Below are 115343 nucleotides of genomic sequence, written 5' to 3'. Positions count from 1 at the left end.
AGATACTTGGCGCACGGAACGCGGTAGACGCCACCGAACGGAACATTACCTGCTCGTTCACTTTCCAGGTTAAACCCAACTTCCAAGTCGCATCAGATCCGAAGGTGCTGTAATTAAAGGCACGTACCGCAGCTTCTGCTGTTACTTCCTGGGCGTATTTCATATCCGCTAGTAGCGGAATTGAGAATTCCGCATAAACAGCAGAGGTATCATAACCGCCAGCAGTTGGATCTTGTTGAGACTGTGATGAGTCACCGGCTTGGGTTACCGCATCTGGCGTGAAGTAGCCACTTTCTTTACGGTACTCGGCACCCGCAGCAAAAGCCACTGGGCCCGCTGGCATGTCAAACAACTCACCCGAGAAGTTCAGGTTAGCCACCTGCATCTCGTTACCGCCCTCAGAGCGGTCGTTGTACATGATGTAATCTAGCGTTTCTTGCGATAGAGGATCACCAGACATCCACTCCAACGGGTTGCTGCCAACTGACTCCAGCATCTTAGAAGTCTGAACTAGGTTGTTGGCATAGCTCACCGCGTCGTTGCGGCCGTAGTTATAAGACAAGTCCCAGTCGATACCTCGACCCACGTCCAAATAACCCTCTAAACCAACCACGATGCGGTAGGTATCTGTGTCCTGCTCAAAAGTTCTAGGACCGGCTTCACTCATACGGCGACGATACTCAATGTCTTTATCGCCCCATGGGCCCTCTGGCAGAATTTCGTTAGGGATCACCACACCGGTGACAGGCGCTGGGGCCATTTGTTGAGCTGATTGACGTTTGGTATACAGCAACTCGGTAAAACCGGTGACGTTGTCGCTTAACTCGTATTTGCCGTTGGCGGTTAAAGAGAAACGCTCTTGAGGCGTAGACAAGTAGCTATAAGGTACATAGTTGAACTTGTCTTCTTGCGGTTTAAAACCACCACTGCCATCTGGCTGATGCCAGCCATCACCCCAGTTAATGGTACCGCCAGGAATGGTTGAGCTCCAACCACCGCAATCGCCAACCGGACCACAGTTGGACCAGAAACGAGAGTCCTGCATGACTTCACCACGATTGACGTAAGTGGCACCCACCACAAAGTTACCGCGGTCGTAGTTCTTACCAAAGAGCAAATTCAGCTCACCGGTTTCACCGTCGCCTTTATCCGACATGCCCGCTTGCGCGTCAATCTGAAAGCCGTCGAAGTCTTGCTTGGTAATAATGTTAATTACGCCGGCAATCGCGTCAGAACCATAAACCGCTGATGCACCGTCTTTAAGCACTTCAATACGCTCAATCATGGCCACTGGAATGGTATTCAAGTCAACGCTGGCATCCGCGCCGGTGCCAGAGTTCACCATACGGCGACCGTTAACCAATACCAAGGTACGCTTAGCACCCATACCGCGAAGGTCCACGTTGGCGACACCACGACCACCATTGTTGGTCGCAGAACCGATAGCGGCTCCGGCGGATGCTGTGGTCTCTTGCAGAATCTGCTCAACCGATGTGTACGAACCTGCAGCAATTTGCTCTGCACCAATAGTGGTTACTGGCGAGGCGGTTTCCATGTCCTGACGTTTAATACGCGAGCCGGTGACGGCAATGCGTTCTACGGGGGCTGTGGCTTGTTGTTCTTCTGCAATCGCGTTGGTAGCGGTAAAAGGAACGGTGATCAAACCGGCGGCTAAGGCGCTCTTAACCCCCAAAGCAATGGGTCGTTGCTGAGTCATTCGTAACATTCTCCCAATCATTATTTGTTGTTTTGTATCGTTATGGCGCCGGTTGTTGTTTTTATTAGCGCGGGGAAAATAATGAAAAATCTGGGAAAACTTGGTCAAGGAAACCAAAGGAGGTTTTGTTAGTCAGGTGTGTTTTGAAAATGTTACCAATAGCAACATTTGGCGCTCAATTGGTACAAAATTCGGTATCAAACTACCTTAATTTTGCTAATATCGGAATTGTAATTCCTAAAAAGGTTATACATATCAGAAACATAATTGAGACATAAAAAAATGGAACAATTTTCTAGCGGCAACCATGCGTTAACCATTCACGCACAACCCGATGACAACTTTAACCCCGCTGGATAACCGACTGCTCACAGGGATTTAAAGTATCGAAAGTTAGATACAAAAAAACCGCTAAAAGCGGTTTTTTATTCAGTTAGGATTCAGGCTTATTCAAATCAAAATGTTGCCAGGCCCTGTCTGTGGCCAATCGCCCTCTTGGGGTCCTTTGAATAAAACCTTGTTGAATGAGATAAGGTTCCAACACGTCTTCAATGGTGTCACGCTCTTCTCCAATGGCAGCAGCAAGGTTATCTAGCCCCACAGGACCACCGCCAAACTTATCTATGATGGTCAGCAGTAATTTGCGGTCCATGTAGTCAAAGCCACAAGCGTCCACATCCAACATGTCCAGCGCTTGTTGAGCTACAGAGGCGTTAATTTTGCCGTCGTGCTTCACATCTGCATAATCTCGTACGCGGCGAAGTAGTCGGTTGGCAATACGCGGCGTTCCGCGTGAGCGAACCGCAATCTCATCAGCGCCACTTTTGTCTAGGCTGACTTCCATCACCTTGGCCGAGCGTTGCACGATTTGGCTGAGCTCGGCGGTTATATAGAACTCGAGTCGCAAAGGAATCCCAAAGCGTGCACGCAACGGCGATGTCAGTGAGCCCGCTCGAGTTGTCGCACCAATTAAAGTAAAGGGTGGCAAATCCAGTTTGATCGAACGAGCGGCCGGTCCCTCACCAATCATGATGTCGATTTGATAATCTTCCATGGCCGGATACAGCACTTCTTCAATCGAAGGGCTGAGTCGATGGATCTCGTCGATAAACAGCACATCGCCTGGCTCTAGGTTGGTCAGCAAGGCGGCTAAGTCCCCTGCCTTCTCTAACACAGGACCTGAGGTCGACTTAATGTTCACACCCATCTCATTGGCCACAATGTGTGCCAGAGTGGTTTTACCCAGTCCAGGTGGGCCATAGATAAGAATATGGTCGAGGGCTTCTTCACGGCCTTTGGCCGCTTCGATGAAAATGCTCAACTGAGCACGGACTTCAGCCTGTCCGGTATACTCATCAAGCTTCTTAGGACGCATCGCTCGGTCGATGCTTTCTTCTTGCCCTTGGCTTTGCGCTTCTATTAAGCGATCCGCTTCAATCATGGTTAGCCTCGATTACAGCATGGACTGGAGTGCGCGCTTGATCAGCTCTTCGCTGCTCAAGCCGTCAGCCATCACGGCGTTCACCGCTTTGCTGGCTTGCTGTGGTTTGTATCCCAGCGCCAGAAGCGCGGCAATCGCATCCCCTTCCACATCTTTATCTGCTACAGGGTTGCCATTGACTGTGCTGGCCAGACCCAAAGGCATATCAACGTGGTTGAGGTTCTTAAGGCGATCGCGCATTTCGATTACCAAACGCTCAGCGGTTTTCTTGCCAACGCCTGGTAGTTTGGTTAATGCCGAGGCATCATCTCGCTCTACAATTTGGGCAAACTCGCTGGCATTCATTCCAGATAGGATGGCCAAGCCCAGCTTAGGGCCTACGCCGTTTACCTTGATGAGTTCGCGAAACAGGGCGCGTTCAGCGGTATTGGCAAAGCCGTAAAGCAACTGCGCATCTTCGCGTACCACAAAGTGGGTGAATACGGTTACCTTATCGCCTAGCTCTGGAAGTTCGTAAAAGCTGGTCATGGGAAGCTGTACTTCATAGCCCACACCGCCTACATCAATCAGTACGTCCGGCGCTTGTTTGTCTGCTAACACGCCACAGAGTCGTCCAATCACGTCGCTTCCCCTAACACTTTGTTTTTATGTTTAATTATCTGAATCGCTTGCGGGCATAGCCGCTGGAATCGCCAGCCATCGCCACTTTTAGTTTCTGACTATGACTATGACATAATGCCACCGCCAACGCATCAGCCGCATCGGCTTGAGGTTTGGCGGGCAAGCGCAATATATGTGTGACCATGTGCTGAACCTGCACTTTGTCGGCACCGCCGGTTCCAGTTAACGCTTGTTTGATTAATCGCGCGGCGTACTCGGACACTGGCAATTTAGCTTGTGAAGCGGCAACAATCGCCGCACCGCGGGCCTGGCCCAATTTAAGCGCGGAATCCGGGTTCTTCGCCATGAACACCTGTTCGATGGCAAATTCGTCGGGTTGGTATTGTTGAATCAGTTCGGAAACACCGCGAAAGATGACGTCAAGGCGCTCGGGCAAAGGCCCATCGCCGGTGCGAATGCAACCACTGCCTAAGTACTCGGTTAGCTTACCTTGAACCTTGATCACCCCGTAGCCTGTGATACGAGAGCCTGGGTCAATGCCCAGAATAATTGCCATCTATTCGGCCGACTCTAGTGCAGCGGCAACCTCAGCGGAAAGCTCACCGTTGTGATAGACCTCTTGCACATCATCGAGATCTTCTAGGGCATCTATTAAGCGCAACAGCTTAGGTGCAGTGTCGATATCGAGATCAGCCGTGGTTGATGGCACTTGAGTCACTTCGGCATTGCTCGAAGTTAACCCAACACTATCAAGAGCATCTTTCACAGGACCAAAGTCCTCGATGCTGGTGTATACATCAAAGGAACCATCGTCATGGGCCAGCACATCATCAGCGCCAGCTTCAAGGGCCGCATCCATTAGCGCGTCTTCGTCGGTTTCTGCGGCGTAGCTAATGACGCCTTTTTTCTCAAAGAGGTAGGCTACCGAGCCGTCGGTACCTAGGTTGCCGCCGGCTTTAGAAAACGCGTGGCGAACTCCGGACACTGTGCGATTGCGATTGTCTGTCATGGTTTCTACCATAACCGCGGTGCCACCAGGACCATAGCCCTCGTAGATAATGGTCTCAAGCGCTTGCCCTTCTAGCTCACCTGCCCCGCGCTTCACCGAACGTTCGATAGTATCGCGAGTCATGTTGTTTGACAGCGCTTTATCAATCGCAGCGCGCAAGCGCGGGTTAGAATCGGCATCCGAGCCACCCTCTCGGGCGGCAACCGTTAATTCGCGAATCAGCTTGGTAAAAATCTTACCTCGCTTGGCATCTTGCGCCGCTTTGCGATGCTTGATGTTCGACCATTTACTGTGTCCTGCCATAGGCTTACGCTTCCTCGCTGTCCTCTTTGGCGGCGATAAGTTGAATACCCAACTCTTCTAGTTGCGCAGGATTGGCTTCGCCTGGGGCGTCGGTCAACGGGCAACCAGCAGTGGTGGTTTTCGGGAATGCCATTACGTCGCGAATCGATGCCGCGCCAGTCATTAGCATAATCATGCGATCCAGACCGAACGCCAAACCCGCGTGTGGCGGAGTACCGTAGCGCAAGGCTTCTAGCAGGAAGCCAAACTTCTCTGACGCTTCTTCGTCAGAAATGCCCAACAACTTGAATACTTGTGCTTGCATGGCCTGGTCGTGAATACGCACCGAACCGCCGCCCAATTCGCAGCCGTTTAATACCATGTCGTAGGCATCAGAGATGGCGTTGGCTGGATCGGCTGCCAACTCTTCAGGGGTCATGTTGCGTGGCGCGGTAAACGGGTGGTGTAGCGCGTGGAACTGGCCGTCGACTTCTTCAAACATTGGGAAATCCACAACCCACAAAGGTTTCCACTCGTCACTAACAAGACCGCGATCTTCACCCAGCTTCAAGCGCAGCGCACCCATGGCATCAGTTACTACAGTGTTGCTATCGGCGCCGAAGAAAATGATGTCGCCATCTTTGGCATTGGTGCGAGCCAATAGTTGCTCGACCACTTCTGCATTTAGGAATTTGGCGATTGGCGATTGCACGCCTTCGATACCAGCCGCTACGTCTTTGACCTTCATCCAGGCCAAACCGCGCGCGCCATATACAGAAACGTAATCGGCATAACCGTCGATTTGCTTGCGAGACAGTTCAGCACCACCTGGCAGACAAATCACAGCTACGCGACCTTTAGGATCGTTGGCTGGGCCTGAGAACACCTTAAACTCAACGTCTTTCAAAACGTCGGCAACATCAACCAGCTCAAGCGGGTTACGCAAATCTGGCTTGTCAGAACCAAAGCGACGCATAGCGTCGGCGTAGCTCATTTTAGGGAACTCACCCAGATCCACGTTTAGCAGTTCTTTGAATAGCGAAACCACCATTTCTTCGGTTTTGGCCATCACTTCATCGGCGCTCATGAATGAGGTTTCGATATCGATTTGGGTAAACTCAGGCTGACGGTCAGCACGCAAGTCTTCGTCACGGAAGCACTTAACAATTTGGTAGTAACGGTCAAAGCCCGACATCATCAACAATTGCTTAAATAGCTGTGGCGATTGCGGCAAAGCAAAGAAGCGAGATTTGTTGGTACGACTAGGTACCAAGTAGTCGCGAGCACCTTCTGGGGTGGCGCGGGTCAACATTGGAGTTTCAATGTCCAAGAAACCTTCGCTGTCCATGAAGCGACGTACTGCTGCAGTCACTTTAGAACGGAAGATCAAGCGCTGATTCATTTCAGGACGACGCAAATCTAAGTAGCGGTACTTAAGGCGCGCTTCTTCAGAGTTGGTCTGATGGTCGTCCATGTTCAACGGCAACGGCGCTGCAGCGTTTAGAATGGTCAGCTCTTTACCTAAAACTTCCACTTCACCGGTGCGCATGCCTTTGTTGATTTGGCTTTCAGGGCGGTTACGAACCAAGCCTTTAACTTGAACGCAAAACTCATTGCGCAGCTTGCTAGCGGTTTCAAAGACTTCGGCCAAGTCCGGGTCGTATACCACCTGCAGCAGACCTTCGCGGTCGCGCAAGTCTAAAAAGATAACCCCACCAAGATCGCGACGTCGGTTAACCCAACCGACCAAGTTGACAGTTTCACCGACCTGAGCGGTGCTGATTTCGCCACAATAATGAGTGCGCATGAATAATTCCTTTCGCTTTTTGCTACTAGCCGCGATCCGGCCTGAAAAAATTAATCCGCTATTATAGGGCTTTTACCGTCATTGCCAAAGGTTTACGCCGAATTGAGCTCACTAAACGCGCATTTTATAAGCGGTACTGATTCCCACCGTTGCGTTTGGCCGCATACATGTTGGCATCAGCGATTTTTAGCAGCTCATTAAGCTCATCAGAATGCTTGGGATATAGCGCGATTCCGATGCTAACACCGAGTTGAACTGGCTCGTTTTCCACCTGAAATGGGGTCACAACCGCATCAATCAAACTGTCCGCTACTTGCACCACACCATCCGTGTCTTTGATTCGATTCAACAGCACCACAAATTCATCGCCGCCAAATCGCGACACAGTGTCAGATTGACGTACTGCAGCGACCAAGCGACGGCCGATTTCCTTAAGAACCACATCGCCGGCGCTATGGCCCCATTTGTCGTTGATCTTCTTAAAACCATCCACGTCGAGGAACATCAAAGCGAACTTTTGTTTTTCACGAGCGTGGGTCAATAAGGCCTGCGTGACACGGTCGTGAAACAGCGAACGGTTCGGCAATTGAGTTAGGTTGTCGTGACTGGCCACATGCTGAATTCGCTTTTCAATCATGGCCCTGCGGGTCACTTCGCGCTTGAGTTTGTTGTTGGTCAGCCAAGTCATACCGGAAAAGCCAACCACGATAAGACCTACCAACAAGCTCCACTTAACCCACCATCCAGCACTGGAGTCCGGTTGGGCCTCGGGGATTTGCCACTGGTGGTACATTTGGTGCTTGTCGTTACTGGTAAGCGTTGCTAACCCTCGATTGATCAGAGGCAGTAATGGTTCCAAGCGAGAATTGAGCGCTAAATGACTGTGCTCGGATGAATAGTCGGCAAGTAGCGATAGGCGTACTTCTGATTGTGGATCTCGTCGCAACTGACTGGCTAAGCTGACCATTTGGTCGATAAATACATCCACGTCGTTATGAGCTAAGGCTGCCAGTCCTTGAGCGGTATCGTTCACCAAGACCAACTCCATTGGCATGTCTAAGTTGCGCAGTTTATTGACAACTGCATAGCCTTCGATAACCGCAATACGCTGCGACTTTAGTTCGGTTAAATTGACAATGTCGACCTTGTCGCTGCGAGTCGCCAAACCGTATGGTGCAGGCCAATACGCGTCACTAAACAACAAATTAGCCCTTCGTTGAGCGCTGGGTTGAACGCTCGCCACCAAATCCACTTGGTTGTCAGCAACGGCTTTCATCAAAGTCTGAAAATCGTTGTAGGCTATCGCATTGACGCTAAAGCCCAGTTGTTCGCTTAAGTGACGGACAATCGCCGAGTTAATCCCGGCAAATTGGCCGACGCCATCGGTAAACTCCATCGGGGGCCAATTGTTGAGATAACCCACGGTCAACTCTTCGAACTCAGCAACCAATGCCTGTTCAGACTCGTTTAACTCGAGTCGCGCTGCGTCTTTGGCAAACTGATAATCGCGACTGTTTACCAGCCAGCGCTTTTCGATATTGTGCAACTGAGGAACGCGAATACTCTCAAAGCCGGCTTGAATTCGACGGTTTAAGGCGGTGTCCGACTCGCGGGAAAGTACGTAGTAAGGGGCTCGGTACTCGGGCGCATCCAAGCTTTGGTAATAGCCCCAATTGTCTTCGCGGATCATGCGCTCGGTTATCTGGGGCGCAGAGGCAAACATGCCCACCAGTCGCCCTGCCTTTAGCGCCTGCTCCATTTCATTTAGGTCGGCAAATAAAATCAGCTCCATCAAGGGATAGCTGAGGCGAATTTGGTCCATGTAAGGTGCATTGGCCAACACCCCTACTCGCTGGGCTTCGGAATTGACACTCGGCGCTTGACGGTCAAAAGGATAAAACAGACGAACTTTTTGTTGGTAGATGGGCCATATGGAGTGCAACCCTGTATTTAGGGCACCGCCAGCGGGGTAACCGGCATGACCATCGACCCGGCCATCCTTGACCCAGTCCAACTGCTGATTGGAGTCACCTTCAGCGAAACTCACAGGAATACCAGTGATACTCGACCAAAGTTGCCAAATATCTATGTACAAACCTCGAAAACGACCGGCGTTGTCGCGAAACATGAAAGGTGCATTATCACTGTCGGCCATCAGAGTTAAGGTTTGATTGCGCATCCCCAACCATTTGCGACGAATGTCTCGGCGCAAGGAACCATCAATTTCACTAAATCCGTTCTCAACTCCAGCGAGCAAGTGCTTTTTCGACTTCACCACAGCGGCTGTCATTGGATAGCTGGCTATGCGTATTCGCTTTGCTCTTGGGTAGCTTTGCAGTAATTCCAGCTCGATAGCCTGGTCTTTTAGGAAACCGTCCATGCTGGCAAAAATCTTGATGTCCCCTTGCAGAGCAGCATCGAGTAGCGCCGCGCGGGTTTTGTACTCGGCAAACTCTAATCTGGGATTTATTTCGTTGAGTTTGGACTTGTGTGCAGAATCTTTAACTATGCCGATTCGATACGGCGTGAGTTCGCTAATACTCTCGTGTTGGGGTAGCGAGTGATGCAAATGAAGGTAAGTGTTCAATCGAGTGATTGGTGAGGAGAACTCGAAAATTTCAGCGCGTTTGGGAGTCGGTGAAAATCCCGCGTGAAAGTCGACATTTCCCTTAGCCACAAAGTCGATAGAATCACTCCAAGGATGGCCAATGAAGGTCAGTTGGTGACCTTGAATCGCGGCCCATTCGCGCCATAGGTCAATCAATAGGCCATCGGCGTCACCTTCAGTGTTAGTAAACTGATAGGGGTAACTGTCTTCACCATAGGCGACTATATAATCATCAGCGCGCGCATCCTTGCTACCAACGAAAAGCACTGCAACGGCCAGTAAGGCCACTATCATCTTGTTGACGCTCAACAGCTTCCATTCCTCCAGCTTTGCCTAATATTCCAACAAGTAACCTAAAAAACGCTAAAAACCCTTTAGTATCCGCTGATTAGCCTTGTCAGAATTTTATGGTACCAGCTAAAATACTGTGACCTAAAGTCAATTTTTACAGCTCATGTCTGACGGCTCCGATCGCATTTACGCCAAACCCCATTCTCAACTCGCAGGTTTTCGCTTCGACCAACAAGTGGTTGACGTGTTTCCTGACATGATCAACCGCTCTGTGCCAGGCTATGGTGCCATTATTCACGGTATAGGCCAAATTGCACGCACTCAGGTGACCCAAGGTAGCTTGGTTTACGATTTGGGCTGTAGCTTAGGCGCAGCCACCCACGCCATTCGTCGTGGTGCCTCCGCTCAACCAGACAAGATTATCGCCGTGGATTTATCTGAGTCCATGATAGAGAGAGCTAGCGCCCATTTAGATGCCTTTGTGAATCCCATCCCGGTTCAATTCGTTTGTGCGGACATTCGCGATGTTGAGATAACCAATGCCTCGCTAGTGGTACTTAATTTTACCCTGCAGTTTCTTGCGCCCGATGACCGTCAAGCCTTGATAAACCTCATTTATGAGGGCTTAAACCCAGGCGGGTGCCTAATTGTTTCGGAGAAAATTCACTTTGAAGATCAATCCGTTCAGTCGTTAATTGAATCATTACACTTGGACTTTAAACGTGCCAACGGATACAGTGAATTAGAAATCAGTCAAAAACGTTCGGCACTAGAAAACGTACTGATCCCGGACACCTTGGCTCAACACTATCAAAGGTTTACAAAAGCCGGTTTCGAACATGCCACAACTTGGCATCAAGAATTGAACTTCTGCTCTATGGTGGCAATTAAGTGATAAGTTTTACCTCCTTCTACCAAGAGATTGCCGATGATGTTTTGCATCATTGGCTTGAAGATTTGCCGGCTATCCTGGGTAAATGGCAAAGAGAACACAAACACGGTGAGTTGCCCAAGTGGGAAAAGGTACTTAAAAAGCTGCCTGAACACCCACCCGTCCACCTAGATCTAGAGTCCGAAGTGGCAATCGGTCGAGCCGACGAAGTGTCTGAATCAGAGATAGCCAAACTCACCAGTTTACTCAGCATATACAAGCCGTGGCGCAAAGGGCCCTACCGCTTATACGATATTCACATCGATACCGAGTGGCGCTCTGATTGGAAATGGGATCGTCTAAAGGACCAGATTTCACCACTGAACAACCGCTTGGTACTCGATGTTGGCTGCGGCAATGGCTATCACATGTGGCGAATGCTCGGTGCCGGCGCTCGTCGAGTAGTTGGGGTTGACCCCTCTACTCTATTCTTGTGTCAGTTTGAGGCGGTTAAGAAACTAGCCGGTGGCAAGCATCCAATACACTTGCTGCCCATTGGCATTCAAGATTTGCCAGCCATCGATGCCTTTGACACAGTATTTTCTATGGGTGTGCTTTACCACAGGCGCTCGCCCATCGACCATTTGTTTCAGTTGAAGAATCAATTGCGCGACGGCGGCGAGTTAGTATTAGAAACTTTGGTGGTCGAAGGTGACGAACAACAGGTGTTAGTCCCACACGATCGCTATGCAAAAATGAACAATGTCTGGTATTTACCATCGCCAGCGGCGCTAATGCTATGGTTAACTAAGTGCGGCTTTGAGAACGTACGCATGGTTAATTTAGATACCACCTCTCTGGCAGAACAGCGCAGCACCGAATGGATGCCTAACGAATCATTGGTCGACTATCTAGATCCAAACGATATAACTAAAACGGTTGAGGGATACCCCGCACCGTTACGAGCTACATTTGTAGCAACAAAACCGTATAACCCATTGAGTTAAGGACAAGTTATGAGAGCCCGTACCCTTGCTGTAATTGCCAGTGCGCTACTTGCCGGTTGCGCAGCCCAATCCACTACCAACCCAGGCTTAACTCAAGACCAGTTGGAAGTTGCATTGTCGCAAACCCGTCAGCAACTCGCCACCGACGTAGGTGCGCTATGTGCTAACGAAACCCAGGTCGCAGAGGTACAACAGGAGATCACTCGTCTTAACCAAAGACTCGAACAAATGGATGAGGGCTCTAAGAAGGTCACCACGCCAGTACCGGTTGTCAAAGAGTGTCCTAAGAATGCAATGGCGGACATGCTACTACTCGGTGAAGCTGAGATGGTTTACGTAGAAGAGTTTGGCACAGGCTTCGCGACTCGCATCGACACAGGCGCCGAATCATCATCGGTAAACGCACAGAACATTCAACGCTTTGAGCGCGATGGCAAAAACTGGGTGCGTTTTGACATTCAAGTACAAGAAGGCGACGCCACTGTCGCTCAAACCAAAGAAGCACGCGTGGTTCGCTACGTGCAAATCAAACAGCAAGCCGGTGAAAAAAGTGAACGTCGCCCGGTGATCATGGGCCACATTCAAATTGGCGATTATAAAGCCGAAACCGAGCTAAACCTCACTGACCGCAGCCACTTGGAATATCCCATGTTGCTGGGGCGTAAATTCATGAAAGATATCGCAGTTGTTGATGTGGGTAAGAAATTTGTCCACGGCAAGACAGCGCCAATGCCTAAGCCAGCTAAATCAACAAAATAATAAGGACAGTTCATGCATTCACGTAAGCCGTTTTACTTTCTTGTGCTTCTGCTGTTCATCGCAGGGGTTGCAAGCATTATCTACACCCACAATGTACACAAGGTACCTTTTGTGCCTGGTGAGCGTGTAGAAACTTGGGCCGTCGACGCTCGAATTAGCTTTCAAGCCAATGGCGATCCTGTAGAAGTGAGCTTTGCTCTTCCACAAGACCCGGCATACGACATTCTGATCGAGAATGCCGCCTCTCCGGGTTACGGCTTGTCGGTCGACCAAAAGGAAGGTAAACGCCGCGCAGTGTGGAGTATTCGCGAAGCCATGGGCCGCCAAGACCTATTCTACAAGGCCACCTTTGTGCCAACCGGCAACGACAAATTGTTAGCGGATGCTGAGCCAGAAATTCCATCGCCTGCGACTTGGAATGACACCCTGAAAGCAGCTGCCAGCCAAGTAGTGGCTCAAGCCCAAAGCAAGAGTGCTAACAACCTGTCTTACGCGCGCGAAATCGCGAAAATGATCAGCGCTGAGCAAAGCTCGCAGAATTTCGCCCTGCTAAAAGCCACAGAAAGACCCGCTGCGGTATTTTTAAAGCTGATGGCTGATGGTGGTGTACCAGCGATTGCAGTAAACGGCATCAAGCTTGAAGACCAACGTCGTCGCCAGCCGATGACCGACTTGGTGGCGGTTTATCACCAAGAAGAGTGGCACCTGTTTGACCCTGAATCCGGCGAAGAAGGTCGACCGAAAGCCATGCTTCTATGGGAAGTATCCGATCAGGCTGTACTAGAAGTGACTGGCGGTACTAACTCCTCAGTAACCTTTAGCATGATTCTCGACACCCGCTCTGCACTGCGCACCGCGGTGGATATCATGAGCGTGCAACGAGAACTGGGCTTCTCTTTGTACCAACTTCCTATCGAAGAACAAGGCATGTTCAAGGGGATTCTGCTGATTCCTCTGGGTGTATTGGTGGTGGTATTCCTGCGTGTGCTGATTGGTATTAAGACCTCTGGTACCTTTATGCCGATTCTGATTGCGCTAGCCTTTATTCAAACCACTCTGCTAACCGGTTTGATAGGCTTCTTACTCATTGTGTCAGTGGGCTTGATGATCCGCTCTTACTTGTCACACCTCAACCTACTCTTAATTTCGCGAATATCCGCGGTGGTGGTTGTGGTGATCGGTATTATTGGCTCCTTCACCATTCTGGCGTTCAAACTGGGATTGTCAGAAGGCCTAACTATCACCTTCTTCCCTATGATTATTTTGGCTTGGACCATTGAGCGTATGTCGATTCTTTGGGAAGAAGAAGGCCCTAAAGAAGTGTTTATCCAAGGTGGCGGTAGCCTATTTGTGGCCACCCTTACCTACCTGGCGATGAGCTCCTTCTGGGCGCAGCACCTAGCCTTTAACTTCTTGGGTGTCCACCTGATTGTTCTGGCCTTGGTACTGGTTATGGGCCAATACACAGGTTATCGCTTGCTCGAACTGCGCCGCTTTAAACCCTTTGCGGAGGAGCGTTAATGTTCGCCAATCCTAAGACGCTAGCGCGCAAAGGCGTCTTAGGGATGAACAAGCGCAACATTGACTTCATTGGTAAGTACAATCCTCGTCACTTGTACAAATTGGTCGACGACAAACTGATGACCAAACAATTGGCGCTTAAAAATGACATTGCCACTCCAGGCCTAATTGGGGTAATTCGCCAGCAACCGGAAATCTCTGGTCTACCAGATATGGTTAAAGGTAAAAAAGGGTTTGTGATAAAGCCCGCACAAGGCTCTGGTGGCAAAGGCATTTTGGTGATTACCCACGTCGAAGACGGGCGTTTTTACAAGCCTAGTGGCGATGAAGTCACACCGTCAGAGATGGACCGCCACTGTTCAAACGTGCTCAGCGGTCTGTTCACTCTTGGTGGCAAGACCGACGTGGCTGTGGTTGAGGACTTGATTCAATTTGACCCTGTGTTTGATGGCTATTCCTTTGAGGGCGTGCCCGACATACGTTTGATCGTGTTTAAAGGTTATCCCATCATGGGCATGCTGCGGTTGTCGACGCACGCATCCGACGGCAAAGCCAACTTGCACCAAGGTGCGGTTGGGGTTGGCTTAGATTTGGTCACTGGCAAAGGGCTACACGCGGTGCAGTATGACCGCCCTATCGACCTCCACCCAGATACCGGCAAGAAGTTAACGGACATTCAAGTGCCTCACTGGGATCGTTTAATGACCACAGCAGCGGGTTGCTACGAGATGTCGGGGCTGGGCTACCTAGGCACTGACATGGTGTTGGACGTTGAACATGGACCGCAGTTATTAGAGCTCAACGCGCGTCCAGGGCTTGCGATTCAAACCGCCAATGCCAGAGGGATTTTACCGCGACTCAAGCAAATCCAATCGCTCGGGGATGTCCCAGTGCCAGTGGAAGAACGCATTGCTTATGTCAAAAAGCACTTCAATCCTGACTCTGGCATTTAGCCTGCTTTGGAGCGCCTGGGCAACCAGCGCTCCACTGGACAACCTACTGCAACAATGCCGGGCGCTAACCTTAGCGCCTGTTTCTTTCGATCCAAATCAATCTTTAACTGAAAATCTGGTTTTACTGGAGCGGGCCGACCTCGCTCGCTACAACTTAAGCGATGCTATCGACTATCAAAAATCACGATGGGGAAGTCACTTCTCTCGAGACCAGCACGGGCTGTTGCTGGCCTGCCAGCAGCGCATTGCCAGCCAACACAAGCAACGATTGCAACAGTTACTGCGCGAAGGTTGGCCCGAGCGGCTCAAAGCGTCATCCAATCCAGAGTTTGCCAACTTGGCCAAGCGATGGTTGCAACTCTACCAAAAAGACGCACTCAATCAGCAACCCCTTGCTCAACTCAGCCAATTTGCCGAGTTCAGAGCCCGCCTAAAGGCCAGTCGCGCCAAAATCGACCTTACTAAAATCGACTGTCAGCTCAGCGACAACAGCATCAGCATGGCGCAAGTGCCGAGCTATTTAATAAACCAAGCGGATGAAAACTGTCGACGAACGGTTTGGCAAGCCTACCAACTCAGAGGCGGTGATGCGGTCGAACAGCTGTTAGCGCGAATTTATCAGCAGCAACGCGAACAAGCAAAACGCGCAGGCTACCGTGAAGTGGCCGAACACCAACTCAGCCGCAATTGGCTCAGCGAGGTTGACTGGGTGTATCAGTATTTACTGGCGAGCTATTCGAAAGACCATGCCGCTGCCCCTTGGCAATTGGCAAGATTACTCAAACAAGACTCTGAGTTAAGCGAGACTTCGGATTCTATACAGGTGTTAACCGATACTGCAGAAGAACTTGGTTTGCGCTTGGAGGGCTTGCAGGACAACTACTTTCGAGTCTGGCTCGAGCAGCGATTACTTGGCGAGCTTAGAGTCAATTGGCAAGACGGTGATATTGGTAGCTGGGTGATTCGCCAAAGCATAGTGGGTGTTCAAGTCGGCGTGGTCGAGCTACAAGCGCCAGCGAACATCTCGTTGGCCAGGCAGCAGCACAAATATCACATGGCAATTGCACGTGCGTTAAAGTCGCTTGCAGCCGGTAGTCGTTTTTACTGGAATAACCGCATCGGTCTACACGCAGAGGCCAGCCATTTAGCCAGTTATTGGCTATCGGCCATGTGGCAGCCAAGATTTGGGCTGACGCAGGCTCAATTCGACTCAAGACGCAATCTGCACAACGCCAGAGCCTTACAAGCACTCACCGATAATCACAGCCAATTGGAGCGCCCTACAGACTTATTTTCCAAGCGATTTGGTGAAAGTGCACCAGAAGTCGAACTTCGCTTTGCTAGCCAGGCACGGCTTGGCGCCAATGTATATCAAAGCCTGTGGGCTCAGGATGCTGGGCGTTGGCTAGCCTTGCGCCATCAAAACCAATGCCTGCCGCTGGACAGTATTTTCAACACCCTGTTTGTCAACGCCAATGGCGCGGGTTTAACCAAACAATTTCAACAACTGGTGGGCTTGAGCTCACCCCCACAAATTAATCAAAGGATGCTGAATGAAATTTCTGATTCCCATACTGCTAACCAGCCTTGCTCTGTGCGCTACTCCGGTAAAAGCGCAGCAACTCAGCGCTGATGAGGTATACCAAGGCATTCAACAAACCTTAGAGAGCCGACTGTATCAGTTACCTCCTCGCGTCCAAGGGCACTACGGCATTCGCATGTGGCGTTTGCATGGCGATCCCAAGTACACCCAAGCCGCGCTAGTTGACTTGTTCACTGTTACCGAAGCACAGAGCTTTTACGCCTGCCAGGCCAACGAGTTGTCTTTCGTTGAGGCAACCTCAAACGACATGATTTCAAAGCTTGGCAAAGGTCCGCGTGCAAAAGCCCGTAAAGCCGCGCTCAAACCTTGGCCTGAGTTTGTTTTCTATACCGATGCGCTGCTCAGATACGCCAGTCGCATCGACGAGTTTGGCTTAACTGGGCCTTGTCATCAGCTGCTTATCGAAGTCCTTAAACGCTACGACTTTGAACCGGCTCTAACCGATCCTGCCATGATCAAGTCCTGGGCGGCGCAGTTGATTAATTATGTCTACTGGGCCAAGCAATTGGGCGTGCGCGACTATCTAGACACCTATACCAAGGCGTTTAATGCTGTGTATCCAAACGAGCAAGATGAGCAGTTAGACAAGAAACAATTTCGAAACAAAGTCTACGGCCTAACTCATTTTGTATTTGCCGCTTCTGGCTATTATCAAAAGCCGGTAGACGCCAAAGAGTTCGCTTGGATATTGGATTACTTTGAAGCCAACATTGAGCGGATCATCAAAGATGGTACCGATGACATTATTGCTGAAGTAGGTGTGAGTTTTTTGCTCGCCGGTAAAGAGGATCACCCTGTGGTCTCGAAAACGCGTAACCACATTATCGGTAGTTTTGATGAGCAGGCTCAATTCATTCCTTCGATCTCCGGCAGAATTAGCTACGCCAGCGGAGAGCACAGAAACATGTTGGCCATGATGCTATTGGGTTGGACTGGCGAGCTCCATCCAGGCCCTCATCTGGCAAAACTCAAACAAACGCAGAAATACCTACCAAAACAAGTAAAATCCAAGTAATCCTTAAGCAGATATGCCGAATACAGTAAAATATTCGGCATATCTGGCATTTAACGGTTATATTTCGACCAGTTTCCTTTTATACTAATTAGCGGTTGCGAACAGTTAACGCCAATAATGGCCGCGACCATTCGAATTAGTGAGAAGGAATTCGCCCATGTACCGCACTCGAGTCACCCTAGAGCAATGGCGCATATTGCAAGCTGTGGTCGACTATGGCGGATACGCGCACGCCGCCAAAGCACTCAACAAAAGCCAATCTTCGCTCAATCACGCAGTCGCTAAAATGCAGGACCAACTGGGTGTGCAATTGCTAGAAGTTGTGGGCCGCAAAGCCCAGCTAACGCCACAAGGCGAAGTGTTATTGCGTCGTTCTCGCGAGCTCAGTAGTAGTGCGGCCGCGCTGGAACAACTGGCCAACAAAATGGAGCAAGGTTGGGAGCCAGAAATTCGAATCAGCCGAGAGGTGCTTTACCCCATGCAACAGTTGGTTTGCGCCTTGAATGAGTTCCATCCGGAAGGTCGAGGGACGCGCATTACCGTAATTGATACCGTGCTGTCGGGCAGTGTCGATTGCATAGAATCCCAAAGTGTTGATTTGGCGATTACCGCCACCCCGCCCTCTGGCTACTCTTACCAGCCCTTAATGCCTTGCCAATTGTGGCTGGTTTGTCATCCTCATCACCCTTTGGCCAGTCGACCCCAGCCGCTATTAGAGAGCGAACTGACTCAAGCACTGCAATTAGTCGTGCGTGACAGTGGTAGCCACCCGGAAGATCGTGTGGGCTGGCTCAAGTCTGAACAACGCTGGACCTTCTCCAATTTTCACGAGGCCTTGGTCGCTTTAAAAAAAGGATTGGGGTTTTGTTGGCTACCGCAAGACATGGCTCAGCCTCTGGTGGACTCGCGCCAACTGACGCGATTGACTCTAACCGGCTCCACTGAACGTCAGGCCACCATGAGTTTGGTGGTGCCCGATCGCGATAACTTGGGTCCAGCTGCGCAGCTGATGGAAAAGATTATTTTGGCTCAGCACGGGCTTGAATCCCCTCAGAGCTAGCGAAAATCTCGCGAACTTAGCTCGAGCGCATCACACTCATGGCTGATGTCGATAAGCTGGCCTGCCACCAAATGAATGACTCCTTCCGCTGTCTCTAAGTGCCCTCTAACTTTAAGTACCTTAGCGGTCAAAAACGGCACTCGTTGAGCTTTAGCCGTCGCCGCCCACACAATCACATTCACATTGCCCACCTCATCTTCAAGGGTCACAAAAGTAACCCCGCTGGCGGTACCCGGTCGTTGCCGGCCAACCACTAAGCCTGCCACAGTCACTAATTGATTATTGCGACACTGGGCAAGCTCGTCGGAGCGATAACAACCCTTAAGCCGATTCAGTTGACGTAACAAGCTCATAGGATGCTCGCCAAGAGTTAGTCCCAAATGGGCATAGTCGCTAAACATGGCTTGCGCGCTGGACTCTTGTTTAAGCTCAACCCCGCCACTAAGCGCCTGTCTTGGCTTGGCTTCAGCCACTTGGCTATGCTCCTCGGCAAACAGCGGCAAGTCAGGCTGATAGGCTGCCATTTCCCAGCGTGCCTGATGCCTGTGCCCTGCCAGTGGTTTTAGCGCATCGGAAGCGGTTAGCGCCGCCAGTTCGTTGCGCTTAAGGCCAAGCTCCAGCACTTGCTCGGTTCGAGTAAACCCTTGTTCGGGGCGGGCTTGCAGCAGTTGCTCAACCGCAGCCTGCGACAAGCCTTTGACGATGCGAAAACCCAGGCGAATACAAGCTTGGTTGTGATTGTTGGGCTCAAGGCTATGATCCCAATCGCTTTGGTTGATATCCACCGGACGCACTTCTACCCCGTGGCGCTGGGCGTCTTGTAGCAATTGCGACGGGGTGTAAAAGCCCATGGGTTGGCTGTTGAGTAAGCCACAGCAAAAAGCAGCGGGATGGTGATACTTCAAATAAGCCGACACATAAGCCAGTAAGGCAAAACTGGCGGAGTGAGATTCGGGAAAACCATAGCCGCCAAAGCCCAAAATCTGTTGGTAGAGCTGACGCGCAAAGCGCTCGGAATAGCCCTTTTGCGCCATGCCTTTAAGGAGCTTGCGCTCGAACTGCTCTAATCGGCCATTGCGCTTCCAACTGGCCATGGCCCGACGCAGTTGGTCGGCCTCACCGGCGCTAAAGCCTGCGGCCACCATCGCCAGCTTGATCACTTGTTCCTGGAAAATCGGTACGCCCAGAGTGCGCTCAAGCACCCCTTGCACTTCCACGCTGGGATAGGTCACCGCTTCGAGGCCTTTGCGTCGACGCAGGTAAGGATGCACCATGTCCCCTTGAATCGGCCCTGGACGCACAATCGCAATTTGAATCACCAAATCGTAATAACACGCGGGCTTAAGTCTTGGCAGCATATTGGTTTGGGCGCGGGATTCAATTTGGAATACGCCAACACTGTCGCCCTTTTGCAGCATGCGATACACCTCGGCCTGCTCGCGCTCGACCGTGTCCATGCCAAAGTGCTTACCGTGGAAGTCACTCAGCAAATCAAAAGTACGGCGAATGGCGCTAAGCATGCCCAAGGCCAATACGTCCACTTTGAGCAGGCCTAAGGCTTCTAAGTCGTCCTTGTCCCATTGGATCACGGTGCGATCCGCCATTGCCGCATTCTCGATAGGCACCAGCTCAGATAAAGGTCCTCGCGAAATCACAAAGCCGCCCACGTGCTGAGATAAGTGACGGGGAAAGCCCAAGATTTGCTCTACCAAGGGAATTAAGTGGCGAGCGCGATCGCTTTGCTCACTCACCCCAAGCGCTTGCAACTGGTCTTGCCAACGACTGTCTTTATCGCGCCTGTCGACCCCTTTGAGCAAGCGCTCAAGCCACTGCTCGTCTAGGCCCAAGGCCTTGCCCACATCGCGCATCGCGCTTTTGAAGCGATAGCTGATCACAGTCGCGGCTAATGCGGCCCGTTCGCGGCCGTATTTTTGGTACAGATACTGAATCACTTCTTCGCGACGCTGGTGCTCAAAGTCCACATCGATATCCGGCGGCTCGTTGCGCTCTTTGGAAATAAAGCGCTCAAACAGCAAATTGACCTGAGTTGGGTCAACCTCGGTGATCCCCAAGCAATAACACACCACAGAATTAGCCGCCGAGCCGCGGCCTTGATGCAAAATATGGCGAGACTTGGCAAACTGCACCAGATCGTAAATGGTCAGGAAAAAATACTCGTAACCCATTTCGATAACCAGCTTTAGCTCTTTGCAAATCAGCTGGCGTACCGATGGGTCGGCGCCGTTGGGAAAGCGTCTTTGGTAGCCCTTCCAGGTTTCTTGGGTTAAATACTGACTGGCGTTCATGCCCTCAGGCACTAGCTCTGATGGATACTCGTAGCGAAGGTCACCCAATTCAAAGTTACACTGATTGGCAATCGACACACTGGTCTCAAGCCAGTCTTGCGGAAAGCGCTTGGCCAAGGCCGACAAGCTTTTTAAGTAACGCTCGCGATTGGGGTGCAGTAGGCTTCCGGCCAAATCGATACTGGTACCGTGGCGAATGCAGGTAAGCACATCTTGCAGTGGTTGGCATTGATTGTGATGCATGTGCACATCCCCTGCCGCCACACAAGCGACGCGACAGTCAGCCGCCATTTGGCTTAAGCGCTGCAAACGACGTTTATCGCCGCTTTGCAATTGGCGCTCCATCAAAAGATACAGCCGCTCGCCAAACCAGCGCTTTAGTTGGCGCAACACGGCTTCGGGCTCGGCCAATTCCTGTGCTGGCCGCCACAACAATAAACAGTCGCTGAGCTTGTGCTCAAAGTCGCTAAGACTGAGCTGGTAGTTACCTTTTTCTGAGCGCACTCGTCCCAAACTGATCAAGGATGACAGCTGACCATAGCCTTTGCGATTGCGCGCCAGTAACACCAAACAGCCTTCCGCCAGTTGAAACTCGCTACCGACAATCAGCTTAATGCCGCACTCTTTGGCCGCCTCCCAGGCACGTACAATGCCCGCGAGCGAGCACTCGTCGGTAATGGCGATGGCTTGGTAGTTAAGCTCGGCGGCACGACGCACCAAATCTTGTGGTTGCGAGGCGCCACGAAGGAAACTGAAATTACTGATGCAATGAAGCTCGGCGTACATCAACCAAACCAACCGTGAACAAACCACTGCTTTTGCAGCTGATCTTGGGCATCGGCACTGCGATACACCCAGCACAGCGCGCCGTTATCGTGGCGGGCCAAATAGTAATCTCGCTGTACCCAGTGCTCGTCCCACCAGCCTGACTCGATACGCTCTGGGCCGCGCAGAAGCATGAGTTGCTGACGTTTGATTGGTAAAGCCTGAGGCAATAACCAGTTGGGCCTTTGCCCTGGGCTAACTTTGGTACTAAGCGATTGCTCTGTGTTATTCGCCGCCAGGGTTTGCCAAGCCAGCTCTGGCCTGTGCTGATCTTGCAGCCCTAGCCCTTTTACCCTTTGCTCGCCCAAGCGCGCTTGCAATCGAGCCACCAGCTGTTGCTTTTCGTAGTTGCCCTTTTGCGGCAACCAGCTTTTGTTGTTGCCCTGCAGCGCACCAAAACGAGCCACCTTAATGCCCATTTCGATCACAGGTGCCGTCAGTTGATGGCGCTCTAGCTGCAATTGAGCCAGCTGTAGTAACTTAGCGGCCTGATGCTCGGCAAAGGCCAATTCAAACGTCAGCCACTCTTGCTCGCCGTCGCGATACTTGAGCCAAAGCTTCCAGCAATTCACCGCCAACTGGCGCTGTTGCAGGTAGAGCTGCAACTCGCCCAGCAGGCGCTGCAAGGGAAACTGAAGCACGCTTAGCAGCTCAATTTCGTGGTTTAAGGGCAAACGCCGCTGATAACCCTGTGGAGGTTGGTAAAACTCAAGCGGTTGCGGCAGTTGCCCTTTAAGCTTGGCCACCAGCTCGACTAAATCACCGCCAAAGCGCAAGCCTAATTCCGCCTGTGGCAAAGCTTGCAGCTCATGAAAATGGGTCAAGCCCATGCCTTTAAGGCTGGCCACTGCACTAGGCTCTAGCCCTAGTTGCTCCACCGCAAGTCGCCCTAAAGCCTGTTGCACCTTAGGTCGGCTCAATTGATGCTGAGGCTGGTGACTGCGCGCCAGTAGTTCGGCGGCTAAAGGATTATCGGCAATCGCCAAATTGGGATTGAGTAAATGCAGCTCGGCCACATGCCGGTAGTTATCCAGTAGCTGGCCGATACTGCCAAACAGCTTGATCATCGAGCCAATTTCTAACAGCACGCAGCCCGGCTCGCGCAAACACACGCGTGCGCTAAAGCGATAACTCCAATGGGCCAGCCACTTAAGGCTCTCGTCAGACAGCTCGGGGTAAGCCGAGTACAAGCGCAGATCGCTCACCAATGCAGTGGCAGTCGCCATGCTCTGGCCAAAACTCACCCCAGCCTTAGCGGCTGCCAAGTTAGCTTGCATCACTTTGGCCGGCTTACCCGCCATTAATGCCGCCGGCTCGAGCCACTCTTGTTCTGACTCGCCACGGCGCAGGTAGTTGAGCTCGAGCTGGGGCTCGTGTACCGCTAACCACCACACTACCAAGGCCCTCGAATCACTTCGCCACTGCTCTTCTCGGCCACAATGCCAAGCTCAGAATCGCCCAGATCCAGCACAAAAGGCGCACTCGGCCAACCGCCGCGACGTTTGATAATGCGCACTTGAGTGCCTTGCAGCTGACGCGCTAATTCCAGCTTTAGCTGCACTGGATGGCTGTCGCACTCATGAGCTTGGGCCACAAACAAAAACAATAGACAATTGCCCTTTTCTGCCACCAGTTGTAAGCGTCGTGCCTGACTGAGGCTCAAGTGATCCAGCCAAGCCAGTGCCATACGACAAGCGCCGCTACTCACACTTTGTTCTAGCGCCCACAGGGCTTGTTTGTGATCTTCCGGTTGCAGCCAAAGCTGCTGAGCCAAGTCGACACCAGCGGCCGCTAGTGCCGGCGGATAAGGAATCGCCGGTGGTGATAACCACACCAGCCACTGGTTGTCCTGACTCAAACGCTTAATCAGTGGCAGTAATAGCTGCAGTTCCCCTTGCCCTGGCTCGGCACAAATTAACTGGCACACACCGGTTTGCGGCCAACCGCCGCCCGCCAACTCCTGATCGAGCCGAGCAAAACCACTGGGATAGCTTTTAAGCTCAGCTTGCCACTGGTTGGCACGCCAAACATCGTTGCGCTGCAAGAGTTGTGAGAGTTCGCTTTTCATTTCACTTGTCACTTTTCAATTCACTGCCACTTCAGTTTGAATGGGCCACTCACGGCGAAAATGCTCAAATAAATATCACTGAACACGTTAACTGTATAAATATACAGTATAGTGAGTTTGTACCAAAGATGCGAGTAGCAGTTAGCGGCACAGGAAGCTTCTAAAAGAGATAAAGCTCTGTGCTTTTTAGCGAGAAAAGAACCTAGCTAGGTTTGAGGCAAGCCAAGAGAAAGTGTGATTTAGAGTAGTCGCAAACTGTGCGGAATAACTACATCTGCTTGAAAAGTGAGGAATAACGACGGCTGATAGGCAAAGGATCTCTTCCGCTTTTAAGCACAACCCACTGTTGGCCAGAGAGTTCTTTTTTAACGTGTTTAATTTGCTTGGCGTTGACTAAGTAACTGCGGTGGATCCGCCAAAAAAGATTGGGGTCGAGTTGCTGCTCGAGCTCTTTCATTGCGGTTTTGATGAGATACTCTTGGTCTTGTGTGTACACAGTGGTGTATTTGTCTTGCGCCATGAAGCACACCACCTCTTCGACCGCTACCAAATGCAGCTCTTCGCGTTTTAGAGCTTTAATCCAACGCAAATACTCCGGAGTTTGGCTTTGTTGCAACAAGCTCTGCAACTGAGACAAATCGATATTGGACTGGCTAGATTCTTGCGCAACCCTTTGTTGCAGACGCTCTACACAAGCGTCTAAGCGCTTTGGCTCTAGCGGTTTTAGCAAGTAATCCAGCGCGCCTTGTTCAAAGGCCTTAACGGCGTACTCATCATAGGCGGTGAGAAACACTATGTTTGTTTCGCCGGACTGAGCTCTAATTGCTTGGGCGACTTCAATCCCGCTTATACCAGGCATACGAATGTCCAAAAACACGACTTGAGGTGCGTGTTGTGCAAACAGCTGTAATGCCTGTTCTCCGTTGGCCGCAGCGCCACAGATCTCAAGCTCAGGCCAGGCTTTTTGCAAGCTCACCTGCAGGTGCTCTCTTAGTAGCGACTCATCGTCAACAATCAAAGCCTTAGCCAATGTCATTGCCGTCCCTATTTGTTAATGTTGGGTGTTAGTTGCAGCAAGGGCTGGGAGCAGTAAGGTCACTCGCGTTCCCTTGGGCCGATTTTCTGCCAGTACCATCCGAGCCTCTTCTCCGTACAAGGATTGCAAGCGTTGGCGGACATTCGCTAGCCCAAGACCGGTTCCCTTAGAGGGACTATTGCCCAAACCAACCCCAGTATCAACCACAGTAACCGCTAGTTTGTCGTCCTGTCGAGTGACCAGAACCGATACCACACCACCTTCGATCGCCGGCTCGATACCGTGTTGCAGCGCGTTTTCGACAATAGGCTGGATTAACAAAGGTGGTAGCTCGACGTTCTCAAGCCCAGAGACCACCTGAATATCAAATTCCAATCGTTCGCCCAATCGAATCTTTTGAATTTCTAAGTAGTGTCGAATCAAGGCCAACTCTTGGCCTAAGTTGGACTGCAATTCTCGACTTCGCTGCAGCGAGTTGCGCAGCATTTGCGTGAGGTGATTGAGCATCACCTGCGCCTTGTCGGCGTCCACGCTAATCAGGCTCTGAATGTTGGCCAGGGTATTAAACAAAAAGTGCGGTTCAATTTGCGCTTGCAGTGTATTAAGCTCACTCACCGCCAAGTCTTTTTCCGCTTCTACGCGACGAAGCTGTTGCTGATGCAACTCTTGCTTAGAGATTCGAACTCGCTTTCTGGCCCAAAAAAACAGCGTAATCAAAGTTGCCAGCATGGAGCCTACCACCATAAAGGCGATGGTATCGGCCCCTTCCATTGGCGCTGGCTGCTGAGTGATGTGCCAACAGCCTAGTGTAATCCCCACTAGCAGAGGTACCCCGACTTCGGCTGCCCGTGTCACCTCGACTCTAGAGATGTATAAGGCGGCGGACAGCAAATGAATCGGCAGGCTAAACCACAAGATGGTGATAAAGTTTTGCCAAAAATCCGCTCGTCCTAAAAGCACCATGGCACCGGCGATACCGCTGCAAAGCAACAGGTTTAATCCCAACTCAGAAACTTCGGTGACGGCGCGTTGCGAGCGAGTATTTGACTGACTATCCATTCCCAATGTTGCGAATCTCATGGCTAAACTCATGATATTCATCTTATCTCAAACGAATGGATATGGCTTTTCCCGAATCATCAATAAGGATTTTGGCTTCCTCGTAAGAGGCAGCGCCTCGCTTCCAGTCGCCGCTAAAACCATAAGGTTCTTTCGGAATTCCAAACAAGTTGGTGTCTAACGACTGACTTTCATTGAGGTCCTGATACACAGAGATGGCGTACTCTCCCGCTGGTATTGAACCAATGCTTACGGTTTTACTGTCACCGCTGGAGGGCGCTTCCACTATCTCGCCAATTCGATACTCGCCATCAAAAAACTGCTCAGCTTGGTCGAATAGAGCAATTCGAATGTTTCCCTCGCCCGCTTTTAATCCCGATAATTCCAGGGTTAACTCTGCGGCATTGATACTGGTTGCCATTAGGCTGGCCGCCAACACTGCTAACATTTTGGTTTTCATAACACTTTCCTTTTTGCGTCTGTGCAATCTGAGTTAGAACAATTTAGGGAACAACAAACCGCTGGACTGTTTCCAGTCGGCAAATCCCGCATGACGCGACATTGACTTGTCTTTGTTGAGCATGTTGCGAACGAAGAATGTCCACCAGTAGGCCAAAGCCACAAAAGGCAACCAGTGTTGTGCCAAAATGGCAAAACCTAAGTAAATCAGCATTTCACCCAAGTAATTCGGGTTGCGAGTGCGGCTAAATAGCCCTGAAGTAATCAGTCCTTTGCGAATGCTTAGCACTGCGTGTTTGTGCGCATCACTGACAAAGTGGAAAAAGCCCCCTAGTACCACTAACGCCGCCGCAGCTGCGGCTAGTACGCCTGATACTTCGAGTTGTTGGCTAACAATAAGGTACGGCGCAATCCAGTACATACCAAGCATACCGAACACGAATATGCTGCCAGCGACTGGGTGAATGGCCTCTTCAAAGCGCTTATCGCGAAAGCTGTATTCTTTGATCATCCACAGGCCACAGTATGTACCGTGCAAGGCCAAATAGATCCAAGCCGACGCGCCCCAGAAGTCGAAGTAAGCCATCATGGCTAGCACGGCAATTGGCGTTAGAATTTTGTGGGCATTAATGAAATGCCTTACCTGAGTTTTGTGTTGCGTTTGATTAGTCACGGTTGACCCCTTAGTTCGATGAAGTGGGGCTAGATTAAAAGGCTTGGCGTGAGCGTGCTTATCAAAGCGATAAAAGGTAGAAAAACGGAGTAAGCGGCTTTCTCTAGGCGTGAATGGCTCGGCGTGAATGGCTCTGCGTGAATAGCTCGGCGTAAATGGCAGCGAAAACCCTCACCCCGCTTTACAACCAAAAAAAGAGCCTGCTATTGCAGGCTCTCTTCAATCGTCAGCTGCATGACTACTTGGTATAAATCAGCTTTCCATCGACCCAGACCTGTTTCACTTGAGTCTGCCAAATCTGGGAAGGGTCAACTTGCTTAATGTCCCGGTCAATCAAAATAAAATCCGCTTTCTTGCCCGCCTCGAGAGAACCTATGAGTTTCTCCTGATGTCCTGCATAAGCAGCGTCATAGGTGAAACTCTTGAGCGCCTGAGTAAAGTCCATTGCCTCATTGGCGTACCAACCTCCTTTGGGTTGATTATCGTGATCCTGACGAGTGATCGCGGCGTGTAAGCCATAAAAAGGATTAGGCGACTCAACCGGGAAGTCTGAGCCGTTGGCGATAATGGTGCCGTTGGACAATAAAGTCTTCCAGGCATAGGCCCCTTTAATCCGCTCGCTGCCTAGGCGGTCCTCTGCCATATTCTTATCACTGGTGGCGTGGGTGGCCTGCATCGAGGCAATGATGCCGTTTTTAGCAAAGCGATTGAGATCTTGCGGTTGCAGTATTTGCGCGTGCTCAACTCGGTGACGAAGATCCACTGTGCCTGTCTTTTTAATCAGCTCAATGTAGTCATCTAGCACCAACAAGTTAGCCTTATCGCCAATGGCATGGGTGTTAACCTGATAACCGGCCTTCATGCTAGTTTCGATTAACTGATGCAACTGCTTTGGTTCGTGTAGTAGCAAACCAAATTGACCGGGACGATCTGAATAGGCTTTGATCAAAGCTGCACCGCGACTACCCAATGCTCCGTCGGCGGAGATCTTAACGCTGTTGATCGACAGCTTGTTCGAAGGGCTGTGATAAACGCCCTGCTCCAGTTGGCTTAGCCACTCGGGATCCAGCACATCGACCATGACATTGACTCGAATCGGCAGCAAGCCCGCAACGTCCAAGTTCTTGTACGCTTGTATGGTATCTAGGCTAACTCCAGCATCGTGAACACTGGTCAGCCCCATACTGGCTAATTCATTCAAGGCATTAAGTAGCAGGGTCTGCTGCTCTTTCACGCTTGGTCGAGCAATCGCGTGTGTGATTAAATCCATGGCATTGTCCACAAACACCCCAGTTGGATTACCCTCGGCATCGCGAATGATCTCGCCACCCGATGGAGACTGGGTATTCGCAGTAATGCCTGCCAGTTCCATTGCTTTGCTATTCGCCCATCCCGCGTGGCCATCGACTCGAGTCAGGTATACCGCTTGATCAGGGAACACAGCGTCCAAAGCTTTTGCGCTAGGAAAAGCGCGCTCGCTCCACACTTCCTGATTCCAGCCTCGGCCCAGTACCCAACCTTCAACGCCACTTTCCTTGGCGAATTGAGTCACCATAGCGACCGCATCTGCTTCTGAGCTGGAGTTACGCAAATCGACCCGCAATAAACCCTGCCCATAGCCCAACACATGCCCGTGAGCATCGATAAGCCCGGGTAGCAAGGTTTTGCCTTTGCCGTCGATAATTTGATCTGCAATGTCGCTGGATAACTTCGGAGCTTGTAGAAATACTTGTGAGACTCGATCCTCTTCAAACTTAAGCGCCGCAAACTCCACCAATTTGCCTTGATTGACCGTGTAGCCTTTGACGTTGTGCAATAGACTCGACTCGGCAAGGACGTGATAAGGTACGCTACACAGCAAAGCCGCTGCAGCCAATGATTGATAAATTCGAGTAGCCATCCGCATTCCTTTTAGCTGACTTAGTTTGATTGAATTCCTAGTGATTCCAGTAAGATAACAGCTTTTAAGAGTTTTGGGCTACAATCGGAAACTTAGTAGCGGCGCTTATAACTATACTTACACGCCTCATACATCTAACAAGGCGCTAGCCTTGCATTTGTCCGGCACTAAAGCCTTTGTATTGGCGAGACTGCAGCCCCTTGATAATTTCGTTAACCCCTTCAATCCCGATACCTAGCGCATTCGCCAATAAGTTAACTTGCAGACGCTCTTCATAGTTAACTTCTCCTGCAGTGAACACAACTAAGTAAGCAGCTTCAATCATTGACACCTTGTCGACCCAGCTCAGACTCTTGGCGTCTTGTTTTAAGTCTTCGTGTAATTGATTGTTTTGTTGAATTGCAGCCATTGCGGAATACAATTCTTGTCGACTAATGTCTTTGCCAGTACTGACGGTGTAGATAGCGCTTACAGTTTCGATATTCTCTTCCAATCCAAACCCAGCCACCAAATAAGCAATAATCGTTTTTAGTGGTTCGAAATAGCTAGGCTCGCTGGCATCTTTCGAGGCAAAAGCATGACCACATCCCTCGCAATGGGTGTACTCGGCGACGGTATCCAAAGGAAAAGTCCGAATCAAAAACAGGGTGAAATAACTCTTGTCTTCTACCTTTAAGACCCGCTTTGAACCCTTACAGATAGGGCAATCAAAAGTCCCAACGGGCTCTGTTTTTGAAACAATCTTCTCACCGAGTAAAAATAACATTTCCTTTGATTCTCCAATCAAGAGTATTCACGGGTTGGCACAACTCACCGCTGATAGAGCCTGCTGCAAGCACCACTGTCTAACTATCAATAACGTCGTTCAATCGATGCACATTGGCGACAAATAAATCCGCCGCCAGGCTTAAAGGCTTGTCATCTGGGTAGTACAAGCTCGCATGCCAATTCACTGGCACCGCGCCCTCGACCACAAACTCATGCAAAGCACCGCTATCCAGCAGGTGTTTAACCTTGTAAGCCGGTACTCGAGCCCAACCCGCTCCGGCCAACAACAAAGACACCACCTCATCAAATCCATTGCAGGTGATGACTTTATCCCCTTGAACATGGGTGTTGTCCAATCCCATTTCGTAAACAAAGGTCGCCACTATCTGGGTCATGTCTGCGACTCTTTGTTGTGAAATAACTTCACCACGTCCTACGAGCTGTGGCGCCGCCACTTCGATGGTTTGAAAGTTAAACGCCACCATATCTTGTAAGCCTTTGATGGTCGATACTGGGGAGAACACCAAAGCCACCTCGACTTGAGCCGACTTTACCCAATCCAGTACTTGCGAGGTACCGCCACTGAGTACCTTCAAATCTACCGTGGGAAATTCTTTTACGACCGAATAGTAGCACTCTGTGACCTGTCGACTGGACAGGGTATTGTCGATAGCCAGTGTGAAGGTATTGGGCAACTCCCGCTCGAAACTGCTCAACTGAGCGTCGAACTTATCGGTTTCTAGCAGAATACGTCTGGCGTGAGGATAGAGTTTTCTACCCTCCTCGGTGATCTCTAATCGCCTGACTTGGCGCTCAAACAACTTCAAATCAAAACTGTCTTCCATCATGCTAATGAATCGCGCGACGACCTGGCTGCTTTTGTCCAGTCTTAGCGCTGCGGCTTTAAAGCTACCCTCTTCTACCGTTGCCACAAAAGCTTGAAGTTGTGCCAGTGAGTATTCCATATCGATTCCTCAACCTATAGACATCATTATGATGTTCAATACGATTAACATGATAACTCAATGCTGTGAATAATAGACCCATATTCAGGAAATAAGCGCAAGGAACTGCGTCTACTTTTTTACCTTGTCGAGGTTCTATCATGAAAAAGGCTCTACTCACTATTGCCACTGCAGCTGCCCTTTCAGCGGGTATCGCAACTACTGCTTCTGCTTGTTCTGCTTTTGTATTCGACACGCCACAAGGCAACCAAATCCAAGGCCGCACCATGGAGCTTGGTTTTGAAGCTGGCGAACAATTTATCATCGCCCCGCGTGGCTACGACCTTTTAGGCGTAAAAGGTGACATTGGTTACGTTGGCATGCGCCACGCTGACACCGAGTGGGTTTCTTCAGGTATGAATGAGTACGGTCTTTCTATTGAAGGTAACGCTTTGGCAGCATCTTCATACGCACCGAAAGGTGAGAGCCAGTACAACTACCTAAACATCGGCGCATACGTTCTAGCCAACGCCAAGAACGTTGACGAAGCGGTTGAACTGCTTAAGAAAACTAAGGTTTCGCACACTAATATCGCCGTTGCTGGCGACATCGATGTAGGCATGCACTTCTCTATCGTCGACAAAGATCGCCGTATCGTTGTTGAGTGGCAAGATGGCTCTGGCTACCCAGAGATCTTTGAAAACCACGTCGGTGCTATGACCAACGATCCAATCTACCAAGAGCAACTTGGCAATGTTCACGCCATGCTCGATCTGCAAGGTGAAACTCTGGATACCGGTAAAACCGTATTCGCTGAAGGCACTTTCAAAGGCTTTGAAAAAGATCCAGTGGGTCGCTTTAAGCAAGCTGCCGCTTTGAACTATGTGTTGGACAAAACGGTTATTAAGTCTGATCTTGACGCGGTAAACGCTGCTTGGTCAATGGTTAACGTATTCGACATCCCACGTGGCACTCTGTACTGGCGCTGGTTGTCTCCAGACGCGCAAATGGCTGGCTACTCAATCGTTGCTGATACCAAGAACGCTGACTACTACTTCCGTACTTACGACAACCAGCAAATCCGCAAAGTTGACGTTGACAACATCGACTGGGACAACGCCAAGTACGAAGAAAAAGCCATCTTTGGCACCATCAAAGAAACTGGTTACTCGGACTTTGTCGCCACTAAGTAATGCTTAGATAAGCCAGTCACAAAAGCCTCGCGATGTACCGCCATTACGAGGCTTTTTTTCTCTATGAGGTAAATCGAAATGAAGATCAGAAACCTAGTCTCGGCTTTGGTAATTGCATTGACGCTTGGCAACACAGCAGCAATGGCGAACGACGCAGAAACCGAAGTTCTAAAAACAGTTCACGGAATGTGGGATCAAGCACGAGCCGCCAACCTTGATGGTATGTTTGCAGGTGCACCAAGCGAGCACACTTATGTCATGGGTGGCATTCCTCTGTGGTCAAAACAAGAGACGCTTGAGCTGTATCAAGTAGCCTTTGACGGCGTTGCACGCCAGGACATTCAGGCTTCTCGCGAAAAAGTCACCATGCTTGCCGACGACGTCGCTGTGTACATGGCTGACATGAGCTACGCTCAATTCGACGCCAACGGAAACAAGCTTGAACAAGGTCCATACGCAATTACTGTAATTTTAAAGAAACGCGATGGTCAATGGTTGAACATGCACACGCACCAATCGTTTCCGGCGCAGCAATAAACGATATTTCTAGAACCGCCTAAAAAAGCACGGGCATAATCTTTACCCGTGCTTTCGGTGCTTGTTAGCTGTTGCTGTTCGCGTTAGCGTTAGCGTCGCAGGGTAAAAGCAAAGTCGCTCTCACCTTTTTTTCGCAAATGCATTAAGCGCTCTAGTGCTTGCTCTACAGTGGGCTGTTCACCCTCTTCTACCCACCACAAGGCATAACTGGCTTGGGGTAGCGCTTCAAACCACTCTTTCTTGCGGCCTAAAAACTCTTTGTGAAGACCGTTAAACATAAAGTTCTTCAGTGCATCAGCAGACTCCCACACCGAGATATTGATGATGTAATTCGAATCATCAAACAAACTGAAATCTACTATTTGGTCGGTTTCCAACTTCAATCGCCACACAAAGCCCTCGCTGGCCTCGGCTATCGAATTAACCTTGTCCAGGTTGCCGACAAATTCAGCGATTTTCGGGTCGTCTAACTCGTATTTAGCCTTGGCGATATTCACCTGAGCGAGATGCATTGGTTTCCTCCATCAATCCACTTTGCGGACTAACTGTCTGACATTACTTTGTTTTACTCAAGCTAACCCTAAAGTGCTAAGTTCGCAAACGAAAGGTTCGCAAACGCAATGTTAGAAAACTTTCGGCGCCCGCAGTATCTAGTGCAAGCCTATGTTCGGCTGAGTTGTTATGCTTGGGTCAGCTATTCAGACGTTCATCAGAGGCAAAATGACAAGTAACGAGCGCATTCAATTGGTTACTCGGCTCATCCCCGCAGGGTGTGTCGCAAGCTACGGACAAATTGCGGATCTAGCAGGCTTGCCCAATGCCGCCAGACAAGTCTCAAAAGCGCTTAAAGCTGACAAAGACCCAGAAACACTGCCCTGGCATCGTGTGATTAACGCTCAAGGGCGCATCAGTTTCCCAAAAGATTCAGCCCCTTATCGCCTTCAAATGGAACGATTACGCGTAGAAGGGGTCATTATTAACAATGGCAAAGTAGACTTACGTCAGTTTCGCTGGCAGCCTGATATGGCTACCCTTACTTTGTCGATTCCCTTTTAATGGATTGCTACTGCTGTCAGAGGATGTGTGTATGAAGTCTTGGTGGATCCCAGCCATCGCCCTAGCCGCTTTGCCGGCACTGGCCCAGCCACTAACGCCCCACGAAGCTGAATACAAGGTGTATTACGGCAATATCGAGTTGGGCGGCGCGCGCTATCAACTCAACCAAGTCGACCCTACCCACTTCCAATATCGCTTTGATTCCAGCTTATCTTTGCTGGTGTTAAGCGACAAACGTCAAATCACTAGCGAGTTTGAATTAGAGGGTGACCAACTCTATCCGATTCGCTTTATGCACGACCGCAAAGGTACGGGTTCCGATTTCACCGAGCAAACCGCCTACCTAAAGGATAGAGGCGTGATCCACAGTCGCTACAAAGGCGAACGGGCTAAAATCGATTACGACAAACGCCTGTTCGACCCATTAATGGTGCAATTACAGCTGCGAATGGACTTACACAACGCCGAAGAGATTGGCGAGTACTATTACGAAATGGTCAAAGACAACGAAGTCGATGACTATGGCTTTCGCAGCGCTGGAACCGAGACCATAACCGTAAATGACAAGCAGTACGATACGGTTAAGCTGGTGGTGATCCGCGATTCCGACAAACGCGAAACCTTCATCTGGTTCGCCCCAGAGTTGGACTTTATGCCGGTACAACTGGCTCACTTTGAAAAAGGCAGCAAGCAATTAAACATTCGCCTGCACTCTTATCATCCTTACGAAACCTCAAAACCTGCCACAGCGCAGGCTGCGCCTTAAGTCGTTACACCGCGATAATCACGTGATACTTATGTGATAAATTCGCCACTCCACAGTGATATTCCATTGCCAGACTAATTCGGTAACCAATTAGAAATGGAGTGTCACAATGCGAGTCAAACCCTTATCAGTTTCACTGGCAGCGCTAATCGCTGGCGCAAGCCTTTCCAGCCAAGCCGCCGAGCTTGAACTTACCCTGACCAACCTAACCGCCGGTAACCATTTTACTCCGGTACTGGTAGCGGCACACCCGGACGACCAAAACTTCTTCCAAGCGGGAGAGCCTGCCAGCGCGCCTATGCAAGCCATAGCTGAGGGCGGTGATATTTCAGCGCTTCAAGGCGCATTAGAAGGCTTAGGTGCCCCCTTAGTAGCCAACCCTGCCGAAGGCCTACTGGCCCCGGGAGCGAGCACCAGCTTTATGCTGGATACTGGCGACCAACCAGTATTGTCTCTGGCCGCCATGATCCTGCCCACCAACGACGCCTTCATCGGTATAGACAGCTGGACCATTCCTAGCGAGCCTGGCACCTACATGGTGTACATCAGCGCCTGGGATGCTGGCACTGAAGCCAATGATGAGATCATCAATGGTGGCGGTGCATCAGGGGTGCCAGGCATTCCAGTAGCGCCTGCTGGCGATGGCGGTACTAATGGTACCGGTGTGACCGATGCTTCACCCAATACCATGGTTCACATTCATCCTGGCGTGATTGGTGACACCGACCCTGCTGGTGGTATGAGTGATCTCGATGCACGCGTGCATCGCTGGTTAAACCCAGTAGCTCGATTAATGGTCACCGTTAAGTAGGAGGCCGTTATGACTATTACCTTTAAAAAATCCGCATTAGCTGCGGTCGGGCTGTTAGCCTTAGGCGCCTGTAGCGACTCGGATGACGTGCAAGAGATTATCGATACGCCTGTGGTGATCCCCACTCAAAGCTATCAAATCGAAGTGGTTAATTTAACCGCTAACCAGCCCATGTCCCCTATCGCGGTGCTCAGTCATACCGATGCTGTGATGGTTTGGCAAACCGGTATGCCCGCTAGCAATGCCCTTGAAGTATTGGCGGAATCTGGCGACGCCAGCGGCTTTAGCGATTTGGACGGAGTGCTCGCCAGTGCCAATGGCGCCGGTATTCTACCTCCTGGTGGCAAGGAGATGATCGATCTAGAACTAAGTTCATTGGAAATCGATCGTTTGAGTCTGGCCACCATGCTGGTTAACACCAACGATGCCTTTACTGGTATTAACGGTGCTGACTTTGCCAGCCTTGCAGTAGACGCTAGCCATACCTTCTACCTCAATGCCTACGACGCTGGTACCGAAGGCAACACCGAGGCCAAGGGAAGCATTCCTGGTCCGGCCGACGGTGGCGAGGGTTATCTCGAAGCTCGTGACGACATCGACAGGGTTCATCTACACCCAGGCGTGCTGTCTGCGTCAGATGGTTTGAGCGACTCAGTACTCGGGCCATCGCATCGCTTCGATAACCCGGTACTCATGGTTCGCATAACTCGAACCGAATAAGTATGGAATCTCGAAATAAAATCCTTCTCTGGCTGGTCTTAGCTCTAAGACATCGGCCAGGGAATGATTCCATGTATTCACATCCAGCCAAGGCGACTTTGGAAAAGCCCGTCATCCTTTTGGTGGAAGACGAGCCAGAATTGGCACAATTGCTGAGCTTGAATCTTAACGCGCTCAATTATCAAGTGCTGCACAGCGCCAGTCTGGCCAGTGCCAAGCAGACCTTAAATCGAAAGCACGTCGATTTGGTATTGATGGACCGCATGTTGCCTGACGGCGATGGCCTTACCCTATGCCAGCAATGGCGTAACCAAGACCCTCAGCTGGCTATCATGCTAATTACCGCCAAAGACTCAGAGGCAGACCGAGTACTGGGGTTAGAAGCCGGCGCCGACGATTATCTTGTTAAACCCTTTAGCGTTTTGGAGTTGAGAGCGCGCGTAAAAGCCCTACTGCGTCGTAGTTTGAGCACGACACCAGCCAATGAGTACGAGCTCAATTTTGGGCCTTTGATCATCAATGCCAAACAACGCCAGGTAACCTTAAATCATCAAACTATCGAACTCACCGCCAGAGAATTCGACTTAATTTGGCATCTGGCATCGCACCCTCAACAGGTGTTTAGCCGCGAACAACTGCTCGACTCAGTGTGGGGCTACCACCACGCCGGGTACGAGCATACGGTCAACAGTCACGTTAATCGCCTCAGAGCCAAATTACATCCCTTTCAAGGCGACGACTTTGTAAAAACCGTGTGGGGCGTAGGCTATAAATTTGAGCCACTAGCGGGTGCGGCATGAACTCTTTGTTTACCCGTTTGTTGATTGCTACCAGTTTGCTGTTGTTGCTGTTATTCGGGCTGCTTTGGAGTGGACTTAGTTGGTATCAGCAGACTTCTCAACAACAAGTCCAGCAATCACTGCATCGAAACCTAGCGGAGCACATGGCTCACATCAACCCCTTGCTCTCTCAAGGGGTCACTGAAAAAGCCGCGCTTACCGAGGCCTTGCACGACTTTATGCTTCTTGGACCTAGCTTTGAAATCTATACCATAGGCCTGGACGGCCAAGTGATTGGCTACGACGCCGAAGAGCGTTTGATTCGCCAGCGTCAAGTGGATTTAGCACCAGTGAACGCCTATTTAAACGGCGCTAACCTGCCAATTCTCGGCACAGATCCGCGCAATCCCAATCAGAAAAAAATCTTCTCAGTGGCACCTTTAGTGGATCCTGCCAACCAACCACAGGGCTATTTGTACGTGATTATTGGTGGTCAGCAGTTCGATGCATGGCAGGCGTTAGTGGAAAGCCAACAAAAGCCTTGGGTTTGGGCAATCGCCGCATTGGGCTTGATCCTGTTTTCGCTGCTCGTATTTGTGCTCTTGGTGTATAACCTCACCCGTCCCTTAGCCCGCTTTCAGCGCGATTTGCGCCAGCTTCATCAGCACAAGCTCAAAGATGGCCTGCGTTTGAGTGGCCCTTATCAAGGCAGTCGTGAACTCCAGTCGATAAGCGCGGATGTGGATACTCTACTCACCGAACTAAACGGTCAATATCAACAAGCCCAAGCCCAACAAAAAGCGCGCCACGAGTTTCTGCTGCACCTAAGTCACGACCTGAAAACCCCGTTAACCGCCCTACTTGGCTACATCGACACCTGGTTAGTCACACCTGCCAATCAACGAGATCCAGAACTCATTCGCACCGCCGCACGCTCGGGGCAACAACTACAGCGTTTGCTCAAACAGTTATTAGAACTGGCGGCACTGGAGAATCAGCAAATCGTACCAAAGCGCCAACCACTGAATTTAAAACCCTTTTTGCAAGATTTGGCAGACAGTTACGCGCCAGCTTTATCGCAAAAATCCATTGCACTGGATATCGACTGTGAGCGAGATACCTTAGTTGATACCGACCCTATGCTACTGCAGCGAATTCTGTCGAATTTAATGGACAACGCCATTCGACATACCCCAGAGCAGGGCCAGATTCGACTGCAACTGCACTCGCAGCGCAAAAAGCTGTGGATCACACTCACCGATTCCGGTAGTGGCTTTTATCAACATCAGCTAGACCAACTGCAACGAGCCTCAGCCAGAAGTACCAGCCAAAGTCCGCTGCCTCAATTAGGTGTGGGTTTGAGTATTGTGCAAAAGTTAGTGGCTTTGTTGGAGTATCGCTTAGAGGTGGAATCGCGCCCCAACCAAGGGACGCAAATACGTATCGCTTTGAGCTAAGTCCTGACACTAGCCGCCTTGGTCAATTAGCTCGCCGTGGCGAAACACACACCACTGCCCAGGCTTCATCACGTGCCAGTCTTCGTTGTCGGTCAGCGGCCGAGTCGCAATCACAGTCACCACATCGTTGGGCGTGGTTTCTTGATGAAAATCCACCACCATATCGGTATCAATGAGCTGCGCCTTACCAAAAGGGGCACGACGGGTGATCCAAGACAGATTGTTAGAGCAATACACTAAGATGTAATCGCCGTCGCTTAGCATCATGTTAAAGACGCCAAGCTCGCGTAGTTGGTCTGCTTGTTTAACCGCGTAGCGAAACGCACTTTTAATATTGCTTGGGCGCTTGGGGTACTTTTGTTGCAAACGTTCCATCAACCAACAAAAAGCCATCTCGCTATCCGTGTTGCCCACTGGCAGGTAGATGTCCGTTTTCAACTTGGGTTTGTAACCCGACAGTTGACCATTGTGAGCGTAGCTCCAATAGCGGCCCCACAGTACGCGTGTAAAAGGATGAGTGTTCTCTAAACACACTCGGCCTCGATTGGCCTGTCGAATGTGGCTAATAACGGTACAACTTTTGATGGGATAGCTTTTGATCAGCGAGGCGACCTCACTTTCACAAGAGGGTTTGGCGTCTTTAAAAGTGCGACATCCCTTGCCTTCGTAAAAGGTAATTCCCCAGCCATCCACATGAGGACCAGTAACGCCACCGCGTTCCACCAGTCCAGTAAAGCTAAACACAATATCCGTAGGTACATTGGCAGACATCGCCAACAACTCGCACATTCAAAAACCTTTATTTTGTCGTAATTTCAATGCCCTTAACTATCCCCAATTGCGAGGCGTTTGGCAAACCTCGGAAGCATATCGCCTATTTTGCAAACAATGGATTTAAACAATTGTTTGAAAAACAGTTGCATCTTATTAACGTTCACGCTAATTTCGTGTGAGAGTGGTCAGACCACGAGCTATAATGTGACTTGACGCACGAAATAAAAACTAACGAAACCTAAGTAAAGGAGTCAGCCGTGAACACCCTTTTATGGATCTTAGCCCTGTTGGTCTTACTAGGCAGCGTGAGCTACCTCAGACTGTCTCTCAAGGCCTCGACCCTGATACTGTTCTCCGCGCTATTAGTAGTCAGCCTTACCTCTGGCCTACCAATCTGGGCTTGGGTGGTATTTGCTGCAATCGCACTACCACTGAATCTAACCAGCCTACGTCAAAGCGCGATCAGCAAGCCTTTGTTGAAACTGTATCGCAGCATCATGCCAGAGATGTCGTCCACCGAGAAAGAAGCCCTAGACGCGGGTACCACATGGTGGGAAAGCGAGTTATTTGCCGGTCAGCCGGATTGGCAAAAACTGCACAACTACCCTCAGCCGCGTTTGACTGCTGAAGAGCAAGCTTTCTTAGACGGCCCTTGTGAAGAGCTGTGTGCTCTGGTCAATGATTTTGAAGTATCCCACGAGTTGGCCGACCTGACTCCTGAAACTTGGCAGTTTATGAAGGAGAAAGGCTTCTTCTCGATGATCATTAAGAAGAAGTACGGTGGTCTAGAGTTTTCAGCCTACGCTCAGAGCAAGGTGCTCCAAAAGGTGTCAGGCGTGAGCTCTGCGCTGGGCTCTACCGTGGGTGTCCCCAACTCGCTAGGGCCTGGTGAGCTGTTGCAGCACTATGGTACCGAAGAACAAAAGAACTACTACCTACCTCGCCTAGCCAAGGGCGAAGAGATTCCATGCTTTGCCTTGACCAGTCCAGAAGCCGGTTCCGATGCGGGTGCCATCCCTGATTTCGGTATCGTTTGCGAAGGCGAATGGGAAGGCGAAAAAGTCCTAGGCATGAAGCTGACTTGGAATAAGCGCTACATCACTCTAGCACCTGTCGCGACCGTGTTGGGTTTGGCCTTTAAACTAGAAGATCCCGATGGTCTGCTCGGTGACCAAAAAGACGTGGGTATCACTTGCGCCCTGATCCCGACCGACACCAAAGGCGTCATCATAGGTCGTCGTCACCTAACCCTGAACAACATGTTCCAAAACGGCCCGACTCAAGGCAACGGCGTATTTGTTCCACTGGACTTTATTATTGGTGGTCCCAAAATGGCCGGCCAAGGCTGGCGCATGCTGATGGAATGTCTATCAATTGGACGCGGCATCACTCTGCCGTCAAACTCAGCGGGTGGTGTTAAGACCTTAGCAGCTGCGACCGGCGCCTATGCGCGAATTCGCCGCCAATTTAAAATGCCTATCGGTAAACTCGAAGGTATCGAGGAGCCATTGGCCCGCATTGGTGGTAACGCCTATTTGATGGAAGCTGCCAGCTCGCTGACCACCACAGGTATTGACCTGGGTGAAAAGCCTTCAGTGATTTCAGCAATCGTGAAGTGCCACCTTACCCATCGCCTGCAAGAGTCGCTAATTGACTCGATGGACATCCACGGCGGTAAAGGCGTTTGCATGGGGCCGAGTAACTATGTGGGCCGAGGCTATCAAGGCGCGCCGATTAGTGTCACTGTGGAAGGGGCCAACATCCTGACCCGCAACATGATCATTTACGGCCAAGGTGCGATTCGCTGCCATCCATACGTGTTGGCAGAAATGGAAGCGGCTTATCAACCAAATCCGGCGGAAGCCTTGAAGCAATTTGACAGTGCCCTATTCGGTCACATCGGCTTTGCTCTTAGCAACTTCAGTAAGAGTCTGTGGTTTGGTTTGAGCTCTGCCCGTTTCTCAAGTACGCCAACAACCGACGTCACCAAGCGCTACTATCAGCACCTGAATCGCTTTAGTGCCAACTTAGCTCTGCTATCAGACTTGGCCATGGGTATTTTAGGTGGCGAACTCAAGCGTCGCGAGCGTATCTCTGCCCGTCTTGGCGATATGTTGTCCCAGTTGTACTTGGCCTCGGCTACTTTAAAGCGCTTCGAAGACGAAGGTCGCCCTGCAGAAGACTTGCCATTGGTGCAATGGGCCGTTGAAGATTCGCTGTACAAGCTGCAAACCGCACTTGATCACTTGCTCGAGAACTTCCCTGCACCTGCGATGGGCAAGGCATTGAGCTGGTTACTAATGCCTTGGGGCAAACCTGTGACGGCGCCTAGCGATCGTCTGGACCACAAGGTGGCGCGTATCCTACAGACCCCTTGCGAAGCACGCTCGCGTTTGATCAAAGGCCAGTTCTTACGTCCATGCGAGAACAATCCAGTTGGATTAGTAGAAGAGACCTTCCACAAAATCCTAGCGGTAGAGCCTGTGTACGACAAAGTCTGTAAAGGCCTAGGTTACAAGCCGAAGTTCCGCTTCCTAGATAAGATAGCCGAGCAAGGCCTAGAGATAGGCGCGATTGACGAAGCCGAAGCGCAACAACTGCGCGAAGCTGAAGTGGCACGTCTGCAAGTGATTAACGTAGACGATTTCGACTCAATCGAGCTCAAAGCGCAACGAGTGCCAAGCACTCAGGAACGAGCCGCTTAAACCCCACTCCTGTCGATAAACGCCTACCGCTCGGTAGGCGTTTTTGTTGCTACGAAAACAATCATTCCTGCACCAGTGCTCTAGCACCGCGAAAAAAACTATTAGTTTTTATAATCCTAGGAGTATTGACATGATCCTGTCTATATTAGTAATCGTAAGGAATGCACTACAAAAATAACACCAGCACTAGGAAGGGTTATGAAAACAACTTCGCAAACCATCGACACTAACTCGATGGCTACCGCTGAGCCAAGCGTGCAAGTCAATCAAGACGTGATGTATCTATACAAGTCACAAGAGGGCTTTGAGGCCATCAAGACTTGGTACGACGAATTAGTGGATCAGATAGAGATTGATTTCACCTCAGAGTACGTAGATACCCGCTTTGGCAAAACCCACATGCTAGTGTGTGGCCCAGAAGACGGCGAACCCATGATTCTGGTGCAAGCGGTGGCGGGCAGCGCACCACTGTGGCGCAACCAATTGCCAGTGCTTGCCAAGCGCTTTCGAGTCTATGCGCTTGATACTGTCGGCCAGCCCGGTCGTAGCGCCCCTAACCCACCCTCGTATTTCAACAATGACTACCTAAATTGGCTGTGCGATGTCCAAGATTCTTTGGGGCTGAAGAAATCCCATTTTATTGGTGTCAGTACTGGTGGTTGGAAAGTGATGCGAATGGCCACCGATTACCCAGAGCGCGTGGACAAGGTTGTGATGCTAAGCCCAATGGGGCTCTCTCACGCCAGACTGCCTTGGAAAATCTGGTTCAAACGGGTGATGCAAAAAAGCAAAGATGCCAACGCCCTTGAAAACGAACTAACCGCCAAATCGATTAAGTCACCGAGTGCTAGCGGTAGTGTGTCCTTTGGGTCATTTGACCGTCAGTTGGCTCGCGCTATGGCCCTGTGCACACGCCATTTTCGCCTTGACCGAGCGATGTGCATCTACAACGACAAAACCCAAAAGATCAGTTTCATTAAAGCTTTCAAACTGGTTTGGCAATTCTTTACCTCAGAGAAGAAAAGCTTGCTGCAAAAGATGGAAGCACCAGGATTGGTGTTATTTGGCGAGCACGAAATTTTATACAACCCAGATAAGGTCAGTAAGAAAGCGCTGAAACTTATGCCTAATGTCGAGGTTGGCATTATTGAAAAATCGGGCCACGCCTGCATTTACGACCAGCCTGCCGAATCTAACCGTCGAATCATGCGCTTTTTTGACGGCATAAAAACCCAAACCGCACCTGAGCCACTAGCGGATACTAATGTTATCAAGGAACGTTTAATCAAAGCCGGGCAACTTGAAGAGATCCACGGTGAAGACGGTGGTCCTTATATGCGCTTGATGCTCAAACGCGTCCCCAATGTAGAAGCAGGGTTTATGCGTATATGGAAAGCCCCACAAGGCTCGCACATTGACCGTGTGTTTCACATTTGGATGGGAGGCCGTGGCAATGACATGAATTTAATGTACGCCATGACCCGCGCCGACTCGCCTGTGCCCCACTTTTTGATGCACTACAACTTAAATCCCAAAGACATTTGGAGTTATCACATCGATATGGTGCCCAAGGTCGATGGCGTTATGTACCCAGACTACTGGCGCAAGGTCATGAGCCCCCTGAGCGCCATTACCGAAAGCAAAGCGGTCAAAGCCATTCCTACTCGCCGCATTCAAGCCGATCGCAAACAATACTTGTCGAGTTGGAGTATGTACGGCAAAGAAGTGCCAAAGGAAGAATACATGTATGTGCGTGATGAAGTGATGCCCCACTTTGTCGATCACTTCTTAGAACTTGTCGATAATTGCGACTATCGCACGGTGGGCAGCGCCTACCTGATAGAACGCGGTCGCAAACAAATGGACGTGTTATTTGACCGAGAGATGGACCGAAAAGGCTGGGGTCGCTTAGAAGCCCTGTTTGGCGAAGAAGCTGGTGAAGCTTTGAGAAAGGCCTGCAGAGATGAGCTTTGTGAGATAGAGATGCCAGCGGCGAACCACTATTGAGATAAAACGTCTTTGTCCAGAAACACCAAGGCCGAGTTTTACCGCTCGGCTTTGGTGTTTTTGCGCTCGAATTGATGTGCAAATTGCTGCGCTAACGTCAAACCGAGTAAAGTCTCGCTGCTGTTGTGCAAGCCATGCTAGGATGCTGTGACGAGATAAGCAGTATAAGGATTCACGGACGATGTCAGACCAAGCCCCCAAGCAGTACACCCTCGACGACTGGCATTGCTCAATGCGAGCCTTGGGCTATCAACGCATGCAAGACGTGCAGTTTGAATGCCCCAAATGCAAGACCAGACAGTCAGCCAATGATTTTATAGAACACAAGATAGGCAGCTCAATCCAAGACGTGCAGTCGATTCTGTCGTTCACCTGCATTGGCCGTTTCACCGCAAACATGGGGTGCGACTTTTCTTTGGGAGAAAGTGACGGTGGGCACGAGGTAGAAGTTTTATTGCCTAGCGGCGATGTGCAGCCCTGCTTTAAACCCGTGGCACCGGACGCCTAAAACCTCATTCACTTTTCAGACATAAACTTCAGACACAAAAAAACCTGCTCTATGGCAGGTTTTTAGTAAGCAGTGGCGGAGCGGACGGGACTCGAACCCGCGACCCCCGGCGTGACAGGCCGGTATTCTAACCAACTGAACTACCGCTCCACGCTTACTGGGTGCTATTTAACTTGTTAGCGTCAAGGCAAGTGGCGGAGCGGACGGGACTCGAACCCGCGACCCCCGGCGTGACAGGCCGGTATTCTAACCAACTGAACTACCGCTCCACGCTTACTGGGTGCTATTTAACTTGTTAGCGTCAAGGCAAGTGGCGGAGCGGACGGGACTCGAACCCGCGACCCCCGGCGTGACAGGCCGGTATTCTAACCAACTGAACTACCGCTCCCCTCTCAATGTGGGCTGCATAATACGAATCAGCCGCCACAGCGTCAACCTTTTTTCCGCATGATTTAAGCTGTTTATACAAAAAATCACCAAACCCTGCGGACTTGGCGATTTATTGATAACAAATTGGCGAATTGGCGTTCGATTCGACTATGGCAGGGTTAAATTTTGTTCGTTGCTCGATACGCCCTTTCGACTTAGCGCCATCAACTCGGCTTCCTGTTGTTCAAGCTGCTGGGCCGCTTTGCGTCGGCGACGCACCAGCCAAAGCGCCAATCCACCAAATAGCACAGCACCGCTGTTGCCGCCTATCACCCAGACCAACACCTTATCTTTGTGCTGTTGTCGCTCGGCTTCGATTGCAGCTTGTTGCTGTGCCAGCAGTTCATCAGGCGTTGGTGGCGGCGGAGGTGGCGCCTGGTAATTGACGTGAATTGGCGCCTTCACAAAGTGAACCGGACGCCCCTCCAGCGTTTCAGAAAACACTTCGGCGTTTATCTGGTAAGTGCCAAATTCGTCAATTTGCGCGAGGTGCAAGCGTTGGTTCTCTATGTAGATATCATCAAACACTGCGTCTTGGCTGGCATCTTTACCACGGGTGATGCTTAGCTTTAGGTGAGTTTTGCCAAGCACCAACTCATTTTGGTCCGTCGAGATGTTCAACCAAAAACGCTGAGCTCCATCGACCACAGAGGTCTCAGACACCAAATCGAGCGACATGGGCGCTTCGACAATCTCTACCTTCTGTCTGTGCTTGCGCTCAAACACTTCATTTCTGGCTACCACTTGGATCTGGTATAGCCCTTGCGGGCGAGTGAGTTTGAAGTAAGCCGTGAAATCACCATCATCGGGAGCCGCATCATAGCCTTCGCCATTGTCGCGATAACGGCCTAATTGCAGCGCATTGGCAGAATTGATCAGTAAGTTTGGGTCATCGCCCGCAACAATCATGGCGCTCCAATCCACCGCAAAGTCCAATCCAGGCATGCGATTAACTTTATCGTCGGTCAGCAGGTTGGCGGTGAGCCTAAGTTGCTCGCCTTGAAAGATGCGCTCGGGAAACGATTCGACTTTAATGCCGAGCTCGGACACCATTTGCAGCATAGAGTCGCTTTCAAACCCACCAAGAATTTGCCATGGGCCGGCCGGGGGATTTTCAATTTTGATGATGTCGGCGCTAGCACTGTGCGCCCATGAAACGTTGGCAGGGTGTCGGTCTGAATACCATTTATGGCCATCGGGAAGTACCAGGATCACCGACGGAGTGGCGTACTGACGCTGGATCATCAGGGTGACTGACTCCACCTGATGATCAATTCTAAAGCGGTTTTTAAGCAGACTCGATTGTGTGTGAGTTGCCGCTTGCACTAGCTGAGTCATCAACAGCCCAATCAGTACAAGCAAAGTCCCAATGACGCGCATTCCAGCGATTACCCTTCACGCCACAAACACCCGTGTTTGTCGGCAAACAGTTCCAAACGTTTTTCGTGATTCTCTAGTTCATCGGCCGATGCGGCGATAACTTTAAGAGGATTTCTGGCTGGGTTAAGACGGCGAATGCCGGTATCGTCCGAATTGGCGCCCTCGCCGGCCCAATTAAGCTTGGTTTGGCCGCCGGTCATTAACAAATAAACGTCGGCTAAGATCTCGGCATCGAGCAAAGCGCCGTGCAAGGTCCGGTGGCTGTTATCGATACCGTAACGCTTACACAGAGCATCCAAGTTGTTCTTTTGCCCTGGGAATAGCTTTTTAGCCAGATCCAGAGAGTCGGTGATCTGGCACATATTTGCGGTCAGTATGTCACCGCGATTGAGTTGAGCAAACTCGTGGTCCATAAAGCCCACGTCAAACGGTGCGTTGTGCGCCACCAACTCAGCGCCGTCAATAAACTCAATAAATTCATCGGCTATCTGGGCAAAAATCGGTTCCGCAGAGACGCGCTCATCGGTGATGCCGTGTACTTCAATGGCTTCAGGGTCAATCGCCATTTGCGGATTAATGTACTGATGGTAGGTACGCCCAGTCAAACGGCGATTAATAACCTCCACCGCGCCAATTTCAATAATCTTGTGGCCCAAATAGTGCGGGCCACTGGCCTGGTTCATTCCCGTGGTTTCCGTATCCAGAATGATCTGACGATTGAAAGTTGCTTGTGTCATAGGCTTTTTAGTAATGTGGCTTCAAATTGGAAAAGGTCGCATTCGGCCATGGTAACAAGCAAATGGCGCAAACTAAACACATAAGGATATACACCGACGGTTCCTGCCTGGGAAATCCGGGCCCTGGTGGATACGGCATACTGCTGACTTACAAGCAGCACAAAAAAGAGCTGTCTAAAGGCTATCGGCTTACCACCAATAACCGAATGGAAATGTTAGCGGCAATTGTGGCGCTAGAGTCCTTAACCGAACCCTGCCAAGTCACATTAACCAGCGACAGCCAGTATTTGCGCCAAGGTATCACTCAGTGGATCCACGGCTGGAAGAAAAAAGGTTGGAAAACAGCCTCAAAACAGCCGGTTAAGAATGTGGATTTATGGAAGCGGTTAGACACCTGCCAACAGCAACATCAAATCGATTGGCAATGGGTCAAAGGCCACGCGGGCCACCCAGAAAACGAGCGAGTTGACGATTTGGCTCGAATTGCCGCCGAAGAGGCCGCGACCCATATTGACGAAGCCTACGAGAATTCTCAATAAAGCGTACATACAAATACGCAGTATGGCGAATTTCGTAAACTGCTGTTTTATTGTGGGTTTTTAACTCTGGATGTACGTCCGGCGGTTGGTACAGGTCGCCATGCAGCCTTTTTGGCGCCCTTTCTTTTCTTAACCGGCGTCATCGGCAAGCTGATTTTCTTTGCCAAAATCATGTACACACTGCCCGCTTGAGCAAAGTGTTTGTCGGCGAAGCTTTGCAGCTTAGATTCTGGCTTATAGTCACCTAGCATGTGATGCACCAACAAACGCTCGTTGGCCACCACCTGATACCCCAACAAACTCAGCCAATCGCACAGCCGTGCGCTGCCAAAAAAGCGGCCGCACCAGGGGTATTGTTTTCGCTTGCTGGGAATCAGTTGCCCTAGCAACAGGCTACTTAAGGGATTAAACCCCAGAATCATGATATGACCGCCGCCGATTGTGGTTCTATCCACCTCGCGAAGCAGCGCATGGGGATTCTCTTCGAAATCCAGCACGAAGCTCATTAGGGTCAAATCGATACAGTGGCTTTGAATGGGCAGGCACTCGGGCGATAAACGAATGTCCGTATCACCGCAGTGATAGCCGCTGAAATGACGTTTGATGGGCGCTTTGTGCGTATCGAGCTGGGCACTTAAGGCGCCAAGCTTAAGAAGCTGGTCGCCAAGCATACCGATCAACCACGGGTCGAGGCATTGCTGGACCATGTCCTTTAACTTGTCACCATTGGGAAGCTGTTGCCACGTCAGCGGAGGTTCAAACACACCCATCTCCCTGTTTGGGGTTTTGGCCTAGATTAGGGGTATTTAAGCTATACAAGCAAGTATTTCCACCAGTAAACTGGGAGAGATAATACCAAGCAGGACAGTTTTATGATTCAGGTCATTCCCATTCCAGCCTTTAACGACAACTACATTTGGTGTCTCACTCGCAAAAACAGCGATTATTGCTATTTGGTTGACCCAGGCTGCTTTGAATCGGCTCAAGATTATCTGAATCGCGCCAACAAGGCCTTAGCGGGCATCTTGGTAACCCATCATCACTGGGATCACACCCAAGGAGTTGATCCTTTGTTAGCCGCCTACGGCGAGCAAGTGACAGTATGGGCATCGGAAAGTGGCGACTACTCCTTCCCTCACGTACCTTTGCACCAAGGCTCGGCTATCTATCTCGACAAACTCGATTTGGAATTGTCGATATTGGCGACCCCTGGCCACACGCTAGACCACATCTGCTACTACGGCGATGGCATGCTGTTTTGCGGCGACACTTTGTTCAGCGGTGGCTGCGGGCGTTTGTTTGAAGGTACCGCCGAGCAGATGCATCAATCCTTGAGTAAATTGGCGGACCTGCCAGACGATACCAAGGTGTACTGTACCCACGAATACACCTTGGCCAATTTGCAATTTGCCAACTGGGTCGAGCCCAATAACAAAGACCTACAGGCCTATACCAACCAAGTGAATCAATTGCGCTCGGAACAAAAGATCTCCTTGCCAACTTCCATTGGTTTAGAGAAAGCCATCAATCCTTTTTTGCGTTGCCACCAAAATCCAGTGGCACAGCAAGTGGCTGATCACTATGAAAATCCGGTTGAGGGGCCATCGCGCACCTTCAAAAAGCTGCGCCAATGGAAAGACAAGGCATAGCAAAACCGGTAACATAGCGGGTTTTGAGCCTAAAAACACATTCAGACTCACGGGGAAACATGCGCTATTTTGCTCCCACAGCTGTGGCTTTGGCACTGATGCTAGCCGGCTGTCAATCGACGCCCAAACCAGAACAAAAGGACGCGTCAAACCAAGTTAAACCAGCTGAGCCGGTTCAAACCGCTGAATTAGAAACGGAAGAACAACTCATTGAAGAACTGACGCCCGCTGAGCCTGCGCCTGCAGCAGATGTGTGGGATCACATGGCTCGCCAGATGCACTGGCCTGACGTGGATAACAAACGCGTTCAAACCTTTAAGAACTGGTACAAACGCAATCCAGAGCACTTGGCGCGCGTTAGCGAACGCTCTGAGCCTTTCATGCACTACATTGTGGCCCGTTTTGAAGAACGCGGATTACCAATGGAGTTGGCGCTACTGCCAATTATTGAAAGCGCGTTTGCCACCTACGCCATTAGCCACGTTGGCGCTTCTGGGTTCTGGCAATTCACCAAGCCCACCGCCAAGCACTTTGGCTTGCAAATGGACTGGTGGTACGACGGCCGTCACGATGTAGTAGCCTCTACCGAAGCTGCCATCGATATGTTGGAGTACCTGTACAAGCGTTTGGACAATAACTGGCTGTACGCGGTTGCCGCCTACAACAGTGGCGAAGGCCGAGTCATGCGCGCCATTAAACGCAATCGCGACGCCGGCAAAAGTACCGACTTTTGGTCACTGAGCTTGCCCAAAGAAACCGAACGTTATGTGCCTCAACTGATAGCTCTGGCTGACGTCATTAAAAATCCAGACGCCTATGGAATTAAGCTACATCCTGTGGCCAATCAGACTCGTATCGCCGCCGTTGATGTAGGTGCCCAGATAGACTTGGCTTATGCCGCTGAAATGGCCGATGTTTCGGTACAACAGCTGCAAGAGCTAAACCCTGGTTACCACCATTGGGCCACCTCGCCCAAAGGCCCGCACCAAATCCTGTTGCCTCTCGATAAGGTAGATGGCTTTGAGCAGGCGCTGGCGCAAAGCTCACCGAGCGACTGGCTGAAATGGCAACGCTACCAAATCAAGAGTGGGGACAGCCTTAGCGTGATTGCTAAACGACACAAAACCAGCGTGTCGATAATTAAGTCGGTTAATCACCTCAAGGACAACCGCATCACCGCTGGCGATCACCTTCTGATCCCAGTAGCTGCGAAAGATGCCAGCCAGTACCCGATGAGCCTGACTCAACGAGCCAGTCAGCGTCACGCTGCCGGTTCAAATAAGATTCAACATGTGGTTCAGTCTGGCGATTCCCTGTGGGAATTGGGACGCACCTATAAAGTGCCTTACAAATCCATTGCCCGTTGGAACAAGATTGCCGTTAACTCGCCGCTAAAGCTTGGCAGCAAGCTCACCATTTACACCGACAAACCCAGTGCCAAAAGCAGCGGTAATGGTGTGATTCGCACCATTACCTACAAGGTTCGCAAAGGCGATTCACTATCGCGTATCGCCGCGAGATTCAGGGTAACCGTCAAAGACCTGAAACGCTGGAACCAGTTCGATGACAAGTACTTGCAACCCGGGCAAAAGCTCAAGGTTCACGTAGACATCACCAAAGTCAGCGTGTAACAGCAAAACTAAGGGCGCCAAATGGCGCCCTTATCAATTTTAGAATCCAAATCCTTTAAAGCGTTCTTTTAGCTTGTCTTGCAGCTTTTCCTTAAGCTTGTCTTTCTCTTCGTCCACCCGCTCTTTGAGCAAGGCTTCGGTGTCTACGCCAAACTTAGGCTCGGTGAAGTTGCCGCTGATTTTAATTGGCACCTCCAGTCCAGACAGGTCTCGATCGCCCCCTTGGCCGGACAGGCTACCCACCAATTTTGCTTTTATCAGATAGTCCAATTGCTCCGCCATCAAATCGGCGCCACCGGCACCGCTGACTCGCAATAAAGGCGACTCCATTAGGAGATCTGGGTTATTGACCTTGCCATCCGCGATATTCAAGCTGCCGGTCATCGAAGTGAAGTCGGTTTTTTCCGCTTCGCTACTGGCGTTCAAATCCCCTTTCATCGCCGCTTGTGCATCGCGAATTTTTTGCGGAATGTTTATCCCGTATACCGCACCGTCGGTAATCGCAAAGTCACCGTTGGCATTGAGATTGCGCTTAAGCTTATTGGCGATTAGCGAAGAGCCTTTACCTTGGATGTTGAAATTCGCCGTCCCCGCTAGCAAATCTACGTCGGCCAGATCTTTAAGCAGAGGCTGAATCTGCACTCCGTTTAAGCGCTCATCAAAGCTGTAGGTTGCGACCGACTTGCGAGCATCTAAGGTCGCACTGGCGCTTAGCTTGCCGGAATACAGGTCTGCGGACAGTTCACTAAGCTTTAGTACACTGTCTTTAAGCACAGTCGACACCACCCAGTTGGTGGTGGTCAGGCCGGCGACTTTGACCTCGCCTATGCTCAAATCCCCTTCAAAATTAACGAGACCCAGGCCTGAAAGGTCAGGCTCTGTTTCATTGGCAGGTTTGGCTGCAGGCTTATCAGAACCGCCTGAAGCCGGTTCGGCCTCGGCCTTGTCACCACCAGAAAGAGCATCTAGATCGACTTTGTCTATGTTCAGCGCCAACTTGATATCCGGCACCTTGGCTCCATAGTTAACATCGAGCTGGCCGTCGATATTCATGCCCATAACCGCCGCGCTAAACTCGCTTAGCTGTGCTGTTGAAGCTGCTAGGTCTAGATTCACCGCTTGGCGATTGGTAACGCTCAACGGCTCGCCCTCAGCAGGCGTATAGGTGGTGTTCATTTCACTGCCGCTGATTGCGATTTGCTGCATTGAGGCGGCAATGGTCAAGTCGCCGGTCATTTGGCTCGCGACCGACATACCTTGAGCGGCCAACTGCCAGTCCAAACTAAACGGCGTTTGTTGGTCTAGCTCAAAACGGTCCAATCGAAAGTGGTTTAACAGAAACTCTGTTTTACTCTTGTCTTTGCGGTTATCAATCAGCACTTTGGCGTTTTCAAAGCGAACCCCATCAATCACTAGACCACTTAGACCTTGGCTAGTCTGACCGGATGGTTCTGGCGTTTGCGCTTGAGCACTTGGCTCGGATTGAGTCACCAGCCCGTCCATCGAAGAGCGCCCATCAGCTAGGGTAACAAGGTTTAGTTCGATCCCTTCAAACACCAACTCGCCCACTTGCAGCTGGCGTTGCAATAGCGGCATTAAGGCCACATCTGCCTGTACTGCTTTTGCGGCAAACATAGGCAGCTCAGAAACCTCTGCTGGGTTAGATAAGCTAACCCCGCCCAATTGCAGACTTACCGATGGGAAAATGGATAGCTGAATGTCTTCGGCTATGACAAGTTGGCGGCCAGTTTGCTGTTGGACCGCGTCAGCAATCTGCCCTTTAAAATCGTTGGCATCAAAGAACAGGAGTAAATAACCCGCGACCAGTACCACCACTGACAGGATGACGCCTAGCAAGAGTTTTAGCGCTTTCATGAGAGATCCTTAATTATTGCTATTCCCTAAGTCTAGCTAATGAGTCGTTGTTTTATAACAGTTTATTTTTAGAAATTGCGGCACCATGACCATCGGCGTATAACCAATCACCCGGGCGTATCTCAACCCCGCTGACTTCTAAGTTGAGCTGGGTTTCTCCCAGTCCGCGTTTGTCGGTCTTTATCGGGCAAGCACCAAGCGCCTGAATGCCAATATCGAACTGCGCCAATTGAGCGACATCGCGCACGCAACCCAAAATCACTATTCCAGCCCAGCCGTTTTCCATTGCCGCTTTAGCTAACATGTCACCCAACAATGCCCGTTGCATCGAGCCGCTGCCGTCGACGAGCAAGACGCGACCAAGGCCTGCTTGGTTTACCAACTCTTTTACTCGAGAGTTATCTTCAAAACAGCGCACAGTGACCACAGGTCCACAGAAGCTGGATTTTCCACCGTAATTGCGCAGCTCACTTCCAAGCCAACTGAGCGCGTTGGGGTGGTCATCAAATAAATCGGGCAATAAATCAGTCATTTGTACCTCCTTGTCGAGAACTTTTGGCGGATGCAGACACATCTCTATTCAAATAGTTAACCATTCTGGCTAGCGATGCCAATCCTATTTGGTTTAATATTTTCGTTATTCCACGGTCTAAACAGTAAACCTGTCCATTTGAGCCCTATATGAGCAACAATTTGAGTTTAGAAGACGCCGTTGCGTCACTTGATCAATATCAGCTAACCGAATCGCGAAAGGAACTGGCCAATGCTCGAACCTTGGAGCAAATGAAATCGGCCATAGATGATCTAAATTACAGTGAGAAGCGACTACAGCTATTAGCCCAAGCCAGTCAGCAAGTGCTAGACGAGCATCGACAAAACTCGCTAAAACAACAGCAAATTCAGACCTACAAGACTAAGATTATCAACCTATCCCGCGAGTTGAACATGAGTTACCAGGACGTCATCGACAACCTGCACCTTTTGGATCAGCAAGCCAATAAAAGCCGTTAAGGAGAAACAATGTCTCAAGCATCCGCCCGCCACATCTTGGTGGACACTGAAGCTCAATGTAATGAACTGAAGCAGCAAATCGAACAAGGCGCCGATTTCGCCGAGATTGCCAAGCAACACTCGAATTGCCCATCGGGACGTCAAGGTGGCGAACTTGGCAGCTTTGGACCTGGCATGATGGTCGCTGAATTCGACAAAGTGGTATTTTCCGCGCCGTTGAATCAAGTGCAAGGTCCAGTTAAAACTCAGTTCGGTTATCACCTTTTAGAAGTGACTAGTCGCACCTAACTGCGCTGACACCCAGTTTGCGCTTAAGTTACAGATGTTAATCTACAACCTCTTAAGCGCAGGCTATTTTCTTCCTAGGTCTCTACCCCGTTTTCACTAGTAACTTTTTCCGATAAAAAAGAACAAAACAGCCTTATTGTCTGCATTTTCAATATCTTATATGCTTTATTAAAATGCGGATTAAAAATTCCTGCCCGTTCGGAATATTGATTCGGTTGCGAAAAGGTTACAAGCTTGGTATAAATTTCCTGTTGGACGTGCAAAAAGCTTTGTTGGTTAACATTTTTGTAGTATTGATGAATTAGCGCTTGCTAAACCGGAATTAAGTTGAATAGACTCATAACCGAATTCGCGGAGTGCTAAAAGGAATTGTGCTTTGTGAGCACTTAGCTGGAAAGCATTTTCACTCTTCTGTCCAAAGAGGCTTTCCACTTCATTAACCCACCCTGTAAAGGGTCATTACGAGTTCCAATAACGATATGCCGAAAACAGCAGTAGACAAAACAAGTATTGCCCAGGCGCTCAATGAGCTTCGGGTAAAGAGTAAACTCAGTCAGGAAAAGCTGGCCCAACAAATTGGCATTTCTGATCGCTACGTCAGAAACATTGAGAGTGGCAAGAGCATGCCTTCGTTCGACATCGTTCGTCGATGGTTTTTTGCAACTAAGGCTTCAAAGAAAGCCATCTACTCTATTATTCAGCTGTCTCCAGAAGCACAGCAGCGCGAAGAAGCTTAATTCTTTAGCAAGAAATAGATTTGACGGCCTGAGCGATTGCTCAGGCCTTTTTATTGGAAGGGTTATCTCAACAGCTGACGCATCAGCTCATCACTGGGATAGCCGTCAGCCACCAAGCCATTAGCCTGCTGGTAGGCTTGAATGCCCTTTCGCGTTTTGGGGCCAAGACGACCATCGGGTTTGCCCACATCGTATCCTTTGGCATTTAAACGCTCTTGTATGTGGGTCAGATCCTCTATGCGCAACTTGCCAAAGCTCTCTAGAGAAACACTCAAGCGCCCTGCGCCATTAATTCGATCGGCCAAATGCCCCACAGATATCGCGTAAGACTCTGAGCGGTTCCAGCGCATGATCACGTCAAAGTTGTCGTAAGCTAAAAAGGCCGGACCTTTTGCCCCGAGAGGCAGTAGTAGCCCTGCTGACATATCAATACTCGGCATTGGCTTACCCTGCACTGTTGTGACACCCTGAGTGCGCCACTGGCTTAAAGCCTGTTTTTGTCCACGTCCTAAGGGAAGAATGCTCTGGTTAGGGTCAAGTACCACTTCTCGGCCCCACCGCTCGCCTGGACGCCAACCAAGCGAACGCAAAAAGTTTGCCGCCGAGGTTAAAGCGTCCACCTCGCTATTCCACAAATCGACGATACCGTCGCCATCACCATCTACAGCGTAGGCGTTGTATGCCGATGGCATAAATTGGGTGTGTCCAACCGCGCCAGCCCAACTGCCCAGCAACTCATGAGGTTCAAAACCGTTGCGCTCGGCTAAGGTCATCGCCTGGACAAACTCGCCTGTAAAGAAGTCTCTACGACGTTTATCGCACGCCAGGGTCGCAATAGCATTAATGGTGGGCATTTTGCCCTTGTAGCTACCGTAGTTTGTCTCCAGTCCCCAAAAAGCAATCAGGTATTGACCTGGAATTCCGTATTCAGCGGTCAAGCGTTGCAGCAGGGCCTGATGCTTGCGCAACATCTTGCGACCTTCCGACACTCGCCATTCTGTCACACGCTTATTCATATATTCAGCGAAAGTTTCGCGAAACTCAGGTTGGCTTTTGTCCAGCGAAAGGGTTCGAGGAATGGGTTTAACCTCTAACATGGTGCGATCGACTAATGCTGCATTTACGCCAGCGTCCTTAGCTGCATTGGCCAGACGCACTTTGCATTGTTCAAAGCTTTGTTCGCTTGCCTGCAGTGCTGTACTCATGGACAAACAGCCGCACAGGGCGATACCCAGCGATAGAGCGCGTTTCATTATTATGCTCCTTGGAAAACGATTGAAATGGCTTGGGTAAAAGCTACTAATACCATTGCCGAATAAGGCGTGACAACTACCAACCCTGTTATTTTTCGACTCAGTGCTAAGAGTATTTAAATTCCATCTGTAAATCAGTAGTATGAGTCAATTGGGGATCGTCTAGTTAATAGGCACCCGCGCCTATCTGTGCATAAGGGAGTATGCGTAAATGAGTCTGCAACGACAGTTACTCGCACTGGTTTGGATAATCGGGCTGATGTGTTTTGGTTTGATGCTTTTTGTCAACCTGTCCACCATGCAAGGAAAACTCAACGAACAACAACAACAAACTGTCGCTCAAGTTGAGCAAATGACACGTCTAAGCCTAGAGGCTCAATCGCAACGACAGTTAACTCAAACTCTGCCAAGGCTACTGGAGCAAGCACTAAAAAATCCTACGCTGCACTCAATAACAGTGACGCTGTTCTCTCCCCAGTCCACCTTAATCGAGCGCAATGCACAAGCTAGGTCCCGAGCGCCGCATTGGTTTACCAAAGCCTTCCCGGTCGAGCAAAACACGCTCGAAGAAACTGTGTTTTTCAGCGATGGTGGCCAGGCGAATCTTCGTCTAGTGTCTAGCGAGTTCTACGTACAAGACCAACTCTGGATACTCTTTAAGCGCCTAGTGCTGATATATCTGCTTGCGGTCGTCATGATTGGCGCTGTGGCCAGTATGGTAGTGGGTAAGCTAATTCGCCCGCTAGCAGCGATTGAGAAACAAGCCAAAGCGATTGAGCGCAAAGACTTTACGGTGCGCTCCCCTGTGCCAAAAACTCGCGAATTAGGTCGAGCGGTCAGCGCTTTGAATCATATGAGCGACATCATCTACAAGCGCTTTAAAGACAACGCACGTCAATTGCAAAGTCTTAAAACACAGATCCAGCAGGACCCAGAAACCGGCGTGTTTAGCCGCCGCTTCACCTTGCAACAGATCGAAGGCCGAATCGCCGAGGGACGACAACAATACGCCTTGATTGTGCTTCGCCTCACGCATGCCAGTCAGGTGCGACGCAGTTATGGCTTTCCGATTTGGAGTGAGATGGTCAAAGCCAGTATTTCAATCCTAGAATCCAGCTTTAAGGCTTTTCAACCGACGCTCGGGCGCATTAGCGAGCACGAATTTGCGGTGCTTATCCCAGCGGTGTTGCCCGCGGACATACACCAGCAAATACGCGCCTGTAATCAGCAAATGAAACAGTTGCACGGTAAAGGCATAGCACCAACACCTGAGGTCTGCACTATCGCTGGCTGTGTGATTCAGCCGCAAGACAACGCCTCTACTCTGTTGACTCGAATCGACAACATGCTTCGTCAAACCGAAAGCGAAGGCATGAACGGCTATATCTGGCGCGCTAACGTGGAGCCAAGTGGTATGATGCGCACCGGTCAGGAATGGGTAGCCTTATTAAAAGACAGAATTCGCCGTAAAGCTCTGGTGATTGAGCGTCAAACGCTAGTCAATAGTGTGGGCGGTAATCCAATCCACTACGAAGTCTACGCCAGACTCAACGACGAAGTTGACCAACAGATGTCTGCGGGTAACTTCTTACCCGTGATTGAGCAGTTCAATTTAGGTGCAGAGCTTGATTTAGCCGTACTTGAAACCGCGTTAGCACAAGACTTTGACGCACCTGTGAGTATCAATGTCTCGTTAGCCTCGATTCACGACACCATGTTTGTCAGTCGCTTAGCTGGCTTGTCGAGCGAGCAGCGTAAAAAAGTGGTTATTGAAATCCCGGAAACCCATTATCAACGCGAGCCAAAAGCGGTACAGGCTTTTGTGAAGATCTTACGCTCATTGGGAATTGAGTTCGGTATGGACAATTTGGGCAATGCCAAGATTAAGCTGGACTACATCGCTAAACTAAGGCCCAATTACGTCAAACTGTCTCCTGCTTTGTGTCAGGCCAAAGACCAAGAAAGCCTGCACATGGTGACCATCATCTGCAACACGGTGCACAATCTAGAAATCCCGGTTTACGCCACAGTAGTAGAGAGCCAGCAACAGCTGTTACAACTACACGAAACCGGTATCGATGGCTTCCTGGGTTACATCAATAATCCAGGAAACCAGATGAAAACGCCTTCGCAACCACAAGCCCAACCCTTAGCGGATTAAGCGCCCTGCAATTGCATTGGGCAGATGCTTGAGTAAAAAGCTAATCGGTATCCAAGGCCAGCCCGGAACATAAGCGCTGGCCTTTTCAGCTTCAATTGCCTTAACCATTGAACGCACCCCAACATCAGTCGCCACGCTAAAGGGGCGACTGCGGCTACCGGTCGCGATGTCACTGGCTATGTAGCCGGGCATAATGCAACTGACTTTGATTGGAGTATTGGCTAACTCGAGTTGTAATCCTGAGGCCAACGAACTCAGGGCCGCTTTGGAAGCAGCGTAGGTGTTCATGGTCCCGGGAAATCCGCGTGTGGAGCTCACCGAAGAGATACACACCAAGTGTCCAAAGTTCTGTTGTTTGAAGATAGCCACCGCATGCTCGATTTGAGCCAACGCGCCCACCACATTGGTCATCAGGGTTTGACGATTAGCGTTAAAGCCACCATTGCCGATGGGGACACCTTTGCCGATGCCCGCGTTAACTATCACTCGATTAATCGCACCAAAATGCTGGCGAAACTCTTCAAATACCACGGCCACTTGCGGCTCATCCACCACGTCCAACTGGCGAACTTGTACGTCACACTCTGGGTTTTCTTTCACTATCTCTTGGCGCAGTGCTTCTAGGTTTTCTAAGCGTCTGGCGCAAAGCCCTAGCGAGTATCCCAAACGAGCGAACTGGCGGGCCATTTCCTGACCCAGTCCAGCGCTGGCGCCTGTAATAATGATTACTGAGGTGTTGTTACTGTTACTCATTTCGGTACATTACCTACAGCAACAAAGCCCGTATCAATGCCAAACCAGAATTGATCTCGCTGCGGGTCAAAATACATATGACGCACCGAACCGCCAGCTTCGACTGGAGTTGTACTAATCACTTGCTGGGTTTTGGTATCGAAACCCACCATCTGGTTGGGCATTACGCCAGTTTCAGCAATCCAGATACGGTCTTGCGAATCAATGGCCGTGCCATAGGGCAAGCTGCTTTTGCCATTGGGCATGTTCCACTCATCAAACTTATCCGCATCGGGCTGATAACGCCCGATTTTGCCGCCGCGATAATCCAGGTACCAAATTTGGCCTTTGCTATCGATTTCCAAACGACGTGTGCGAATTTCTGCGCGTGGCATTGGGAATTCGGTTTTCGCCAAATCGGCTGCCGCCAACTTCACTAAGCGATCAGCCCCTAATAAGGCAACCCAAACATCGCCGTTTGGCGCGATTTTAATTCCATAGGGACGGGAGTTCTCTGTGTCCATTTTTACTACTGACACTTTACCCGTCGCGATTTCTAGCTTTCCTGCCACATTGGAGTGTTGCGCGGTAAACCAGATATCACCTTTGGCATCAAACACCAGAGTATGAGGATCTTTAACGCCTTCTGGCATATCAAAACGCTCGGTTTTGCCGGTCGCAGGGTCGAATTTGCCAATGTAACCATCGCGGTTGCCTGCCATCCATACCATGCCGTCAGCATCCACAATTAAATTGTGTGGGTGAGTGCTTTCTGGAATTTCATAGCGAGTCATCTCACCACTTTTGGGGTCGAGTTTGGCGATATAATTGCCAGCTTGCCCGCAAAACCAAATGTGGCCATCCGGTGCAACGAAGGGATCTCGCGGCCGTCCACCCCACTCTACCGCCCAGTCTTGAATCATCAGTTGCGAAGCGGCGGCTTGCTCTTGTTTGTCGGCGGCCGTTGGCTCGTTTGCGGTTAGTGGGCTTGTGACTAGCAAACTCGCTCCCGCTAACACTAACGCGCTTAATACAGGTTTCATCTCGGCTCCTTTCGAGTTTTGGTTGGTTTCAGGGAGTGAGCCCTGATATCGCTTATAGGGATAGCGCAACAGGCTAAAATCTTTCCCGATTCTTGATCTTTTTGGTTTAACGCGCGAGCTGGCGGCTGGATCACTTCGCCAGATTCTAGTTGCATCATACAACTAGAGCATCGTCCTGAGCGGCAGCGATAGCTCAACTCAACACCAGCACTTAACCCTTGAGCTAGTAGGCTGGTTTGATTGTCGCCCGTCACCTTTTGACCATTGAGTTCAAACTGCAATTTCTCTGCCTTTGCTGGTGGAGTGGCAATCGGTGGCGGTGACACGTCGCGTTTATCGGGATACGCCTGTGGTTGGCGGGTTTGCAATACCTCAACCACATCCCCCTGAGTAATCACACCCGTATTCAGCGCAATTAGGTTTTGGCCAAAGTACAGCTGGCCATCTTCGCCCTGACGAAATTTAGACAAGGTGGTCAAAGGCTCTTGCTCTGCCTGATAGGTCAAGGTTTCTGGGTCTAGTGTGGTGAAGTTGCAACGACTACAGGGCTCCACCAGTTCAAACTCAACCTCACCGATACGAACTCGTTGCCAGTGGTCTTCAATAAAGGGTAATTGTGCTGACACTACTAAGTTTGGACGAAAACGCTCCATCGACAGAGGCTCAGGAGAGCGCCAATTTAACTCTCGAAGCGAAGCGTCAGATATCAACAACAAAGGGTAGCCGTCGGCCATACTGAGGCTTTGGCCGGTTTTTCCACCTAGTCGCTGCGAACGCTCGCCACAATACAAAAGCTGCGCCGCTTGGCCTAACACTCGGCTTACATAGGCATCGACCTCGTCGCTGATGTGAAAGGCTTCAAAACTGTCACTCCACACCTGAGCCGGCACTGAGATTTGTAAATCCTCGAGGGACGCGCTTATTTGTTCATGGTCGGGGTGGCTCAGACTCAGCTGTTGATTAGCAATCCCCGCCTTAAATCTCAGCATCTTAGGCTCGCTACGCCCGGTGATCATTTGGCCGTTGGCATCGATCATTAATAAACGCCGGTCCTGAATTAAACCTTCAAGCCCGACATCGGCTGTTTGCAAAGATTCTGGTGCGCCGGATTTTAGCGGATAGCGCCAAATCTGACTGAGTTTAGGGGTACTCATGCCACCCCCTGACGATGCTTACTTTGAATCAGGTGCTCTGATACTCGCATTATCCAAGCCACTAAATTTGGATAGTTGCCCAGTTCGATACCCGCTTCGTGGGCGCGAGAGGTATAGGCATACAGGCTGATATCCGCCAAGCTCATACGCTCACCGACCAAAAAACTCTGGTCTGTCAGGGCGCGCTCCATGACCGCTAGCGCCTTGTGGCCAGACTCCACTTTTTGCCGATACTCGGCCAAACGTTCATCGGGTAAGCCTTGATACAACTTGATAAACCTGGCTACGGCCACGTTAGGCTCGTGACTGTATTGCTCGAAACTCAGCCACTGGTGCATTTTGGCCTGCTGCCAAGCATCTTGTGGCCAGTAGCGAGTATGTTGGCCGAGATAGCACAAGATGGCGTTTGACTCACTGAGAGTGCGTCCATCGTCTAGTTCGATGACTGGGATTTTGCCGTTGGGGTTTTTCACCAAAAAGGCTTGGGTTTGGGTTTCTCCCGCCATGATGTCCACTTCGCGCCAGGCATAGTGAAAGTCCAATAAGTCACACAACATTCTGACCTTAAGGCAGTTACCCGAGCGACTATCGCCGTATATAGTGATCACAACAACTCCTGAGATTCACTGGTAGGGGTTAATTTTTTACTCAACCGCATTTGGCGCTTTTGACGACGTCGGCGATTGGCGATATTGAGCAGCTCCACAGAAAAAGAGAACGCCATCGCAAAGTAGATATAGCCTTTTGGCACATGCACTTCGAATCCTTCCGCCACCAGAGTAAATCCAATGAGCAACAAAAAAGCCAAGGCCAGCATTTTTACCGTGGGATTGGCGTCAACGAATTGGCCAATGGGTTTTGCGGCAAACAACATCACCACTACCGATGACACCACAGCTATCACCATAATGGATAGGTGGTCCACCAGGCCCACAGCGGTGATCACAGAATCCAAAGAGAAGACAATGTCCAATACGGCAATTTGTGCGAGTACCGCGCCAAAACTGGCGTAGCTCGCGCCTTGTTGGTTGTCCTCAACTATGTCGAAACTGGCGTGTATTTCGTGAGTGGACTTGGCGATGAGAAACAAACCGCCGCCGATCAAGATTAGGTCTCGACCTGAAATGGCATGATCAAACACGCTGAATAGCGGCTCAACCAATCCCATCACCCAAACTAGGCTGAACAATAAAAGCAATCGAGTCAGCATCGCCAGACCAATCCCCAGCTGGCGGGCTTGATTGCGCCGCTCTGGTGGAAGGCGGCCAACCAAAATAGAAATGAAGATAATGTTGTCGATGCCCAGCACAATTTCCAATGCGATTAGGCTTGCCAACGCAGCCCAGGCTTCGGGGCTGGCTACCCAGTCAAACATGCAAAAATCCTTGTAAAACCTGAATGCAATGGAGTAACAGTGTAGCCACTATACGGTTAAAGTCCCAAAGGGTACAAGTTTGCAGGCTGCCGACCAGATACAAAAAAGCCCCGCAAAAAGCGGGGCTTAGCGCTAATTAACTCAGCTTAGAACTTGTAGCCAACGCTTAGCATGTAAACTGTTGGGTTGACTTTGGTCGCGATAGACACTGGCGCACCACCAAGCTTGAACTTAACGTCAGTTTCAATGTTGGCGTACCAGATAGAGCCATTCACCATCCAGTTGTCGTTGATCTTGTAATCTAGACCGGCCTGCACCGCGTAACCCCAAGAGTTCTTGATGTTCAGATCAGTCAGAGCACCCTCTAGATCGTTGGTGAACTTAGCACCAAAGAAGTTAGTGAAGTTAACACCAGCACCAATGTAAGGGCGTACTTTTGAGTTCTTGTCCAAGAAGTAGTACTGAGCAACCAGAGTTGGCGGCAGGTGCTTAGTTTCAGCAATCTCGCCTACACCATCTAGCGATACTTTGTGGGTAAACGGGGTTGCAGCAAGCAACTCAATGCCAAAGTTGTCAGTGAGAAGATAAGTGAAGTTCAAGCCCACTTGCGTGTTGTCGTTGATTTTGAACTCACCAAAACCAGCCACGTCTTCACTACTTGCATTAGGTGAAACGTTTACTGCACCAACGCGAGCGATAAAGTCCCCAGCTTCGTGAGCTAAAGCCGTGCCTGAAAAGCTAGCGGCTAGAACACTTGCGGCAAGAACGCGGACCATAGGACGAGTTGTCATTGTGATACTCCCAAATAAATGACCTGTAAACAGGATGTTTTTGTTTTGTGATTTGCGCGCAGTGTGTCAAAAAGCTAACTAGGAATTCTTGATCTGGATCAAGTGTGTTAACAAGCTCTCCATAAAGGAGTAGACGCAGTGATCAGCATCACATTTTAATGTCGGTTCTAAGGGTGAATCTCAGAAATAATTAGCGAACCTCGCCATAATTGCGTCAGATCAAGTTTTGAAATGCCAGCCTCCTTCTCGGCAAAATAACAAAAACTTTACATTTAACATTACCACCACTGGTCAGGCTTGCCCGCCTATCTTGCTGATGCACTTCAATAAATCATGAAGTTCGTTATATGATGTGGTTCCCCAAAGAGGGCGGCCTCGTCCTTACAATAACAATCAACACATAGGAGCAAGCTTGTGAGAAAGCTTTTAGCGTGGACCCTGTGCCTGCTGTTTCCGCTGGCACACGCGGCCACTGAGCCCAACAAAACCCTTTCGGTAGATGTGCTTTGGCAACTCGACCGCATTGGAACTCCTTCGATTTCTTCCAACGGCGAATACATAGTGGCACCTGTCACTAAATACGATGTTGAGGAAGACAAAGGCGCCACTCAACTTTGGCTATTCGCAAAAGACGGCAGCGAACAACGCCCGCTAACCAGCGAAGGCCTTCGCGCAAGCGAGCCAGTTTTTTCGCCTGATGGCAACACGCTAGCTTTTATTAGCAAACGCCACAAAGACGACGCGGGCCAAATTTACCTGCTGCCTCTAGACCGTGCCGGTGAAGCCCAGCGCTTAACCCAAGTACCAGGGGGTGTAAAAGGCATCAAGTGGGTCGGTGACAACCTGTACTTCATCAGTCGCATTTACCCGGGGAAAAACTGGGATGAAATGAAAGACCAGCTAAAAGCCGACAAGGACAACAAGGTGTCTGCTCATCAGTGGAATGCCCTGCCTTACTCGCACTTTGACCACTGGATTGACGAAGACCGCTCGGCGCACGTATTCCGAATTTCCGCCAAAGGCGGCGAGATTGAGCCAATCACGCAAAACTTTGGTCGCGAGCTTCCTCGTTCAAGCCAAAGCGCTGGCAGTTACGACATTGACCCATCTGAAAAGTGGATCGCGTTTAACTCTAACGGTTGGGACAACCAGGTTGACGCTAAAATTGACCTATTCCTAGGTGAAATTGGTTCAAAAGAAGCGAAAAACATCACTCCGGATAACCAAGCCCCTGACGGCAGCCCTCAGTTCAGCCCGAACGGCAAAACCCTGGCTTTCACCCGTCAGCTGATCCACGGTTTCTATGGTGATACCGCCAACCTAGTGCTGTATGACATGGCAAAGGGTTCTGAGCGTATCATCACCACCGACTGGGATCGCTCGGTTGCTCGTTTTGTCTGGACACCAGACAGCAAAGGTTTCTACGCCGCCATTGATGATGAAGCGACTCGCCGTATTTACGCGATCGATGCTGGTAACGGCAAAGTAAGAGCCATCACCAAGGCGACCAACTTTGGTAAGCCAGACGTTGCTAAAGACGGCACTCTGGTTGCCGCTAACGACAGCTTTTTGTACCCAGCACGTTTAGTGACCATCAACCCACGCAACGGTAAAACCAAGCGTTTAGATACCTTTAACGACGAGGTACTAGCCGATGTGGATATGGGCACTTACGAGTCAGTAACCTACAAAGGCTACAACGACCAAGACATTCAAATGTGGGTTCACTACCCGCCAGGATTCGACAAGAGCAAGAAGTATCCACTGATGATGCTGATCCACGGCGGTCCGCACAACGCCATCTCTGACGGATTCCACTACCGCTGGAACGCGCAAACTTTTGCTTCTTGGGGTTATGTGACCGCTTGGCCAAACTTCCATGGTTCATCGAGCTTTGGTCAGGAGTTTACCGACAGCATCAACCCAGATTGGAAAAACAAGTCGCTGGAAGACGTACTGAAGGCCGCTGACTGGTTCAAGCAGCAGGACTACATCGACAGTGAGCGTATGGTGGCTGGTGGCGCAAGCTACGGCGGTTACCTGACCTCGATCATTTTAGGTCAAGAGCATCCGTTTAACGCCCTGCTGATCCACGCTGCGGTCTACAACATGTACTCGCAAATGGCGTCGGACTTCTCGGTACACGGTACTCGTTTTGGCCAGTACTGGGACAAACCAGAAATCTATAAGTCGATTTCTCCGCACTACTTTGCTGAGAACTTCAATACTCCGACTTTGGTGATCCACGGTCAGTTGGATTATCGCGTGCCTGTGGGTCAAGGGTTTGAATTATTCCGCACCCTGCAAAGCCGTGGCGTCGAGTCTCGTATGATTTACTTCCCAGACGAAAACCACTGGATCATGAAGCCTAACAACTCTATCTATTGGTACAACCAAGTGGAAGATTGGATGACACGTTTTGCTGAGCCTGGCGCTAAGTAATCGATTATCCCAAGACTAAATAAGCCGCCTGTAGGGCGGCTTTCTTATTTAGTAGTTTCAACTCTTTTGCGTATCGATTAATACGCTAAATCACTTTATATCTGAACACAAAGTGTTGTTTGGCCAAGCTGACAGACACATAAACGTAAGGCTGGTCCTTATCCGTATAAATCGCCTGTTTACTTTTTACTAAGCCCGCTAGCGCTTGGTGTGGAGCAATTTTGTGCTCGGAGATCAGCTGAGTTTTCAACTGCTCTGTCGGCGATGGGCCTTGAGACAATGCCTGATTCAATGCAGTACTGAGCTCGCTATTAAACTCACTGACATTTGATAGCGAACCTAGATCATCAATTAACTCGGCGTCCTGATACTGCTCTAGTTCACGAGTATCAGTGAACAATTTAATGTCGTTTTTGCTCAAGTTAATCTCAAAGTCGGTGTTGTTTAACACACTGATATGAAAAACGCCTTTAGCATTCTTGATTGAATCATCTCTTACGATACTCGCACCAACCGTAATCGAATCTGTCGCGGACAATTTACGAGTCTGTGCAATGGTCACTGTGTTGTCGGTAAAGCCTGTGTATTGGAGTTCTGATGGTATCGGCGCCAAGTTTGGAGAGTAGTTAGCACAGCCCGTCAGTGCTAAGGCTACCAATCCCCCTATCACGATGTGTTTCATTGTTGGTTCCACCTATTTTTGTTTTTAGAATTCTGTGGTTATCGGGAGCGTTAGCCGCCCTTACTGTTAGGTATATTACTTCCGGCTAGATTAGGCAAAAAACCAATCCGCAGCGTGTGATTGGCCTACCAAAACCCGACGGTACTTTTTGCGAAAACCTGAACCAGCTCACCGCTTTTTGAAAAGTCTTAGGCAGCGCTTTTCAACGCTCGCTTAAAGGGTATAAAAAGAAGTGATAAACCTTTAATTTGCCTGATTTAATACGAGTTCTATGATGGTTTCCAACAACCACTCGCCCTCAATTAATACAGCACACCCATGACTCGTACTGCTTTCTCTGTGTCACTTTGTTTTATCGCCGGTTTATCCTACGTCACTATTTTGTCCATGAGTGATGGTCCCACCTATGCCGCTGTGGGTGCTCCTTTGCTGCTGCTCACCTTTGGTTCGATTATGGTCACACTGTATTTTCGTGGCGTAGAGGTAGGCGTGAATTCAATGCTCAATACCGCTTTAGCTATTGTTGGGCCCTTTTTTGCCTACATAGGGATCTTGTTTGGAATGACGATACTGCTTGTAGACTTGTCGATATTTCTTACCTGTGTTTACGCCAGTGTGCTTATGTGGTTACCCAGTAAATCCCTCAAGCACTAGCTTTACTCACTCAGACTCAACTTAATCTGCTATGTTTTTGTTGGAATGATTAAAAGTAAAGGTGATACGCATGGTCAAAACCGGTGGATGTCAGTGCGGTGCGGTGAGATTCCAGGTAACAGGCGAGCCCATGCAACAGCTTTTTTGCTATTGCAGCGACTGTCAGGCCAGAACCGGCGGCGATAAGTGGTTTGGCATCTGGTACCACTACGACAACTTTGCTTTTACCGGTGAATCTCCAAAAGTCCACACCAGAACTGGCTCCAGTGGCAAACCAGTGCATCACCACTATTGTGGAAAATGCGGCGTTAACGTTTGCGCCGACATAACTGCTGGTCAGTTTTTCACGATTTCAGCCCCCAGCTTTGACAGCCCCCAAGAGTTCAAAGCCAGCATGGCAATTTTCACCGCTTCAGCAAAGAACTGGGCTGTGTTGCCAACTGACATTCCGGTGTTTGATAATTTTCCTCCCAAAATGAGCTAGTTAGCTAAGATTTTGGCTAGCAGAGAAAGATACAAAAACGCAACAAAATCACCCCAAAGTTTTAACTTGGTCACACCTTGGTCTTTATCCACATTTTTTATAAGGCAATTCATTCCAAATTAGCTATAACTAATCTAGGTCACTTTGTAAGCTCCAGAACCTACTAGCAAGGTCAGTCTGGTTGTTTGTTGAAGTTGTGTAGTCTCAGCGCCTGACGATTAATTGGTAGCGTATTGGAAGTCGAGATTTGCTCGTGCAAGCCTCCTCTTACTTTTGGCTTTGACTAATAATACGAATGCAGTGCAGGGACCAACAATGAATACTCAACCACACGTCTCGTCCAGAGTCGCCGGCATGTTATTGCTCGCGGCTCTGACTTTGTCGATCTCAGGGTGCGGCCGCGATGGTCGCGATGGAACTCCCGGTGAACCTGGGCTTCCGGGACCACCAGGTCCTGTCACCGAAAATATTAGTGAGGCTGAAACACTGCGCGCTTCCATTACCGAAGCCAGTGTTGAAGAAGGCAAGCTTTCCTTTACCTTTAGCCTGACCAACGCCAACGGCGTACCAGTATCAGGACTTGAAGGACTCGAAGACGTGTACATCTTCGGCGTGGGGGTTGCTAAGCTCACCGAACTGCAAAAGCGTGCACGCCCCCTTCCCGGCCACCCAGTGCCATCGCCATCGTCGGATCCCGAGCCTGCTCCGCAAGCCAAAGGCTTTAAGGCGCCTCAGTGGACAAGCTATATCAACCGCATGGTGGATCCGGTTGACCCGCCAAGCACAGAAGGCTTCCCTGACGGGTGGGATCGCAACAAAGGTCCTCAACTTCAAGCCAGCATTGAGAGCAGTTGCAAACTTGAATGCTTAACCGTGGTTGGGGATGGTGTGTATCAATACACCATGCAAAGCGCACTGGCAGACTACACAGATATTGCAGAATTGGACACCAGTTATAACGCGGATTTGGTCCACCGCGTGACACTCGAATTAAAACCCAATTCAAGCGATCCTGCTAACACTCGCTTAATTAACACCTTCTACGATTTTGTCCCAGCAACTGGCGCTGCACCAGATGCCGCAGACAATCGTAATTTGGTTGCTTTACAGGAGTCATGTATTCGTTGTCACTCTAACGATTACGACCATCCTTGGGCGCCAAAGCTGATTTTCCACGGCGGCCGCCGAACTGAAATCGAAAATTGTGTGGTTTGCCACACCAGTTACTCAGGTGACCCAGAAACCGGTACCACAGTAGATTTTGGCTCTATGCTGCACAAAATTCACCGCGGCACAGCCTTTATTGTGGGCTTTGGTGGACGAGGTCACGACTACAGTAAGGTTACCTTCCCCGCCGAGTACAATGCCTGTCAGGCTTGTCACATTGAAGGCGAAGGCGCTCCTGCTCAAGCGAACTATTACAACTTCCACCGTCAAGAAGCTTGCTTGAGTTGTCACGAGCCTAAACCTGAAGATGCACCGAATTGGGACGGTACTGCTAGAGGCTTGTTCCACGAGCCTGAGCGCTTCCCGAATGCTTGGGAGCAAGGCTGTGAATCTTGTCACGCAGTGGACAATCAAGGCTTAGGTGCCACTCAGTTCCACATGGCAACTCAGTTTGCCCGCATGCAAGCCAAGATGAAGTACGCTGTGACGACTCGTAATGCCACCTTTGTTCGTGCGAATCCTGACGATCAAACCGGCACATTGAGCTTTGAGCTGAAAGTCAGCAACCCAAGCGACGATAGCGCTTATGGCAGCCCAGTTCATGAAATTGCTGAATTGCATCAGGTGCCTGTTCGTGCGGTGGGTAACGGTTCAATGGATTACAACTTCACTCCAGCTGCTGGCGACGAAGACAACAAGAGCAGTTATGCGGCGCAGAACAACTCATTTGTGGGCGATTTGGTCGCACTTTTGAAAGATTCCACCCAAACGGATGTGACGGTTCAAGCTGGTGAAGAAGGCTATTTCGTTTACACAGTTACTAATGTGGCCATGTGGCACACCAATATGGGTAATCTAACCGCTCATATCGAAGTGTGTAGCGCTAAAGGTGGCGACCCCATGGCTTGCGGTACCGATCCTATGATGCCACCAGCAGATGTCATAACCAAGGTACAAACCCCTGCAATTGCCTTTGCGGTGGATCCTGCTAATGCCAAAGTTCGTCGTCTGGCAGTGGCCAACACCAAGTGTGCTAAATGTCACGAAGGCCAACTTAATACCTCGAAGACCGGTATTCACAAAGACATTGGTCGAGAGGACAACCCCGCCTGTGCGGTGTGCCACGATCGGGAACATCTATCTGGCAACTTTGAAGATGGTAGCTGTGTCTCGTGTCACAACCCAACGATCAACAACCGTCATGGATTCTTGCGTGAACTCAGTCGTTCGCTGGACTACAAGGTGCTGGCGCATACCCTGCACTCAAGTCGTCGTTCAGTAGAAAACGAAGATGGCGATCTGGTGCCCGCACCTATCACCTACCCTGAGCACTACGCTAACTGCTTGTCGTGCCACGAGCCTGGTCAGCTAAATCTGGCCGAAGTGGCGATGCAGAAAGCCGTAGTTATTGACGATGGCAACGGTTCGGCAATTAACATCTCGCCAACCGCGGCAGCTTGTGCGGCCTGTCACTCTGGTCGAGGCGACTCGGTGAAAGCCCATATCGTTGGCAATGGCGGTGTTTGGGGACCTGAAGAGTATGTGCCGGGTACTGAATCCTGTGCAACTTGTCACGCCGAAGGTCGCTCGTACGGTGTCGATGTTGTGCACCCAGTCCGCGATAAATAGGGCCAAGGGTGGAGCTCAGCTCCACCCTTTTTAGGAATGAGTGATTGGTCGAAGCCGAGCAATCACAACCAATAAAAACGCTCGATTGGCTTTGCTTCACAACAAGTGTACTGCCAAATCTGAGTAACAAAGAGCCTCTCAAGCAGGGAGTTAACATGACAATCTACACAAGTTGGTTTAAACGCTTGCTGTTAATTTTTGTCGCAGCCTTAGTTATCACTGGCTGTTCAAAGGACGGTAAAGACGGCCCTCCTGGCGGACCGGGTGAACCAGGACGTCCTGGTGGTACTCCCGCCATGGACATTCAAGTGCTTAACTTGCAAGTCGATGCAGTAACTTACGAAGACAACCGCCCTACTATTCAGGTATACGCTTCAAACCAAGACGGCAAACCCGTCGCTGGTATTACCGATATGGGCATAGTGGTGGCTCAATTAACACCGCAGGCCGCAAGCCCAGGTGATGCTGCCACTTGGACTCGTACAGCCCGAGAAAGTGGGTTGGATTCTTATACCGACCAGAAGAATGGCTATTACACCTTCTCTCCTTCGCTTGATGGTTTTGACGCGGCATTAACTCAACGGTATAACGTCACCGCCGGCGGTAAAGGCAGTATGTTGGCCGATGGCGTCACCCCTGTGCCTCGTCGCGAAATCGTGGCCGACTTTAACGGCCAAGGCGGGTCACCTAATTACACTAAGGACGTTGTAGCCCATCAGGTTTGTACCGCGTGTCACAATCCCGATGAACCGTTAGCTCGACGCCATTCCACCTATTACACCCACGAGACTTGTGCGACCTGTCACAATGGCAGTTTCCGCACTGAGGCACAGTGGCCGCATCTAGTTCACAGTGTTCACAACACTGCCAGAGCTTTTACCGACAGTCGCGGTAACGAATATACGGGTGAGAAAGGCGAGCAATTACTGCAAAACAATTGCGCCCGCTGCCACGTCGAAAACGAGGAGTTAGCTGAGTCGGCCAATTGGGCTCGCATCCCAACCATGGAAACCTGTACTGGCTGTCACAACATCGACTTCCAAGCAGGCCAAGGACATAGCCAACAGCAAGACAACTCGAACTGTGTCGCCTGCCACAACAGTGAATGGACCGCTGAACTGCATTTGCGCAGAGATTCGCAAACAGCCTCTGTCATTAATAGCGTTGGTATGCAACTTGACCTTACCTATGTTGCACCGCCAGAAGGCACAGCGACAGGCTCTGCCAAAATTGCCATTGGTCTAGTCGATGGCGAAGGTAATGCGGTTGATGCATCGAGCATGCTCAACAAAATCAAACGTCTAGAAAGCATCACAAACGTTGGCCCTAACTTCCCTGTTATGGGTTTCTTAGCCAATCCGGACAACAACATTGAAGCCAAGAAATCCATCGACTTGGTGCTAGATGGCAAGCTTAATGGCGGTGCCGTGATAGAAGATGGCAAACTCACTGTGGATACCGGCGCCCTGCCGTTTGGCCAAGGTGACACAGATACTGCCTTCACTTTTGTCGGGCTGGCGGTCTGCTCTGAGGCCGATCAAATCGTGGATTGTAATGAAGATGGTTCGTCAGAATACACGGGCACCAAATCTTCGCTGGCTCATGTCACAGCCTCCGGTGATGCGCCTTCGCTGCGCCACATCGATTCGGTAGATGCCGCCACTTGTGTGGGTTGTCACGGCGATACCTGGCAAATTCACAAGGGTAACCACGCTGGCTTTGTCTTCAATCAGGAGCAAATGGGTCGCGAAGTGAATGGTGAGCTTAGAGTCGGTACCGATGCCTGCGTGACTTGTCACACTCCAGAAGGCACCTTCTCGCCTACTCGAAACGGCGCTTGGGAGATGAAGATCCACAGCACTCACAACGGCCAGCAAGTGGTGAAAAACTGCTCGCAATGCCACGAGAGCTTTAATCTGGATGCTTTCTCTAAGAAAGGTGCAATCCGCACTTATCAAAGCGACACAGCTCAGGGTTACACCACGCCAAGAACCGCGGTTTGTGTCACTTGTCACGTACCTGAATCCATTGGTCACGGCCTTGAGAATCAAGGCGCCATCGTCAATGGCGACTTCACTCAAGCTAATCAGGCGGCTCAGTCAGAGACCTGCTTCTTCTGTCACGCGCCTGAAGTGGATAATCACGGTGCGATTAAATAGTGGGACCTAGGGGAGCTCGTCTCCCCTGTGCTCTTTTTGGAATAAGAGAAAGTGACGATGAAACTAACAAAACCAATAACTGCAGTCCTACTCGCCGCCTTGACATTGTCTGGCCAAGCGCTAGCCGCCAAGTGGGACGAGACTATGTCTCCCGAAGAAGTGGAGCAAGTCTTGGAAACCAAGTTTGCCGAGGGTAAATACTCGCCCAAAGGGGCGGATTCTTGCATGATGTGCCACCGCCGTTCCGACGAGGTTAAAGCCATCTTCAACAATGTCCACGGAGACCCATCGCACCCCAAAAGCCCAATGGCCGAGCTTCAATGTGAAGCTTGCCATGGCCCCCAAGGCAGCCACAACCGGGGTGGCCGCGAGCCAATGATCACCTTTGGCCCTAACTCCACCCTATCTGCCGAAAAACAAAACAGTGTGTGTATGAGTTGTCACCAAGACGACAAACGCATGGCATGGAATGGCGGTCATCACGACATTGCCGACGTGTCTTGTGCCTCCTGTCACCAGGTTCACACCCATCAGGACAAGGTGTTAGTGAAACAGAATCAATTAGAAGTCTGCTCAGCTTGCCATACCAAGCAAAAAAACGATGCGCTGAAACGCTCGGCGCACCCGCTGAAGTGGTCGCAAATGTTTTGTAGTGACTGCCACAATCCTCACGGCACTCTAACCGAAGCGGACTTGGTAAAACCAAGCATCAACGAGAGCTGCTACGAGTGTCACGCCGAGAAGCGCGGCCCGCATTTGTGGGAGCACGCTCCGGTCACTGAGAACTGCGTGGCCTGCCACAACCCTCACGGGTCGGTAAACGAAGCCATGCTGAAAACGCGAGCACCTCAGTTGTGTCAACAGTGCCACGCAAGCGATGGTCACGTTAGTAACCCATACACGGGTGGTAACGACAATGCCTTCACCGGCGGTCGCAGCTGTCTCAACTGCCATACCCAGATCCACGGGTCTAATCACCCATCTGGCAAATTGTTCCAGCGCTAACAAGGAGAGTGACGGATGAAATTTAAACTGAATCTGATTACCTTAGCGCTGCTCACCCAATCCGGTGTGGCGTTAGCGGACTTTAATCTCAATAAGGCCAATACCGAGTCGGTGAAGTTCGACAAGTGGGAGTGTAAAGCCTGTACCTCTGATAAAGACATTCGCGGAGACGTTTCGCTTGGTATCGGCAATCACAACACTGACGATGTGCGCAGTGCTAATGCCTTTGGTGTTAAAGATGGGGCCTTTGGTCGACTAGACGCTGATGTCCGTTACAGCAAGGGCAAAAACACCGCTGCGTTTGAAGCGAGAGAGCTCGGTACTGAACGCGGTGACGCGGCGCTTAGAGCTGGTCGCAAGGGCACTGCCAACGTTGAGCTGGGCATACGACAAATAGTCACTTACGAGACAGACAAAGCCCTTACCCCCTATCGAGGTGTTGGCAGCAACAGCCTCACCCTGCCCGACAATTGGGTCGCCGCTGGCAGCACTCAAGGCATGACCGAGCTTAACAACTCGTTGCAGCCGGTGACTTTGAAACTCAAACGCCAAAAAGGCTTCATTGGCGCAGCGGTTGAAGGTGAGAAACTTTGGAGTGCTTACGTCGATTACAGCCGAGAAGAAAAGAAAGGCCTTAAAACCTTGTCTGGCGCCTTCTTTAACCAGTCGATGATGCTTGCAAGTCCAGTGGATTACACCACAGATTTATTGGAAGCGGGCATTCGCCTGCAAGGCGCCAATTGGTATGCCGCACTGGCCTACAATGGTTCACGCTTTAACAATGGTAACGCCCAGCTCAACTGGAGCAACGCCTTCTCGCCAACCTTTGGCGGTCAGACTCAAGGTACGGTAGCGCTCGATCCCGACAACCAAGCACACACTATCTCGCTGATGGGTAAAGTGACATTGGGTCGAACTCATCTTTCTGGTCGAGTGAATCACACCAAAATGACTCAAAACCAGAGTTATGTGACCACCAATTACCGCTTTGATGTGCCTACTCAATCGTTGGATGGCAAAGTCGACTTGACCCAAGCCAACTTAAAATTGGCGGCTCGAGTGTCACGCGATGTGCGTTTTCACGCCGCATACGATTACAGCAATCGTGACAACAAGACCAGCTCCCTGCCCTATGACCAAATTAGCATTGATAACGTCAATGGCCGAGTCGCGCTCAATAAGCAATACGACATCAAAACCCAGAAGTTTAAAATCGGCACAGATGTGCGCATGGCGCAGGGTTTAAAAGGCGAGCTTGGCTACGATTTTCGTCGCGACGACCGTTCCAACCAGGAGCGTGAGCAAACCGACGAACACACGCTTTGGGGTAAGATTCGTTTGAATCGTTTCAGCGCCTTTGACGCGTGGATCCGCGGTGGTTACAGCGAACGCGATGGCTCTGTGTACCAAGCATCGGCGCATACCTCACGAGAAAACAATGCGCTACTGCGTAAATACTATCTGGCAGACAGAAATCGCTCCTTTAGCGAAGTGCGCGCCGCCTACACGCCGGTTGCCGCTTTCAGCATAGATGCAGGCTATCGCTATGCTTACGACGACTACAAAGGAACCCTTATTGGGCTAACTGAAGCCCAAGATAAGTACTTTGACGTCAATGCCAATATGTCGGCGAGCAATGGTTTTACGGCTCACGCATTCTACGCAGACCAAGAGATTTTGTCTGAACAGGCTGGAAGCGCTAGCTACAACTTGCCTACTTGGAATAGCGAGGTGAAAGATAAGATCAAATCTTATGGCGCCGGTATTGCTAAGAACAATTTGTTTGACGACGCAATGACCTTGGGACTCGATTACACCTTTAACGACTCTAAGTCTGACACGGTAGTGGTTAATGCACGCCCTAGTAGCTATGGTGATTACTTCTCAAGGGTTCACAACCTCAATGCCTATGCAGGTTTTCAGGTATCCGAGCAAGCGGCCCTTAGATTGGACTACAAGTTAGAGCGCTATAAAGACACTAACTTTGCCAATGCCGGCACCACACCTAGCACGATTTGGAATGTGGTGACCTATGGTGATCAGCGCCATGATTACACGGCGCATTTGATCATGTTGAGCCTGCGCTATCGCATGTAGCTACGCTCATAGAACTGTCGTTTCAAACAAACAAAGCCAGTTGCTTTCGCAACTGGCTTTTTAGTTCGCGAATAGCGCCAGATTACGGCAGTAATACAGTATCAATCACGTGGATCATACCGTCAGTAAAACGATTGTCAGCGTCCAAAATTTCAGCTTCAGAGTTAGTCGCGATGATCAAACCGTTTCTGAAACTAATGGTATTGCCATCAGCCATGGTGATTTGCTGAGCGCGTTTAACAGAGCGCGAATTACGAACCCCTTCGGTCACGTGGTATTGCAATACCGCAAGTACTCCAGCGGCTCCAAATGTCGACACTGCCGCATTAAAAGCATCTTCGTCATTGTCGGTGCCGGTGAGCATGTAAAAAGCATTGTCATTAGGGGCGAACACTGTGTAATCAGTGCCATCAAATAAACCAACGGCGCCAGTGGCAATGAGAGCGGCTACTAAGACGTCAAAATCATCCCCTCGTTTGGGGTCGTCCGCATCGTCAAACTGAGTGTCTTCATCCTTATTAGCTGAAGCAGCGACGGCGAACTCGACGATGCTAACGTCATTTTTCTGAGCCCACTTAGGCTTTTTGGCAAGCGCCGGATTGGCCACAGATGCGATCAGCAGAACGCCGACTAGTGCCAGGCTAAAATTAATCGAGCGGGTGAATAAATTCATTGTAAGTTCCTTAGCTAATTTGAGTTGCAAGCTCAAAAGCAAACGAGACTCACGCTAAATCAGATCAAAAGATATTGAGCTACCTCCTACTTCAGCAGCGACACTTCCTGTTACCTGCTAAGCAAAAAACAACACAATTCCCTGCCCTTGAAACGAAAAAAGACCCTGAAAAATCAGGGCCTTCTGATAACCACCAGCAGGTGCTAGTGGCTCCTCGAGAGTCTCACCAAACGAACTAGTCGTTTTCGCGCCAGATGTTGGTGTCAGAACAATCGATACCAGAGTTGAAGGTCTGCCAGCAAGTCTGGTAAGGAACCGGAATCGGCTCATAACCCATCTTCTCTAGACGCTTCATAGTCTCAGTACAGCTAGAGTCCATGAATACTCGGCCATCACCAATCGCGGTAGAGTTAGCCACACCACGCTTAATGTCTTCTAGTGGTAGCGGTACGATTTCCCAGTCTTTAATACACTCTGGCAAGTCAGTCCACATACCGTGCTTACCGTCATCTGGTAGACCAATCACGCCTTCGGTAACGTTCAGCATGATGCAGTCTTGGTGGTAGCTGATGTTGCTGTCAAAGTACCAAGTGTCGTGGTTAATGCCCAACTTGTTCAGAAGGCGCATGTATAGGTCACGACCACGTGGAGTACCAGCTGGGGTCAGGTCACCGTTACCGCCTTCAATTTCAGCGATAGCTTCTTTCGACGGAGCACCCAAACCAAACAACAGAGTGTTGCCAGGCATGTAGCGCCAGTCAGCCAAGTCTACACCTGCAATGCCAGGGCCGATGACGTTTGGATCTGGCTCAGGGTTCGGGAATGCTGCGATTGCGCTGTTTCCAGTTGGATCTTCCTCAATCAGGGCCAATAGTGCTGCACGAGCGGCGACAGGAGTCGGCTTACAAGGACCCGCGGTTTCCGCGTGCAATATGTACTCTTTAGCTACCTGCCAGCGAGCGCCTGCGTACAAAGATAGGTACTTCTGGTTGGCATAGCTTGCGTAGTCATTAATAATTTCGTCTGGAGTCCAGCCGATACGGTTCTTAACAATGTAGATGCCAGCATCTTCGTACGCTTTGTCACGAGCGGCACACTCGGCAACCATTTTCTCGTAACGCTCTGGGTCAACGTCACGCATGTGAACGCCACCGTTCTCCATCCACTCTTTTTGAGCTTCTGGGCTCATGTTGTCTTTAATCAGACCATGAACTTCTGGGGTTACGTGTGGGATATAGATATCAAACGGGTCGCCAACCATACACGCGCGCAGTTTCGCCATCACGTGTTCTTCGTAAACTTTAAGCCCTTTGCCTACAACCTGGTCTTCCCACATTTTGTTGTATAAAGACCACTGCTCAGCACTAGATTCAGGTTTTGCTACGATAGTCATCGAACGTCTCCTAAGAAGGTAAATAAATTCGGTTAAACACTCATAAAGTGTTGTGGTTTAACGCTCCTTCGTAATTCACGGCGCTAGTTTGCCGTTTTAGCCAAAACCGAAATACACCAATTCGGACAAGTTTGCTGTCGGCCCTGTTTCGCTGGCTAAACAACACCTTGCACAACTCAAAATACACAGTGAAAACCGGGATTTGTCCTATCGTTTAGACAAGCAATCTAGGAAAATAGCAAACTCGCAGTCTTGCTGAGGATTAGGTATGTACAGTCAACAATTGGTAAAAGGCTTAAGCCCCTACTATCAATCGCAGCAGGTGGTTTGCTCACCTCATTCGGCGGTACAACTCACTCCTGGCGAACTCAACATTCAGCTGTGGCAACTGTCCGACGAACAAGTGCAGCTATCCCGCCAAATTAGCGATCGTTCTTTGTACCTAGAACCTGCAAGCGCCACAGGTAAAGTGCGTCTGCTGATGCCTAGCGGTAATCCAAAAGACAACGCCGCCAATTGGTGTGGTATCGCCACCGCCAGCGACACACTGTTAGTGATGCCAGATCTTCCAGGCTTTTACGCAAGCCCTGAAGGTTGGGACGACCTAGACCTGACTATCAGCAACGAGTTAGCCTTAAGCTTGGGTATCGACCCGTCCACGCCACATACTTTAAGCCATCCAGATATCGCGGGTTTTGAAAGAAACTTAAGAGCCTTACTGGAGTCCCCTGCTGAACAAGCGAAGCGTGGTACTGGCTGGATGGATCAGGTGCTAGAAAACTTGCGAAACTGCGTTCAACAGGCTCGCCCCTCAAAGGTGCTTAAGGCCACCACCCGTCAGCAATTGGTCGAGCGCGCCTTAGACTATGTGCGCGACTATCAGCTTGAATATCCGGATATGACGGTTGAGCATTTGAGCGCTCAGGTTGGTGCTACCTCAAGAACATTACAGCGCGCTTTTAACCAAACGCTAGGAGTGTCACCCTACTATTTCTTGCTGTATGTGCGTCTCAATGCCGCCCATGATTTGCTGCAGCAGCACACTCGAGAAAGCCTAAGCGTGACTCAGGTGGGCGCTGACTGTGGCTTTGCCAGCAGTAGTAACTTTATCGATCACTACAGCCGCTTCTACGGAAAGACCCCACTACAAACCCTTCGTACCTAAAGCAAACAAAAACGGACCGCCAATCGGCAGTCCGTTTTTTTCATTCGAAGTCGAATTACTTCTCAGTGTTCAACCACAGCTCAGTGCCATTTGGACCTGAGGTAGGAACTGTGCGCAATGACTCTTCAGTACGCGGGCTGATGTCTTTGTGACCAGACTCAACCATGTCGTAGAAGGCACCGCTCCAGTCTTTCCACTCAGGCGCTTCTGGTGGCTGAATACCAGTATCCCAAACGGTGAACTTAAGTGGGTCAGGCAGTTTAGCCTTGTCGCCGAATACTGGAGAGGTAAAGTCGCCGTAAGGACAGCTTGATACTACAACGTAAACGTCTTCATTGGCGTAAAACTCTAGCGCATCGCCCTTCTTAACGTCACCACAAACACCCAGCATGATCTTCGACTGTTTCTCTTCTGGCTTGTAGTAGATGTCCATGATTTGGAAAGTCTGGAAGTTGTGATCACTTGCCAAAACGTTCACAAAATCTTTGCGCTCTTGCTCGTCTTCAATCGCGGCAATTGCCGGTACACGGTGGAATCCCTGTACAAAGTTCATGTGACAGCTGTTTATCTCAGGACCTGCATCTGGGTAGAACATGTTCTGCCACTCTGGAGAGCAGTGGTAAATCCAGATGTGGTTACCATAGCCTTCAGGGCCAAACTCATCAGTGGTGTCGTCGCGAACCATAGTCACTAGCGGCTTCATTTCACCCGCGTTAGACATCACCTGGTAGTACTTTTTCAAGTAAAAACCGTCCCAGCATACCGAGTTACCCATGCTGCTACGTTCTTTCAAATCAGGGGTAATGAAATGCCAGTCAACCACCTGAGCGCGGTCGTGTAAGTGTTCCATACGGATCACTTGGCCTTTCTTCACCAAGTAGGCATCACCTGTGTGCGGCTCTAGGGTTTGCTCGTAAACAAATTTCCAATCCTTTGAAGAAGCGCAAACCTTATCAACCACCTCTACGTTCTTCTTGTAAGCGTCGGTTTGGCGCCAAGTCTTAGACAAGTCGTAATCCAGTGCTTCAGAGAAGTTAGGGGCATCAGATGGTAGTGGCTTGCTTGCGCATGATTTACACATTTTCACAATCTCCAGTTAGACAAAAATTATTCTGCAATTAGCCGCTTTCAAAGGGGCTGTATTGCGAATTCGGGATGGAGAATACGTGAGTGCCAGCTATATTCTAAATAACTAATGTTTCCAAAATGGAAAAGGTGGGAACTATAAATCCAGTCTCGTTCAGATTAACGTTAGAGCCGGCTAATCTAAAATGGTCGAGTTACCAACATAAAACCATGATTATAGGAGTAATTTTTGTTCACTCTCGAAAACCTACGCTTATTCAAATTAGCCGCCGAATTGGGCAGCTTTTCGTCAGCGGCAAAGTCCAAAAAGTGTGCTGTCAGTACGGTTAGCAAGGCAATTGCCGAGCTCGAGACCGATCTAGGTGTGCAATTGTTCGACCGTAGTCGACGCATACCAAAGCTCACCGACTCAGGAGAACGGCTTTTAGTAAAAGCTCGATTACTGTTCCAACACGTAGACAATATCGGCCAGCTAGCCCAGGAGATGATCAACGAAACCGAAAGCCATATACGCTTAGGCGTCGGTCCTTTGGTGACGGGTAAGGTCTACGACACGGCGATTAGCCGATTGGCGCGCATGTTTCCCAATGTGCGGGTGAGTTTGATTCGAGAGTCCCCTCACCGACTACAACAACTGGTACTGGATCAGAAAGTCGACATGGCGGTGATGACTCACATGGACAGTGACGAAAGCCGCTTGAGCGCTGAAGGCTTAACCAGTATTCCGCTGGTATTGGTGTGCTCACCGGACTCAGAATTGCTAGACCAACAACCCGTCGACGGCCAGGTTCTCTATACCACTCGGCAAATTGTCTGTACCGGCATGCTAGATAACCCGCGAATGCAGCTATGGATTTACTCTGCCGATATATGGGATGCCACCAATCAAGAGGACATGATGCGACTGGTCGAGCAAGACTTGGGTTGGGCTTGTTTGCCTCAAGAAATGGCAGAAGAGCGATTTCAATTAGGCACACTCTCGCGCTTTGACACCCCCGCCAACAAGGGTAATTTAAGCTTGGACGTGGATCTGGTGCGTCTCAACAACGTAACGCTAGGACCCGTTTGCACCACGCTTGCCGAACTTTTGGCTCAACAAGACTCATAAAAATCAGTCAATTAGCTAAATCCATTTAAAAGTTGGCAAGAATCCTGTACCGCTTACAAACCTCCTACCGGTAAATTAGCGCCATCTAATTCAGGGCAGCAATCTTCCCCTTTTGTTGCCCGAGTTAATTTAACCCTAAATTGGAGGTACTTATGAGTTTCGTATCATCGAAAGAGTTAGCCTACAACCCAGTAGCTAAGCCTGAAGATCCAAAGGAAATGTGGGATCTGTACTACAAGAGTTGGGAAGACCAAATCCGCGGTAAAAACATCAAGGTTTACGAAGAGCACTGCTCAGCCAAGCTACGCGCTTGTCTAGTAGGCGACCCGTTTTCTGTTTACTACCCGAAAATGACGGTAGAAATGGAAGCCCTGCTCAAGGACAACAGCCCTGAGCTTATCGAGCTTTGGGGTAAGAACGGCAACCAGGCCATCCGCGACTTAGACCCTGAGTTGTACGAAGGCATCTGCTCTAACATCGAAGATCGTGACCGCAAGTACGAGCAAGCTGGCCTTACCGTTATTCGTAACAAGGTGGGTTGGTACCCAGATGAGATCGTTGACTTCAACGCTGCCGAAGGCGGTACTAAGTACCTGTCTATCTACAACGGTGCGGTATGGCAGATGGCTCGCAACGCACTGCTGATTACTCAGTGTGCCGGTCCTACTAAGCCAGCTGAGCCAGCGGCTCGCGCAGCGACTGTTGCTTTGATCGAAGAAGATCCAAATGCCTTCATGGCACCGTTCATCAACCGTGAACCAAACCCAACTTCAGCCATGGGCTTTGCTGGTCTGGACTTGTGTGACTTCCGCCAAATGCCGAACAAGACCATTCTGTTCAATTACGGCGCAGCGTCAGAAGCCGCCATTCAGCAAGTGTGTGCCAACGGTGAAGGTGCGCCTGCAGGCTGGCCTCGTGGACGTGACTTGTTCATGCGTCTGCTATCTGAGCTTGGCTTTAAAGCTGAGACCATGTGGTTCGACAGCAACCTGACCTATCACCAGGATTGCTTCATGATGAACCTAGAAGACGGTATCTGTGGCCTACCTGGCGACCACAAGATGGGCAAATGGGGCGACACGCTACCTGACTGTATTAAAGATTGGGAAATCTTGCCGCTACCACTAGAAGACATAGCTCGCGGTGTAGCCAACTCAACCACTCTGGGTGATGGCCGTATCTTCATGGATAGCTCTTGTACCAAGACCATGCAGATGCTGGAGAAGAAAGGTTACGAGCCGATTCCAATCGACTACCAGAACTGCTGGCAGACCTTCCACAGCGGTATTGACTGCTCGGATGCCAACATCTGGCGTGAGAACGACTAATCAGTCGAATTTGACAAAGCTGCCCTTTCGGGCAGCTTTTTCTATACTCAGCAGTAAATAATCTCTGATCAGCGTTAATGAAAAAAGCCCCCTATCATCGCCGCGAGCTAGACAATATCAGTGCCTACTCTCATCTGGACGAGGGGTACAAGCTGCACAATCAAGGCCTGCAATTGACCGGAGGCTTGCTAAGCCTGCGCCAATGGGAGCTGAATTTCGGTGAGATTTCGATTCGGCGCCAGCATATTACTCAAGGTTTCACCGCTGAGTCTCAGTTTCACCCTCAATACACTCAGTTTCTGTTCAGCGCTAAGTCGAGCCAACAAGACTGGAATTTCTGTGGCCAAGCCATAGAGTCCAACTGTTTACTTGCCCTACCTCATGGCATGCACCAATTCACATCGTCCGCGGGTTTCGAAGATTTCGAGATACTGATCCACAAGCCCTATTTAGCAGAGCTTCAGGCCAAATTGCACGACAGTATTGACTTGGTCGAGTTAGAACACCTGTTGTGTATGCCTTTGCTAAGCGAACAGGCCAGTGGATTTCATCAAGAATTGATGCACTTGTTTGTGCGCTATCAAGCGCTGCCACCAGAGCAGAGCATTCACTCATTGAGACATTGCGCCTTTGAACTGGTGATTCGCATTCTACGCACCTGCCTTAATCACAAGCCAAAGCAAATAAAGCTCAAGAGCCGCTATCGTCTAGTGAGAAACGCGCTGGGCTTTTTTGACCAGCACCAAGGTTTAGAAGGAAGGATCTCCAGCGACGATTTAGTCGATGGTGTTTACACCTCGCCTAGGACCCTCAATCGAGCCTTTAAAGAGGTTTTCTATCAAGCACCCTACCAGTTCTTTTTAATCACTCGGCTTAATGCCGCGCATCTGGCGCTCAGCCAACACCCTCAAATGACGGTCGCGGATATCGCTTTTGAATACGGATTTTCGAGTAGCAGCGAGTTCATTCAGCACTATCAGAAGTTCTACGGTGTAACTCCACATCAGCAGCGATTAAACCAAACCAGCAAATAAAGTCACTTTCACAAAAAACCACTGACTACTTTTTAATCAACGCAAATTTAAAAAGTGTCGTTTTTCCTGTCTCCAACAATTCCTCGCCTTGATACATTAGCACCATCTTAATCAGGACGAACTTTCAGCCCTTCGGGGCTCATGGATTAAACCTTAACTTTACGTTCCAGAATGAGGAAAACATTATGTGTCAGAACTGTACTCCAGTAGACCAGCTACCAGGCGAAGACGCTCACTTGGCAATTGTGGAAGCCCCACAGTTTAAGTTTAACCAAGAGCACTACGACAAGATCATCGACAACAAGCCAAACCGCACCATGGTTTACAAAGAGACGCTTAAGCCTCACTCTGGCGACGCTTTCCTTGTTAAAAAAGGTCAAGTAATTCGCGCTGAACAGTGCAACGACGACAACGTTGCTCAGATTCTGGACTGGATGATCATCTCTCCTAACCTAGAAGAGTACTTGAGCTACGGTCACTCAGCGCCACTTGAGGGCCCTTACTTGAAGAAGTACACCCGTTGCTGGTCAAACACTGGCTCACTGCACCCAATGGCCACCATGGTAGCCGACGAAGTGCCAGAAGAGTTCGCCGAGAAAGGTTGGAGTAAGCATTTCTGGATGTTCCACTGTAACCCAGAGTGGAACCAAGCCGCTGCACCACAGCTGCACCCAGGCCACGACTCTTGCCACACTAACTTTATGCAAGGCTTTGCTCGCGTACCAGCCATCGCTGCCATGCCAGAGCAAGAGAAGCGCCGTACCATTGAGTTCTTGGCAAACCAGTGTAACTTCATGACTTTCCAAGTATTCCGTACTGGTTGGGATGATGAAGCTCAAGACGTAATGATGGATCTACGTCCTGGTCCAAACATTCCAAAAGGCACTGGTGTTGAGTTCTACGCCGAGCAAGATTGCTACTTCGTAATCAGTGCTTGCCCATGGGCCGACATGCAAGGTGACTTGGGTGAAGTGGAAGTGAAGCCTGTTGAAATCACCGTATGGGAAACCGGCATTGAGCCGCTACCTCGCCCAGTATGGAAAGAGTGGAAGTCTGACTTCTACTTCCAGATGGAAAACGGTATTCGCGAAGCTTCGCCTCGTACCGAAGAGTCTTACAACTACGTTTCTAAGTAATAAATACTGAATCGCCTGTAAGATCGATGAAAGCCAGCCTTTGCGCTGGCTTTTTTCGTTTATCGCGCGCTAACTCTAGCTTCAGCAGGCAAGCGACCAAAAAAGTTTTGGTAGTGCAAAGCAAACTCACTACCACTGCAAAACCCATAAGCTGCGGCTATCTCAGCTATGGTTCGTGATTCATTGGGGTCTAGTAGTACTTGGTGGGCGCCGTTGATCCTGGCGTGCAGAATATAGCGATAGGGTGTGATTCCCAATACGTCTTTAAACGAACGCTGCAGCGAACGGGTTGACCCTCCCGCGCTAATGGCCAGACTTTCTATACTCAGGTGCTTTTCTTGACCAGGCTCTGTCGCGTCGATATGGGACAAGGCTCTTTGTACAAGCGCGTATCGCCTCGATATTTTTGGAAGCTCCTTGGTGTCTTGAGGTTTTAGTAAGGTTTTACTCAAAAGGTCGAACACATTTAAGCGAATCAGCGCTGCTTGTTCTCGATTGAGGGCCTGAAAAAATGGCGCTGGACCTTGTAAGACTTGCCAAAGTCTGTCGAGGCCGTCCATCAAGTCTTGGTAATTTTGCTCTGAAAGCTCGAAATACATAGGCTCATAGTGATCGCTCTTTCGGCCAGCGGGCTTAAGCGCAATACCTAGACTAGTCAGCAAACGATTTTCTACCATTAAGGTCATAAGCTCGCCACCCGCTGGCGCGATCAAGTGCCCTCGTCCGTTGGGCACCAGCAGCAATCCATGCCGGGTCAATGATTGTCCTTCCCAACTAAACTCAGCGCCATCTGGGGTGGATGCGACACAACAATGACTCCAACCTGTCTCACCTTCGAGCTGCATCGACAATTTGCCTTTGGTGCGTTGGCAACACAGGTGCAAATCGCGAAAACGCACCCACCAGCTTTCAAGATCGATGTCGCCCGGCGCGACTTGCACTGCCATGGATTCATCCACGAACATCTGCTCGTCACCGAGAAAGCGCTCAAGGCTGTCGTAGCGGTTGTAGTACAACTCACCGTGTTCGGGAATTTCGGGTTTATTTCGGCCCAATTAAAAAGTGTCCAAGATCGTATATTTCAGCAAAGGCTAACTCAGGATAATACGCACCAAGCCAACAGGAGCTCGGCACTTATTGAGTATGGACCCTTCTGAATCTAACTGTAAGAGATTGAGTTATGTGTAATTCTTGTTCACCTGAAACCCAAGCCAACCTAGTCGATGCCTTGGAGAAAGACGATTACTACAACCAGGGGCTAATCCCTATGTGGCGCGACCACGCCATGTTCAAAAAAGCCAACCAGTTGGTTAAAGACGTAAAGGCTAAGCGCGACGACCGCACTAAAGTGTACGACAGCATGCTTGAAGGTCACACTGGCGATGCATACCTAGTAAAAGCCGGCCAAACCATTCGTTTGGAGCTAACTCACCCAACCGTACAAGTGTGCGACTGGTTATTCATCACTCCAGATCTAAAAGACTTCCAGTGCTACGGTAACTCGGCAGCATTCCAAGGCTTCTACTTGCAAGAAGGCTATCAGATCCTAGGTAAAATCGGCCGCATGAAGCCTCTGGCGACCTTAGTGCACGACGAAGCGCCTGCCGATTACATGCCTGATGGTTGGGGTCACCACTTCTGGCACTGGCACTGCTCTCCAGAGTGGACCGAGATTTTGTACGCAGACAACATTCCTGCGGGCATCAACACTTGCCACATCAACTTCAGCCAGGCACTGAATCGCATTCCAGCCATTCACGCCATTGAAGATGAGCAAGAGCGTCGTGAGAAGGTTAACGAGTTGGCGAACAACCACAACTTCCAGACCTTCCAGGTAATGAAGCACCAAGATACTAAAGACAACCAATGTGTCATGCTGCTAGGCGGTTCACCTGACCTACCTGTAGGCACGGGCGTTGAATTCTACGTACACGAAGACATGTACGTGTGTATCTCAAGCTGCCCTGGTGTGAACATCACCGAGCCGGCATGGGATGGTGAAACGGAGTCTGAGCCTACGCCTCACCCAGTACGCATCAGCGTCTACGACTCAGGTGTTACTCCACCAACTCGCCCTGAGTGGAAAGACTGGGACAGCGTGTTCTACGGTCAAATCGCCAACGGTGAAAAAGACATTAGCCCACGTGCTGATCAAGAGTCTTACAAGACGAAGCCTACCTCTGGCGTAACCAAGTAATTGCTTTAGCTCGCAAAAAGGTCAACCAAACCGGTTGGCCTTTTTTGTGGCGTTTCCTCGCAATCTCAATTGAGATAGTATCGAGAAAGTAAATTGTCGTTACACCCGCTGGATTGAAATGGAATTCATCAAACGCCTGACTCCCCTGCTATTCATCCCTCTACTCGCCTCTTGTACTGCCACCGAGCAACAACGTTTGTTGGACGCCGTTGCCAAAGGCAAAGTGGAAAATGAAGTTAAATCCATCATTAAAGACAAAGAGCAGGTGTACAAGTCCAACCCGGAGCAATTGATCAGCGACGTTAAATCGATAAAGGAGCTACTCGACCAACTCAATCAACGTGTTGAATCTGTGTGGGGCAAAAAGCGCACCGAGCTTCCAGACAACAAGCGCTACGTCAAATACACCAATGACTACAAAGCACGGGCCATTGTCGATTTTGAGAAAGGCACGCTGCGCGTCGAAACCATAGACACCAAAACGCCCAAAAGCATGCTGCAGCAGGCGATCGTAACCACCCTGCTGGCCACCGCGAACCCTAAAGACACGGATATCTTTTCGTCCGATGCGCCAAAGCCCAACGGCAAGCCCTTCTTGTATCGACAAGTACTAGACCAGAATAAGAAACCAATCCAATACCAGTGGCGAGCCAACCGCTTTGCCGACTATCTGGTCGCCAATCAAATGAAGCGTGAAAAGCTGGATGCTCTGCTGGCCAGTTACGTCGAAGTGCCGTTGGTATCCGAGCACCTGCATCTACGCAAACAAGAATACAGTGAGTACGTATTGGCCTCGGCCAAAAAATACGACATCGCACCGTCCTTGATATACGGAGTCATCGAAACCGAGAGTAGTTTCAATCCGTTTGCCGTAAGCCACGCCAACGCATACGGATTGATGCAGGTAGTGCCTTCTACCGCAGGACGCGATGTTTACGAGAAGATCAAAAATCGCAGTGGGCAACCGACCAAAGAAGTCTTATTCGATCCAAAACAGAACATTGATATCGGCACCGCCTATCTCAACATTCTCACCAACCGTTACTTGAGCAAGGTGGTAGACCCCACCAGTCGCCACTTCTCCATTATATCGGCGTATAACGGTGGCGCTGGCAATGTGCTTAATACTTTCTCCCGGGATAGAAATCAGGCATTTGTGAAGATCAATCGCCTTAGCTCAGAGCAAGTGTATCGGGAATTGACCACATCGCACCCAAGGGCTGAGTCACGACGTTATTTGTACAAGGTACACAAGGCTGAGAAGAAATATCAGTGAGGAAGCGGCGTCATTCCGGCGCCCTCGCTGTCGTATTGCGCTTAGCTCCGTCATTTCCGGCACCTCCTCCGTCATTCCCGGCGCCCTTTTGGCGTCATTCCCTTGAAATAGGGAATCTACCCAACCGCTACAAGCCCGCCAATCTCTTCATCAAACCAAAGGCCTAAACCCCGCATAAGCCATGCGCTGCGGGTCAAAGCCAGTATCAAAGCGACTCATCAAAGCTTGCATGCGCAGATCTGAGGCCACCTTTTGGTTAACCTCATCACGCGCTTGCCGGGATTCAAATGTTACCCAACCAAAAATGACCACCTCGTCAGCGGAGGCATTAGCCGCATCGACAAACGACCTAACTCCCTCAAGCGACGAGTCATCACCAACAAACTCTCGATAATCCAAGGCACCGTGCCCTTTCCAAATGTCGGCAACCTCTGAAACTAGCGCCTGATAATCAGCAAGCCCGCTTTTCGGAATAGGGAGTAGAAAGCCATCGATATAGTTCGCCATAGATGCCTCATCTTGTACAAATCAAAAAGTGCTAGTGAAAACTTGATACTTCACACTAGCACTAATCCGTCTTACCACAATAACTACTTAGTTAATTGAGTTAACACCGCTGCACCATAAGCGATTCCCATACTGACACAACAAAACTCGATCACAGACTCAAAACCATAAGCATCGATGAGTCCACCGGCGATATAGCTACCAACTGCAAAGCCGCCTGCCATAGCAAACATCAAAATGCCCTGAGTGAGTGCTGGCGATGCCGGACTCAGACGCACCGCAATTGCTGGAATAGCCATATCGAACCAAGAAATCGCCTGCATCAGAATCATGATTAGCAGAATCGGTAAAAAACCTGGCACTTGAGTACCCATCAAGCCATACAAGGCAAGGTTTACCACCAAATACACAGTCATGGCGGTCATCCACGGTTTATAAGGGCCGCTTTTTTGCATCCAACGACCTGCCGGCTCTAACAGCAGAATAGTCACCACGGCTGACATGGCTAGGCCCAAAGCTGAGCTGGTCATCTCAACTTCAAACACTTTTTGGATAATCAGAGGTCCGGTTTCCATCAAGTTTCCAGACATCAACATTGCGAAGAACACAGCGATCAAAAACACCAGGAGTCCAAGTAAACTGGCACTTTCAGGCTTTTCTTCAACGACCTCTGTGGCATCCACCGCTTGGGTTTTAACTGCAGGCGGCGGCGAGATAAGCACAGCCAAGAAACAAAGCAGCACTAATCCCATCAATATCAATAACTGGTAATCCGTACCCAGTCCCAAGGCCGATGCCCCATAGACGAATAATGCTGCAACAATAATCCCGAAGAACTGAGACTGAAACAGCCAAGCAAGTCCTCGGCCTTCTTCCGATTGGTCACTACTTGCAGCGATGACAAACGCAGGGTTTAAGGTCAGTTGGGTCACCGTGCCTGTGCCGATGAGCAAACCTACCACCCAGTACATCCACTGAACATCACCGGCGAAGTACAACACCAACATGGCCGCGAAGTGAGAAAGGATCGCCACTTTTTGAAGCATACGGTGAGCTTCAAATCTATCCGCCAGCCAACCAATCAATGGCGCCACTATGCCAAAGCCGCCAATCAGCGCCATCACTTCCCCGAGCAGCAAGCCACTGCCGGTGCGGTCAATAATTAGAGGGGTGAGTAGGATTGCAATCCCCACCCATTGGACAACGCCAAGGGAGGATTGCGCAAAGTACCAGAGTTTGAAGTTTTTCATCGCTTACGCTCGCCATTAGTTAATCATTGGCGGAACATTAACGATTCAAATCGAAGGCCAGAAGTATGTTACTGGATGCAAAGCCCATATAGGGCAAAAGCTAAAAGCAGCTTAAACACACTTTGCATAGACACTAAGGTGCTAGTTTAATTTTGGACTATCCGTTTGTTCTAAGCGGTAATTCTTCAGTTCTATTAAAAACCAATCCTGACTTTTAACCGTCGGTTGGCCTTCACAATGCACTTGATAATACTTACCTGACATCATGCTTTTAGTGGCAGAGAGCCGAACAAAATCCTCAGCAGTGACGATATCATCGGCAAAATGCTTGTATTTGCGCTGAATGTGCTTAACAGCTTCTGCACCAGTATGCATAGTGCCATTGCGCTCATACTGGCAATCTGTGCTGCGAACATAATCCAGCAAATGCTCGATCTCGGCTTGAGTGTTCGCCTGTACTGAAAACACAGATATAGTTAGCAAAATGCTAGTTAGAAATTGCAACTTCAAAATAGATCCTCGCTTCCAAATGCAGCATGATTTTAGCGGTTTTGTTTAAGGGTTTGCGACGGTGTTTCACCAAAAAATTTACGGTAGTGGGTGATAAAAGCGCTGCTGCTGGCAAACCCAAGTTGGGCGCCAACCTCGGTGACATTGCCTCGACCTTGACGCAGCATCTGCCGCGCTAGATTAAGACGGGCCATCATCAAATAGTAATAAGGGCTGGTCTTTAGAATATCGTCAAAGGCCCGTTGTAAGGTGCGTTGCGTGGTGGCCATAGCATCGCTGAGTTGTTTAGCGGTTAGATACTCGCCATTTGCCTGCGTCTGATTGAGATGCGCCAGCGCCTTTTGCACCAAGGCCAGTCGCCTGTGTTGCTTTAACTGAGCCGACTCCTGCTGCGCTTTTGAAGCCACCTTTTGAACCAAGGCAATAATTTCTCGATACAAAGCGCTGTTAACCTGAGAGCTCTTTAAGTGGCGCATCATGAGTTCAAACAACTCGTAGCTCATGTGCTTAACCGCCAAATGCCCAAGATTAAGCGCATTGCCATCTTCGCCAGTTATACCTGCCTTATGAGCGAGCTCTGGGCTCAAGGTGAGCTCAAGATCAAACTGATGTGGCGTGTTCACATACAAACCATCCCAATGATCTTCACTAAGCATTAAGTGATTGGGTAATTGCTGCCCGTTCCACAACCTGGGCGCACCCTCTTGTTGGTTTGCCCCCAAACTGGGCAACGAAACTCTGTGCAGACCCACGTCGGCTTGCGGTGCCACGCTTAATTGGTGACTGCTTTGCTCAAGAGAGACAACTAAGTCGTCAAACTCGAGCACTCTCAAATCGATCTGCAATTGACCGGGTTGCAGCTGAAGCACCTCCCCTTGACCGCAGAGTTCAGCGTAATCAGAGATGTCGTCAAAGCGTTCGCGAAAATACTTTGCCACGGTTATTACTCCAAACAGGGCTCAAAGGATTGCCTTGAGCGCTCTCTCTTAAACCGTCGCCTAGTAGAAAACCAGCCTTGCCTATCCAGCGACTGCCAATCGAGGGCCAAAGGCACAACATCGCTTTGCAGTGCCTCCGGCAAACAAAAGCCTCCACCAACTAGGGCGTATTTGTAGAAATGCTGATAGGTGAAATTTTCCATCCCTTAAGTGTATCAGCTCAACCTTGTTTAGCCGCTGACTGGAATTGATAGGCAAATTCATCCAATGCAAGCGTGTGCTGGCTGAGCGTTTCAGACTGTCCAAAACTGGCATAGCTCATACCGAGATAGTTCATACCCAAGTATTTGAACGTTAACTCAAACATCTGCTCGAAACATTCAGGCGGCGTACTGTCATTGCCACTGGCCAACAAGCCCGCCGACTTCCCTCGCAACTGCCTGCCCTTACCTTTTTCAAAATCCAGTAAATCGGAAATTCGATCCAAAAACACCTTCATCTGTGCACTGGCTGAATACCAATACATGGGCGATGCCAACACTAGGTTGTCGTATTCCAATAACTGCTCGGCAAGCGAACCAAAGTCGTCCTGATAGCGATTGTCATAGTTAAAAGGTTCGATGCGGTATTGGTTGAGATCATACACATCGGCATTAACTCGCCGGCTAACATAGTCCACCAGTTTGGCGGTATTACCGTTGGAGCGACTCGAACCGAGAATAATGGCGGTCTTCATACTAATCGTCCAAATTTCGTTGAGCAGGAATATCCGAAGCGTATTCAACAAACTCCACTTCATAGCCACTTGGGTCGATGAAATAGCAATTTTTGCGATACTCCGCCTGATAGCCGCCTTTATCTCGTTCAAACCCCGCGGTAGCCAAACGCGTTACCACAGCATCCAAATTGTCTACCACAAAGGCAAAGTGAGCGAGCCCCATGTCGTGGCTGGCGAGGTTGCGATTCTCACCTTGGCCGTTGTCGTTAAACGTTAGGTATTGATAATCATCGCCAAAGTGAAGCCAGTGACGATAGGTGCCATACCAATCGCCTTCTCCCTTAGAGCGAATGCGCCAGTGAGGAAACGCTGCCTGGTAAAAGCGAAGCGTATCGACCATATCGCGAACCACTAAGTTTAAATGCTCGAGTTTTATCATCTTGTTTTCCTTCATTGTTTTCTTTTGACCTCAAGCATGCTAAAACCCCAAGTTAACTTGAGGTAAAGTGCTTTTTGGAAAAAAATGTCAAACGAAGCAAATTGGTCGGTGGGCCGAGTCGCTCAACGCTGTGGTATCAAGGTGTCTACTCTGCACTTTTACGAACAGAAAGGCTTGATTCGCAGTTGGCGTAATCAAGGCAACCAAAGGCGCTACAAGCCCGATGTGATGCGCCGAATATCCGTAATCAAAGCAGCACAAAAACTCGGCGTGACTTTAGAAGAAATCAAATCAGCACTGGCACAACTGCCCGACAACCGCACGCCGACAGTAGATGATTGGCAGGCGCTTAGCGCCCAGTGGCACGCCATGCTCAACCAAAGGATCGCCAAACTCGAGGCATTACGAGATTCGCTAGATTCTTGTATCGGTTGTGGTTGTTTGTCTCTTTCTCGATGCCCGCTGTACAATCCCGACGACGAACTAGCCGAAAAAGGCCCGGGGCCTGTGTTACTAGACGCTAGCCCAACTGATAACTAACAACAAGAAGTAATAGCCATGGAAGCGCAAAGCCTCACCGAAAAGGTGAGGCTCTGAGCTCTAACGAATGTCTTTCTAACTTACTTAAAAACGTAGTTGCTGTAGCTATCTGCAGTGCGGAAGATACCTTCTGACTTGAAGCTAACCTTACCGAAATCGATGCTATCTACGTCAATCTTGCGTACATCCATGTTGTCATAAGTGCGGAAGTAGTAGTCTTTGTTGGCGATATCCACAACGTTCGAGTAAGAAGTGAACTGCGGAGTTTCTGCTGCAGCGAAGCGCCAGTACAAAGAACCCTGAGGAATGTCTACCGCGTTGATCATTGTCCAGGCGCGGTTAACCGCATCGTAGTCAGACTTCACTAAGCCCAAGTCTTGGGTGTAGTTGAAAGCGACCATTTTTTGGAAGCGTCCTACCGGTGAATAGTCAAACGCTGCGAACTTTCCTTCAGAGAACTTAATTTGAGCGTCATCATAACCAGTGCCATCGAGTAACATCATCGCTAGTTCAGTCTGCTGGTCGTAGGTTGGGTCGTTAGTAAGGACGCCCAAAGTGTTCTTGGTGATAACTGGGAAGCCAGAACCGTCTACATACTCAACTACAATCGCTTTTTTACCATCGTTGAAGGCGTAGTGCATACCCAAGTGCAGACCGTCTACCACGTCATAAGCAGCAACAGATACTTTGGTTTTCTTCAAAAGTGCGATGGCTTCTTCTACGTTTTTGGCGTTCGCTAGTACGAAGCGTACAACATCACCAGAACGGATTTTGCCTTCGCCTTCGCCAGCGAAAGACGCTTGGGCCAGCGCAAGCGCTTCACCGCTTAGGCCGTGCTCGTTAAGCGCAGAGCTAAATAGCTCTTCGCCGTGCTGGATACCCACAAAACCGTACTTGGTTTTACTTTCGCTGAACTTGTGGTTACGAGGAACAACAGCGATTTGTGCATTTAGCTCGCCAGGCCATTCCATGGTACGGCCAACAAAGGTATTGCCGTTTTCGGCAGTGAAGTTGAAGTTTGTGCAGGCTTCAGCAGTAGTTGCTAGACCTGCGGTTACGCTAGCGGCTAGAGCAATAGATAGAATCGACTTTTTCATAATGACCTCGTTTACAGAGAAGATGCCAAATGCATTGCTGTGTTTTGATGGGTCTATTATGAATGGTCTTTTAAATTCCAATAACTCGTATAAAATGGATTTTATCCTGCTATAAAGAAGCGCATTCAAATGAATTTTTCTTTGGACCAATTACTGGCTTTTGTCACTTCGGTTGAAAAAGGCAGCTACAAGCAAGCGGCCATTGCCTTAGGTAAACACGCCACTACCGTCAGTCAGCAAGTAGCCGCACTCGAAATCGACAGTAACCTGCTGTTGTTTGAGCGCAAGGTTAGAAAGTTGGAGTTAACCCAACAGGGCGCTGAGCTCTATCAATACGCCAAGCCTGTGTTGGTTGAAGCAGGTCAACTAGCAATGAAAGTTGAAGCGCTCAGCGCACAAGAGCCTGGCGAGTTAAAACTGGCGTTTGGCTCAACCATACGAGACCGCCAACTGGTTCGATGCGCGAAAGAAGTACTCAAGCGCTATCCCACCATAGACCTCTCCATTCGCAGTGGCGACCCGTTGCAGATCCTCGAGTGGGTAGCTGACGATCAGGTTCACCTAGGCATTATCACCACTCTATTTGGTAACTATCCCGGAATCGACTCGGTGCAAATGTACAATTTTGAGTTGGCTTATATCGGTCCTCCCGACTGGGTAAAGCCAGATCAAAAAGTCGACCCAGCAATGCTGCGAGCCCTACCGCAAATCGTTTATCGCTATGTACTGCAATCGCCACAGATGCAAGGCCACATGCAATCCAACCACAGCATCGAGGTCCAAAGCCTCGAGGACTTAGTGGACATGGTGTCTTTGGGATTAGGTTGGGCGATTGTACCGGCCTATCGCGTGGTGGATGCACTTGAGCAACAGGATGTCGTGGCTTTTCAGATCCAAGGTGCAAATACGGTGAATTGGTTTTGCGAAGCTGTGTTTAAGTCGGGTCAGCAACTGAATCCGGCGGCACAAGCCTTCATGGAGCAAGTGCAAAAGTTACCTGATAGATAAGCCGCTCGACCCTTTGGGCGCATGCGGCGATTCAAAAATCCATCCCTGGTTTTTTGTCGAACCTCTTCTCGAGTTCGAACCCCCTAAATCACAATAAAACAAAAGGCCCGTCCTATCGGACGGGCCTTTTGTTTTATATGGCGGTGACGGAGGGATTATTTGATGACCTCCTGTCATCAACCCTGCGGGCGCCTGCAGCGATTCAAAAATCCATCCATGGCTTTTTGTCGACTCTCTTCTCGAGTTCGAACCCCCTAAATCACAACAAAACAAAAAGGCTCGTCCTTGCGGACGAGCCTTTTTGTTTTGTATGGCGGTGACGGAGAGATTCGAACTCTCGATACGTTGCCGTATACACACTTTCCAGGCGTGCTCCTTCAGCCACTCGGACACGTCACCATTTTGTTGTTGCCATTGGCAACGGAGCGCTACTTTACGCAAAAGGCCAAAGTGGGTCAAGCAAAAAACCGGTTTCTGGGGCTGAGTGGGCATTTGCTGAACAGATAACATTTGGTGTTCAAAATTACTTACCTTTGAGTCATCAGCTTGCAACAAAAACACTTTCACAATCACCCCATAAAAGGTAAGCTTTTGATAGTCCAAACCTAAAGGCGGATAGCCAAAAACAATAAATTGGATTGTCTATCATCGTTTGCTGCACGGATGGTGATAGTCTCGAACCGGTTTTACTGTCGCCTTGAGTAACAACAAGCCCAGTGAATCCATTTTTAAAGCGACCCTAGGGTCGCTTTTTTGTTTTCTGTGCCCCCTAAAACGCAAAAAAGCCAGCATTCGCTGGCTTTTCAGTTACCTATACGTGCTTAGGCGTTTCCTTTCACCTGCATACGTAGCTCGGCGGCGAAGTCCAACATGCGACGGAGTGGCACCATTGACTTTTCAGCCAGCGCTTCATCGACAAAGACTTCGTGATCGCTCTTGTCTTCATCAGAGAGCGCGCCTTCAATGGCCTTAAGACCATTCATCGCCATCCAAGGACAGTGGGCACAACTCTTACAAGTGGCACCGTTACCGCCGGTTGGCGCTTCAATGAAGGTTTTGTTTGGCTCAAGTTGCTGCATCTTGTAGAAGATGCCTTTGTCGGTGGCAACGATGAAGGTGTCGTTCTTCATGTCGCGCGCCGCTTGAATCAGCTGGCTGGTTGAGCCAACCGCATCGGCCAAATCCACCACGTTAGCTGGTGATTCAGGGTGAACCAAAACCGCCGCGTCCGGGTACTGATTCTTAAGCTCACGCATGGCCTTGGCCTTAAACTCGTCGTGAACGATACAAGCGCCCTGCCACATCAACATCTCTGCACCGGTTCTGTCAGCAATGTAGCTGCCTAGATGACGATCGGGACCCCAAATAATTTTCTTACCTTCAGCATCTAGATGCTCAACAATCTCAAGTGCAATGCTTGAGGTCACCACCCAATCGGCACGGGCTTTAACTGCGGCCGAGGTGTTGGCATACACCACTACCGTGTGGTCCGGGTGTGCATCGCAAAACTCGCTGAATTCTTTTTCAGGACAGCCCAAGTCCAGTGAACAAGTGGCTTCTAGCGTCGGCATCAGTACGGTTTTCTCTGGGCTTAAAATCTTAGCGGTTTCGCCCATAAAGCGAACCCCAGCAATGATCAAAGTATCCGCTGGATGCTCTGCGCCAAAGCGCGCCATCTCCAGCGAATCCGCCACACAGCCGCCGGTTTCTTCGGCCAATGCTTGGATTTCAGGATCGGTATAGTAGTGCGCCACTAGCACCGCATTGTGCTGTTTTAACAGGTCTTTAATGCGCTGCTTGTATTCTTGTTGTTGTTGCTCGCTCAATGGCTGAGGCTTAGGTGGAAACGGGTAATCCATTTCCACTACGTCCATAATCTGGCTCATGGTCAGTACTGCTCCGGGCATATCGTCCGAGTATTATACTCTGTGCCTACGCAGCTTGTCAGCACGCGGTTCAATGGGCTGACCATTGGGCATAAAAAAACGCATCGTTTTTTTCGAAACGATGCGTTTTTAAGACTCAGAAATGGGTTAGCGCATGCTCATAATCAGAGTTTGCGGCTTCTCCAAGAAGGACTTCCACAGATTATTAAAGCGAGCAATGGTTGCCCCATCAATCACGCGGTGATCGCCCGACCAGCTCACCTGCATGATATCGCGAGCTTCAACCCCACCTTTGTCATCAAAGCGCGGTAAGCGCTGTGTGCGGCCCAAGGCCACAATCGCCACTTCTGGCTTGTTGATGATAGGCGTAGCCACAGTGCCGCCAATCGCGCCAATGTTGCTGATAGAGATGCTGCCGCCGCTCATGTCCGCAGGAGACAGACGACCGGCGCGAGCTTTGCTGATGATCTCGGTAAGATCTTCGGCAATTTCCAGAATACTCTTGTTTTGGCACTGTTTGATATTCGGTACCAACAAGCCCATCGGCGAGTCCACCGCCAAACCAATGTTGTGATCTTCAACATAGGTAATCTCGGTACAATCGTCGTTTACACGGGCGTTAAGCACAGGGAACTCTTTCAGCGCCAAACTCAGGGCTTTAATGAAGAATGGCATCATGCTGAGCTTTAGGGTCTCAGTTTGATACACGGCTTTCATCTCGCCACGTAGTTTCACCAATTCGGTTAAGTCCATCTCTTCACAGTAAGTGAAGTGAGGAATGCTGGAAACCGATTCAGTCATCGCCTTGGCCATTGCCGCTTTCACACCGCGAATGGCTTCAACTCGATCGCCCTCGCCGGCAACCACAGGTGCAGACTTCGCTGCGCTTGGCGCAGGTGCTGCAGCCGCTGGCTGAGACTGCTGTGCCAAATAGGCGAGAATGTCTTCTTTGTAGACTCGGCCTTTGTCACCAGAGCCAGCCACCATAGCAATGTCCACCCCTTCGGCGCGGGCCAAGCGGCGAACCGCAGGGCTTGCTAGCGCTTTACCTGGACGCAATGTCTTAGGTTGTGGAGTTTGTTCGGTCACTTCTACCGAGGCGCTCGGTGCAGGCGCTGTTGCTACTGCTGGAGCATCGCCGCTGGCGGCAATCTCAATGGCGAACAAAGGATGATGTACCTTGGCCACCTGACCTTTCTCGCAGTAATGCTTAACGATAACGCCATCGGCAATCGCTGGAATCTGCACCATGGCTTTGTCGGTCATTACTTCAGCCACCGGCTGGTCTTCCACGACAGCTTCGCCTTCGGCGGCTAGCCATTCGATAAGCTCACACTCAACGATGCCCTCGCCAATGTCAGGTAGCAAGAAGTCTTTCACTTCGGTGGCCGCCGCTTGGGTTGGCACTTCAGTACGAGCTTCTTGCTCGACAGGTTCGCTAACGGCTTCTTCGCCTTCTTGTTCGATTTGGAACAGCGGCTCGTGAACCTTGGCAATATCACCCTTATCGTAATACAACTTGGTAATGACACCAGCGTCTGGGCTTGGAATTTGCACTAGTGCCTTGTCGGTCATCACATCCGCAATCGGCTGATCTTCCTCGACACGATCGCCTTCGGCCACCAGCCATTCCATCAGTTCACACTCAACGATGCCTTCGCCGATATCCGGTAAAATAAAATCTTTAGCCATTCGAGTGCCCTTAGAAGTTCACAGAGGCAACAATCGCCTCGAAAATCTTGTATTCGTCCGCCATGTACTCTTTTTCGTGAATTAGCGGGTATGGAGTATCCATGCCGCAAACACGGGCAATTGGAGACTCGAGATACAAGAAACACTCTTGCTGAATACGCGCGGCAATCTCGCCAGCAAAGCCACCGGTTAGTGGGGCTTCGTGAGACACCAGCAAGCGGCCAGTTTTCTTCACTGACTCAGCAACCGTTGGCACGTCCCATGGCGACAAGGTACGCAAGTCAACCACTTCGCAGCTAATGCCCTGCTCTTTGGCCATATCAGCGGCTTTTTGGATGATCTCCATCTGCGCGCCCCAACCCAACAAAGTGATGTCCGAGCCGGTTTGAACCACTTCGGCTTTGCCAAGCTCAATGGTGTAATCGCCCTCTGGCACTTCGCCCACCGAGGCGCGATACAAGCGCTTTGGCTCCATGAACAACACAGGGTTGTCATCGCGAATCGACGCCAACAGCAGACCTTTGGCTTGGTATGGGTCGCGCGGGATTACCACTTTGATGCCGGGAGTCTGGGTAAAGTAGGCTTCTGGTGATTGGCTGTGGTAGTGACCACCAGCAATACCGCCGCCGTACGGGGTACGAATGGTCAAACCGCCAACGTTGAACTCGTTGCCGCTGCGATAGCGGAACTTGGCCGACTCATTCACGATTTGGTCAAACGCCGGGAAGATATAATCGGCGAACTGAATCTCGGCAATCGGGGTAAAACCGTTCGATGCCAGACCGTTGGCAAAGCCCAAAATGCCCTGCTCGGTCAGCGGCGTATTAAAACAGCGGTCCTTGCCAAAGGCTTCTTGCAAGCCTGAGGTTGCGCGGAAAACACCACCAAAGTGGCCTACGTCTTCACCAAAAACCAAAGCGGTTTCGTCTTGTTCCATAGCGATAACCAGCGCTTGGTTGATCGCCTGTAGCATGTTCATCTGAGCCACTTAGCTAACTCCTTTCGCCGTTTTTGGATAGTGCTGCGGATACTTCTTGATATGCGCTTTCAGTTCTTGCAGTTGTAGCTGCAAGTCCGGCGTTGGTGAGTCGTATACGTCTTCAATGATCTCTTCGAGATCCGGCGCAGGCACTTTCTCAGAAACTTTTAGTTGAGCCAGTACTTCTTCGCGGTACTTGTCATACATGGCTTCCGACTCTTCTTCGGTGATCCAGCCCTTGTTGAGCAACCACAGCTTAAAGCGCGCCACAGGGTCGTGCTCACGCCACTTGGCTTCTTCTTCCTTGGAACGGTAACCCGATGGGTCATCCGAGGTAGAGTGAGCGCCCAAGCGATAGCTCATGGCTTCAATCAACACCGGCTGGTTGTTCTCAACCGCAAAAGCACGGGCCTGTTGGGTGGCTGCTAGCACGGCCAGCATATCGTTGCCGTCGACGCGAATGGTGCGAATGCCGTAACCCACACCGCGTGAGGCAATGCCGTCACCGGCGAACTGCTCTTCGGTTGGCGTAGAAATCGCATAGCCATTGTTACGGCAGAAGAAAATGGCAGGTACTTTCAGTACTGCAGCCATATTCAGACCGGCGTGGAAGTCACCTTCTGATGCGGCACCTTCGCCGAAGTAACAAATGGTGGCCAGCTCTGATTTCGCCATCTTCTGGCTGTAAGCCACACCCGTGGCTTGTGGGATCTGAGTACCCAGTGGGCTAGAGATGGTTTGATAATGCAGTTCAGCACTACCGTAATGAATGGGCATCTGACGGCCTTTGCCTAGGTCTTTAGCGTTTGAGAACAGCTGGTTCATAAACTGCTCGGTGCTAAAGCCGCGATAGCGAATCGCCGCGTGCTCACGATATTGGGCTAGAATGACGTCTTTGTCGTCAAGGGCTGCGGCACTGCCAATTACCGCGGCTTCTTCGCCGATACACGTCATGTAAAAGCTCACTCGTCCCTGGCGCTGAGCGGCAATCATGCGCTCATCCAAGACGCGAACGTACACGCAAGTATCGTAAATCTTGCGTGCCAACTCTTGATCAATGTTAGGCAATACAGCGTCGTCGTAGACGGTGCCGTCTGCCTGCAGAACTTTCAGTTGAGGGATGCTTAGGGCGTCCTTCTCAATAAAGCTCACGCGATGTACCACCGGCGAGCTACCGTTATTCAGGCTCATACTTATCTCTTTTATTTTTCCTGTATTCCACCAAGGGACTTAGGGTAACTGTGGTTCCACCTGTGGGCAAACCAGCGCTAACTCCCTCGGCGCAAATGTACGTCGCTAAGTGTAACGTACAGTTTACAATCGTCTGTTTTAATCGGTCAGGCGTTCGCTAATATCTGCCGCCACCACGGTCAACAAGGCGCGCTGCCCCACGGGCACTTTGGCGTTAGGGAAAACGATGCGCTCTTCCTTGGCCAACACAGGGACGGCTTGTCCGTTTTCAAAGGCCAACGGTTCGCCTTGAGCGTAGGCGCTAAAGTTGGCGGTGTCATCGTCAAAGGCCAAACGAAAGTCCTCATGGCCCTTATTGATAACCTGATGAATCTGATACAGATTCATGCCCTTCCACGCATCGGCTTGCCACTCGATATCACTTTGGCTCACCAAAGCGGTTAAGGTTTCACGAGCCATCGCGAATTGACTGTGGTCGTTCTCGCCAAAGGGACGTACCTTACCCAACTCCACCGTAAAAGCATCCGCCTCAAATTGATGGGATGAGTAATAGCTGTAAGTGGTGGTTGGCTGTTCGCTAAGTAATATGGTGTCGACACCGCAGTCGTTCAAAAACGCCAATTGGCTGCGACGGTATGGCCGCCCGTGACGGAATGGATAAATCGCAAATCTAGGGTGGGCAGAGTCGCGAATGGCAGTATGCAAGTCGTAGTGACAGCGCTGACGCTCGCCGCTTTCCCACTCAAAGGGCATAGCTTCAAAAAAGTCACGGGTCGCCAGTTCTAGCTCTCGAGCGCGCTCGGCTTCTTTGTGGGTTTTACCTTTATGAGCACCGCTAAATAGACGGTTAAGATTCTCTTCAACAAAACGCTCGCCAATAAGCATGGCGTCTAGGTTAGCAAACTGTACCTGTAGCCTGTGCTGGCATTCGAGCGTGCCCGCAAGAATCTGATTGACCAGATCGTTGCAAATCTCGATCGGTGCGGTTTCGTTGCCGTGAACGCCACAAGACAAAACTATGTCTTTGGCACTGGCCTGGGTTGGGCGGAACTCAATGATCCCTATGCCCACCAATTTAACCTCAAGCTTTGGGTTTAGCGCTTGCCAGCCCTTAGCCATTTCGGTTTTTGATTCTGAATAATCTTTGGATTTGGCTTGCTTGAGGGTCCAGCCTAAAAAATCCAGATCACGTGATAACAACTTATAACCCCCTGTTTTTATTATGGGTTGGAGTCGATGTCGCCAAACGCTCAATCTCCTTCTGCGCTTGCTTTCGCCACGGGCGACCGCGCTCATTTTACAAAAATTCCTCAAAAAGGCGATCTAAGGGTTGCAATTATTTCCACTCTAAGGCAATAATCCATCCAGACGTTTGGACGTCTAAACATCTAGAAAGATAAAAAAGATAGCGTAAAAGGTTAGGAGTTGTCATGAGTTCAGTATTTGCAAAAGCCACATTTGGTGCCGGGTGTTTCTGGGGAGTCGAGCACTTCTTCAGAGAGATTAATGGTGTTAAAGACGCGGTATGCGGATACATGGGCGGTGAGCTCGAAAACCCAAGCTACCCAGAGGTGAAAACCGGTAACACCGGCCATGCGGAAGTGGTTGAAGTGACCTATGACCCGGCTCAAGTGAGTTACCGCGAGTTGGTGCACGCCTTTTTTGCCAACCACAACCCGACCACCTTAAACCGCCAGGGCGAAGACGAAGGTAGCCAATATCGCAGCGCCATCTTCTTTCAAAGCAGCGACGAGCAATCAGTCGCCACTGAAGTTAAACAGGCGCTGCAAGAATCCGGCAAATGGGGACAAAAGCCGATAGTTACTGAAATCAGTGAAGCGTCGGAGTTTTATGAAGCCGAGGAGTACCACCAAAGCTATCTGGCCAAGAACGAACTACCCTCTTGCCACATCAGTTTTGGAGATTTCTAACTAGAGTTGAACGGCGCCAATTGGCGCCATTTTCATACTATCTTTCTAATTCTTGGTAAAAGTATTCCAAGCACAACTGCTGAGCTTTCGGGTTGAGGATTAATTCGCTCTCGTCTCTAATCGACAAATACACATCTATCGCTGCCTTAAAGGCTCGCACTAGGCTGTCGCGCTCTAAAGTCGCAACTGTATCTTCCAGCGACCGAGCAAACTCAGGTAACCGCTGTTGAATGGTCCGCACGCCAGAGGGAGTCAAACCGGCCTGCTGAAGCGCCAATGGCGACAACACCTGCTGACGCAGGAAAGATAAGAACTCTAGCGCTTCGAATGCCTCTCCCCTAGCAATCTTGGTGGCACCATAATGCACCCAGATCCAAAACCTATCTTCAATCCACTGAGGATCCGGTTGAGGGTAGTGATAATCAGAGTCAGCGTATGCGTCAGACAAACGATTATCTCGCTGCCATAGTACTTGCGTATCATCCACGCGCTGGGCGGCATCGCTAATCGCTACAAACTTAAAGTCCACGTGAATCACGTTCGGCTCAAAGATACTGACGATTAATCTTGGCTCGCCAACGTGCTCCCCGGTGAAACCTGAAACGTAGCCAGGAATTTGTTTTAGCAGTTCAAACCGTTGTGCCATCACACTATCAAATGTGTCATTTTCTACCGCAATCACTAAATCCAGATCGCTGTAGTTATCCATGCTGTTGCTAGCATAAGAGCCACTAGCGCCAATACCGATGACACGAGCATCTTGGCTAAAGAAAGAGAGAATATCTTGAAGGACGCTTTGGTGCGTTTTTGGAAGAGAGCTTGGAAATCTCATGTTAGGTTTTGCCTTTTTCAGATGAGAGCTGCAATACAGCTAGTGCGGCAAAAAACGCGCAGCATTGCAGCATAGCCAAGGCTCTATCTCGGTTCAACGAACGGTGTCACAGATTGCTAATCGCTTGGTTAATAGTCTCGTACGTTTCCTAACCAAATTCTATCTATCTGCTTTAGTTATCGCAGCTAACTTGAATCAATCTCAGAAAGACTTAGAATTCTCGCTCCAATTTGATCAACCAAGTTGAAGGGCATCAAAACTATGCGAAAACTACTCGTTGTGATCCTCAGCGTAGGCGCGATGCTATCAGGTGTAAACGCGGCTAACGCCAATGAGACTAACAGCTTGCAAGCCTCAGCGGAGCGCCCCGCCAAGGTTTCCATGTTTTCCAATTCGGTAAAACAAAAGTTGTATAAGTTCTCTCGTGAGAGAGCTAACAACAACACCTTTGCCAAATGCGCGAAGCCGTCATCCCCAGACGACAAGCCTTCTCGCACTTAGGCGACTCAATCACCCGCTTGCGAACTACCCCGCAAGCGGGTGTTTTCTTTTCCAACCCGACAAAATTCATCATCCAGATTTCTACTTGCAGCTTTGCCGTCTGCTAACGACACTAGAAGCAGTCCTTTGATGTCCAACAAGGAAACAATGAGCGCTTGGAAAACGTCAATTTTAATCAACTTAATGCCTTTGTCACTGTGGCCAAGACTGGGTCATTTTCAGCGGCTGGCCGCCAGTTGGGCAAAGCTCAATCGGCAATCAGTAACTTGGTGATGAACTTAGAGATAGACTTAAACGTCTCTCTATTTAACCGTACCAGTCGTTCAGTAGAGCTCACCCCAATTGGCGAGGTGCTATTAGAGGAGGCCGAGTTCATTTTGCGCCGTTGCGAGGCTTTTGTATTAATTGCCAAAGCCCATAATCGCCAGCAAGAAACACAGCTGCGCATGGCGGTTACCGACGTTGTTGATTACGGCGAGCAGTACAACGACTTCGCAGTTTATCAGGAGTTGCTCAAAAAATTTCCCGAGTTGAAGCTATCCATATACGAGGACAGTAGCCATGATGCCCTATCCGGTTTGGAAAACGATATCTACGACTGCGCCTTGATAGGACATACCGCCAAAGACATCGACCGCTACCACTACCTCTCACTACCCACAGTCCCACAACACATTTGCTGTGCCAAGGAACATCCTCTTGCTAAGTTGCCCGTTGTCACCGCTAGTGACTTGGCCAAGTATCGTGAAGTGGTCATTGACGCCGCTGACGCTAGCCTGCGCAAACCAGGGCGCTTATCCACCAATGCGCTGTCGGTGAACTCAATCACTAACGCCATCTGGTTTGCCAGCAATGGCGTTGGTTGGGTGAGATTGAATCATGGGGCTTTGCAAAAGCGAGCGGCAGTAGACAAGCTGATTCACTTGCCGGTGGATCACAGCGTTAGCGAAACCCAACTGGGTCAATGCATGGTGTGGCGTAAAGACAAGGTGATAGGCCCAGTATTACAAGAGCTCATTCGCTTGGTAAAACTCAATTACTCTTAAGCCAATCTAACCATAAAAAAGGGACCCGCCCGGGTCCCTATGATGTATCAAAGCTTTTCGCTCAGCCTTTAATGGCCTCTGCCAAAATCTTCTCGGCATCAGCAATGACTTCGGCCAAGTGCGCTTCACTGACAAAACTCTCGGCGTATAGCTTGTAAAGTGGTTCTGTGCCGGAAGGACGCGCGGCAAACCAGGCGTTTTGAGTACAGACTTTGACACCGCCAATTGCCGCACCATTGCCCGGCGCTTCGGTCATTACCGCCGAGATAGGCTCACCGGCCAGTTCACTAGCCTTGATGTCTTGCGCTTGCATCGCTAACAAGGCTTTTTTGGCTTTTGGTTTAATCGGCGCGTCGTTGCGCTGATAAAAGGCACGACCGTGCTTGCGCTCAAGTTCGCGATAGCGCTGCGCCGGCGTTTGTCCGGTGACCGCTAAGATTTCTGCGGCGAGCAAACCAAGCACAATACCGTCTTTGTCGGTACACCAAGTGTCGCCTTGGCGAGTCAGCAAGCAGGCTCCGGCGCTCTCTTCGCCACAAAAACCAACCGTGCCTTGGCTTAAGCCTTCAACGAACCACTTAAAGCCTACTGGAGTCTCGGTTAGCTCCAAGCCGTGGTAAGCGCAAACGCGGTCTATCATGGCGCTGGAGACTAGGGTTTTGCCAATGGCAATCTCGCGACCCCAGTGTGGGCGGTGATCCGCTAAATAGTCGATACAAACCGCCAAGAAGTGGTTTGGATTCATCAAACCATCGCCCTGACACACGATGCCGTGGCGATCGAAGTCTGGGTCATTGCCAATGGCAATGTCGTATTCTTGAGTTTGGTTGAGCAAACTGGCCATGGCATACGGCGATGAGCAGTCCATGCGCACCTTGCCGTCTTTATCCAGGCTCATAAAGCCAAATTGAGGGTCAACTTGAGTGTTGACCGTGGTTAGCTGTAGGCCAAAGCGCTCAGCAATTTCATCCCAATAGGCCACCCCAGAGCCACCTAGTGGGTCGGCGATTAAACGCACGCCAGCTTTGGCAATGGCTTTCAAGTCAATCACCTGCTCAAGCGCGGCGATGTACTGCCCCTGCAAGTCTTGCTCGACGATTAAGCCGCTGGCGTGTGCCAGTTGACTATTACTGCGCTTTACGCCCTGCAGACCCGCGGCAATGTATGCATTGGCATCAGTTTCGATTTGCTTGGTAATGTCGGTATCGGCCGGCCCACCGTGCGGCGGGTTGTACTTAATGCCACCGTCTGCAGGCGGGTTGTGTGACGGCGTAATAATAAGCCCATCCGCTTGCGCCTGATTGGCTCGGTTGTGTGCCACAATCGCCTGAGAGACCACAGGGGTCGGGGTATAGCCATTGTGCGCTTGTACTATGACTTCAAGCTGGTTGGCGGTTAACACCTGCAACACGCTTTGATACGCAGGACGCGATAAGGCGTGGGTATCAATACCGACGTACATGGGCCCCGTTATCCCAGCCTTCTGACGATAATCCACCACCGCCTGAGCAATCGCCAAAATGTGGCACTCGTTAAAGCTCAGCTTACTGGCGGAACCCCGGTGGCCTGAGGTACCAAAGCTGACTGCTTGGCCCGGCTTGTCCGGATGGGGGATTAACTGAAAATAGTCGCTGATCAGACCGACAACGTCGATAAGGTCATTCGGCTGCGCTGGCTGGCCAGCGCGGGCATGTAGAGGCATTTAAGCGTCCTTCATCGGATTAAATTTGCTTAGCAATGTCCTGGGCTAGTGTCGAGTCGCAACCTAACTGAGTCAAAGCATCGGTCAAAATTGCGCGCTTACGAGCAGTGTTGTTGTTACTGGTCACCCAATATTGGCTTTCACCGATTTGCTTTGGATTAGCCGTGGCACTGGCCTTAAGCAGCTCTTCCTTGCTGGTGGCAAAATACAGTCGGCCGCGGCCCTGCACTTGTAGTACTTTTTCAAACGCACTAGGGCTGTTTTGATGCGCTTGCTGCAATAGATAGATGAATCGCCCAACCGCACCTTTCATGTGCTCAAGGTTTGAATCGTCCAACAACAGCTTAAAGGATTGGCTGTTAGTCGGAGCCACCTCTTCAATTGTTGCTTCGGTGGTTTCTTCGACAACTTCCTCAGCTGCCACTTCTACTTCTGGGTGCGCTTCAACCGCGATGTCACTGTCCAGACTTGGCTGGCTAATGGTTTCCGGTTGTTCCGCCACTTCAGGAGTCAACTCAGGCAAGCCAAGTTCGCGGCGAAGAATGTCAGAGGCGCTTTCCCCGATAGTTTTGGTGCAGCTGGCGATGTAACGATATAATTGTTCATCAACTTCTATATATTTCATTGATATCCTGTCCCTTATCAATGTGGTGCCACTGACGGCTTCAATGGCGACAAATCGGTCGCTGAGAATTATACATAGCCGAATGGTGTGCGACTACAAGGCTTGTCAATTTATCTCGGGCTAGGCACAATCTGCCAGCAAAAAATTATCGAACTCGCTATGCATTATCAACGAATCGGCAAAGGCCACCCGCTCATTCTTATTCACGGCTTGTTTGGCAATAGCCAAAACTTGCGCAATTTGGCCCAATCACTGGCGGGTCGTTATCAGGTCATCAGTGTGGACGTGCGCAATCATGGTCAAAGTCCTTGGGTTGATGGCATGAGCTATCAAGAGCTGGCGCAAGACTTGATCAAGTTAATGGACTGGCTGGACTTGCCCCAAGTGGCCCTCGTTGGCCACTCCATGGGTGGAAAGATTGCTCTCAGTACCGCCATTCAAGCGCCACAGCGCATTCGTGCTGTGGTTGCGGCCGATATTGCCCCAGTGGCCTATGAGCATCATCACGACAACATCTTTGACGCTATGCTCAGTATGGACCTGCAAGCCATCGACAATCGTCAACAAGCGATGGACCACCTACTAAAAGCCGGCATCGATTCTGGCACGTCCGCTTTCTTACTTAAGAACCTGGCACGCGCCGAGCAAGGCTTTCAATGGCGATTAAACTTAGCGGCGCTGCGCAAGCACTATCACCACATCATTGGCTGGCAAATGGGCGATGCGCCCTACTCTGGCCCTGCGCTGTTTATCAAGGGCGCTGACTCGGATTACATTACCGCCGAGCATCAAGGCAGTATTCTAAAGCAATTCCCCAATGCCAAAGCCAAAATCATTAACGGTACCGGACATTGGCTTCATGCCGAAAAGCCCGCCGCCTTTAATAAATTGGTTGGCGACTTTTTAGACCAGCTAAGCCATGACTGGCCTTAGCCGTCTGTGATATAGTCGCGCCTCTTAGCTCGTCAGGAAAGACATTCATGCTTGCACAGAACTTACAAAACCTAGAAACCATTGGCCTGAATCTGCTGTTTGCCGGCATTTTCTTTTTCATTGGCATGGCCATTCGAGACGTACTGAATCAAGGCAATGTGCCGAAATTTGGCCGCTATGTCGTATGGACCGTACTGTTTTTAGGTTGTGCAGGCTTTATTGCTAAGGGAATTATTCAAATGTCTTGGGAAGGCAGTGGTCTAGGTTAACCATGGCAAAGGAATCCCACGACAGAACTACGATCGATCTGTTTGACGACGTGCCAAAGCGAGGTCGCCCTCGCACCAATCCGTTATCGCGCTCGCAACAACTAAAAGTGAACAAGCGCAATCAGATACTGCGTGATCGCGCTAACGGTCTGAAACGTATTGAGGTCAAGGTCTCACAACCACTGTTGGACGCCTTGAACAATGCGGCACTGGCGAGTAATATCAGCCGCAGTCAATTAATCGAATCGATTCTTATTAAAGAACTTCTTAGCGAGCAAGAGGCTTGTTTGGCCCTCGCTGAAACCGATACACAAGAGTAAGGGTTATCCATGGCAACAGTTGGTCTGTTTTTCGGTAGCGACACAGGAAATACCGAAGCGGTCGCAAAAATGATTCAAAAGCGTCTTGGCAAGCAAATGGTCGACGTAAAAGACATCGCCAAGAGCTCCAAAGAGGAAATCGCTGAATTCGACCTATTGTTGTTCGGCATTCCAACTTGGTACTACGGTGAAGCTCAGTGCGATTGGGACGATTTTTTCCCCGAGCTTGAAGACATTGATTTCACCGACAAGCTAGTGGCTATCTTTGGTTGTGGCGATCAGGAAGACTACGCAGAGTACTTCTTGGACGCGATGGGCATGGTAGGCGATATTGTTACCGACAAAGGCGGCATCATCATCGGTCACTGGCCAACCGAAGGCTACGAATTTGAAGCTTCTAAAGCACTGGTAGACGACAAGCACTTCATCGGTCTGGGCATCGACGAAGACCGTCAGCCTGAGCTGACCGACGAGCGCGTTGACACTTGGTGTAAGCAAATTCACGAAGAGATGTGCTTGGCCGAACTCGAAGGCTAAAGCTTGAGCAAAATCTTAGAAAAAAAGCGACCTTAGGGTCGCTTTTTTTGTTAATCTGAAACATTGTTATTGGCGCCCTGCGCCCAGTGGTCATTAACTCTGGAATCCCTATGCACCCTATTTTCAAGTCCACCAAACTCGACTCGGTCTGTTATGAAATTCGAGGCCCGGTAGCCAAAGAGGCTAAGCGTTTGGAAGACGAAGGTCATCGTGTCATGAAACTCAACATCGGCAACCCTGCCCCGTTTGGTTTTGACGCGCCAGAAGAAGTGATCCGCGACGTTATCGCCAACATCCCGCAATCGCAAGGCTACTGTGAGGCCAAAGGCTTGTTCTCTGCGCGCAAAGCGGTTGTACAGCATTACCAAGCTCAAGGTATTTTCGATGTGGATGTGGAAGACATTTACATAGGTAATGGTGTTTCAGAGTTGATTGTGATGGCCATGCAGGGGCTGTTAAACAACGGCGATGAGATGTTGATACCGGCACCCGACTATCCGTTGTGGACAGCGGCAACTCACCTCGCCGGTGGTAATGCGGTGCACTATCGCTGTGACGAGCAAGCGGACTGGTATCCCGACCTAGACGACATGCGCGCCAAAATCACCCCGCGCACTCGAGGCATTTTGCTGATCAATCCAAATAACCCAACCGGTGCAGTCTACTCTCAATCCTTAATTGAAGAGGTTATCCAGCTTTGCCGTGAGCACAACTTAGTGCTGTTTAGCGACGAGATTTACGACAAGATCATTTATGACGACGCCAAGTTTGTACCCGCCGCCAAGCTATCGGACGACATTCTCACCGTCACCTTTAACGGTTTGTCTAAGGCCTATCGCGCCGCCGGTTTTCGCGTGGGCTGGATGATGCTCAGCGGTAACCTAGGCAGCGCTGCTGGCTATATCGAAGGGTTAGAAATGCTGGCGAGCATGCGTTTGTGCGGCAATGTTCCCTGCCAACACGCGATTCAGACCGCATTAGGTGGCTATCAATCGATTAACGAACTAGTGCTGCCCAACGGTCGCCTAACTCGACAACGAGATGCGGCGGTCGATGCGCTCAACGCCATCGATGGGGTGAGCGTGGTACAGCCAAAAGGCGCCCTCTATTGTTTTCCTAAGCTAGATGCGCGAAAGTTTAACCTGATCGACGATGAACGCTTGGTGTTGGACTTGCTTCAACAGCAAAAGATTCTGTTGGTGCACGGGACCGGGTTTAACTGGCCTGAGCCAGATCACGTGCGGCTGGTGTTCTTGCCGCACCGCGAAGACCTGATAAAAAGCATAGAAAAATTCGAACAGTTCCTGAGCCATTATCGCCAATAGTTGTTTCGGTTAAGGAAGCTTTTCTCGACAGGAGTCACAATGAAACGAACCCTTTGCGCTTTGGCGCTGATGGGCGCTAGCCTTAGCTCTGGCGCCATCGCTAAAACCTTAATTCACGCCGGCGAACTGCTGGCGGTCCCGGGACAACAGCCCCTCTCACAACAATCCATTGTTGTCGATGATGGCCGCATCACTCAGGTGACTGCAGGTTACATCGATGCGGCGAGTCTTGGCGACAATGTCACGGTTATCGATCTCAAAGACAAGTTTGTTATGCCAGGTTTGATGGATATGCACGTTCACCTGCAAGGTGAGCTCGGGCCCAAAAACGACTCCGAAGCGCTGCGCATGTCCTCTCAACTGGTGCAAATGCTTTCGCAAAAGCACGCCATGACGACGCTGATGGCCGGTTTTACCACGGTGCGCGATTTGGGCTCATCACCGCAAGAAATGTACGCCCTGCGCGATTCAATCAACAATGGTTGGGTTGATGGTCCACGCATTCTGGCTGCGGGTCGTGTTGGCATTACCGGTGGTCACGCCGATGTCAGTGGGGTTAAACCTCAGCTGATGGAAATGATGACCTCAGAAAACGTGTGCGACGGCCCTTTTGATTGTCGTCGTGCGACTCGCAATAATATCAAGTACGGCGCCGACCTAATTAAAATCACCTCAACCGGCGGTGTACTGACCGACCGCGCCACAGGCACAGGTCAGCAAATGGAAGCCGATGAGCTTAAAGAAGTGGTGATTGCCGCCAAGCGCATGGGCCGCAAAGTGGCCTCACATGCCCACCATGAAGACGGCATTATCGCTGCTCTTGAAGCTGGCGTAGATTCCATTGAACACGGCAGTTACACCGGTCCTCAGGCCATCAAACTGTTTAAGAAGACCGGCGCTTACTTGGTTCCTACCCTGCTCGCTGGTGAGACCGTAACTATAATGGCTAAAGAGTCTGACGTAATGAGCCCAGCCATCAAGGCCAAAGCCATTAAAGTCGGCGGCGACATGCTGAAGAACTTCGAAAGAGTGCACAAGGCTGGCGTTAAGATTGCCTTTGGCACCGACTCAGGAGTTGGCAAACACGGCACCAACGCTCGCGAAGCTGTGCTAATGGAGCAAGCCGGCATGACACCGATGCAGATTTTGGTGTCTGCGACAGTCAGCGCGGCAGACCTTATCGACATGAGTGACTCGCTAGGTACCCTAGAGAAAGGCAAGCACGCTGACCTGATCGCATTAAGCACGTCGCCACTTGAGGACATTAGCACCCTAATGGACGTACCTTTTGTGATGAAAGGCGGCAAAGTCTACAAACAACAATAGGAGGTCTTGTGAGCCACTTTTTTGCCCATCTTGCGCGAATGAAGTTAATTATGCGCTGGCCTTTGATGCACAATCTCAAGCCAGAAAACGTGCAAGAGCACAGCCTGCAAGTGGCTATGGTGGCCCACGCCCTCGCTCTGATCCACAACCGTTTTTACGAAGGCCAGTTTGACCCGTTTAAACTGGCCACTATGGCAATTTTCCACGACGCCTCTGAGATCCTCACCGGTGATTTACCCACACCCGTTAAGTATTTCAACAAAGAGATTGAAACCGAGTACAAGAAAATCGAGGCGATTGCCGAGAACAAGCTGTTACAGATGGTGCCCGAGGATTTTCAGGACGACTACGCCGAGCTTATCGACAGCAGCCAAATGCAAGAAGCTGACAAAGCCTTAGTTAAAAGCGCCGACACCCTTTGTGCCTATTTAAAGTGCCTCGAAGAACTCAGTTCAGGCAATCAAGAATTTAAACTGGCCAAGTCACGACTGGAATCCTCCCTCAACGCCAACCCAGACCCAGCCGTCGCCTATTTCCGCGAACACTTCGTTCCCAGCTTTAATTTGTCATTGGATGAGATAAACCAAGACCTTTAACGGTCTTGGTTAAAGTCTGCGCTCAAAATTTAGCAAAATCCGAAATAACTGTTATATAAAACTAATCCTGTTTTTTGGTCGTAGACAGAAGCAACCTCATATCAAAGCTGCACGCAATGGATTGCTAAACAGAAGGATTTTCCTGTGACAGTAAAGCTTTCCGCCAGTCTCATATCACTGTTTTTCGCCCAATCTTTGCACGCCAGCTACGTCAGTAGCGGTACTCCAGAGATCACTAAATTTGAGCAACATCACAAACCATCTGTGGTGGTTCGCGAGCAAGGCCCTACGCGATTTATCGTCGAGCTAGAATCTGCTCCCATGATGCTGCAAAGCACTACCCAAGCCTCAGCAGGCAACTACGCTGCACGCTTGCAACAGGAGCAATTGGCGTTTGAACAACGCTTGTCTAATCGCATACCTGGCTCAAAAGTGGAGTCTCGTTTTTCCAGCCTGTTCAACGGCATGGTGGTCGCCAACAGCAAGCTCGATCCAAAAGCGCTAGCCGCAATCGAGGGCGTTAAGGCGGTCTACCCCGAGCGCCTGTATTACGAGCAAATGGACGCATCGCACCAAGTGATCAACAGCCCGGCGATTTGGGATGCGGTTGAAGGCATAGACAACGCCGGTGACGGTATACGAGTAGCGATAATCGACGGCGGTATTCGTCCAGAGAATCCCATGTTTTCTGGTGATGGCTTTTCTCGTCCAACCGAGAATATGCCAGACGATGATTACTGCTCGAGCGTGGATGCGAGCTTTTGTAACGACAAATTGATTGTTGCCCGCTGGTACGAGCCGGGCTTTGCCACCTGTGAATTCGAATACTCAAGTCCGCTCGGCTATGGAGGTCATGGCTCCCATGTGGCTGGCACTGCCGTTGGTAACCCGGTAGACATTACCTTTGCCGGCGTGCCGGTAAGCCTCTCTGGTGTCGCGCCGAAAGCCTATTTAATGGTGTACAAGGCCCTGTTTCAAGGCACTGACTGCGGTCAAGGCGTGGGAACTAATATCATGTTGATGCAAGCCCTGGAAGATGCCATCAACGACGGTGCGGATGTCATCAATAACTCATGGGGTGGCAGCGCGGGTTTAGACCCTGCCTTCAGCCCTTATCGCAGTATGTTTGAAGCCGCCGAAGCCGCTGGCATAGTGGTGGTTTCATCGGCGGGGAACAGTGGTAATGCGCCGCAAACTATCGGCTGCCCGGGTTGTGTTGAATCGGGTATCACTGTGGCAAATAGCACCACAGGTCGCCTATTTGGTAATAGCATTACAGCTAATGGGCAAGAGTATGTCGCGCTTCAAGCATCTAATACTCAATTGAGCGCCGATCTGAATGGGAGTTTACTCGCCGCACAAGCGATTGCGCCTGACAATGCAACCGCCTGTGCAGCCTTCACTGCCGATACCTTTACCGACACCATAGCGTTGGTTTCACGCGGCGGTTGTACCTTTGAAGAAAAAGCCAACAATGTGCAAGCGGCCGGTGCTAGCGCCATGCTGGTTCACAACAATGTCGGCTCCGCACCTTTTAGCATGTTCATGGGCGCAGCCACTCTACCCTCGGTAATGATCAGTCGCGCTGCCGGTGAGGCAGTCATCGCCGGGTTATCTGAAGGCCGAGGCAACGTCAGCGTGGACGTTTCCGTGTCGCGAGTCATCGAGCAAGAGTTTAGCGATTTAATTGCGGTATCAAGCTCTCGAGGGCCTAATGGTGATGCCGCTATCCTCAAGCCAGATATTGCAGCCCCAGGCAGTCAGATTCTGTCAGCGGTGTCGCCGGATGACGATGGCGTTGAGTACGCTCAGTACACAGGTACCAGTATGGCCAGCCCACATGTCGCCGGCGCTGCAGCGCTGATGCGCCAGCTGCACCCAGACTGGAGTGCCAATGACATCAAAACAGCCTTGATGACTAGCGCACAGTTTAATGGCATTAAGAATGATGACGGAGATAGCCCAGCAACGCCTTTTGACATGGGTGCTGGACGGCTTGATTTAGCTGCAGCGGCAGCGACCGTGCTCACTTTTGACAAAGCATCGATGGCTGCGCCGATTTGTGTCGGCGAGTGTAGCTTCACCCGTACTGTGTTCAACAAGGGCGCTCAAAGCTCGAGCTGGAATTTAAGCGCCAGTGTTAGCGACGGTTCGGTGCGTATTGAACCTCAGTCTTTGACACTGGATGCAGGCGGTTCAGCCCAATTTACCGTGACCCTAGATACCAGTCTGGCTAGCGATGACACTTGGGTGTTTGGTCGAGTGAATCTTAGCAGCAGTCAAGGTTTACCAAACGCCAGTCTGCCAATGGCTGTCAAAGCGGCGCAATCCACCGACTCCAGTCTAATTGGCGTGGAAGTGCTTAGCGCTGATAACACCGCAAGCACTCCAATAGCCATCGGCAACTACCTAAACAACCAGCGCTTCGATGGGCCGGTTGAGTTCTCGGTGGCTATTCCACAAGGCACCGAATTTACCTCGAGCGCGGATGTGCAAATTAATGTGACCCGCGGCCAAACCACAGAGACAAGCGTCAACGAAACTCAGGGCGCGGTGCAATGGACTGGTAATTTGGATCTGCCGGTAGTTGAACTTACTAAATTCACTGGGACTTATCCGAACCTCTTGGCCGGGGGCTTTTCCTCGCCATTCCCATGCAGCGGCGGATGTGATGAAACTTCCTTTACTTTCTCTGACCTGCCGGAATTTCGTTACATGGGCGAGAGCTATTCAGCGATAACCGTATCAGACAACGGCTTAGTGGTTGTCGGTGGTGGCGATACCACTGGCACTTTTGCCAATCAGCAATTGCCTGAGGCCAGCGCGCCCAACAATGTCGTCGCGCCATTCTGGTCCGATTTTGACCTAGCTGGTGACGCTCCAGACGACACGGGTGGCGGTAGCATCACAGCCGCAGTGGTATCTACCGAAGACGGTAGCACCAGTTGGTTGGCAATTGAGTGGAACGACGCTCAGCTTTGGAATGATGCCTCGGGTGATCAATACAGCTTTTCTGTGTGGTTCCGCTTAGGTGATGTAGAAGAGGTTACTCTCAACTACTTCGCAGTACCCAACCTTCCTGCTGATTTAACCATTGGCGCTGAAGACAAAAGCGGCACTGCCGGTACTAGCTATCGCTATCAAGGCGCAGGTGCAGCGGTGGCGGCTAACGACCTGCTAGCGCTCACCGCGATACCCGGCGGATCAGTGACCATTGATTACCAAGTGC

At 50.3% G+C, this 115343-nt stretch carries 104 protein-coding genes and 4 tRNA genes (2 of these 108 only partly in view); 53 read left to right on the top strand and 55 right to left on the bottom strand.

Annotation, left to right across the window (positions count from 1 at the left end; genetic code table 11):
• The 7 genes from CLC93_RS07765 to CLC93_RS07735 form a co-directional block, all read right to left on the bottom strand.
• Positions 1–1717, bottom strand: the 5' portion of a protein-coding gene (locus CLC93_RS07765) for a TonB-dependent receptor (RefSeq protein WP_245837116.1). Its footprint begins 902 nt before the window's first position; only the first 1717 of its 2619 coding nucleotides appear in the window; the start codon lies at positions 1715–1717; its stop codon lies off the left edge, out of view.
• A 433-nt stretch (positions 1718–2150) separates the two neighbouring features.
• Complete coding sequence (ruvB, locus tag CLC93_RS07760; protein ID WP_095505398.1) at positions 2151–3158, bottom strand: Holliday junction branch migration DNA helicase RuvB; 1008 nt, start codon at positions 3156–3158, stop codon at positions 2151–2153.
• Between the two features lie 12 nt (positions 3159–3170).
• Positions 3171–3779: a Holliday junction branch migration protein RuvA gene (ruvA, locus tag CLC93_RS07755; RefSeq protein WP_095505397.1), complete on the bottom strand. Its 609-nt coding sequence runs from the start codon at positions 3777–3779 to the stop codon at positions 3171–3173.
• A gap of 34 nt (positions 3780–3813) precedes the next feature.
• Complete coding sequence (gene ruvC / locus CLC93_RS07750) at positions 3814–4335, bottom strand: crossover junction endodeoxyribonuclease RuvC (RefSeq protein WP_095505396.1); 522 nt, start codon at positions 4333–4335, stop codon at positions 3814–3816.
• On the bottom strand, positions 4336–5091 hold the full coding sequence (locus CLC93_RS07745; RefSeq protein ID WP_095505395.1) for a YebC/PmpR family DNA-binding transcriptional regulator: 756 nt from the start codon (positions 5089–5091) through the stop codon (positions 4336–4338). It lies immediately after the preceding gene.
• Positions 5092–5095: 4 nt separating this feature from the next.
• The gene (gene aspS / locus CLC93_RS07740) at positions 5096–6877 is read right to left on the bottom strand and encodes an aspartate--tRNA ligase (protein ID WP_095505394.1); all 1782 of its coding nucleotides are present in this window, start codon (positions 6875–6877) and stop codon (positions 5096–5098) included.
• Between the two features lie 124 nt (positions 6878–7001).
• Positions 7002–9794: a diguanylate cyclase domain-containing protein gene (locus CLC93_RS07735; RefSeq protein WP_141237360.1), complete on the bottom strand. Its 2793-nt coding sequence runs from the start codon at positions 9792–9794 to the stop codon at positions 7002–7004.
• A gap of 145 nt (positions 9795–9939) precedes the next feature.
• On the opposite strand from CLC93_RS07735, the gene cmoA reads away from it, so the two are divergent.
• The 8 genes from cmoA (at position 9940) to CLC93_RS07695 (ending at position 18565) form a co-directional block, all read left to right on the top strand.
• Complete coding sequence (cmoA, locus tag CLC93_RS07730) at positions 9940–10671, top strand: carboxy-S-adenosyl-L-methionine synthase CmoA (RefSeq protein WP_095505392.1); 732 nt, start codon at positions 9940–9942, stop codon at positions 10669–10671.
• Entirely contained in the window at positions 10668–11654 is a 987-nt protein-coding gene (gene cmoB, locus CLC93_RS07725) for a tRNA 5-methoxyuridine(34)/uridine 5-oxyacetic acid(34) synthase CmoB (RefSeq protein WP_095505391.1), read from the top strand. Before cmoA ends, cmoB begins: the two co-directional genes overlap by 4 nt.
• Before the next feature lie 9 nt (positions 11655–11663).
• On the top strand, positions 11664–12413 hold the full coding sequence (locus CLC93_RS07720; RefSeq protein WP_095505390.1) for an ATP-dependent zinc protease family protein: 750 nt from the start codon (positions 11664–11666) through the stop codon (positions 12411–12413).
• A 12-nt stretch (positions 12414–12425) separates the two neighbouring features.
• A complete protein-coding gene (locus CLC93_RS07715; RefSeq protein WP_095505389.1) occupies positions 12426–13934 on the top strand; it encodes an inactive transglutaminase family protein in 1509 nt (502 codons plus the stop codon).
• Complete coding sequence (locus CLC93_RS07710; protein WP_095505388.1) at positions 13934–14887, top strand: alpha-L-glutamate ligase-like protein; 954 nt, start codon at positions 13934–13936, stop codon at positions 14885–14887. Before CLC93_RS07715 ends, CLC93_RS07710 begins: the two co-directional genes overlap by 1 nt.
• On the top strand, positions 14850–16520 hold the full coding sequence (locus tag CLC93_RS07705) for a M3 family metallopeptidase (protein ID WP_095505387.1): 1671 nt from the start codon (positions 14850–14852) through the stop codon (positions 16518–16520). Before CLC93_RS07710 ends, CLC93_RS07705 begins: the two co-directional genes overlap by 38 nt.
• Positions 16441–17505: a DUF3541 domain-containing protein gene (locus CLC93_RS07700; protein WP_095505386.1), complete on the top strand. Its 1065-nt coding sequence runs from the start codon at positions 16441–16443 to the stop codon at positions 17503–17505. The genes CLC93_RS07705 and CLC93_RS07700 overlap by 80 nt, the downstream gene beginning before the upstream one ends.
• A 157-nt stretch (positions 17506–17662) precedes the next feature.
• The gene (locus CLC93_RS07695; protein WP_095505385.1) at positions 17663–18565 is read left to right on the top strand and encodes a LysR family transcriptional regulator; all 903 of its coding nucleotides are present in this window, start codon (positions 17663–17665) and stop codon (positions 18563–18565) included.
• Here the strand turns inward: CLC93_RS07695 and CLC93_RS07690 are convergent.
• The 10 genes from CLC93_RS07690 to CLC93_RS07645 form a co-directional block, all read right to left on the bottom strand.
• Complete coding sequence (locus CLC93_RS07690) at positions 18562–21657, bottom strand: error-prone DNA polymerase (RefSeq protein WP_095505384.1); 3096 nt, start codon at positions 21655–21657, stop codon at positions 18562–18564. The two genes, CLC93_RS07695 and CLC93_RS07690, sit on opposite strands and share 4 nt — an antisense overlap.
• The gene (locus tag CLC93_RS07685) at positions 21657–23090 is read right to left on the bottom strand and encodes a Y-family DNA polymerase (RefSeq protein ID WP_095505383.1); all 1434 of its coding nucleotides are present in this window, start codon (positions 23088–23090) and stop codon (positions 21657–21659) included. Before CLC93_RS07685 ends, CLC93_RS07690 begins: the two co-directional genes overlap by 1 nt.
• On the bottom strand, positions 23090–23764 hold the full coding sequence (gene imuA, locus CLC93_RS07680) for a translesion DNA synthesis-associated protein ImuA (protein WP_095505382.1): 675 nt from the start codon (positions 23762–23764) through the stop codon (positions 23090–23092). The genes CLC93_RS07685 and imuA overlap by 1 nt, the downstream gene beginning before the upstream one ends.
• Before the next feature lie 268 nt (positions 23765–24032).
• Entirely contained in the window at positions 24033–24800 is a 768-nt protein-coding gene (locus CLC93_RS07675; protein WP_095505381.1) for a LytR/AlgR family response regulator transcription factor, read from the bottom strand.
• A 15-nt stretch (positions 24801–24815) separates the two neighbouring features.
• Positions 24816–25880 (bottom strand): sensor histidine kinase, encoded by a 1065-nt coding sequence (locus tag CLC93_RS07670; protein WP_169902882.1) that lies wholly within the window; start codon positions 25878–25880, stop codon positions 24816–24818.
• 22 nt (positions 25881–25902) lie between these two features.
• Positions 25903–26319 carry a DUF2141 domain-containing protein gene (locus CLC93_RS07665; RefSeq protein WP_095505379.1) on the bottom strand — a complete coding sequence of 139 codons (417 nt, stop codon included), beginning with the start codon at positions 26317–26319 and terminating at the stop codon, positions 25903–25905.
• Positions 26320–26352: 33 nt separating this feature from the next.
• A complete protein-coding gene (locus tag CLC93_RS07660; RefSeq protein WP_211286831.1) occupies positions 26353–26991 on the bottom strand; it encodes a methyltransferase family protein in 639 nt (212 codons plus the stop codon).
• Positions 26992–27229: 238 nt separating this feature from the next.
• Positions 27230–28891: an amidohydrolase gene (locus tag CLC93_RS07655; protein WP_095505378.1), complete on the bottom strand. Its 1662-nt coding sequence runs from the start codon at positions 28889–28891 to the stop codon at positions 27230–27232.
• 145 nt (positions 28892–29036) lie between these two features.
• A complete protein-coding gene (locus CLC93_RS07650; RefSeq protein WP_095505377.1) occupies positions 29037–29657 on the bottom strand; it encodes a zinc-ribbon domain-containing protein in 621 nt (206 codons plus the stop codon).
• A 79-nt stretch (positions 29658–29736) separates the two neighbouring features.
• Entirely contained in the window at positions 29737–30624 is an 888-nt protein-coding gene (locus tag CLC93_RS07645) for a LysR family transcriptional regulator (RefSeq protein ID WP_095505376.1), read from the bottom strand.
• A 140-nt stretch (positions 30625–30764) separates the two neighbouring features.
• Here CLC93_RS07645 and CLC93_RS07640 point away from each other — a divergent pair, with 140 nt between their 5' ends.
• Positions 30765–31796 (top strand): linear amide C-N hydrolase, encoded by a 1032-nt coding sequence (locus CLC93_RS07640; RefSeq protein WP_095505375.1) that lies wholly within the window; start codon positions 30765–30767, stop codon positions 31794–31796.
• Positions 31797–31874: 78 nt separating this feature from the next.
• Positions 31875–32333 (top strand): nuclear transport factor 2 family protein, encoded by a 459-nt coding sequence (locus tag CLC93_RS07635; protein WP_095505374.1) that lies wholly within the window; start codon positions 31875–31877, stop codon positions 32331–32333.
• An 89-nt stretch (positions 32334–32422) separates the two neighbouring features.
• On the opposite strand, the gene CLC93_RS07630 is transcribed toward CLC93_RS07635, so the two are convergent.
• Positions 32423–32845 (bottom strand): DUF3291 domain-containing protein, encoded by a 423-nt coding sequence (locus CLC93_RS07630; protein WP_095505373.1) that lies wholly within the window; start codon positions 32843–32845, stop codon positions 32423–32425.
• 208 nt (positions 32846–33053) lie between these two features.
• On the opposite strand from CLC93_RS07630, the gene CLC93_RS07625 reads away from it, so the two are divergent.
• The 6 genes from CLC93_RS07625 (at position 33054) to CLC93_RS07600 (ending at position 37922) form a co-directional block, all read left to right on the top strand.
• Positions 33054–33389 (top strand): MGMT family protein, encoded by a 336-nt coding sequence (locus CLC93_RS07625; protein WP_245837115.1) that lies wholly within the window; start codon positions 33054–33056, stop codon positions 33387–33389.
• Between the two features lie 31 nt (positions 33390–33420).
• The gene (locus CLC93_RS07620) at positions 33421–34155 is read left to right on the top strand and encodes a DUF3108 domain-containing protein (RefSeq protein ID WP_095505371.1); all 735 of its coding nucleotides are present in this window, start codon (positions 33421–33423) and stop codon (positions 34153–34155) included.
• Positions 34156–34264: 109 nt separating this feature from the next.
• Entirely contained in the window at positions 34265–34966 is a 702-nt protein-coding gene (locus tag CLC93_RS07615) for a spondin domain-containing protein (protein ID WP_095505370.1), read from the top strand.
• 9 nt (positions 34967–34975) lie between these two features.
• Entirely contained in the window at positions 34976–35686 is a 711-nt protein-coding gene (locus tag CLC93_RS07610; RefSeq protein WP_095505369.1) for a spondin domain-containing protein, read from the top strand.
• Positions 35687–35757: 71 nt separating this feature from the next.
• Positions 35758–36486 (top strand): response regulator transcription factor, encoded by a 729-nt coding sequence (locus CLC93_RS07605; protein WP_095505368.1) that lies wholly within the window; start codon positions 35758–35760, stop codon positions 36484–36486.
• A complete protein-coding gene (locus tag CLC93_RS07600) occupies positions 36483–37922 on the top strand; it encodes a sensor histidine kinase (RefSeq protein WP_095505367.1) in 1440 nt (479 codons plus the stop codon). The genes CLC93_RS07605 and CLC93_RS07600 overlap by 4 nt, the downstream gene beginning before the upstream one ends.
• Before the next feature lie 9 nt (positions 37923–37931).
• On the opposite strand, the gene CLC93_RS07595 is transcribed toward CLC93_RS07600, so the two are convergent.
• Entirely contained in the window at positions 37932–38711 is a 780-nt protein-coding gene (locus tag CLC93_RS07595; RefSeq protein WP_095505366.1) for a class II glutamine amidotransferase, read from the bottom strand.
• A 242-nt stretch (positions 38712–38953) separates the two neighbouring features.
• Here CLC93_RS07595 and fadE point away from each other — a divergent pair, with 242 nt between their 5' ends.
• The 3 genes from fadE to CLC93_RS07580 all read left to right on the top strand — a co-directional run bounded on the left by fadE (position 38954) and on the right by CLC93_RS07580 (position 43916).
• Positions 38954–41401, top strand: coding sequence for an acyl-CoA dehydrogenase FadE (gene fadE / locus CLC93_RS07590; RefSeq protein WP_095505365.1), 2448 nt, complete (start codon positions 38954–38956; stop codon positions 41399–41401).
• Between the two features lie 198 nt (positions 41402–41599).
• Complete coding sequence (locus CLC93_RS07585) at positions 41600–43408, top strand: alpha/beta fold hydrolase (RefSeq protein ID WP_095505364.1); 1809 nt, start codon at positions 41600–41602, stop codon at positions 43406–43408.
• Between the two features lie 181 nt (positions 43409–43589).
• Entirely contained in the window at positions 43590–43916 is a 327-nt protein-coding gene (locus CLC93_RS07580; protein WP_095505363.1) for a VVA0879 family protein, read from the top strand.
• A 73-nt stretch (positions 43917–43989) separates the two neighbouring features.
• Here the strand turns inward: CLC93_RS07580 and CLC93_RS07575 are convergent.
• The 5 genes from CLC93_RS07575 to dnaQ form a co-directional block, all read right to left on the bottom strand.
• A tRNA-Asp gene (locus tag CLC93_RS07575) sits at positions 43990–44066 on the bottom strand.
• 42 nt (positions 44067–44108) lie between these two features.
• Positions 44109–44185: transfer RNA gene (locus CLC93_RS07570), tRNA-Asp, on the bottom strand.
• 42 nt (positions 44186–44227) lie between these two features.
• Positions 44228–44304, bottom strand: a tRNA-Asp gene (locus CLC93_RS07565).
• A gap of 149 nt (positions 44305–44453) precedes the next feature.
• Entirely contained in the window at positions 44454–45725 is a 1272-nt protein-coding gene (locus CLC93_RS07560) for a choice-of-anchor X domain-containing protein (RefSeq protein ID WP_095505362.1), read from the bottom strand.
• Between the two features lie 8 nt (positions 45726–45733).
• A complete protein-coding gene (gene dnaQ / locus CLC93_RS07555) occupies positions 45734–46462 on the bottom strand; it encodes a DNA polymerase III subunit epsilon (RefSeq protein WP_095505361.1) in 729 nt (242 codons plus the stop codon).
• A 62-nt stretch (positions 46463–46524) separates the two neighbouring features.
• Between dnaQ and rnhA the strand changes: the two genes are divergently transcribed.
• On the top strand, positions 46525–47001 hold the full coding sequence (rnhA, locus tag CLC93_RS07550) for a ribonuclease HI (RefSeq protein ID WP_095505360.1): 477 nt from the start codon (positions 46525–46527) through the stop codon (positions 46999–47001).
• A 47-nt stretch (positions 47002–47048) separates the two neighbouring features.
• Here rnhA and CLC93_RS07545 read toward each other — a convergent pair whose 3' ends face one another.
• Positions 47049–47765, bottom strand: a complete 717-nt coding sequence (locus CLC93_RS07545; RefSeq protein ID WP_141237358.1) for a class I SAM-dependent methyltransferase — start codon at positions 47763–47765, stop codon at positions 47049–47051.
• Positions 47766–47873: 108 nt separating this feature from the next.
• On the opposite strand from CLC93_RS07545, the gene gloB reads away from it, so the two are divergent.
• Positions 47874–48650: a hydroxyacylglutathione hydrolase gene (gloB, locus tag CLC93_RS07540; RefSeq protein WP_095505358.1), complete on the top strand. Its 777-nt coding sequence runs from the start codon at positions 47874–47876 to the stop codon at positions 48648–48650.
• Between the two features lie 59 nt (positions 48651–48709).
• The gene (locus tag CLC93_RS07535; protein WP_095505357.1) at positions 48710–50281 is read left to right on the top strand and encodes a lytic transglycosylase; all 1572 of its coding nucleotides are present in this window, start codon (positions 48710–48712) and stop codon (positions 50279–50281) included.
• A 39-nt stretch (positions 50282–50320) separates the two neighbouring features.
• Here the strand turns inward: CLC93_RS07535 and CLC93_RS07530 are convergent, their stop codons facing one another.
• Both CLC93_RS07530 and CLC93_RS07525 read right to left on the bottom strand, forming a co-directional pair.
• Entirely contained in the window at positions 50321–52156 is a 1836-nt protein-coding gene (locus CLC93_RS07530) for an AsmA family protein (RefSeq protein ID WP_095505356.1), read from the bottom strand.
• Between the two features lie 52 nt (positions 52157–52208).
• Positions 52209–52688, bottom strand: a complete 480-nt coding sequence (locus tag CLC93_RS07525) for a putative 4-hydroxy-4-methyl-2-oxoglutarate aldolase (protein ID WP_095505355.1) — start codon at positions 52686–52688, stop codon at positions 52209–52211.
• Positions 52689–52837: 149 nt separating this feature from the next.
• Between CLC93_RS07525 and CLC93_RS07520 the strand changes: the two genes are divergently transcribed.
• The 3 genes from CLC93_RS07520 (at position 52838) to CLC93_RS07510 (ending at position 54192) form a co-directional block, all read left to right on the top strand.
• Positions 52838–53167, top strand: a complete 330-nt coding sequence (locus tag CLC93_RS07520; RefSeq protein WP_095505354.1) for a hypothetical protein — start codon at positions 52838–52840, stop codon at positions 53165–53167.
• A gap of 9 nt (positions 53168–53176) precedes the next feature.
• Positions 53177–53455 carry a peptidylprolyl isomerase gene (locus CLC93_RS07515; protein ID WP_095505353.1) on the top strand — a complete coding sequence of 93 codons (279 nt, stop codon included), beginning with the start codon at positions 53177–53179 and terminating at the stop codon, positions 53453–53455.
• A gap of 479 nt (positions 53456–53934) precedes the next feature.
• Positions 53935–54192, top strand: coding sequence for a helix-turn-helix domain-containing protein (locus tag CLC93_RS07510; protein WP_095505352.1), 258 nt, complete (start codon positions 53935–53937; stop codon positions 54190–54192).
• A gap of 62 nt (positions 54193–54254) precedes the next feature.
• Here CLC93_RS07510 and CLC93_RS07505 read toward each other — a convergent pair whose 3' ends face one another.
• Complete coding sequence (locus CLC93_RS07505) at positions 54255–55445, bottom strand: lytic murein transglycosylase (RefSeq protein ID WP_095505351.1); 1191 nt, start codon at positions 55443–55445, stop codon at positions 54255–54257.
• Between the two features lie 211 nt (positions 55446–55656).
• On the opposite strand from CLC93_RS07505, the gene CLC93_RS07500 reads away from it, so the two are divergent.
• A complete protein-coding gene (locus tag CLC93_RS07500; protein ID WP_095505350.1) occupies positions 55657–57606 on the top strand; it encodes an EAL domain-containing protein in 1950 nt (649 codons plus the stop codon).
• On the opposite strand, the gene CLC93_RS07495 is transcribed toward CLC93_RS07500, so the two are convergent.
• From CLC93_RS07495 to ompW, 6 genes are all read right to left on the bottom strand, one after another.
• Positions 57595–58359, bottom strand: coding sequence for an SDR family oxidoreductase (locus CLC93_RS07495; RefSeq protein WP_095505349.1), 765 nt, complete (start codon positions 58357–58359; stop codon positions 57595–57597). The two genes, CLC93_RS07500 and CLC93_RS07495, sit on opposite strands and share 12 nt — an antisense overlap.
• Positions 58356–59381, bottom strand: a complete 1026-nt coding sequence (locus CLC93_RS07490; protein WP_095505348.1) for a Vgb family protein — start codon at positions 59379–59381, stop codon at positions 58356–58358. Before CLC93_RS07490 ends, CLC93_RS07495 begins: the two co-directional genes overlap by 4 nt.
• Positions 59378–60535, bottom strand: a complete 1158-nt coding sequence (locus CLC93_RS07485) for a YcbX family protein (RefSeq protein ID WP_095505347.1) — start codon at positions 60533–60535, stop codon at positions 59378–59380. The genes CLC93_RS07490 and CLC93_RS07485 overlap by 4 nt, the downstream gene beginning before the upstream one ends.
• The gene (locus CLC93_RS07480) at positions 60532–61140 is read right to left on the bottom strand and encodes a glutathione S-transferase family protein (protein ID WP_095505448.1); all 609 of its coding nucleotides are present in this window, start codon (positions 61138–61140) and stop codon (positions 60532–60534) included. Before CLC93_RS07480 ends, CLC93_RS07485 begins: the two co-directional genes overlap by 4 nt.
• Positions 61140–61910, bottom strand: a complete 771-nt coding sequence (locus CLC93_RS07475; RefSeq protein ID WP_095505346.1) for a TerC family protein — start codon at positions 61908–61910, stop codon at positions 61140–61142. The genes CLC93_RS07480 and CLC93_RS07475 overlap by 1 nt, the downstream gene beginning before the upstream one ends.
• A gap of 146 nt (positions 61911–62056) precedes the next feature.
• Entirely contained in the window at positions 62057–62701 is a 645-nt protein-coding gene (gene ompW, locus CLC93_RS07470; protein ID WP_095505345.1) for an outer membrane protein OmpW, read from the bottom strand.
• Positions 62702–63115: 414 nt separating this feature from the next.
• Between ompW and CLC93_RS07465 the strand changes: the two genes are divergently transcribed.
• Positions 63116–65143, top strand: coding sequence for a S9 family peptidase (locus tag CLC93_RS07465; RefSeq protein WP_095505344.1), 2028 nt, complete (start codon positions 63116–63118; stop codon positions 65141–65143).
• An 85-nt stretch (positions 65144–65228) separates the two neighbouring features.
• Here CLC93_RS07465 and CLC93_RS07460 read toward each other — a convergent pair whose 3' ends face one another.
• Complete coding sequence (locus tag CLC93_RS07460; RefSeq protein ID WP_095505343.1) at positions 65229–65825, bottom strand: hypothetical protein; 597 nt, start codon at positions 65823–65825, stop codon at positions 65229–65231.
• Between the two features lie 318 nt (positions 65826–66143).
• On the opposite strand from CLC93_RS07460, the gene CLC93_RS07455 reads away from it, so the two are divergent.
• The 6 genes from CLC93_RS07455 to CLC93_RS07430 all read left to right on the top strand — a co-directional run bounded on the left by CLC93_RS07455 (position 66144) and on the right by CLC93_RS07430 (position 75020).
• The gene (locus CLC93_RS07455) at positions 66144–66479 is read left to right on the top strand and encodes a hypothetical protein (protein WP_095505342.1); all 336 of its coding nucleotides are present in this window, start codon (positions 66144–66146) and stop codon (positions 66477–66479) included.
• A gap of 70 nt (positions 66480–66549) precedes the next feature.
• Positions 66550–66963 (top strand): GFA family protein, encoded by a 414-nt coding sequence (locus tag CLC93_RS07450; protein ID WP_095505341.1) that lies wholly within the window; start codon positions 66550–66552, stop codon positions 66961–66963.
• Positions 66964–67278: 315 nt separating this feature from the next.
• A complete protein-coding gene (locus tag CLC93_RS07445) occupies positions 67279–69759 on the top strand; it encodes an OmcA/MtrC family decaheme c-type cytochrome (protein WP_095505340.1) in 2481 nt (826 codons plus the stop codon).
• Positions 69760–69914: 155 nt separating this feature from the next.
• Entirely contained in the window at positions 69915–71918 is a 2004-nt protein-coding gene (locus CLC93_RS07440; RefSeq protein ID WP_141237357.1) for an OmcA/MtrC family decaheme c-type cytochrome, read from the top strand.
• A gap of 57 nt (positions 71919–71975) precedes the next feature.
• Positions 71976–72923, top strand: coding sequence for a DmsE family decaheme c-type cytochrome (locus CLC93_RS07435; protein WP_095505338.1), 948 nt, complete (start codon positions 71976–71978; stop codon positions 72921–72923).
• A 15-nt stretch (positions 72924–72938) separates the two neighbouring features.
• Positions 72939–75020 carry an MtrB/PioB family decaheme-associated outer membrane protein gene (locus CLC93_RS07430; protein WP_095505337.1) on the top strand — a complete coding sequence of 694 codons (2082 nt, stop codon included), beginning with the start codon at positions 72939–72941 and terminating at the stop codon, positions 75018–75020.
• A gap of 82 nt (positions 75021–75102) precedes the next feature.
• On the opposite strand, the gene CLC93_RS07425 is transcribed toward CLC93_RS07430, so the two are convergent.
• Both CLC93_RS07425 and CLC93_RS07420 read right to left on the bottom strand, forming a co-directional pair.
• The gene (locus tag CLC93_RS07425; protein ID WP_095505336.1) at positions 75103–75693 is read right to left on the bottom strand and encodes a fasciclin domain-containing protein; all 591 of its coding nucleotides are present in this window, start codon (positions 75691–75693) and stop codon (positions 75103–75105) included.
• A gap of 235 nt (positions 75694–75928) precedes the next feature.
• Positions 75929–77086 carry a hypothetical protein gene (locus CLC93_RS07420; protein ID WP_095505335.1) on the bottom strand — a complete coding sequence of 386 codons (1158 nt, stop codon included), beginning with the start codon at positions 77084–77086 and terminating at the stop codon, positions 75929–75931.
• Positions 77087–77354: 268 nt separating this feature from the next.
• Between CLC93_RS07420 and CLC93_RS07415 the strand changes: the two genes are divergently transcribed.
• Entirely contained in the window at positions 77355–78251 is an 897-nt protein-coding gene (locus tag CLC93_RS07415; protein WP_095505334.1) for a helix-turn-helix domain-containing protein, read from the top strand.
• A 55-nt stretch (positions 78252–78306) separates the two neighbouring features.
• Here the strand turns inward: CLC93_RS07415 and CLC93_RS07410 are convergent, their stop codons facing one another.
• Entirely contained in the window at positions 78307–79332 is a 1026-nt protein-coding gene (locus CLC93_RS07410; protein WP_095505333.1) for a DUF1989 domain-containing protein, read from the bottom strand.
• Between the two features lie 234 nt (positions 79333–79566).
• Here CLC93_RS07410 and CLC93_RS07405 point away from each other — a divergent pair, with 234 nt between their 5' ends.
• The 4 genes from CLC93_RS07405 to CLC93_RS07390 all read left to right on the top strand — a co-directional run bounded on the left by CLC93_RS07405 (position 79567) and on the right by CLC93_RS07390 (position 83943).
• On the top strand, positions 79567–80445 hold the full coding sequence (locus tag CLC93_RS07405; protein WP_095505332.1) for a LysR family transcriptional regulator: 879 nt from the start codon (positions 79567–79569) through the stop codon (positions 80443–80445).
• 152 nt (positions 80446–80597) lie between these two features.
• Positions 80598–81773 carry a hypothetical protein gene (locus CLC93_RS07400; RefSeq protein ID WP_095505331.1) on the top strand — a complete coding sequence of 392 codons (1176 nt, stop codon included), beginning with the start codon at positions 80598–80600 and terminating at the stop codon, positions 81771–81773.
• Positions 81774–81850: 77 nt separating this feature from the next.
• Positions 81851–82807, top strand: a complete 957-nt coding sequence (locus tag CLC93_RS07395; RefSeq protein ID WP_095505330.1) for a helix-turn-helix transcriptional regulator — start codon at positions 81851–81853, stop codon at positions 82805–82807.
• A gap of 185 nt (positions 82808–82992) precedes the next feature.
• Complete coding sequence (locus CLC93_RS07390; RefSeq protein ID WP_095505329.1) at positions 82993–83943, top strand: DUF1989 domain-containing protein; 951 nt, start codon at positions 82993–82995, stop codon at positions 83941–83943.
• Between the two features lie 59 nt (positions 83944–84002).
• Here the strand turns inward: CLC93_RS07390 and CLC93_RS07385 are convergent, their stop codons facing one another.
• Positions 84003–84998, bottom strand: coding sequence for a helix-turn-helix transcriptional regulator (locus CLC93_RS07385; RefSeq protein ID WP_095505328.1), 996 nt, complete (start codon positions 84996–84998; stop codon positions 84003–84005).
• A gap of 125 nt (positions 84999–85123) precedes the next feature.
• Here CLC93_RS07385 and CLC93_RS07380 point away from each other — a divergent pair, with 125 nt between their 5' ends.
• Together CLC93_RS07380 and mltC are read left to right on the top strand one after the other, a co-directional pair.
• On the top strand, positions 85124–86140 hold the full coding sequence (locus tag CLC93_RS07380; protein ID WP_095505327.1) for a DUF1989 domain-containing protein: 1017 nt from the start codon (positions 85124–85126) through the stop codon (positions 86138–86140).
• Between the two features lie 118 nt (positions 86141–86258).
• Positions 86259–87416 carry a membrane-bound lytic murein transglycosylase MltC gene (gene mltC, locus CLC93_RS07375; protein WP_095505326.1) on the top strand — a complete coding sequence of 386 codons (1158 nt, stop codon included), beginning with the start codon at positions 86259–86261 and terminating at the stop codon, positions 87414–87416.
• Positions 87417–87566: 150 nt separating this feature from the next.
• Here mltC and CLC93_RS07370 read toward each other — a convergent pair whose 3' ends face one another.
• The 6 genes from CLC93_RS07370 to CLC93_RS07345 all read right to left on the bottom strand — a co-directional run bounded on the left by CLC93_RS07370 (position 87567) and on the right by CLC93_RS07345 (position 91778).
• Positions 87567–87923, bottom strand: coding sequence for a DUF1428 domain-containing protein (locus CLC93_RS07370; protein WP_095505325.1), 357 nt, complete (start codon positions 87921–87923; stop codon positions 87567–87569).
• Positions 87924–88006: 83 nt separating this feature from the next.
• Positions 88007–89173 carry an MFS transporter gene (locus tag CLC93_RS07365; protein ID WP_095505324.1) on the bottom strand — a complete coding sequence of 389 codons (1167 nt, stop codon included), beginning with the start codon at positions 89171–89173 and terminating at the stop codon, positions 88007–88009.
• 141 nt (positions 89174–89314) lie between these two features.
• Complete coding sequence (locus CLC93_RS07360; RefSeq protein WP_245837114.1) at positions 89315–89683, bottom strand: DUF5329 family protein; 369 nt, start codon at positions 89681–89683, stop codon at positions 89315–89317.
• Between the two features lie 32 nt (positions 89684–89715).
• Complete coding sequence (locus tag CLC93_RS07355) at positions 89716–90621, bottom strand: helix-turn-helix transcriptional regulator (RefSeq protein WP_095505323.1); 906 nt, start codon at positions 90619–90621, stop codon at positions 89716–89718.
• A gap of 220 nt (positions 90622–90841) precedes the next feature.
• Positions 90842–91357: a flavodoxin family protein gene (locus tag CLC93_RS07350; RefSeq protein ID WP_169902879.1), complete on the bottom strand. Its 516-nt coding sequence runs from the start codon at positions 91355–91357 to the stop codon at positions 90842–90844.
• A gap of 1 nt (position 91358) precedes the next feature.
• The gene (locus tag CLC93_RS07345) at positions 91359–91778 is read right to left on the bottom strand and encodes a VOC family protein (RefSeq protein ID WP_095505446.1); all 420 of its coding nucleotides are present in this window, start codon (positions 91776–91778) and stop codon (positions 91359–91361) included.
• Positions 91779–91862: 84 nt separating this feature from the next.
• Between CLC93_RS07345 and soxR the strand changes: the two genes are divergently transcribed.
• Entirely contained in the window at positions 91863–92318 is a 456-nt protein-coding gene (gene soxR / locus CLC93_RS07340) for a redox-sensitive transcriptional activator SoxR (RefSeq protein ID WP_095505321.1), read from the top strand.
• A gap of 80 nt (positions 92319–92398) precedes the next feature.
• Here the strand turns inward: soxR and CLC93_RS07335 are convergent, their stop codons facing one another.
• Positions 92399–93415 carry a linear amide C-N hydrolase gene (locus tag CLC93_RS07335; protein WP_095505320.1) on the bottom strand — a complete coding sequence of 339 codons (1017 nt, stop codon included), beginning with the start codon at positions 93413–93415 and terminating at the stop codon, positions 92399–92401.
• A 129-nt stretch (positions 93416–93544) separates the two neighbouring features.
• Between CLC93_RS07335 and CLC93_RS07330 the strand changes: the two genes are divergently transcribed.
• Positions 93545–94423 carry a LysR family transcriptional regulator gene (locus CLC93_RS07330; protein WP_095505319.1) on the top strand — a complete coding sequence of 293 codons (879 nt, stop codon included), beginning with the start codon at positions 93545–93547 and terminating at the stop codon, positions 94421–94423.
• Positions 94424–94734: 311 nt separating this feature from the next.
• Here the strand turns inward: CLC93_RS07330 and CLC93_RS07325 are convergent.
• The 6 genes from CLC93_RS07325 to astE form a co-directional block, all read right to left on the bottom strand.
• Positions 94735–94822: transfer RNA gene (locus CLC93_RS07325), tRNA-Ser, on the bottom strand.
• 422 nt (positions 94823–95244) lie between these two features.
• Positions 95245–96309 carry a quinolinate synthase NadA gene (gene nadA / locus CLC93_RS07320; protein WP_095505445.1) on the bottom strand — a complete coding sequence of 355 codons (1065 nt, stop codon included), beginning with the start codon at positions 96307–96309 and terminating at the stop codon, positions 95245–95247.
• Between the two features lie 147 nt (positions 96310–96456).
• A complete protein-coding gene (locus CLC93_RS07315) occupies positions 96457–98001 on the bottom strand; it encodes a dihydrolipoyllysine-residue acetyltransferase (protein WP_095505318.1) in 1545 nt (514 codons plus the stop codon).
• 10 nt (positions 98002–98011) lie between these two features.
• The gene (locus CLC93_RS07310; protein WP_095505317.1) at positions 98012–98989 is read right to left on the bottom strand and encodes an alpha-ketoacid dehydrogenase subunit beta; all 978 of its coding nucleotides are present in this window, start codon (positions 98987–98989) and stop codon (positions 98012–98014) included.
• Positions 98990–100171 carry a thiamine pyrophosphate-dependent dehydrogenase E1 component subunit alpha gene (locus tag CLC93_RS07305; protein WP_095505316.1) on the bottom strand — a complete coding sequence of 394 codons (1182 nt, stop codon included), beginning with the start codon at positions 100169–100171 and terminating at the stop codon, positions 98990–98992.
• Positions 100172–100309: 138 nt separating this feature from the next.
• Positions 100310–101371, bottom strand: a complete 1062-nt coding sequence (gene astE / locus CLC93_RS07300; protein WP_169902878.1) for a succinylglutamate desuccinylase — start codon at positions 101369–101371, stop codon at positions 100310–100312.
• 230 nt (positions 101372–101601) lie between these two features.
• On the opposite strand from astE, the gene msrA reads away from it, so the two are divergent.
• On the top strand, positions 101602–102102 hold the full coding sequence (msrA, locus tag CLC93_RS07295; protein ID WP_095505314.1) for a peptide-methionine (S)-S-oxide reductase MsrA: 501 nt from the start codon (positions 101602–101604) through the stop codon (positions 102100–102102).
• A gap of 37 nt (positions 102103–102139) precedes the next feature.
• Here msrA and CLC93_RS07290 read toward each other — a convergent pair whose 3' ends face one another.
• A complete protein-coding gene (locus tag CLC93_RS07290) occupies positions 102140–102934 on the bottom strand; it encodes an aminoglycoside 6-adenylyltransferase (protein ID WP_095505313.1) in 795 nt (264 codons plus the stop codon).
• A 261-nt stretch (positions 102935–103195) separates the two neighbouring features.
• Here CLC93_RS07290 and CLC93_RS07285 point away from each other — a divergent pair, with 261 nt between their 5' ends.
• Together CLC93_RS07285 and CLC93_RS07280 are read left to right on the top strand one after the other, a co-directional pair.
• The gene (locus CLC93_RS07285) at positions 103196–103435 is read left to right on the top strand and encodes a hypothetical protein (protein WP_095505312.1); all 240 of its coding nucleotides are present in this window, start codon (positions 103196–103198) and stop codon (positions 103433–103435) included.
• Positions 103436–103590: 155 nt separating this feature from the next.
• Complete coding sequence (locus CLC93_RS07280) at positions 103591–104481, top strand: LysR family transcriptional regulator (protein WP_095505311.1); 891 nt, start codon at positions 103591–103593, stop codon at positions 104479–104481.
• Between the two features lie 61 nt (positions 104482–104542).
• Here the strand turns inward: CLC93_RS07280 and pgm are convergent, their stop codons facing one another.
• Complete coding sequence (gene pgm / locus CLC93_RS07275) at positions 104543–106183, bottom strand: phosphoglucomutase (alpha-D-glucose-1,6-bisphosphate-dependent) (protein ID WP_095505310.1); 1641 nt, start codon at positions 106181–106183, stop codon at positions 104543–104545.
• A gap of 19 nt (positions 106184–106202) precedes the next feature.
• Positions 106203–106808: a replication initiation negative regulator SeqA gene (gene seqA, locus CLC93_RS07270; RefSeq protein WP_095505309.1), complete on the bottom strand. Its 606-nt coding sequence runs from the start codon at positions 106806–106808 to the stop codon at positions 106203–106205.
• 159 nt (positions 106809–106967) lie between these two features.
• Between seqA and CLC93_RS07265 the strand changes: the two genes are divergently transcribed.
• The 8 genes from CLC93_RS07265 to CLC93_RS17900 all read left to right on the top strand — a co-directional run.
• The gene (locus CLC93_RS07265; RefSeq protein WP_095505444.1) at positions 106968–107741 is read left to right on the top strand and encodes an alpha/beta fold hydrolase; all 774 of its coding nucleotides are present in this window, start codon (positions 106968–106970) and stop codon (positions 107739–107741) included.
• 47 nt (positions 107742–107788) lie between these two features.
• Complete coding sequence (locus tag CLC93_RS07260) at positions 107789–108010, top strand: DUF2788 domain-containing protein (protein ID WP_095505308.1); 222 nt, start codon at positions 107789–107791, stop codon at positions 108008–108010.
• 2 nt (positions 108011–108012) lie between these two features.
• Positions 108013–108330: a LexA regulated protein gene (ybfE, locus tag CLC93_RS07255; protein ID WP_095505307.1), complete on the top strand. Its 318-nt coding sequence runs from the start codon at positions 108013–108015 to the stop codon at positions 108328–108330.
• Between the two features lie 9 nt (positions 108331–108339).
• Positions 108340–108867 (top strand): flavodoxin FldA, encoded by a 528-nt coding sequence (gene fldA, locus CLC93_RS07250; RefSeq protein WP_095505306.1) that lies wholly within the window; start codon positions 108340–108342, stop codon positions 108865–108867.
• Positions 108868–108977: 110 nt separating this feature from the next.
• A complete protein-coding gene (locus tag CLC93_RS07245; protein WP_095505305.1) occupies positions 108978–110192 on the top strand; it encodes a pyridoxal phosphate-dependent aminotransferase in 1215 nt (404 codons plus the stop codon).
• Positions 110193–110231: 39 nt separating this feature from the next.
• Positions 110232–111518 carry a metal-dependent hydrolase family protein gene (locus CLC93_RS07240; protein ID WP_095505304.1) on the top strand — a complete coding sequence of 429 codons (1287 nt, stop codon included), beginning with the start codon at positions 110232–110234 and terminating at the stop codon, positions 111516–111518.
• An 8-nt stretch (positions 111519–111526) separates the two neighbouring features.
• Complete coding sequence (yfbR, locus tag CLC93_RS07235; RefSeq protein ID WP_095505303.1) at positions 111527–112114, top strand: 5'-deoxynucleotidase; 588 nt, start codon at positions 111527–111529, stop codon at positions 112112–112114.
• Positions 112115–112258: 144 nt separating this feature from the next.
• A protein-coding gene (locus tag CLC93_RS17900; RefSeq protein ID WP_095505302.1) for a S8 family serine peptidase crosses the window boundary here: on the top strand, positions 112259–115343 show its 5' portion. Its footprint extends 737 nt past the window's final position; only the first 3085 of its 3822 coding nucleotides appear in the window; its start codon is at positions 112259–112261; the stop codon falls past the right edge of the window.

Source organism: Paraferrimonas sedimenticola, from assembly GCF_002282855.1.
Lineage (GTDB): Bacteria > Pseudomonadota > Gammaproteobacteria > Enterobacterales > Shewanellaceae > Paraferrimonas > Paraferrimonas sedimenticola.
Note: the sequence above shows the minus strand (reverse complement) of the source record. Positions and strands in the feature narration are given on the sequence as shown.

Excerpts from the sequence above, each read along its gene's own strand:
- ruvB (WP_095505398.1), bottom strand. The coding sequence starts at position 3,158 with ATGATTGAAGCGGATCGCTTAATAGAAGCGCAAAGCCAAGGGCAAGAA.
- ruvC (WP_095505396.1), bottom strand. The coding sequence starts at position 4,335 with ATGGCAATTATTCTGGGCATTGACCCAGGCTCTCGTATCACAGGCTAC.
- CLC93_RS07745 (WP_095505395.1), bottom strand. The coding sequence starts at position 5,091 with ATGGCAGGACACAGTAAATGGTCGAACATCAAGCATCGCAAAGCGGCG.
- aspS (WP_095505394.1), bottom strand. The coding sequence starts at position 6,877 with ATGCGCACTCATTATTGTGGCGAAATCAGCACCGCTCAGGTCGGTGAA.
- cmoA (WP_095505392.1), top strand. The coding sequence starts at position 9,940 with ATGTCTGACGGCTCCGATCGCATTTACGCCAAACCCCATTCTCAACTC.
- CLC93_RS07720 (WP_095505390.1), top strand. The coding sequence starts at position 11,664 with ATGAGAGCCCGTACCCTTGCTGTAATTGCCAGTGCGCTACTTGCCGGT.
- CLC93_RS07715 (WP_095505389.1), top strand. The coding sequence starts at position 12,426 with ATGCATTCACGTAAGCCGTTTTACTTTCTTGTGCTTCTGCTGTTCATC.
- CLC93_RS07710 (WP_095505388.1), top strand. The coding sequence starts at position 13,934 with ATGTTCGCCAATCCTAAGACGCTAGCGCGCAAAGGCGTCTTAGGGATG.
- CLC93_RS07705 (WP_095505387.1), top strand. The coding sequence starts at position 14,850 with ATGTCAAAAAGCACTTCAATCCTGACTCTGGCATTTAGCCTGCTTTGG.
- CLC93_RS07700 (WP_095505386.1), top strand. The coding sequence starts at position 16,441 with ATGAAATTTCTGATTCCCATACTGCTAACCAGCCTTGCTCTGTGCGCT.
- CLC93_RS07695 (WP_095505385.1), top strand. The coding sequence starts at position 17,663 with ATGTACCGCACTCGAGTCACCCTAGAGCAATGGCGCATATTGCAAGCT.
- CLC93_RS07690 (WP_095505384.1), bottom strand. The coding sequence starts at position 21,657 with ATGTACGCCGAGCTTCATTGCATCAGTAATTTCAGTTTCCTTCGTGGC.
- imuA (WP_095505382.1), bottom strand. The coding sequence starts at position 23,764 with ATGAAAAGCGAACTCTCACAACTCTTGCAGCGCAACGATGTTTGGCGT.
- CLC93_RS07675 (WP_095505381.1), bottom strand. The coding sequence starts at position 24,800 with ATGACATTGGCTAAGGCTTTGATTGTTGACGATGAGTCGCTACTAAGA.
- CLC93_RS07670 (WP_169902882.1), bottom strand. The coding sequence starts at position 25,880 with ATGAGATTCGCAACATTGGGAATGGATAGTCAGTCAAATACTCGCTCG.
- CLC93_RS07665 (WP_095505379.1), bottom strand. The coding sequence starts at position 26,319 with ATGAAAACCAAAATGTTAGCAGTGTTGGCGGCCAGCCTAATGGCAACC.
- CLC93_RS07655 (WP_095505378.1), bottom strand. The coding sequence starts at position 28,891 with ATGGCTACTCGAATTTATCAATCATTGGCTGCAGCGGCTTTGCTGTGT.
- CLC93_RS07650 (WP_095505377.1), bottom strand. The coding sequence starts at position 29,657 with ATGTTATTTTTACTCGGTGAGAAGATTGTTTCAAAAACAGAGCCCGTT.
- CLC93_RS07645 (WP_095505376.1), bottom strand. The coding sequence starts at position 30,624 with ATGGAATACTCACTGGCACAACTTCAAGCTTTTGTGGCAACGGTAGAA.
- CLC93_RS07640 (WP_095505375.1), top strand. The coding sequence starts at position 30,765 with ATGAAAAAGGCTCTACTCACTATTGCCACTGCAGCTGCCCTTTCAGCG.
- CLC93_RS07635 (WP_095505374.1), top strand. The coding sequence starts at position 31,875 with ATGAAGATCAGAAACCTAGTCTCGGCTTTGGTAATTGCATTGACGCTT.
- CLC93_RS07630 (WP_095505373.1), bottom strand. The coding sequence starts at position 32,845 with ATGCATCTCGCTCAGGTGAATATCGCCAAGGCTAAATACGAGTTAGAC.
- CLC93_RS07625 (WP_245837115.1), top strand. The coding sequence starts at position 33,054 with ATGACAAGTAACGAGCGCATTCAATTGGTTACTCGGCTCATCCCCGCA.
- CLC93_RS07620 (WP_095505371.1), top strand. The coding sequence starts at position 33,421 with ATGAAGTCTTGGTGGATCCCAGCCATCGCCCTAGCCGCTTTGCCGGCA.
- CLC93_RS07615 (WP_095505370.1), top strand. The coding sequence starts at position 34,265 with ATGCGAGTCAAACCCTTATCAGTTTCACTGGCAGCGCTAATCGCTGGC.
- CLC93_RS07610 (WP_095505369.1), top strand. The coding sequence starts at position 34,976 with ATGACTATTACCTTTAAAAAATCCGCATTAGCTGCGGTCGGGCTGTTA.
- CLC93_RS07605 (WP_095505368.1), top strand. The coding sequence starts at position 35,758 with ATGTATTCACATCCAGCCAAGGCGACTTTGGAAAAGCCCGTCATCCTT.
- CLC93_RS07600 (WP_095505367.1), top strand. The coding sequence starts at position 36,483 with ATGAACTCTTTGTTTACCCGTTTGTTGATTGCTACCAGTTTGCTGTTG.
- CLC93_RS07595 (WP_095505366.1), bottom strand. The coding sequence starts at position 38,711 with ATGTGCGAGTTGTTGGCGATGTCTGCCAATGTACCTACGGATATTGTG.
- CLC93_RS07585 (WP_095505364.1), top strand. The coding sequence starts at position 41,600 with ATGAAAACAACTTCGCAAACCATCGACACTAACTCGATGGCTACCGCT.
- CLC93_RS07580 (WP_095505363.1), top strand. The coding sequence starts at position 43,590 with ATGTCAGACCAAGCCCCCAAGCAGTACACCCTCGACGACTGGCATTGC.
- CLC93_RS07560 (WP_095505362.1), bottom strand. The coding sequence starts at position 45,725 with ATGCGCGTCATTGGGACTTTGCTTGTACTGATTGGGCTGTTGATGACT.
- dnaQ (WP_095505361.1), bottom strand. The coding sequence starts at position 46,462 with ATGACACAAGCAACTTTCAATCGTCAGATCATTCTGGATACGGAAACC.
- rnhA (WP_095505360.1), top strand. The coding sequence starts at position 46,525 with ATGGCGCAAACTAAACACATAAGGATATACACCGACGGTTCCTGCCTG.
- gloB (WP_095505358.1), top strand. The coding sequence starts at position 47,874 with ATGATTCAGGTCATTCCCATTCCAGCCTTTAACGACAACTACATTTGG.
- CLC93_RS07535 (WP_095505357.1), top strand. The coding sequence starts at position 48,710 with ATGCGCTATTTTGCTCCCACAGCTGTGGCTTTGGCACTGATGCTAGCC.
- CLC93_RS07530 (WP_095505356.1), bottom strand. The coding sequence starts at position 52,156 with ATGAAAGCGCTAAAACTCTTGCTAGGCGTCATCCTGTCAGTGGTGGTA.
- CLC93_RS07525 (WP_095505355.1), bottom strand. The coding sequence starts at position 52,688 with ATGACTGATTTATTGCCCGATTTATTTGATGACCACCCCAACGCGCTC.
- CLC93_RS07520 (WP_095505354.1), top strand. The coding sequence starts at position 52,838 with ATGAGCAACAATTTGAGTTTAGAAGACGCCGTTGCGTCACTTGATCAA.
- CLC93_RS07515 (WP_095505353.1), top strand. The coding sequence starts at position 53,177 with ATGTCTCAAGCATCCGCCCGCCACATCTTGGTGGACACTGAAGCTCAA.
- CLC93_RS07510 (WP_095505352.1), top strand. The coding sequence starts at position 53,935 with ATGCCGAAAACAGCAGTAGACAAAACAAGTATTGCCCAGGCGCTCAAT.
- CLC93_RS07505 (WP_095505351.1), bottom strand. The coding sequence starts at position 55,445 with ATGAAACGCGCTCTATCGCTGGGTATCGCCCTGTGCGGCTGTTTGTCC.
- CLC93_RS07500 (WP_095505350.1), top strand. The coding sequence starts at position 55,657 with ATGAGTCTGCAACGACAGTTACTCGCACTGGTTTGGATAATCGGGCTG.
- CLC93_RS07495 (WP_095505349.1), bottom strand. The coding sequence starts at position 58,359 with ATGAGTAACAGTAACAACACCTCAGTAATCATTATTACAGGCGCCAGC.
- CLC93_RS07490 (WP_095505348.1), bottom strand. The coding sequence starts at position 59,381 with ATGAAACCTGTATTAAGCGCGTTAGTGTTAGCGGGAGCGAGTTTGCTA.
- CLC93_RS07485 (WP_095505347.1), bottom strand. The coding sequence starts at position 60,535 with ATGAGTACCCCTAAACTCAGTCAGATTTGGCGCTATCCGCTAAAATCC.
- CLC93_RS07475 (WP_095505346.1), bottom strand. The coding sequence starts at position 61,910 with ATGTTTGACTGGGTAGCCAGCCCCGAAGCCTGGGCTGCGTTGGCAAGC.
- ompW (WP_095505345.1), bottom strand. The coding sequence starts at position 62,701 with ATGACAACTCGTCCTATGGTCCGCGTTCTTGCCGCAAGTGTTCTAGCC.
- CLC93_RS07460 (WP_095505343.1), bottom strand. The coding sequence starts at position 65,825 with ATGAAACACATCGTGATAGGGGGATTGGTAGCCTTAGCACTGACGGGC.
- CLC93_RS07455 (WP_095505342.1), top strand. The coding sequence starts at position 66,144 with ATGACTCGTACTGCTTTCTCTGTGTCACTTTGTTTTATCGCCGGTTTA.
- CLC93_RS07450 (WP_095505341.1), top strand. The coding sequence starts at position 66,550 with ATGGTCAAAACCGGTGGATGTCAGTGCGGTGCGGTGAGATTCCAGGTA.
- CLC93_RS07445 (WP_095505340.1), top strand. The coding sequence starts at position 67,279 with ATGAATACTCAACCACACGTCTCGTCCAGAGTCGCCGGCATGTTATTG.
- CLC93_RS07440 (WP_141237357.1), top strand. The coding sequence starts at position 69,915 with ATGACAATCTACACAAGTTGGTTTAAACGCTTGCTGTTAATTTTTGTC.
- CLC93_RS07435 (WP_095505338.1), top strand. The coding sequence starts at position 71,976 with ATGAAACTAACAAAACCAATAACTGCAGTCCTACTCGCCGCCTTGACA.
- CLC93_RS07430 (WP_095505337.1), top strand. The coding sequence starts at position 72,939 with ATGAAATTTAAACTGAATCTGATTACCTTAGCGCTGCTCACCCAATCC.
- CLC93_RS07425 (WP_095505336.1), bottom strand. The coding sequence starts at position 75,693 with ATGAATTTATTCACCCGCTCGATTAATTTTAGCCTGGCACTAGTCGGC.
- CLC93_RS07420 (WP_095505335.1), bottom strand. The coding sequence starts at position 77,086 with ATGACTATCGTAGCAAAACCTGAATCTAGTGCTGAGCAGTGGTCTTTA.
- CLC93_RS07415 (WP_095505334.1), top strand. The coding sequence starts at position 77,355 with ATGTACAGTCAACAATTGGTAAAAGGCTTAAGCCCCTACTATCAATCG.
- CLC93_RS07410 (WP_095505333.1), bottom strand. The coding sequence starts at position 79,332 with ATGTGTAAATCATGCGCAAGCAAGCCACTACCATCTGATGCCCCTAAC.
- CLC93_RS07400 (WP_095505331.1), top strand. The coding sequence starts at position 80,598 with ATGAGTTTCGTATCATCGAAAGAGTTAGCCTACAACCCAGTAGCTAAG.
- CLC93_RS07395 (WP_095505330.1), top strand. The coding sequence starts at position 81,851 with ATGAAAAAAGCCCCCTATCATCGCCGCGAGCTAGACAATATCAGTGCC.
- CLC93_RS07390 (WP_095505329.1), top strand. The coding sequence starts at position 82,993 with ATGTGTCAGAACTGTACTCCAGTAGACCAGCTACCAGGCGAAGACGCT.
- CLC93_RS07380 (WP_095505327.1), top strand. The coding sequence starts at position 85,124 with ATGTGTAATTCTTGTTCACCTGAAACCCAAGCCAACCTAGTCGATGCC.
- mltC (WP_095505326.1), top strand. The coding sequence starts at position 86,259 with ATGGAATTCATCAAACGCCTGACTCCCCTGCTATTCATCCCTCTACTC.
- CLC93_RS07370 (WP_095505325.1), bottom strand. The coding sequence starts at position 87,923 with ATGGCGAACTATATCGATGGCTTTCTACTCCCTATTCCGAAAAGCGGG.
- CLC93_RS07365 (WP_095505324.1), bottom strand. The coding sequence starts at position 89,173 with ATGAAAAACTTCAAACTCTGGTACTTTGCGCAATCCTCCCTTGGCGTT.
- CLC93_RS07350 (WP_169902879.1), bottom strand. The coding sequence starts at position 91,357 with ATGAAGACCGCCATTATTCTCGGTTCGAGTCGCTCCAACGGTAATACC.
- CLC93_RS07345 (WP_095505446.1), bottom strand. The coding sequence starts at position 91,778 with ATGATAAAACTCGAGCATTTAAACTTAGTGGTTCGCGATATGGTCGAT.
- soxR (WP_095505321.1), top strand. The coding sequence starts at position 91,863 with ATGTCAAACGAAGCAAATTGGTCGGTGGGCCGAGTCGCTCAACGCTGT.
- CLC93_RS07335 (WP_095505320.1), bottom strand. The coding sequence starts at position 93,415 with ATGAAAAAGTCGATTCTATCTATTGCTCTAGCCGCTAGCGTAACCGCA.
- CLC93_RS07330 (WP_095505319.1), top strand. The coding sequence starts at position 93,545 with ATGAATTTTTCTTTGGACCAATTACTGGCTTTTGTCACTTCGGTTGAA.
- nadA (WP_095505445.1), bottom strand. The coding sequence starts at position 96,309 with ATGAGCCAGATTATGGACGTAGTGGAAATGGATTACCCGTTTCCACCT.
- CLC93_RS07315 (WP_095505318.1), bottom strand. The coding sequence starts at position 98,001 with ATGGCTAAAGATTTTATTTTACCGGATATCGGCGAAGGCATCGTTGAG.
- CLC93_RS07305 (WP_095505316.1), bottom strand. The coding sequence starts at position 100,171 with ATGAGCCTGAATAACGGTAGCTCGCCGGTGGTACATCGCGTGAGCTTT.
- msrA (WP_095505314.1), top strand. The coding sequence starts at position 101,602 with ATGAGTTCAGTATTTGCAAAAGCCACATTTGGTGCCGGGTGTTTCTGG.
- CLC93_RS07290 (WP_095505313.1), bottom strand. The coding sequence starts at position 102,934 with ATGAGATTTCCAAGCTCTCTTCCAAAAACGCACCAAAGCGTCCTTCAA.
- CLC93_RS07285 (WP_095505312.1), top strand. The coding sequence starts at position 103,196 with ATGCGAAAACTACTCGTTGTGATCCTCAGCGTAGGCGCGATGCTATCA.
- pgm (WP_095505310.1), bottom strand. The coding sequence starts at position 106,183 with ATGCCTCTACATGCCCGCGCTGGCCAGCCAGCGCAGCCGAATGACCTT.
- seqA (WP_095505309.1), bottom strand. The coding sequence starts at position 106,808 with ATGAAATATATAGAAGTTGATGAACAATTATATCGTTACATCGCCAGC.
- CLC93_RS07265 (WP_095505444.1), top strand. The coding sequence starts at position 106,968 with ATGCATTATCAACGAATCGGCAAAGGCCACCCGCTCATTCTTATTCAC.
- CLC93_RS07260 (WP_095505308.1), top strand. The coding sequence starts at position 107,789 with ATGCTTGCACAGAACTTACAAAACCTAGAAACCATTGGCCTGAATCTG.
- ybfE (WP_095505307.1), top strand. The coding sequence starts at position 108,013 with ATGGCAAAGGAATCCCACGACAGAACTACGATCGATCTGTTTGACGAC.
- fldA (WP_095505306.1), top strand. The coding sequence starts at position 108,340 with ATGGCAACAGTTGGTCTGTTTTTCGGTAGCGACACAGGAAATACCGAA.
- CLC93_RS07245 (WP_095505305.1), top strand. The coding sequence starts at position 108,978 with ATGCACCCTATTTTCAAGTCCACCAAACTCGACTCGGTCTGTTATGAA.
- CLC93_RS07240 (WP_095505304.1), top strand. The coding sequence starts at position 110,232 with ATGAAACGAACCCTTTGCGCTTTGGCGCTGATGGGCGCTAGCCTTAGC.